The sequence below is a fragment of the Allosphingosinicella sp. genome, assembly GCF_036403745.1.
Lineage (GTDB): Bacteria > Pseudomonadota > Alphaproteobacteria > Sphingomonadales > Sphingomonadaceae > Allosphingosinicella.
Genome location: NZ_DASWQI010000028.1, coordinates 1 through 110,731, shown reverse-complemented (window position 1 = coordinate 110,731; position 110,731 = coordinate 1). Strand labels below are relative to the sequence as shown.

115 protein-coding genes and 2 tRNA genes (1 of these 117 cut by a window edge) are annotated in these 110,731 nt (G+C 68.6%); 63 read left to right on the top strand and 54 right to left on the bottom strand.

Features of this window, described 5'->3' with window-relative positions; translation table 11 throughout:
* Positions 1–1,002, top strand: partial view of a M20/M25/M40 family metallo-hydrolase gene (locus tag VGC56_RS03620; RefSeq protein ID WP_464123338.1) — the 3' portion only. 405 nt of this gene lie to the left of the window's left edge; only the last 1,002 of its 1,407 coding nucleotides appear in the window; the start codon falls outside the window, past its left edge; its stop codon occupies positions 1,000–1,002.
* Positions 1,003–1,093: 91 nt separating this feature from the next.
* Entirely contained in the window at positions 1,094–2,272 is a 1,179-nt protein-coding gene (locus VGC56_RS03615; protein ID WP_464123337.1) for an LPXTG cell wall anchor domain-containing protein, read from the top strand.
* A gap of 87 nt (positions 2,273–2,359) precedes the next feature.
* Here the strand turns inward: VGC56_RS03615 and rplL are convergent, their stop codons facing one another.
* The 6 genes from rplL to VGC56_RS03585 form a co-directional block, all read right to left on the bottom strand.
* Positions 2,360–2,734, bottom strand: a complete 375-nt coding sequence (gene rplL / locus VGC56_RS03610; protein ID WP_464123336.1) for a 50S ribosomal protein L7/L12 — start codon at positions 2,732–2,734, stop codon at positions 2,360–2,362.
* Between the two features lie 52 nt (positions 2,735–2,786).
* Positions 2,787–3,302 (bottom strand): 50S ribosomal protein L10, encoded by a 516-nt coding sequence (gene rplJ, locus VGC56_RS03605; RefSeq protein WP_464123335.1) that lies wholly within the window; start codon positions 3,300–3,302, stop codon positions 2,787–2,789.
* Positions 3,303–3,607: 305 nt separating this feature from the next.
* Positions 3,608–3,760 (bottom strand): hypothetical protein, encoded by a 153-nt coding sequence (locus tag VGC56_RS03600; protein ID WP_464123334.1) that lies wholly within the window; start codon positions 3,758–3,760, stop codon positions 3,608–3,610.
* Positions 3,761–3,820: 60 nt separating this feature from the next.
* The gene (locus VGC56_RS03595) at positions 3,821–4,324 is read right to left on the bottom strand and encodes a DUF4411 family protein (RefSeq protein ID WP_464123333.1); all 504 of its coding nucleotides are present in this window, start codon (positions 4,322–4,324) and stop codon (positions 3,821–3,823) included.
* The gene (locus VGC56_RS03590) at positions 4,324–5,511 is read right to left on the bottom strand and encodes an ImmA/IrrE family metallo-endopeptidase (protein WP_464123332.1); all 1,188 of its coding nucleotides are present in this window, start codon (positions 5,509–5,511) and stop codon (positions 4,324–4,326) included. The genes VGC56_RS03595 and VGC56_RS03590 overlap by 1 nt, the downstream gene beginning before the upstream one ends.
* A 230-nt stretch (positions 5,512–5,741) precedes the next feature.
* The gene (locus tag VGC56_RS03585) at positions 5,742–7,049 is read right to left on the bottom strand and encodes an MFS transporter (RefSeq protein WP_464123331.1); all 1,308 of its coding nucleotides are present in this window, start codon (positions 7,047–7,049) and stop codon (positions 5,742–5,744) included.
* 138 nt (positions 7,050–7,187) lie between these two features.
* On the opposite strand from VGC56_RS03585, the gene pgsA reads away from it, so the two are divergent.
* Positions 7,188–7,751 carry a CDP-diacylglycerol--glycerol-3-phosphate 3-phosphatidyltransferase gene (gene pgsA / locus VGC56_RS03580; protein ID WP_464123330.1) on the top strand — a complete coding sequence of 188 codons (564 nt, stop codon included), beginning with the start codon at positions 7,188–7,190 and terminating at the stop codon, positions 7,749–7,751.
* Between the two features lie 17 nt (positions 7,752–7,768).
* On the opposite strand, the gene VGC56_RS03575 is transcribed toward pgsA, so the two are convergent.
* Positions 7,769–8,302 (bottom strand): hypothetical protein, encoded by a 534-nt coding sequence (locus tag VGC56_RS03575; protein WP_464123329.1) that lies wholly within the window; start codon positions 8,300–8,302, stop codon positions 7,769–7,771.
* 318 nt (positions 8,303–8,620) lie between these two features.
* Here VGC56_RS03575 and VGC56_RS03570 point away from each other — a divergent pair, with 318 nt between their 5' ends.
* The 3 genes from VGC56_RS03570 to VGC56_RS03560 are packed head-to-tail and all read left to right on the top strand — an operon-like array spanning position 8,621 to position 12,386.
* The gene (locus VGC56_RS03570; RefSeq protein WP_464123381.1) at positions 8,621–9,313 is read left to right on the top strand and encodes a winged helix-turn-helix domain-containing protein; all 693 of its coding nucleotides are present in this window, start codon (positions 8,621–8,623) and stop codon (positions 9,311–9,313) included.
* 29 nt (positions 9,314–9,342) lie between these two features.
* Positions 9,343–10,677, top strand: coding sequence for a sensor histidine kinase (locus VGC56_RS03565; protein WP_464123328.1), 1,335 nt, complete (start codon positions 9,343–9,345; stop codon positions 10,675–10,677).
* Positions 10,678–10,736: 59 nt separating this feature from the next.
* Positions 10,737–12,386 (top strand): M28 family metallopeptidase, encoded by a 1,650-nt coding sequence (locus tag VGC56_RS03560; protein ID WP_464123327.1) that lies wholly within the window; start codon positions 10,737–10,739, stop codon positions 12,384–12,386.
* Between the two features lie 148 nt (positions 12,387–12,534).
* Here the strand turns inward: VGC56_RS03560 and VGC56_RS03555 are convergent, their stop codons facing one another.
* From VGC56_RS03555 to VGC56_RS03540, 4 genes are read right to left on the bottom strand one after another with little or no spacing between them, the layout of a single operon-like run.
* Positions 12,535–13,206 (bottom strand): glutathione S-transferase family protein, encoded by a 672-nt coding sequence (locus VGC56_RS03555; protein ID WP_464123326.1) that lies wholly within the window; start codon positions 13,204–13,206, stop codon positions 12,535–12,537.
* 51 nt (positions 13,207–13,257) lie between these two features.
* Positions 13,258–14,274, bottom strand: a complete 1,017-nt coding sequence (locus VGC56_RS03550; protein WP_464123325.1) for a YncE family protein — start codon at positions 14,272–14,274, stop codon at positions 13,258–13,260.
* Between the two features lie 10 nt (positions 14,275–14,284).
* Entirely contained in the window at positions 14,285–15,016 is a 732-nt protein-coding gene (locus VGC56_RS03545; RefSeq protein WP_464123324.1) for a hypothetical protein, read from the bottom strand.
* Positions 15,006–15,635 (bottom strand): DNA-3-methyladenine glycosylase family protein, encoded by a 630-nt coding sequence (locus tag VGC56_RS03540; RefSeq protein ID WP_464123323.1) that lies wholly within the window; start codon positions 15,633–15,635, stop codon positions 15,006–15,008. Before VGC56_RS03540 ends, VGC56_RS03545 begins: the two co-directional genes overlap by 11 nt.
* Before the next feature lie 74 nt (positions 15,636–15,709).
* On the opposite strand from VGC56_RS03540, the gene VGC56_RS03535 reads away from it, so the two are divergent.
* The gene (locus tag VGC56_RS03535) at positions 15,710–16,027 is read left to right on the top strand and encodes a 2Fe-2S iron-sulfur cluster-binding protein (RefSeq protein ID WP_464123322.1); all 318 of its coding nucleotides are present in this window, start codon (positions 15,710–15,712) and stop codon (positions 16,025–16,027) included.
* A gap of 165 nt (positions 16,028–16,192) precedes the next feature.
* On the opposite strand, the gene VGC56_RS03530 is transcribed toward VGC56_RS03535, so the two are convergent.
* Both VGC56_RS03530 and VGC56_RS03525 read right to left on the bottom strand, forming a co-directional pair.
* Entirely contained in the window at positions 16,193–16,837 is a 645-nt protein-coding gene (locus tag VGC56_RS03530; RefSeq protein WP_464123321.1) for a hypothetical protein, read from the bottom strand.
* 4 nt (positions 16,838–16,841) lie between these two features.
* A complete protein-coding gene (locus VGC56_RS03525; protein ID WP_464123320.1) occupies positions 16,842–17,597 on the bottom strand; it encodes a TrmH family RNA methyltransferase in 756 nt (251 codons plus the stop codon).
* 100 nt (positions 17,598–17,697) lie between these two features.
* Here VGC56_RS03525 and VGC56_RS03520 point away from each other — a divergent pair.
* The 3 genes from VGC56_RS03520 to VGC56_RS03510 all read left to right on the top strand — a co-directional run bounded on the left by VGC56_RS03520 (position 17,698) and on the right by VGC56_RS03510 (position 18,258).
* A tRNA-Tyr gene (locus VGC56_RS03520) sits at positions 17,698–17,784 on the top strand.
* Between the two features lie 18 nt (positions 17,785–17,802).
* A tRNA-Gly gene (locus VGC56_RS03515) sits at positions 17,803–17,876 on the top strand.
* A gap of 148 nt (positions 17,877–18,024) precedes the next feature.
* On the top strand, positions 18,025–18,258 hold the full coding sequence (locus VGC56_RS03510) for a hypothetical protein (protein WP_464123319.1): 234 nt from the start codon (positions 18,025–18,027) through the stop codon (positions 18,256–18,258).
* A gap of 13 nt (positions 18,259–18,271) precedes the next feature.
* Here VGC56_RS03510 and VGC56_RS03505 read toward each other — a convergent pair whose 3' ends face one another.
* The 3 genes from VGC56_RS03505 to VGC56_RS03495 form a co-directional block, all read right to left on the bottom strand.
* Positions 18,272–21,355 (bottom strand): TonB-dependent receptor domain-containing protein, encoded by a 3,084-nt coding sequence (locus VGC56_RS03505; RefSeq protein ID WP_464123318.1) that lies wholly within the window; start codon positions 21,353–21,355, stop codon positions 18,272–18,274.
* Between the two features lie 111 nt (positions 21,356–21,466).
* Positions 21,467–22,912 carry a D-alanyl-D-alanine carboxypeptidase/D-alanyl-D-alanine endopeptidase gene (gene dacB / locus VGC56_RS03500; RefSeq protein WP_464123317.1) on the bottom strand — a complete coding sequence of 482 codons (1,446 nt, stop codon included), beginning with the start codon at positions 22,910–22,912 and terminating at the stop codon, positions 21,467–21,469.
* Positions 22,913–22,979: 67 nt separating this feature from the next.
* The gene (locus VGC56_RS03495; protein ID WP_464123316.1) at positions 22,980–23,621 is read right to left on the bottom strand and encodes a PilZ domain-containing protein; all 642 of its coding nucleotides are present in this window, start codon (positions 23,619–23,621) and stop codon (positions 22,980–22,982) included.
* 167 nt (positions 23,622–23,788) lie between these two features.
* Here VGC56_RS03495 and VGC56_RS03490 point away from each other — a divergent pair, with 167 nt between their 5' ends.
* Complete coding sequence (locus VGC56_RS03490) at positions 23,789–25,117, top strand: methyltransferase family protein (RefSeq protein WP_464123315.1); 1,329 nt, start codon at positions 23,789–23,791, stop codon at positions 25,115–25,117.
* A gap of 15 nt (positions 25,118–25,132) precedes the next feature.
* On the opposite strand, the gene VGC56_RS03485 is transcribed toward VGC56_RS03490, so the two are convergent.
* The 4 genes from VGC56_RS03485 to aroF all read right to left on the bottom strand — a co-directional run bounded on the left by VGC56_RS03485 (position 25,133) and on the right by aroF (position 29,146).
* Entirely contained in the window at positions 25,133–25,936 is an 804-nt protein-coding gene (locus VGC56_RS03485; RefSeq protein ID WP_464123314.1) for an energy transducer TonB, read from the bottom strand.
* A 62-nt stretch (positions 25,937–25,998) separates the two neighbouring features.
* Entirely contained in the window at positions 25,999–26,565 is a 567-nt protein-coding gene (locus VGC56_RS03480; RefSeq protein ID WP_464123313.1) for an anthranilate synthase component II, read from the bottom strand.
* Positions 26,562–28,124, bottom strand: a complete 1,563-nt coding sequence (locus VGC56_RS03475) for an anthranilate synthase component 1 (RefSeq protein ID WP_464123312.1) — start codon at positions 28,122–28,124, stop codon at positions 26,562–26,564. The genes VGC56_RS03480 and VGC56_RS03475 overlap by 4 nt, the downstream gene beginning before the upstream one ends.
* A complete protein-coding gene (gene aroF, locus VGC56_RS03470) occupies positions 28,121–29,146 on the bottom strand; it encodes a 3-deoxy-7-phosphoheptulonate synthase (protein WP_464123311.1) in 1,026 nt (341 codons plus the stop codon). The genes VGC56_RS03475 and aroF overlap by 4 nt, the downstream gene beginning before the upstream one ends.
* A gap of 308 nt (positions 29,147–29,454) precedes the next feature.
* Between aroF and VGC56_RS03465 the strand changes: the two genes are divergently transcribed.
* Both VGC56_RS03465 and VGC56_RS03460 read left to right on the top strand, forming a co-directional pair.
* Positions 29,455–31,281, top strand: a complete 1,827-nt coding sequence (locus VGC56_RS03465; protein ID WP_464123310.1) for a DUF885 domain-containing protein — start codon at positions 29,455–29,457, stop codon at positions 31,279–31,281.
* Between the two features lie 11 nt (positions 31,282–31,292).
* Positions 31,293–31,790 (top strand): hypothetical protein, encoded by a 498-nt coding sequence (locus VGC56_RS03460; RefSeq protein ID WP_464123309.1) that lies wholly within the window; start codon positions 31,293–31,295, stop codon positions 31,788–31,790.
* A 6-nt stretch (positions 31,791–31,796) separates the two neighbouring features.
* On the opposite strand, the gene VGC56_RS03455 is transcribed toward VGC56_RS03460, so the two are convergent.
* A complete protein-coding gene (locus tag VGC56_RS03455; protein WP_464123308.1) occupies positions 31,797–33,104 on the bottom strand; it encodes an MFS transporter in 1,308 nt (435 codons plus the stop codon).
* A gap of 94 nt (positions 33,105–33,198) precedes the next feature.
* Here VGC56_RS03455 and VGC56_RS03450 point away from each other — a divergent pair, with 94 nt between their 5' ends.
* Entirely contained in the window at positions 33,199–35,349 is a 2,151-nt protein-coding gene (locus tag VGC56_RS03450; RefSeq protein ID WP_464123307.1) for a penicillin acylase family protein, read from the top strand.
* Here the strand turns inward: VGC56_RS03450 and pip are convergent.
* The 3 genes from pip to VGC56_RS03435 all read right to left on the bottom strand — a co-directional run bounded on the left by pip (position 35,331) and on the right by VGC56_RS03435 (position 38,612).
* Complete coding sequence (gene pip, locus VGC56_RS03445) at positions 35,331–36,305, bottom strand: prolyl aminopeptidase (RefSeq protein ID WP_464123306.1); 975 nt, start codon at positions 36,303–36,305, stop codon at positions 35,331–35,333. The genes VGC56_RS03450 and pip overlap by 19 nt on opposite strands.
* A 126-nt stretch (positions 36,306–36,431) precedes the next feature.
* Positions 36,432–37,805 carry a glutamate--cysteine ligase gene (locus VGC56_RS03440; protein WP_464123305.1) on the bottom strand — a complete coding sequence of 458 codons (1,374 nt, stop codon included), beginning with the start codon at positions 37,803–37,805 and terminating at the stop codon, positions 36,432–36,434.
* A gap of 51 nt (positions 37,806–37,856) precedes the next feature.
* The gene (locus tag VGC56_RS03435; RefSeq protein WP_464123304.1) at positions 37,857–38,612 is read right to left on the bottom strand and encodes a 16S rRNA (uracil(1498)-N(3))-methyltransferase; all 756 of its coding nucleotides are present in this window, start codon (positions 38,610–38,612) and stop codon (positions 37,857–37,859) included.
* A 127-nt stretch (positions 38,613–38,739) separates the two neighbouring features.
* Between VGC56_RS03435 and ubiA the strand changes: the two genes are divergently transcribed.
* The 3 genes from ubiA to VGC56_RS03420 all read left to right on the top strand — a co-directional run bounded on the left by ubiA (position 38,740) and on the right by VGC56_RS03420 (position 42,117).
* Complete coding sequence (gene ubiA, locus VGC56_RS03430; RefSeq protein WP_464123303.1) at positions 38,740–39,657, top strand: 4-hydroxybenzoate octaprenyltransferase; 918 nt, start codon at positions 38,740–38,742, stop codon at positions 39,655–39,657.
* Between the two features lie 40 nt (positions 39,658–39,697).
* The gene (locus tag VGC56_RS03425) at positions 39,698–41,044 is read left to right on the top strand and encodes a TldD/PmbA family protein (protein ID WP_464123302.1); all 1,347 of its coding nucleotides are present in this window, start codon (positions 39,698–39,700) and stop codon (positions 41,042–41,044) included.
* Between the two features lie 101 nt (positions 41,045–41,145).
* Positions 41,146–42,117, top strand: coding sequence for a retroviral-like aspartic protease family protein (locus VGC56_RS03420; protein ID WP_464123301.1), 972 nt, complete (start codon positions 41,146–41,148; stop codon positions 42,115–42,117).
* On the opposite strand, the gene VGC56_RS03415 is transcribed toward VGC56_RS03420, so the two are convergent.
* Together VGC56_RS03415 and VGC56_RS03410 are read right to left on the bottom strand one after the other, a co-directional pair.
* Positions 42,105–42,542: a CoA-binding protein gene (locus tag VGC56_RS03415; protein ID WP_464123300.1), complete on the bottom strand. Its 438-nt coding sequence runs from the start codon at positions 42,540–42,542 to the stop codon at positions 42,105–42,107. The genes VGC56_RS03420 and VGC56_RS03415 overlap by 13 nt on opposite strands.
* 23 nt (positions 42,543–42,565) lie before the next feature.
* On the bottom strand, positions 42,566–43,531 hold the full coding sequence (locus tag VGC56_RS03410; protein WP_464123298.1) for an Mrp/NBP35 family ATP-binding protein: 966 nt from the start codon (positions 43,529–43,531) through the stop codon (positions 42,566–42,568).
* Between the two features lie 70 nt (positions 43,532–43,601).
* On the opposite strand from VGC56_RS03410, the gene hflK reads away from it, so the two are divergent.
* From hflK to VGC56_RS03390, 4 genes are all read left to right on the top strand, one after another.
* Complete coding sequence (gene hflK / locus VGC56_RS03405; protein ID WP_464123297.1) at positions 43,602–44,699, top strand: protease modulator HflK; 1,098 nt, start codon at positions 43,602–43,604, stop codon at positions 44,697–44,699.
* Positions 44,696–45,562 (top strand): protease modulator HflC, encoded by an 867-nt coding sequence (hflC, locus tag VGC56_RS03400; RefSeq protein WP_464123296.1) that lies wholly within the window; start codon positions 44,696–44,698, stop codon positions 45,560–45,562. The genes hflK and hflC overlap by 4 nt, the downstream gene beginning before the upstream one ends.
* 129 nt (positions 45,563–45,691) lie before the next feature.
* Positions 45,692–47,317 (top strand): Do family serine endopeptidase, encoded by a 1,626-nt coding sequence (locus VGC56_RS03395; RefSeq protein WP_464123295.1) that lies wholly within the window; start codon positions 45,692–45,694, stop codon positions 47,315–47,317.
* A 575-nt stretch (positions 47,318–47,892) separates the two neighbouring features.
* Positions 47,893–49,848: an OPT family oligopeptide transporter gene (locus tag VGC56_RS03390; protein ID WP_464123294.1), complete on the top strand. Its 1,956-nt coding sequence runs from the start codon at positions 47,893–47,895 to the stop codon at positions 49,846–49,848.
* A gap of 6 nt (positions 49,849–49,854) precedes the next feature.
* Here VGC56_RS03390 and VGC56_RS03385 read toward each other — a convergent pair whose 3' ends face one another.
* The 4 genes from VGC56_RS03385 to queF are packed head-to-tail and all read right to left on the bottom strand — an operon-like array spanning position 49,855 to position 54,650.
* On the bottom strand, positions 49,855–50,439 hold the full coding sequence (locus tag VGC56_RS03385; protein WP_464123293.1) for a L,D-transpeptidase family protein: 585 nt from the start codon (positions 50,437–50,439) through the stop codon (positions 49,855–49,857).
* Position 50,440: 1 nt separating this feature from the next.
* Complete coding sequence (locus tag VGC56_RS03380) at positions 50,441–53,101, bottom strand: M1 family metallopeptidase (protein WP_464123292.1); 2,661 nt, start codon at positions 53,099–53,101, stop codon at positions 50,441–50,443.
* Positions 53,102–53,158: 57 nt separating this feature from the next.
* Positions 53,159–54,199: a 2-dehydropantoate 2-reductase gene (locus VGC56_RS03375; RefSeq protein ID WP_464123291.1), complete on the bottom strand. Its 1,041-nt coding sequence runs from the start codon at positions 54,197–54,199 to the stop codon at positions 53,159–53,161.
* Positions 54,200–54,203: 4 nt separating this feature from the next.
* Positions 54,204–54,650 (bottom strand): preQ(1) synthase, encoded by a 447-nt coding sequence (gene queF / locus VGC56_RS03370; RefSeq protein ID WP_464123290.1) that lies wholly within the window; start codon positions 54,648–54,650, stop codon positions 54,204–54,206.
* A gap of 102 nt (positions 54,651–54,752) precedes the next feature.
* On the opposite strand from queF, the gene VGC56_RS03365 reads away from it, so the two are divergent.
* Genes VGC56_RS03365 through VGC56_RS03350 form a run of 4 tightly spaced genes read left to right on the top strand, consistent with a single transcriptional unit; the run spans position 54,753 to position 59,641 of the window.
* Complete coding sequence (locus VGC56_RS03365) at positions 54,753–56,273, top strand: S10 family peptidase (protein ID WP_464123289.1); 1,521 nt, start codon at positions 54,753–54,755, stop codon at positions 56,271–56,273.
* Positions 56,274–56,319: 46 nt separating this feature from the next.
* Complete coding sequence (gene sseA / locus VGC56_RS03360; protein WP_464123288.1) at positions 56,320–57,162, top strand: 3-mercaptopyruvate sulfurtransferase; 843 nt, start codon at positions 56,320–56,322, stop codon at positions 57,160–57,162.
* Entirely contained in the window at positions 57,159–58,334 is a 1,176-nt protein-coding gene (gene metC, locus VGC56_RS03355; protein WP_464123287.1) for a cystathionine beta-lyase, read from the top strand. Before sseA ends, metC begins: the two co-directional genes overlap by 4 nt.
* Positions 58,331–59,641, top strand: coding sequence for a mechanosensitive ion channel family protein (locus VGC56_RS03350; protein ID WP_464123286.1), 1,311 nt, complete (start codon positions 58,331–58,333; stop codon positions 59,639–59,641). Before metC ends, VGC56_RS03350 begins: the two co-directional genes overlap by 4 nt.
* On the opposite strand, the gene VGC56_RS03345 is transcribed toward VGC56_RS03350, so the two are convergent.
* From VGC56_RS03345 to VGC56_RS03310, 8 genes are all read right to left on the bottom strand, one after another.
* Positions 59,615–59,974: a hypothetical protein gene (locus VGC56_RS03345; RefSeq protein ID WP_464123285.1), complete on the bottom strand. Its 360-nt coding sequence runs from the start codon at positions 59,972–59,974 to the stop codon at positions 59,615–59,617. The two genes, VGC56_RS03350 and VGC56_RS03345, sit on opposite strands and share 27 nt — an antisense overlap.
* Positions 59,975–60,160: 186 nt before the next feature.
* Positions 60,161–60,577, bottom strand: a complete 417-nt coding sequence (locus tag VGC56_RS03340) for a DUF3035 domain-containing protein (RefSeq protein WP_464123284.1) — start codon at positions 60,575–60,577, stop codon at positions 60,161–60,163.
* A 2-nt stretch (positions 60,578–60,579) separates the two neighbouring features.
* Positions 60,580–61,137: a signal peptidase II gene (gene lspA / locus VGC56_RS03335; RefSeq protein ID WP_464123283.1), complete on the bottom strand. Its 558-nt coding sequence runs from the start codon at positions 61,135–61,137 to the stop codon at positions 60,580–60,582.
* Positions 61,130–61,696: a signal peptidase II gene (lspA, locus tag VGC56_RS03330; protein WP_464123282.1), complete on the bottom strand. Its 567-nt coding sequence runs from the start codon at positions 61,694–61,696 to the stop codon at positions 61,130–61,132. The genes lspA (VGC56_RS03335) and lspA (VGC56_RS03330) overlap by 8 nt, the downstream gene beginning before the upstream one ends.
* Complete coding sequence (gene ileS, locus VGC56_RS03325; protein ID WP_464123281.1) at positions 61,689–64,568, bottom strand: isoleucine--tRNA ligase; 2,880 nt, start codon at positions 64,566–64,568, stop codon at positions 61,689–61,691. Before ileS ends, lspA (VGC56_RS03330) begins: the two co-directional genes overlap by 8 nt.
* A gap of 212 nt (positions 64,569–64,780) precedes the next feature.
* Positions 64,781–65,437: a sigma-70 family RNA polymerase sigma factor gene (locus VGC56_RS03320; protein ID WP_464123278.1), complete on the bottom strand. Its 657-nt coding sequence runs from the start codon at positions 65,435–65,437 to the stop codon at positions 64,781–64,783.
* A gap of 88 nt (positions 65,438–65,525) precedes the next feature.
* Positions 65,526–65,663, bottom strand: a complete 138-nt coding sequence (locus VGC56_RS03315) for a hypothetical protein (protein WP_464123277.1) — start codon at positions 65,661–65,663, stop codon at positions 65,526–65,528.
* A 68-nt stretch (positions 65,664–65,731) separates the two neighbouring features.
* Entirely contained in the window at positions 65,732–66,526 is a 795-nt protein-coding gene (locus VGC56_RS03310) for a response regulator (RefSeq protein ID WP_464123276.1), read from the bottom strand.
* Between the two features lie 288 nt (positions 66,527–66,814).
* Here VGC56_RS03310 and VGC56_RS03305 point away from each other — a divergent pair, with 288 nt between their 5' ends.
* Together VGC56_RS03305 and VGC56_RS03300 are read left to right on the top strand one after the other, a co-directional pair.
* A complete protein-coding gene (locus VGC56_RS03305) occupies positions 66,815–67,012 on the top strand; it encodes a NepR family anti-sigma factor (RefSeq protein ID WP_464123275.1) in 198 nt (65 codons plus the stop codon).
* Between the two features lie 76 nt (positions 67,013–67,088).
* The gene (locus VGC56_RS03300) at positions 67,089–68,669 is read left to right on the top strand and encodes a sensor histidine kinase (RefSeq protein ID WP_464123274.1); all 1,581 of its coding nucleotides are present in this window, start codon (positions 67,089–67,091) and stop codon (positions 68,667–68,669) included.
* Between the two features lie 4 nt (positions 68,670–68,673).
* Here VGC56_RS03300 and VGC56_RS03295 read toward each other — a convergent pair whose 3' ends face one another.
* The 4 genes from VGC56_RS03295 to VGC56_RS03280 form a co-directional block, all read right to left on the bottom strand.
* Positions 68,674–68,859, bottom strand: a complete 186-nt coding sequence (locus VGC56_RS03295; protein ID WP_464123273.1) for a hypothetical protein — start codon at positions 68,857–68,859, stop codon at positions 68,674–68,676.
* Positions 68,860–69,170: 311 nt separating this feature from the next.
* Entirely contained in the window at positions 69,171–71,585 is a 2,415-nt protein-coding gene (locus VGC56_RS03290) for a PAS domain-containing protein (RefSeq protein WP_464123272.1), read from the bottom strand.
* 69 nt (positions 71,586–71,654) lie between these two features.
* On the bottom strand, positions 71,655–73,904 hold the full coding sequence (locus tag VGC56_RS03285; protein ID WP_464123271.1) for a TonB-dependent receptor: 2,250 nt from the start codon (positions 73,902–73,904) through the stop codon (positions 71,655–71,657).
* Between the two features lie 55 nt (positions 73,905–73,959).
* Positions 73,960–74,364 (bottom strand): hypothetical protein, encoded by a 405-nt coding sequence (locus VGC56_RS03280; protein ID WP_464123270.1) that lies wholly within the window; start codon positions 74,362–74,364, stop codon positions 73,960–73,962.
* A 112-nt stretch (positions 74,365–74,476) separates the two neighbouring features.
* Between VGC56_RS03280 and VGC56_RS03275 the strand changes: the two genes are divergently transcribed.
* The 3 genes from VGC56_RS03275 to VGC56_RS03265 all read left to right on the top strand — a co-directional run bounded on the left by VGC56_RS03275 (position 74,477) and on the right by VGC56_RS03265 (position 77,609).
* Positions 74,477–74,851 carry a hypothetical protein gene (locus VGC56_RS03275; RefSeq protein ID WP_464123269.1) on the top strand — a complete coding sequence of 125 codons (375 nt, stop codon included), beginning with the start codon at positions 74,477–74,479 and terminating at the stop codon, positions 74,849–74,851.
* Complete coding sequence (locus VGC56_RS03270; protein WP_464123268.1) at positions 74,851–75,984, top strand: glutathionylspermidine synthase family protein; 1,134 nt, start codon at positions 74,851–74,853, stop codon at positions 75,982–75,984. Before VGC56_RS03275 ends, VGC56_RS03270 begins: the two co-directional genes overlap by 1 nt.
* Positions 75,985–76,055: 71 nt before the next feature.
* Positions 76,056–77,609, top strand: coding sequence for a PAS domain-containing sensor histidine kinase (locus VGC56_RS03265; protein ID WP_464123267.1), 1,554 nt, complete (start codon positions 76,056–76,058; stop codon positions 77,607–77,609).
* A 158-nt stretch (positions 77,610–77,767) separates the two neighbouring features.
* On the opposite strand, the gene VGC56_RS03260 is transcribed toward VGC56_RS03265, so the two are convergent.
* The 9 genes from VGC56_RS03260 to VGC56_RS03220 all read right to left on the bottom strand — a co-directional run bounded on the left by VGC56_RS03260 (position 77,768) and on the right by VGC56_RS03220 (position 85,848).
* Positions 77,768–78,412, bottom strand: a complete 645-nt coding sequence (locus VGC56_RS03260; RefSeq protein WP_464123266.1) for a response regulator transcription factor — start codon at positions 78,410–78,412, stop codon at positions 77,768–77,770.
* Positions 78,413–78,456: 44 nt separating this feature from the next.
* On the bottom strand, positions 78,457–78,891 hold the full coding sequence (locus VGC56_RS03255) for a BLUF domain-containing protein (protein ID WP_464123265.1): 435 nt from the start codon (positions 78,889–78,891) through the stop codon (positions 78,457–78,459).
* A 67-nt stretch (positions 78,892–78,958) separates the two neighbouring features.
* On the bottom strand, positions 78,959–81,547 hold the full coding sequence (locus tag VGC56_RS03250) for a M1 family metallopeptidase (protein ID WP_464123264.1): 2,589 nt from the start codon (positions 81,545–81,547) through the stop codon (positions 78,959–78,961).
* Positions 81,548–81,554: 7 nt separating this feature from the next.
* Positions 81,555–82,004, bottom strand: a complete 450-nt coding sequence (gene tatB / locus VGC56_RS03245) for a Sec-independent protein translocase protein TatB (protein ID WP_464123263.1) — start codon at positions 82,002–82,004, stop codon at positions 81,555–81,557.
* A 29-nt stretch (positions 82,005–82,033) separates the two neighbouring features.
* A complete protein-coding gene (locus tag VGC56_RS03240; protein WP_464123262.1) occupies positions 82,034–82,315 on the bottom strand; it encodes a twin-arginine translocase TatA/TatE family subunit in 282 nt (93 codons plus the stop codon).
* Positions 82,316–82,345: 30 nt separating this feature from the next.
* Positions 82,346–82,933, bottom strand: a complete 588-nt coding sequence (gene scpB, locus VGC56_RS03235; protein ID WP_464123261.1) for an SMC-Scp complex subunit ScpB — start codon at positions 82,931–82,933, stop codon at positions 82,346–82,348.
* Entirely contained in the window at positions 82,930–83,694 is a 765-nt protein-coding gene (locus VGC56_RS03230; RefSeq protein ID WP_464123260.1) for a segregation and condensation protein A, read from the bottom strand. Before VGC56_RS03230 ends, scpB begins: the two co-directional genes overlap by 4 nt.
* Before the next feature lie 41 nt (positions 83,695–83,735).
* Complete coding sequence (locus VGC56_RS03225) at positions 83,736–84,998, bottom strand: PQQ-dependent sugar dehydrogenase (RefSeq protein WP_464123259.1); 1,263 nt, start codon at positions 84,996–84,998, stop codon at positions 83,736–83,738.
* A gap of 46 nt (positions 84,999–85,044) precedes the next feature.
* On the bottom strand, positions 85,045–85,848 hold the full coding sequence (locus VGC56_RS03220) for a MipA/OmpV family protein (RefSeq protein WP_464123258.1): 804 nt from the start codon (positions 85,846–85,848) through the stop codon (positions 85,045–85,047).
* A 191-nt stretch (positions 85,849–86,039) separates the two neighbouring features.
* Here VGC56_RS03220 and VGC56_RS03215 point away from each other — a divergent pair, with 191 nt between their 5' ends.
* From VGC56_RS03215 to VGC56_RS03080, 28 genes are all read left to right on the top strand, one after another.
* Positions 86,040–86,597 (top strand): helix-turn-helix domain-containing protein, encoded by a 558-nt coding sequence (locus VGC56_RS03215; RefSeq protein ID WP_464123256.1) that lies wholly within the window; start codon positions 86,040–86,042, stop codon positions 86,595–86,597.
* Between the two features lie 92 nt (positions 86,598–86,689).
* Entirely contained in the window at positions 86,690–87,001 is a 312-nt protein-coding gene (locus VGC56_RS03210; RefSeq protein WP_464123255.1) for a hypothetical protein, read from the top strand.
* A 55-nt stretch (positions 87,002–87,056) separates the two neighbouring features.
* The gene (locus VGC56_RS03205; protein WP_464123254.1) at positions 87,057–87,545 is read left to right on the top strand and encodes a hypothetical protein; all 489 of its coding nucleotides are present in this window, start codon (positions 87,057–87,059) and stop codon (positions 87,543–87,545) included.
* Positions 87,443–88,081 carry a JAB domain-containing protein gene (locus tag VGC56_RS03200; RefSeq protein WP_464123380.1) on the top strand — a complete coding sequence of 213 codons (639 nt, stop codon included), beginning with the start codon at positions 87,443–87,445 and terminating at the stop codon, positions 88,079–88,081. The genes VGC56_RS03205 and VGC56_RS03200 overlap by 103 nt, the downstream gene beginning before the upstream one ends.
* A 115-nt stretch (positions 88,082–88,196) precedes the next feature.
* Positions 88,197–88,430: a hypothetical protein gene (locus VGC56_RS03195; protein ID WP_464123253.1), complete on the top strand. Its 234-nt coding sequence runs from the start codon at positions 88,197–88,199 to the stop codon at positions 88,428–88,430.
* Positions 88,431–88,671: 241 nt separating this feature from the next.
* Positions 88,672–88,986: a RebB family R body protein gene (locus VGC56_RS03190; protein ID WP_464123252.1), complete on the top strand. Its 315-nt coding sequence runs from the start codon at positions 88,672–88,674 to the stop codon at positions 88,984–88,986.
* Positions 88,987–89,074: 88 nt separating this feature from the next.
* Positions 89,075–89,323 carry a RebB family R body protein gene (locus VGC56_RS03185; protein WP_464123251.1) on the top strand — a complete coding sequence of 83 codons (249 nt, stop codon included), beginning with the start codon at positions 89,075–89,077 and terminating at the stop codon, positions 89,321–89,323.
* Positions 89,324–89,331: 8 nt separating this feature from the next.
* Complete coding sequence (locus tag VGC56_RS03180; protein ID WP_464123250.1) at positions 89,332–89,838, top strand: RebB family R body protein; 507 nt, start codon at positions 89,332–89,334, stop codon at positions 89,836–89,838.
* Positions 89,835–90,179: a hypothetical protein gene (locus tag VGC56_RS03175; protein ID WP_464123249.1), complete on the top strand. Its 345-nt coding sequence runs from the start codon at positions 89,835–89,837 to the stop codon at positions 90,177–90,179. Before VGC56_RS03180 ends, VGC56_RS03175 begins: the two co-directional genes overlap by 4 nt.
* Before the next feature lie 39 nt (positions 90,180–90,218).
* A complete protein-coding gene (locus tag VGC56_RS03170; RefSeq protein WP_464123248.1) occupies positions 90,219–90,563 on the top strand; it encodes a hypothetical protein in 345 nt (114 codons plus the stop codon).
* A 181-nt stretch (positions 90,564–90,744) separates the two neighbouring features.
* Entirely contained in the window at positions 90,745–91,302 is a 558-nt protein-coding gene (gene rimP / locus VGC56_RS03165) for a ribosome maturation protein RimP (RefSeq protein ID WP_464123247.1), read from the top strand.
* Between the two features lie 2 nt (positions 91,303–91,304).
* Positions 91,305–92,939: a transcription termination factor NusA gene (gene nusA / locus VGC56_RS03160; RefSeq protein WP_464123246.1), complete on the top strand. Its 1,635-nt coding sequence runs from the start codon at positions 91,305–91,307 to the stop codon at positions 92,937–92,939.
* A 40-nt stretch (positions 92,940–92,979) separates the two neighbouring features.
* Entirely contained in the window at positions 92,980–93,723 is a 744-nt protein-coding gene (locus tag VGC56_RS03155; RefSeq protein WP_464123245.1) for a DUF448 domain-containing protein, read from the top strand.
* Positions 93,724–93,735: 12 nt separating this feature from the next.
* The gene (gene infB / locus VGC56_RS03150) at positions 93,736–96,279 is read left to right on the top strand and encodes a translation initiation factor IF-2 (RefSeq protein WP_464123244.1); all 2,544 of its coding nucleotides are present in this window, start codon (positions 93,736–93,738) and stop codon (positions 96,277–96,279) included.
* Positions 96,280–96,435: 156 nt separating this feature from the next.
* Positions 96,436–96,834, top strand: coding sequence for a 30S ribosome-binding factor RbfA (gene rbfA / locus VGC56_RS03145; protein ID WP_464123243.1), 399 nt, complete (start codon positions 96,436–96,438; stop codon positions 96,832–96,834).
* 32 nt (positions 96,835–96,866) lie between these two features.
* Positions 96,867–97,496 (top strand): hypothetical protein, encoded by a 630-nt coding sequence (locus tag VGC56_RS03140; protein WP_464123242.1) that lies wholly within the window; start codon positions 96,867–96,869, stop codon positions 97,494–97,496.
* Positions 97,475–98,041 carry a GNAT family N-acetyltransferase gene (locus VGC56_RS03135; protein ID WP_464123241.1) on the top strand — a complete coding sequence of 189 codons (567 nt, stop codon included), beginning with the start codon at positions 97,475–97,477 and terminating at the stop codon, positions 98,039–98,041. Before VGC56_RS03140 ends, VGC56_RS03135 begins: the two co-directional genes overlap by 22 nt.
* A complete protein-coding gene (locus tag VGC56_RS03130; protein WP_464123240.1) occupies positions 98,031–98,705 on the top strand; it encodes a site-2 protease family protein in 675 nt (224 codons plus the stop codon). Before VGC56_RS03135 ends, VGC56_RS03130 begins: the two co-directional genes overlap by 11 nt.
* 41 nt (positions 98,706–98,746) lie before the next feature.
* A complete protein-coding gene (locus tag VGC56_RS03125; protein ID WP_464123239.1) occupies positions 98,747–99,037 on the top strand; it encodes an AbrB/MazE/SpoVT family DNA-binding domain-containing protein in 291 nt (96 codons plus the stop codon).
* Positions 99,024–99,422 carry a type II toxin-antitoxin system VapC family toxin gene (locus VGC56_RS03120; RefSeq protein ID WP_464123238.1) on the top strand — a complete coding sequence of 133 codons (399 nt, stop codon included), beginning with the start codon at positions 99,024–99,026 and terminating at the stop codon, positions 99,420–99,422. The genes VGC56_RS03125 and VGC56_RS03120 overlap by 14 nt, the downstream gene beginning before the upstream one ends.
* The gene (locus VGC56_RS03115; protein WP_464123237.1) at positions 99,422–100,054 is read left to right on the top strand and encodes a thymidine kinase; all 633 of its coding nucleotides are present in this window, start codon (positions 99,422–99,424) and stop codon (positions 100,052–100,054) included. The genes VGC56_RS03120 and VGC56_RS03115 overlap by 1 nt, the downstream gene beginning before the upstream one ends.
* A complete protein-coding gene (gene truB / locus VGC56_RS03110; RefSeq protein WP_464123236.1) occupies positions 100,054–101,055 on the top strand; it encodes a tRNA pseudouridine(55) synthase TruB in 1,002 nt (333 codons plus the stop codon). Before VGC56_RS03115 ends, truB begins: the two co-directional genes overlap by 1 nt.
* A 12-nt stretch (positions 101,056–101,067) precedes the next feature.
* Positions 101,068–101,337: a 30S ribosomal protein S15 gene (rpsO, locus tag VGC56_RS03105; protein WP_464123235.1), complete on the top strand. Its 270-nt coding sequence runs from the start codon at positions 101,068–101,070 to the stop codon at positions 101,335–101,337.
* Positions 101,338–101,487: 150 nt separating this feature from the next.
* Entirely contained in the window at positions 101,488–103,917 is a 2,430-nt protein-coding gene (pnp, locus tag VGC56_RS03100; protein ID WP_464123234.1) for a polyribonucleotide nucleotidyltransferase, read from the top strand.
* Positions 103,918–104,331: 414 nt separating this feature from the next.
* Complete coding sequence (locus tag VGC56_RS03095; protein ID WP_464123233.1) at positions 104,332–104,562, top strand: hypothetical protein; 231 nt, start codon at positions 104,332–104,334, stop codon at positions 104,560–104,562.
* Positions 104,563–104,801: 239 nt separating this feature from the next.
* Entirely contained in the window at positions 104,802–105,014 is a 213-nt protein-coding gene (locus VGC56_RS03090; protein WP_464123232.1) for a hypothetical protein, read from the top strand.
* A 168-nt stretch (positions 105,015–105,182) separates the two neighbouring features.
* Complete coding sequence (locus VGC56_RS03085; RefSeq protein WP_464123231.1) at positions 105,183–106,406, top strand: DNA cytosine methyltransferase; 1,224 nt, start codon at positions 105,183–105,185, stop codon at positions 106,404–106,406.
* Positions 106,407–106,551: 145 nt separating this feature from the next.
* Positions 106,552–107,286, top strand: coding sequence for a XamI family restriction endonuclease (locus VGC56_RS03080; protein WP_464123230.1), 735 nt, complete (start codon positions 106,552–106,554; stop codon positions 107,284–107,286).
* Here VGC56_RS03080 and VGC56_RS03075 read toward each other — a convergent pair.
* Complete coding sequence (locus VGC56_RS03075; protein WP_464123229.1) at positions 107,283–107,684, bottom strand: hypothetical protein; 402 nt, start codon at positions 107,682–107,684, stop codon at positions 107,283–107,285. The genes VGC56_RS03080 and VGC56_RS03075 overlap by 4 nt on opposite strands.
* A 182-nt stretch (positions 107,685–107,866) precedes the next feature.
* On the opposite strand from VGC56_RS03075, the gene VGC56_RS03070 reads away from it, so the two are divergent.
* Entirely contained in the window at positions 107,867–108,064 is a 198-nt protein-coding gene (locus VGC56_RS03070; RefSeq protein WP_464123228.1) for a hypothetical protein, read from the top strand.
* A 2-nt stretch (positions 108,065–108,066) separates the two neighbouring features.
* A complete protein-coding gene (locus VGC56_RS03065; RefSeq protein WP_464123227.1) occupies positions 108,067–108,453 on the top strand; it encodes a hypothetical protein in 387 nt (128 codons plus the stop codon).
* 2 nt (positions 108,454–108,455) lie between these two features.
* Here VGC56_RS03065 and VGC56_RS03060 read toward each other — a convergent pair whose 3' ends face one another.
* Positions 108,456–108,665 (bottom strand): helix-turn-helix domain-containing protein, encoded by a 210-nt coding sequence (locus VGC56_RS03060; RefSeq protein ID WP_464123226.1) that lies wholly within the window; start codon positions 108,663–108,665, stop codon positions 108,456–108,458.
* Positions 108,666–108,748: 83 nt separating this feature from the next.
* On the opposite strand from VGC56_RS03060, the gene VGC56_RS03055 reads away from it, so the two are divergent.
* The 3 genes from VGC56_RS03055 (at position 108,749) to VGC56_RS03045 (ending at position 110,127) form a co-directional block, all read left to right on the top strand.
* Complete coding sequence (locus VGC56_RS03055; RefSeq protein WP_464123225.1) at positions 108,749–109,078, top strand: hypothetical protein; 330 nt, start codon at positions 108,749–108,751, stop codon at positions 109,076–109,078.
* Positions 109,075–109,230 carry a hypothetical protein gene (locus tag VGC56_RS03050; protein WP_464123224.1) on the top strand — a complete coding sequence of 52 codons (156 nt, stop codon included), beginning with the start codon at positions 109,075–109,077 and terminating at the stop codon, positions 109,228–109,230. The genes VGC56_RS03055 and VGC56_RS03050 overlap by 4 nt, the downstream gene beginning before the upstream one ends.
* A gap of 654 nt (positions 109,231–109,884) precedes the next feature.
* Positions 109,885–110,127 carry a hypothetical protein gene (locus VGC56_RS03045; protein ID WP_464123222.1) on the top strand — a complete coding sequence of 81 codons (243 nt, stop codon included), beginning with the start codon at positions 109,885–109,887 and terminating at the stop codon, positions 110,125–110,127.
* Positions 110,128–110,170: 43 nt separating this feature from the next.
* Here the strand turns inward: VGC56_RS03045 and VGC56_RS03040 are convergent.
* On the bottom strand, positions 110,171–110,731 hold a 561-nt coding region (locus tag VGC56_RS03040), incomplete at its 5' end, for a M10 family metallopeptidase C-terminal domain-containing protein (RefSeq protein ID WP_464123220.1).

The window sequence follows — 110,731 nt, the reverse complement described above, 5'->3', positions numbered from 1 at the left end:
GACAAGGCGCAGGCGGCGGTGTGGGTCGACACGCTCGCGCGCATGAAGCGCGAGGGCTATCGCCCGAATCGCACGATCAAGATGGCGCTGACCTGCGGCGAGGAGACGGCGGGGGCCTTCAACGGCGCCGAATATCTCGCCGCCAACGAGCGCCAGCTGATCGATGCGGAGTTCGCGCTGAACGAAGGCGCCGGCGGCCTCCTCGACCGCAGCGGCAAGCCCATCATCCTCAACATCCAGGCCGGTGAGAAATTCCCGCAAAACTACCGGTTCGAAGTCACCAACCCCGGCGGCCACAGCGCCCGGCCGGTGCGGGAGAATGCGATCTACCGCCTGTCCGACGCGCTCCTCAAGGTGCGCGCCTACGACTTCCCGATCGAGGCGAACGCCGCCACCCGCGGCTATTTCGCGGCGATGGCGAAGCTGACGGACGGCCCGGCCGGCCAGGCGATGGCCGCCTTCGCCGCCAATCCCAACGATCTCGCCGCCGCCCGGGTCATGGCCGACACCAATCCGAGCTGGAACGGCATCCTCCACACCACCTGTGTCGCGACGATGCTGGAGGGCGGGCACGCCACCAACGCGCTGCCGCAGCGGGCGCGCGCCAACGTCAATTGCCGCATCTTCCCCGGCACCAGCGTCGAACAGGTCCGCCGGGCGCTCGAGCAGGTCGTCGCCGATCCGCAAGTGAAGATCAGTGCCCTCGAAACCCGCAGCAAGGTCTCCGCCCCGCCGCCGCTCACCGACCGCGTCGTCGGCCCGGCCCGCCAGGTCGCCCAGGAGATGTGGCCGGGCGTACCGTTCGTGCCGGTCATGTCGGCGGGCGCCACCGACGCCTCGTTCCTGACGCCGGCCGGCATCCCCACCTACGGCCTCTCCGGCTTCTTCTCGGACGCCGAGGGCAGCCACGCCCACGGCCTCAACGAGCGGATGGGGGTCAAGTCGCTCCTCGACGGCCGCCGCTACATGTACCGCCTCGTGAAGCTCTACGCCGACAACTGAGGCGCCGCCGGCTCCTCGCTTCGCCGCACCCAGGCAACGGCTCGGCGGCGGGGCGGAGCCGGGGGTGGGGCGAGGTCGTTCCTCCCCTGACATGAAACAGGCCAGCCCCCGCTTCGCCCGCGCCGCTCTGCTGCTCGCAGCCGCCGCGCTCCCCCTGACCCCGCTCGCCGCGCAGGAGGCGCAGCCCCCCGCCCAGCCGCCCGCCGCGCAGCCCGAGCCGACGCCGCCGCCGACGGTCGAGGCGCCCCCGGCGCCCGTCGCCGCGACGCCCGCGCCCGCTTCAGTCCAGGCCGCCCCGACCGCCGCCGCCCCGGCGCCCCGCGCCGCCGCACCGGCGCCGCGCGCGGCTCCCGTCCGCACGGCCCGCCCGGCGCCGCGTGCCGCGCCGCGTCCGGCGCCGGTGCTCCGCGCTCCGGCCCCCGTCGCCACCCCGGCGGCTCCCCCGGCGAGCACCACCACGACCACCACCACGCCCACGGTGGCGATCACCCCGCCGACCACCACCGTCCCTTCGACCACCGCGCCGGAAACCATCCCCGCCGCCCCGTCGACCGGCGTCGACACGGTGACGCCGCCGCCGACCAAGCAGCAGCAGCCCAACCTCGACCAGCGCACCGCGACCTGGCCCTGGTTCCTGCTCGGCGCGCTGCTGATCGCCGCCGCGGCCTTGCTCTTCGCTCGCCGCCGCCGCCGCAGCCGCGAGGATGTCTATGAGGAGACCTATGCCCCCGCTTATGAGGCGGCGCCGGAACCGGAGCCCGTCGCGGTGGTGCCGGTCGCCGCCGTCGCGCCGGTCGCGGCCCCCGAGCCGGTGGGCGATCCGGACCTCGCGCTGATGATGCGTCCCTTCCGCGCCGGGGTCGCCGGCGACGACGCCCGGGTCGAATTCGAGCTGACCGTCGACAATCGCGGCTCCGGCCCGGCGCGCGGCGTCCGCGTCACCACCTGGATGCTGGCCGCCGGTTCGAGCGAAGCGGAGCGGTCGCTGATCGCCAACCGCGACGGCGCCAACACGCCGCCTGTCGACATCGACGCCGGCGAGGCCCGCACGCTCCAGGCCCAGGTCGCCCTGCCGACCTCGGAGATCGACGGCGACTCGGTGCTGCCGGTCGTCGTCGCCGACGCTCGCTACGTCCTCGCCGACGGCTCCGAAGCCCACGCCACCGCCCGCTTCGCCGTCGGCGTGCCGGACGGAGAAGAGCTCGCCCACTTCGACACCGAGCATCCCTCGGGTCTCCACGAAGGCGTCGTCGCGCAGGCGCTCGACTGAGGCTGACAACAAAAAGGGGCGGCTCCCGCGTGGGAGCCGCCCCTCTCTTTTCGTCCCGGGCCCGCCTCGCGGCGAACCCGAAGCCGCTTACTTGAGCTCGACGGTCGCGCCGGCTTCCTCGAGGCGCTTCTTGAGCTCCTCGGCTTCGGCCTTGTTGATGCCTTCCTTGACGGCCTTGGGCGCACCTTCGACCAGCGCCTTGGCTTCGCCGAGGCCGAGCTGGGTGATGGCGCGAACTTCCTTGATCACGTTGATCTTCTTGCCGCCGTCGTTGACGAGGATGACGTCGAACTCGGTCTTCTCTTCCTCGGCCGGAGCCGCAGCGGCGCCGCCGCCGGCGGGAGCCGCGACCGCAGCCGCGGCCGAAACGCCCCACTTCTCCTCGAGCGCCTTGGCAAGGTCGGCGGCTTCGAGAACGGTCAGCTCGCTGAGCTGGTCGACGAGGGAATTGATGTCTGCCATGTTAAGTCTCCTGATGGGCCGGTGGCCCGTAAGTGTCTGTCAAACCTGAAGGTTACGCGTCTTCTTTGGCCGCATAGGCGCCGATGACACGGGCCAGCATTGCGCCCGGCTCGTTGATGGTCCGCGCGATCTTCGATGCAGGGGCCTGAATGAGGCCGATGATCGTCGCACGCAGTTCATCGAGAGACGGGAGCTCGGCCAGCGCGCGCACGCCCGCCACGTCGAGGACGGTGTCACCCATCGCGCCGCCGACGATCTCGAAACGATCGGTCGTCTTGGCGAAATCGACTGCGACCTTGGCAGCGGCCACCGGATCGGTGGACGTCGCAAGCGCGGTCGGCCCGGTCAGCAGGTCGCTGATCGGGGCGTAGGTGGTGCCCTCGAGCGCAATCAGGGTGAGCGTATTCTTGGCGACCTTGTAGCTGGCACCGGCGTCGCGCATGCGGTTCCGAAGGTTGGTCGACTGTGCGACGGTCATGCCCAGATTGCGGGTCACGACGACGACGGCCGTCTCCTCGAACGTCTGCTTGAGCTGGGCCACCTGCTCGGTCTTCTGAGCTCGATCCATGCTTTCACTCCAAACGGCCCGGCCTCGCGGCCGGGCTTGAACAGGCAGCAGGGCGCGAGGCCGCGCTGCCGGCGAAAAGTCCGCGGGGGAGTGGTTGACGGCCCGACTGGTCAGGCAGACCCGGGTGCCGCGTCGAACGCAGGCCCGGTGAAAACTCTTCCCCGTCTAGGCTGGACGATTAAGGGGCGAGCCCCACCAGCTGTCTCGGACGGACCCGAGAGAGGAGACCTCACTCGGGCGAGCGGCGCCTATACGGGGACGCCGCGGCGAAATCAACTATGCGGGTCGCAGGGTGGTGGCTCAGATTAGATGACGCCGCCATACGGTGTTAGCTCAACCACCGTCTTCGGGAGGGACTGGGCTGCCAACGTCGCAAGATAATCCCCGGCTGTCTTTGGAGGGTTCTGAAGCCTCTCCCGGCATCGCTTCACCGTCGTGATGACCGCCGCCGGCGACAATTCGAACTGTGTATCGCCGCTGCCAGAACGTGACGGTCGTGGGGATCCGGCAAGTCAGCGTCAGAGAACGATTCCTTCTGCGCGCAGTAGGTCGCTGAACGTCATGTGTTGGACCTTCTCGGCATCGCAAATGTCCGGAATCGCGCGCCGCTTTTCGGCTAGAGAGCCCTTCCGCGCTTCCATGCTTATCACCGGAAGAGACAGGGTCTTTGCTAGCGCTATTACCGACAGATCGTTGAGATTGATCGTGTGTTCGCGATTTCGGTTTCGCTCAGAGATGAACGATTCGTATTCGGCCTGCATCCTATTCGTGTGGCCGATGTACCGATTCCAATCCCAGCTATCATTGCCAACCTCGAATACCAGCGCCGCCTCATTGGCAGCGATGCACTCGCCGACTGGCGGCGGGATGTGGGTCAACTCCTCGTATACCTCGGCGGTTGTGGCGAAGGTGCCCGCGGCTATAAGCGCCTCCACCTGCCTCCATAGGCTCGCATGAATGTCCTGCGGCATGTGCTGCGCTGGATTGCTCAGGCCGGACATATCGAGGCAGTACTTCGGCATCAGGTCCGAAACTCGCGCCGGATGTCGTCCAGATGGGCCAGATTCTTGATGTCCAGGAATCGGGCCGCTCGGTCATTTGTAATTGCTTCTCGGTCCCACGCCTCGAGAACGAGGCCGGTGTACAGGTTGCCGTGGCTGTTGAGATAGCGGGTGCCGTAATATGGCGGAATGCCTCCTCGTCCCCGATACTGCGCTTCCTCAGCCAGAAACCGATGCCGCATGACGTTCCAATAATAGTCCGCCTCCACATACCCCAGATCGACGAGGCGGATCAGCATCGCGTGGCGGCTGACGCGAAACGCGCTTGCGAGACTCGCGAGCGAGTCGTCGCCGATTTTTGGCATCGGCGAATTCGGTTTAGCCCATCGTTCTGCGATGGCCGACGCTGGAATGAGGAAGGCCGCCGCGAACCGATCGCACCAGCGTTCCACAGCTTTTGCCTTCGTATCGGTTTCTCTGGCTGACGGCGGTCCGCTAATCGCGCTTTGTTTGAGCAGAATGTGTCCGAACTCATGCGCGAGCGTGAACGCCTGACCCGCAGCCGCCTCATTACCGTAAACGATGGTTGGCACCGGAAACTCAGCGATACTGATCCCGCGGACGCCGTAATTACCGAGGTCGGTCCGACGTAGCACAAGGACACCGAGGCGCTCGAATGCGGATCGGATCAGCGACGGAAGAAGTGCCTTGCTGTTGCCCTTCAGGGCGAACTGCTGCCGGATCGTGAAATGCGCTTCTTTCCTCACCTCCTCCGCGAGGCGTTCCGGATTGCTCTCCACTGTCGCTGCCAGTCTTGCCGGGAAAACTGATGGCTCCTCGCCGAGCATCGCGTAGAGGTCGATTACGTTGAGCCGCTTCGCCTCTGCCCAACGTTGAATATGCCAGAGTTCCCGGTCGCTCGGTTGCTCTGCATCACGATGCAGCCTGTAATCAGGGACAAGATCCGACTCTCTCAGCTTGGGCGGCGCCGACAGAAAGAACTCGAGGAAGCTCCTCTCATAGAAATCGGCCAGCATCCGCGCCTGTCGTACGGTCGGCGCTCCGTCTTCGTGTTCCCATGCAAGGATATTCTCCGGCTTCGTTTGAAGCCGCTGCGCAACCTCCTCGACTGTCCTACCCCGCCAAAGCCGAGCCCAGCGTAGAATCTCTCCGTTGTATGGAAGACGAGGGGAGACTTCGGCGTTCATAGCTGCAGCCTATCGCAAAAAAGCTTAGCGGGGAATCGGCCGCGTGATTGCGTGAGCGATTGTTTCGGTAGCGTGGCAAACGGGAATCACGTGGGCCCCGAGGGCAATCGTTTAGTTTGATACCCGACCCCCACCTCGTCGGCCTCTCGCGCTAGTTCGCACATCGCTTGACGCCTCTTCGCCTCAAACTCCTCGCGCGCGGGCGGATAGCCACGGCCGCTGCGGCGAAATCAACTGTGCGGGTCGCAGGCGAGGTGGAGGCGCCAGCCGAGCCAGGCGGCGCCGAGGCTGGCGACCGAGACCATCAGCAGCGTCTCGGCCACCGAGACGCCGAGGTGGATGAGGCCGGTGAGGATGATAGCCGACAGCACCATCGCACCCGAATTGACGATGTTGTTCGCCGCCACCGTCCGCGCGGTCTCGGATTTCGGGACGGTGGTGGTGAGGAAGGCGTAGAGCGGGACGACGAACATGCCGCCCGAAACGGCGACGCCGAACAGGTCGAACACCACCCATTTGCCGAGCCGGGTGTCGAGGAACTGGGAGAGGTCGAGGAGCGTGCCGCCCGGCGCCGGCCAACTGTGGACGTTCCAGTAGAGGTGGGAGACGAACAGCCCCATCGCGATTGCCGCGCCCGGTGCATAGAGCGCCAGCACGCGGCCCTTCAGGAGCCGGTTGATCAGCACCGATCCGGTGGCGACGCCGATCGAGAAGACGGCGAGGAACAGCGTCCCCACCTCCTGGTTCGCGCCCAGCACGTTCTTCACCAGCGGCGGGAATTGCGCCGCGAGAATGGCGCCGATCGCCCAGAAGAAGCTGATCGACAGGATCGCCAGGAACAGCCGCGGAATGTGCATCGTCGCGTTGACCAATGCGATCGACGAGCGGACGATATGCCAGTCCATCTTGGCGACCGGCGCGTCGGGGGCGGGGCAGGCCGGCGGCACCATCCCGCCGATCCAGCGGCCGAAGGCGGCGACGCAGAGCGCGGCGAGCGCCGCCCACTTCCCGTCCCAGCTGCCGTCGGGAAGCTGGAACACGAGCAGGCCGCCGGCGATGGTCCCGCCGAGAATGCCGATATTGGTCCCGGCCTCGACCAGCCCGGTGCCGCCCAGCACTTCGTCCTCGTCGAGATGCTGCGGCAGGATCGCGTATTTAATGGGGCCGAGAAAGGTCGAATGGACCCCCATCGCAGTCAGCGCGACCAGCAGCAACGGCACGTTGTGGAGGAGGAGCCCGGCGCCGCCGAACAGCATGATGACGAATTCCGACGTCTTCACCCAGCGGATGATCCGCGCCTTGTCCATCGCGTCGGCCAGCTGGCCGGACAGAGCCGACAGCAGGAAGAAGGGGGTGATGAACAGGCCGCCGGCGATGGCGCTGAACGTCGCCTCCTGCGCTTCCGAGCGGTAGATGCCGTAGATGACCAGGAAGATCATCGCCGTGCGGAACAGATTGTCGTTGAACGCCCCCAGGAACTGGGTGACGAACAACGGCAGGAACCGCCGCTTGCGGAGCAGGTGGAGCGTGTCCTGCAAGGCTCAGAAGTCGGCTGGGCGGTGGCGCGGAAGCATCGGGCCGGGGTCATACCCGCTTATCCCGGCCGGTCAAAGACGCTTGCGCGGGCGCCCCCTCTCCCCACGGGACGTTTCGCGCGCTAAGGGGGCCCGGCCCGCATGCTGACGCTGCCCAACATCCTCACTCTGTCGCGGATCGTCGCGGTGCCCCTTCTCGTCGCTTTGCTGTGGCGGCCGGACCCCATCGAATATGCGCTGACCTTCGCGCTCTACTGCCTCGTCGGCATCACCGATTATTTCGACGGCTATGTCGCCCGCGCCCGCGGCGCCGTCTCCCGGCTCGGCATCTTCCTCGATCCGATCGCCGACAAGATCATGGTCGCCGCCGTCATCATGATGCTCGCCTCGACCCGCGCCCATACCGATCCGGTCATCCACGGCCTCCACATCGTTCCCGCCCTCGTCATCCTCATCCGCGAGATCGCCGTCTCGGGCCTCCGCGAATTCCTCGCCGGCCTCCAGATCTCGGTGCCCGTCAGCGCGCTGGCCAAGTGGAAGACGACGCTCCAACTCGTCGCTTTGGGCGCCCTCATCCTCGGCGAGGCGGTGCCGCAATGGCCGTGGATCCACCTCGTCGGCCTCGCCAGCCTGTGGGCCGCCGCCGCCCTCACCATGATCACCGGCTGGGACTATCTTCGCACCGGCCTCCGCCACATGGACTGAGCCAGGCGCAGCTAGGCTTAGTGCCGCCCAGGATTTCCGCCGAGGTAAAAGCCAGATTGCTTGCTTCCCAGCCAGGAGGAATGGCGGCAGGCGCCGGACCGCGCATAGGCACGCCATGCGGCGATGATCTGCGTTTGGGCACGTTCGGGCGCCACGTAGAAGGTCCCGCGGGACGGCCACCAGCCGAAGAACTTGGCACGCCCCTTCGGCGCGTCGTCCGTCAGGAACTGCCGTCCGGCCGCGTCGTAGCCCCTCAGCGCGCGGCGGGGCATGTCCCCGTAAAAGTCCCGGGCGGTGATGGTGCGCAGCGCGGCGATGAGGAAGATCGCGCGCAGAACGCGCTCCGGCTGGCGGGCAGCCGGATAATGGCCGGGCGTAACGATGCGGAGCTGCTCCACGAGGCTGGGAATGGCGGTGCAACCGAACGCATCGATCGGCTCGAGCTGGGAGGTGGCTTCGGTCGTCCCTAATCTGTCGACATAGAATGAAAGCGGATGTGCGGGCCGCTCCGCCGAAGCTCCCGCGAGGAGCAGCGCCGTCAATGAGATCATCCCGCCTCCCGTCGCCGACCAGTCGTGCAGGTTTTACCGCCTTTTCCCGCCTTTGCAGCGCCCCCGATCATCCATCATGACCAACCTGTAATCCCGCCGCCACCTTCGCGGCAGGGCGGGCGGTCTAGGAAGTCGGGGACGAGGCCCATTTGCTTCGTCCCGATGATTGATGCTGAACCTCCTTTGCCACTCCGCCCGGCGCCTCCCCTGTCGCCGGGCGGCTTTTTTGGGAGGGCGATGATCGACCGGCTTGCCTCCCGCGCCCCCAGGCCGCACCGTGCGGACGGGCCGGCCGACGCCGCCGGCGAGGGAGCCGAGATGGGCCGCAGGATTCTCCTCGTCGAAGATGACCGCGAGACCGCCGTCTATCTAGTGCGCGGGCTGGTCGAGGAAGGGCATAGCGTCGAGCATGTCGCGGACGGCCGCGACGGCCTGTTCCTCGCCTCCGACGGCAGCTTCGATCTCATCATCCTCGATCGCATGCTGCCCGGCATGGACGGTCTCGCCGCCTTGCGCGCGATTCGCGCCGCGGGCGTGTCGACTCCCGTGTTGATCTTGTCGGCGCTCGCCTCCGTCGGCGATCGGATCGAGGGACTCGAGAGCGGCTCCGACGATTATCTCGTCAAACCCTTCTCCTACGGCGAACTCCAAGCCCGCGTGAACGCGCTCCTGCGGCGCGGGGAGGGCAGGGGCGGCGGGGCGGCGGATCTCAGGATCACTGTCGGGGATCTTGAGATCGAGCCCTTAGCGCGCTCGGTGAAACGGGCAGGGCGGAAGATCGACCTAAAGCCGCGCGAGTATCGGCTGCTGGAATATCTCGCCCGCAACGAAGGCCGGGTGGTGACCCGCACGATGCTGCTCGAGCAGGTCTGGGACTATCATTTCGATCCCGGCACCAACGTCATTGACGTCCACATCAGCCGCCTCCGGCGCAAGCTGGAAGAGGGCTTCGAGCGGCCGATCCTCCATACCGTCCGCGGCGCCGGCTACAAGCTGGAGGCATCGGGCTGATCCTCTCGCGCATCCCGATCACGGTGCGCGTGGCTTTGCTGTCGGCCCTGCTCGCCTTTACCGCCTGCCTCACGGTCATGGGCTTCATCTACTGGCGGACCGGCCATGACGAAGCCGGGGCGCTGCGCCGCCACGTCACCGAAGAAGCCGCCGTCCTCAACGACGTCTACCTCTCGGCAGGCCGGCCGGCGCTGCGCCGCGCCATCGGCGACACGCTCGGCGCCAACGACCCCGAATATTTCGCCGCGACCCTCGACGGGCAGGGCCGCGGCCGAAGCGGCAACGTCGAGGCGCTGGTCGATCCGTCCCAGCCGATCGCGCCAGGCTACCGCACCGGCCTGGTGCGCGTGCGCAGCCATCGCGTGCCGCTTGACGCCGGCTATCTGCTGCGCCCGCTCGACAATGGCGACTGGCTCGTCTCGGGCCGCGGCTACGGCGCGCGGGCGTCGCTCCAGCGCACGCTCGAACGCTCGATCCTCATCGCCAGCATCCTGTCGGTGCTGCTCGGCCTGCTCTGCGGCATCCTCATCGCCCGCTATGTCGGCCGCCGCGTCGAGGCGATCGCCGAGGTGGCGGACCGGGTGACGGGCGGAGACCTCGACCAGCGCGTGCCGATCGCCGGGAACGGCGACGCCTTCGATGCGCTCGGCGGCCGCATCAACCACATGCTGGACCGCATCGGCACCCTCATGGGCGAGCTCCGCATGGTGACGGACGCGCTCGCCCACGATTTGCGGTCGCCCGTCGGCCGGCTGCGCGCTCGCGTCGACGCGGCGTTGCGCGCCCCGCGGGAGGAGCGCGAGACCTTGCTCGCCGGGGTCATCCAGGAGGCGGACTCGCTGATGCGCATCCTCGGCACGGTGCTCGAGATCGGCCGGTCCGAGGCGATGGCCAGCCGCAACCAGTTCGCGCCCCTCGACGCCGCCGGCCTCGTCGCGGAGTTGGCCGAGATGTACGAGCCGCTCGCCGAGGATGCCGGCGTCTCCCTGCGCGTCGAGGCTGGGGCGCCGCGGCTGGGGCTCCTCGGGCACCGCCAGCTTCTCGCCCAGGCGCTGAGCAACCTCGTCGACAATGCGCTCGCCTACGGCGCTTCGGGCGGCGAGATCCTGCTCTTCGCGCGGGAGCGGCACGGGCGGGTGGAAGTGGGCGTCGCCGACAAAGGACCGGGCATCCCTCCCGAAGACCGGGACGAGGCGCGCCGCCGGTTCGGCCGGCTCGATTCCTCGCGCTCCCGTGCGGGCGCGGGCCTCGGCCTCGCCCTCGCCGAAGCGGTCGCGCACCTTCACGAAGGCGCGCTGCAGCTCGACGACAATTGCCCCGGCCTACGCGCGACCCTGGTCCTGCGGCCCGACGCCACGCGATGAGTCTTTCCGGGCGCCTCTCAACCTCCTAAGGCAGCCCCGCCTTTCGTTCGGAGTTCTTCATGAAAACCATTGTTTCCGCTGGACTTTTCCTGCTGCCCTTCGCCGCGGCCGTCGCCGCGCCGCCCGCGTCCTTCGACCCGCAGCGCCTGTCGAACCATGTGAAGGTGCTCGCCTCCGACGCCTTCGAAGGCCGCGGCCCCGCCACGGCAGGTGAGACCAAAACGATCGCTTATATCGTGGACCAGATGAAAGCGGCGGGGCTGCAGCCCGGCGGCAGCGTCGCGGGCGGCAAGCGCGGCTGGACGCAGGACGTGCCGCTGCTTCGTGCCGCGATCGAGGGGACGCCGCGCCTCTCGTTCGAGACCGACGGCCAGTCGCGGCCCCTAGCGCAGGGCGACCAGATCGCCGTCCGCGCCGCGATGACGGGAGCTCACCACGTCTCCATCGCCAACGCGCCGCTCGTCTTCGTCGGCTACGGCGTCAAGGCGCCGGAGCGGAACTGGGACGATTTCAAGGGCGTCGATCTCCACGGCAAGATCCTGGTCGTCCTCGTCAACGACCCGGATTACGAGACGGGTCAGGGCGATTTCGGCGGCAAGGCGATGACCTATTACGGCCGCTGGACCTACAAATATGAGGAAGGCGCGCGGCAGGGCGCGGCCGGTGTCCTCGTCATCCACGAGACCGGCCCGGCCTCCTACGGCTGGAACACGGTCAAGAATTCCAACACCAACACCCAGTTCGACATCGTCCGCGCCAACCCGGCGAGCGCGCACACGCCGATGGAAGGGTGGATCCAGCGCAGTGTCGCCGTCGACCTGTTTCGCGCCTCCGGCCTCGATTTCGAGGCGCTGAAGAAGCAGGCGCAGAGCCGCGACTTTCGCCCGGTGCCGCTGAAGGCGCGGTTCAGCGCGGACTATGCGGTCGATGCGAAGGTCATCACCTCACACAACGTCGTCGGCCGCGTCGTCGGCGTGCACCACCCGGACGAGACCCTGATCTACTCGGCGCACTGGGACCATCTCGGCGTCGGCCGGCCGGATGCGCGCGGCGACACCATCTACAACGGCGCGGTCGACAACGCGACCGGCGTCGCCTCCCTGCTCGAGATGGGCCGCGCCTTCGCCAGCGGCCCGCGCCCCGACCGCTCGATCGTCTTCCTCGCCGTCACGGCCGAGGAAAAGGGTCTGCTCGGCTCCGAATATTATGCCGCCAACCCGCTCTATCCGCTCGCGAAGACGGTCGGCATGATCAACACCGACGCGATCGGCGTCGCCGGCCCGGCGCGCAACTTCTCGATCTCCGGCGCCGCCCGGCTCGGCCTCCTCGACGATCTCATCGCCGAGGGCCGCAGCCGCGGGCGCGCCTTCATGCCCGAAGCGCATCCGGAGGCGGGCGGCTTCTACCGCTCGGACCATTTCCCGATGGCCAAGCGCGGCGTGCCGGCCATTTCCTTCGAGAGCGGCAACGACCTGGTGAAGGGCGGAACCGAGCGCGGCGAAGCGCTCGCCCGCGCCTATACGGAGCAGCGCTATCACCAGCCCGCCGACGAATGGAGCGCCGACTGGGACCTCACCGGCATGGCCCAGGACCTCAATATGCTCCACGCGCTCGGCACCCGCCTCGCCAATTCGCGCGAATGGCCGAACTGGAGCGCCGACTCCGAATTCCGCGCGGCACGCGACGCGACGGCGACGGCGCGGAAGTAAGGGACTTATGCCTCCCCATCCGCAGGATGGGGAGGGGGACCACCGAAGGTGGTGGAGGGGTCTTTGTCGCACGCTGCGGGGGTGAGTACCCCTCCACCACCCTCCGGGTGGTCCCCCTCCCCATCTATCGATGGGGAGGCACAAGTTTCTAGAAATCCACCTTGTCGTAATGGGCGGGAGGAACGATCACCTCCATCCGCTCGGTGAGCAGCGGGCGGAAGCTTGGCCGCGACTTCATCACCGCGTACCAGTCGGCGGTCTGCTTGTGGCCGCGCCAGTCGATGCCGCCGAGATAGTCGGCGACCGAGAGCTGCGCGGCCAGGGCGAGGTCGGCGAGGCTCAGCACCGGGCCGGCGAGCCAGCGGCGGTGATCGAGGAGATAGTCGAAATAGTCGATATGCGCGTTGGCCGTGCGCATCGCCTCGCGCAGCACCCGCGTATCGGGCGCGTCGCGGGCGACGAGGCGCTTGGTCATCCGCTCCTCGGTCAGCGGCTTCACCACGTCGCCGTGAAAGTCCTCGTCGAACCAGGCGACGAGGCGGCGGATCTCGGCGCGGTTGGGCGCGGTGCCGGGAATCATCGGCGCCTTGTCGACCGTCTCCTCGAAATATTCGCAGATCGCGCCCGAATCGATGAGGACGATGCCGCGCGATTCCTCGACCAGCACCGGCGTCTTGCCGGCGGGATTGAGGTCGGCGAACTCGTCGCGCCGCAGCCAGGGCGATTCGCGCACCAGCTCGTGGGCGATCCCCTTCTCGGCCAGCATCAGACGCACCTTCCGGGAGAAGGGGCACAAGGGGAATTGGTAGAGCTGCCACATGCCCTCGCCTTAGCGGGGGGAGCGGCGGCGCGTCCACACCGGGCGCGAGGCTCAGCCGCTTATTCTGTTGCCCGGCTGGACGACGAGGATCTGGACGGAGCCCGGCACCATCTTCGGCCGCTGTCCTGCCGTGGCCGCGTCGTAGCGGGCGGCGGGGAGGTAGACGCGGCCGGAGTCGAGGTCGACGGCGCCGGTGCGGGCGCCGCGCTGGGTCTCGACCGTCGCGACCTTGCGCGGCAGCGGTCCGGACGTGTCGATTATGGCGAGGGTCCCGTCGCCTCCCGACGGGATGTAGGCGCGGCGGCGGCCCGCATCGACGAAGGCGCCGTCCGGCCGCGGGCCGATGGCGATGTCGCCGACCAGCTTGGCGTCCGCCGCGCGGACCAGCTTGGCGACGCCGTTGCCGCAGGCGGAGATGAGCACGCCGTCGCCGGCGTAAGCGAGACCGGTGGGGCCGTCGCAGCCGGGGAGAGGGATGTGCTTCATCACTTTGCGGGTGGCGATGGCGATCTCGACGATCTCGTTCTTGTCCTCGACGTTGACGAACAAATGGCCGTGGCCGTCGAGGGCGGGAAGTTCCAGGCCGCCGCCGACGGCGATGGTCCCCACCGCCTTGGCGGCGCGGGGATCGAGGATGGTAATGGAACCGTCCTTGGCGTTCATCACCCACACGGTCCGCGAGGCGGGCTCGTAGATGGCGGCGTCGGGGTTGGCGCCGGTCTTGATCTCGGCGCGGACCTTGCCGGTGCGGACGTCAAACAGGATGGCGCTGTTGGTGCCGCCGGCGGTGGCGAGGGCGAGGCCGGTATGGGGGATCGGAACGACCGCGTGGAGCCGCGATCCGGGGACGAGCTGCGGCGTTACCTTGCCGTCGGCGAGATCGATGGCGGTGACTCCGTCGGTGCGGGCGATAAGGACCCGCCGCGCGTCCTGGTCGACCGAGAGGAGGTCCCAGCCGCCGTCGGGAACGGAGATGCGTTCGGCCACTTGCGGCGTCGACACCGGCAGGGCGGCGGCGGCCGTTGCGAGCAGGGCGGTCGCGGCCGCAATGAGCAGGGTCTTACGCATCCTCGTCTCCTTACAAATCGAGCTTCAGCGCCGTGTAGACGGCGTAGCGCCCTTCCTCCCGCCGATGCTGCAGGCCCGGGCCCACGGACAGCAGGAAGGAATAGGGGCCTTTGATCTTGTAGCTGAGGCCGGCGTTGACGCCAGTGAACGCTTTGCCATCTGTCGCGTCCGGCCCGTGATGGTAGATTTCGGCGCCGAGCGTCAGCTTTTTGGTGACCGCGCGGGTGAGGCCGATCCCGGTCAGCCAGTAATCGCGGTTCCCGGCGCCGGGATTGACCTGGTAGCCGCCGCCGCCGAACAGCGCCCAGGGGCCGAAATCCTTTTGCGCCCAGAGCGGCAGCAGGATCTGGAGCCGGCCGCTGCCGAGGCCGCTTGCGGCGGTCGGCACGAAGGCGCGCGGGAAGAAGGCGACGTCGGGGAGCCAGCTCCCCTTCTTCTGGTGGAGGAATTTGTACTTGGCGGCGAGCTCGATGTCGCCCGTGCCGAAGCGGGTGGTGCCGCCGGCGCGGTCGTAGCTGACGGGCAGCACGGCGGTGAGCTGAAGGTCCTTGGCGGCGCCGTAATTGAGGTCGATCCCCGCGTCCGCGGCCGTCTCGCCCTGGCGGCCGCCGCCCGTGGCGAAGAGGTAGATCTCCCAATGCTTGTAGTCGGTCGGCTCCGGGTCGTCGCTGACATAAGGCGGCCCCGCCGCGGCCGGCGCGGCGAGGGCGAGCAGCGGGAGTGCGAGCAGTTTATTGCGCATCGACGAGGGGGGTAGCCCGCCTGTGGTGCCAGGTGAAGATCGCAAAGGCGCCGCGGTGGGGTCGCCACGCCTCCGACATCTCGCGGAGCTTCTTCTCGGTCGGCCGCCCGGGGAGGCCCATGATGACGCCGCTCTCGATCTGCACGGCGAGGTCGCCGGCCGGCCAGATGTCGGGCCGGCCCTCCGCGAACAGCAGATAGATTTCCGCCGTCCACCGGCCGATGCCCTTGACCGCAGTGAGGTGGGCGATCGCCTCCTCGTCGTCCTGTGGCAAAGCGTCGAAATCGAGGCGGCCGGAGAGCACTTCCTCGGCGAGGCTTCGCGCGTAGGCCGCCTTCATCCGCGACAGGCCGGCGGCGCGCAGCGTCTCGTCGCTGGCGTCGATCAGCGCCTGCGGGGCGGGCGGATCGCCGACCAAGGCGGTAAGCTTGGCCCACATCGAGGCGGCGGCGGCGACGCTGACCTGCTGGCCGACGATGGCGCGCAGCAAGGTCTGGTAGCCGCGCTCACTGATCCGCGGGGCGGGATAGCCGGCGCGGGCGAGGGCGGCGGCGATCGCCGTGTCGCGCGCCGCGAGCGCGTCGAGCGAGGCCTTGAGGTCGTCGGGCTGTATTCCCATCGGCGCTCCTTGCCATGCGGCCGCGCCCTCGCATAGGGCCGGGCACCTCCCTTTCCGACGGACATCCAACGCGCATGGCACAGCTCATCATCACCGGCCGCGACGGCAGCGAGAAGATCGTCGAGGGCAAGGCCGGCTGGTCGGTGATGGAGAATATCCGCGACGCCGGCTTCGACGAGCTGCTCGCCTTGTGCGGCGGCTGCTGCAGCTGTGCGACCTGCCACGTCCATGTCGATCCGGAATGGGTGGCGACGCTGAAGCCGATGGACGGCGACGAGGACGACCTCCTCGACAGCTCCAGCCACCGCCAAGCCAACAGCCGGCTGTCCTGCCAGATCGAGTTCGGACCGGAGCTGGACGGGCTGAAAGTCCGGATCGCACCGGAGGACTAGGCTGCCTCCCCATCGAAGATGGGGAGGGGGACCAGGCGAAGCCTGGTGGAGGGGTATTCACTGGGTTCACGCTTCCCGCGGACGAGCCAAGGCGCCTCGCACATACCCCTCCACCACCCTGCGGGTGGTCCCCCTCCCCAAGCGTTCCGCTCGGGGAGGCAGAAGCTAGAACCTGATCACCGCCGTGGGCGTGGTGCTCGTCGTCGGCGTAACCTTCCAGACGACCCGCGCCGGCGGGCCGGCGGCGGCGCCGTCCTCGTTATTCTGCATCACGCGGTTCGCGTCGGTGGTGAGGGTGAAGGACCCCTCGCGTCCGGCGGTGCCCTTATCGGTGCCGGCGTCCGGCATACCTTGCTTCATGTCGCCAAAGCCGGGCGCCTTGATGCGCACGCTGCCGTCCTTCCGGACTTCCGCGACGATCCAGGGGATGATGGCAGTCGCATCCAGGTTCACCGGGTAGACGAAGCTGCGGTCGAGGGTGCCGCTCAGCGCGTAATCCACCTTGAACTTGTCGCCGCCGAGATATTCCACCGAGCGGTAGCCCTGCTCCTTCGACAGCGCCTCGGCGACCTCCTTGCGGCGCTGGATGGCTTCGACGGTGAGCGGCGCGGGCTTTGCCGTCTTCGCGTCCTTCGTATCCTTGCCGTCCGTGAACTGGGGGTCGTTGACGATCACCTCGCCCACATAGGTGAAGGTGAAGCTGCGGTCCTTGCGGATGTCCAGGGTGGAGACGAAGCGGCCGGGGCTGAGCAGGCAGGAGGCCAAGAGAAACGCCGCCGCCAGCGCCAGTGCGATCCGTGCTCTCGCCATATGCTTACCCCCCGCGCGTCCCCCCGGACGTTACGGCGGCGTATAGAGCAATTGCGGCGGCATTGGAAACGTTGAGGCTCTCCATGCGCGCGCCGATCGGCAGGCGGGCGAGGGCGTCGCAATGCTGGGCCGTGTTGTGGCGCATGCCTTCGCCCTCGGCGCCGAGAACCAGTGCGACGCGCGCCGGGCCGAGCGCCTCGGCAAGGCTCATCTCCGCCTCGCCGGCAAGGCCGATGCGCCAGAAGCCGGCGGCGGCGATATCGTCGAGGGCGCGGGCGAGGTTCACCACCCGCACCCACGGCACCGTCTCCAGCGCGCCGCTCGCAGCCTTGGCGAGGGCGCCGGACTCGGGCGGCGCGTGGCGGTCCTGGGTGACGAGGGCGAGCGCGTCGAAGGCGGCGGCGGAGCGCAGGATGGCGCCGACATTGTGCGGATCGGTGACCTGGTCGAGGATGAGGAGGGGGCGGCCGTCCTCCGCTTGGTCGAGCACGTCGGCGAGGAGGATGTCGTCCAATCGCTCGACCTCGGCGACGATGCCCTGGTGCGGCGCGTCCTTCGGCACCAGCCGGCCGAGGTCGGCGGCGTCGGCGAAGCTGGTGGGGACGTCGGACGGCAGGTCGAAGTCGGGCGCCGCCTCCCGCGTCACCCAGATCCGGGCGATGTCCCGCTCCGGGTTGGCGAGGGCCGCGGCGACGGCGTGGCGGCCCCAGAAGCGGGGGCGGTTCTCGGCCTTGGTCGCCTGGCGTGCCTTGCGTCGCATGGCGGCTCCATGGCCGCGCCGCCGCCCGCTGGCAAGCGCGCGGCGTTGACAGCCCGCCGCCCATTCGCCAATGGAGCGCCCTTCCCGAAGGGGCGCCGCTGGACAGGTGGCCGAGTGGTTAAAGGCAGCAGACTGTAAATCTGCCGGGCATGGCCCTACGCTGGTTCGAATCCAGCCCTGTCCACCACGGCGCCCCTCGGGCTAGGCGGGTATAGCTCAATGGTAGAGCACTAGCCTTCCAAGCTTGTGATGCGGGTTCGATCCCCGCTACCCGCTCCAGCCTTTCCTCCCTTCGCATCGTTACCGCGCCGTTAACCGGTCGCGCCTGCGAGTCCCGTTTCGAGGCGCGGGGAAACGGCGGCTGGACGGGCGCCCGCAGGGGACGTAGCCGCTGGTCCTGCGCCGCTTGGGCGCGACGGGGCGAACGATGACGAACGCGGCTTCATTGCGGGAAAAGGCGGCGGATTTGCGGATCCTGGCGCGCGACTATGCGCCCGACGTCGGCCTGCCCCTGGCGATGAAGGCGACGGCGCTGGAGCGGCTTGCGGCCGACCTCGAGCGTAACGGCCTCGAGCGGCGCCAGCCGCCGCTGACGCTCAAAGAGCGCGCCGCCCTTCCGCCGGGGCGGGTGTTCGGCAGGCGGGGACTGACCCCCGCCTGACGCACGCTGTCGTCTAGAACTTCACTTCCGCAGAGACCGTGAAGGAACGTCCGCGCGGATCGGCGACGCGGGGTTCCCACGAGCTGCCCGAGCCGGTGTTCGAATCGTAGGTGATCGCGAACGGCGGATCGGTGTTGAAGATGTTCTTCACGCCGCCGACGATGGTGAAGCGGTTGGCGAAGGTCTGCGAAATCGACGCATTGTAGATGATGTAGGGCTTCACCCGCGGGTTGAACTCTGGCCGGGTCGCGCTGCCCGGCAGCGCCTGGTTCGTATAGCCGTCGCGGTAGATCTGCGAGAAAGTCGCTCCGAAGCCGTCCTTTGTATAGCTGATGAAGGCGTTGTGCTTCCACTTGAGGCCGAGATCGCCGGCGAGGGAGAACACGCCCCGAAGGTTGCTGTACGGCAGGTTCGGCAGCAGCTTCTCGCGCTTCACGAGCAGCCAGGTGGCGTCGAAGCCGGCGAGCAAATTGCCGCCCATCACCGGGAAGCTGGCGCGGCCGGTGAAGTCGATGCCCTGCGTCCGGCGCGACCCGAAATTGCCCGTCGTGAGATCGACGAGGGTGATCACGCCGTTGGTGCGGGTGATGCGGCTGCCGAAGGCGTTGATGTTGGCGAGCAGCTGCTGGAGCGTGATCGTGCCGATCGTGTTGTCGACGGCGATCGACCAGAAGTCGGCGGTGAGGCTGAGCCGCGACGTCGGCTGGAAGACGACGCCGACGCTATATTCCTTCGCCGTTTCCGGCCCCAGCGCGGTGTTGCCGCCACCGAGCGTGTCCGGCGTGATCGCCTGGCAGCCCGGGTTGGTCGCCGAGACGACGCCGGACGGGCAGGTGGTCGGATCGACCAAGGTGTTGCCCGGGTTCGGCGATTGCAGCACGCCGTTATAGATCTGGTTGAAGGTCGGGACGCGGAACGCCGTGTTGTAGGACGCCCGGAACATCACCTGATCGACCGGCCTGAACCGCGCGGAGACCTTCGGATTGGTGGTCCTGCCGAAGCCGGTATAATCATCGACGCGGCCCGCGACTGAAATTTCGAGCTGCTTGACGATCGGGAACAGAGCCTCGGCATACGCCGCCTTGACGGTGCGGTTGAGGGTGCTCAGGGCGTTGGCGTTGTCGAAGGCGGCGTTGAAGATGTCGGGTTGGGTGCCGTCGCCATAAGGCGAGCCTTCGAAATGATAGCTTTCGCGGCGGTAATCGACGCCGGCGGCGATCTTCGCCATGCCGCCGGGGAGCCGGAACAGGCTTCCCGAGACGGAAGCGTCGAACTGCCGCGTCTCATATTTGCCACCGTAGAGTTTGACGCCGCGGGCGGAGACCGCCTCGAGCCCCGCAATGGCCTCCGGCGTCTGGGTCAGCGCGAAGGGGTTGAGGATGCCGCTGTTGAGCAGGCCGACGATGCCGGGGGCGCTGGCGCCGGGCGCGGTGGGCGCGCGCGGATCGACGCCGCCGATCACCGCATTCGGAATGCCGTGGGCCTTGGCGTAGGCGACTTCCTGCGCATTGCGGAACACGCCGGTATATTGATAGCCGCCGCCGAGCACGGAACTGGCGCTGCTGTTGGCGTAGCTCGCGCCGGCGCGGTAATCCCAGCCGTCCCACAGCGGCCCGTCGATACCGATCGTGGCGCGGAAGGTCTTGCTGTCGGTGTCATATTCGCGGCCGCCGCATTCGGTGCAGCGCCAGCGGTAGGTGATCGGCTTGCCGTAATTGGCGGCGACCGCGGGCAGCACCGAGACGATGCTGGCGTAGACCGCGTTGTAGGTTGGCGCGGTGAGCGCGTTCAACGGATAGGCGATCGGCAGGCTGGTGTTGTTCGCGCTATACTGGTTCGCCGAGAAGATCTTGGCGGACTTGGCGTCGGAGCCGGTCACTTCGGCGTAGATTTCGTGGCCGCCGAACCGCGCCGTGGCGCGGCCGTAATAAGTGAGCGTCTCGAGCGGCTGCTGGATCGTCGTCGCGCGGCCCGTGTCCCACGAACAGGCGAGGCCCGCCGTCGGGGTCGCCCAGAGCGCGGCGTCGTAATCCATGCCGCCGTCGACCGAGGCGCAGCCCGCGCCGCCGGGGAGGCGCAGGACGTTGACGCCGCCGGTCGGCGCCGTCGTCGTGCCGGGGATGAGGAAGCCCGGCTTGCCGACCAGCGAGGTCGTGCCGGTGGTGCCGCCGAGCAGGGTGCCGTTCTGGATGATGCCGATGCCGGCGGCCGAGGGGTTGATCGGGAAGGCGGTGCCGATCGGCGTGCCGCGGGTGTCGATCGACAGGCCGCGATTGGGCTGGTTGCCGTTCACGAAGTCGCGGTCGTTGCCGAACAGGGCGCCGTTCCAGCTCTTGCTGACCGCGGCCATGATGTTGAAGCCCTGCTTTTCGAGCTTGCCGTAGCCGACGGTGGCCGAAAGGCGGCGGATCGGCGCATCGCCTTCCTGGGTGATGTCGTTGAAGGCGGCGAGATCGATGCCGGTGAAGTTCGTCTTGGTGATGAAGTTGATGACGCCGCCGACGGCGTCGGTGCCGTAGATCGCCGAGGCGCCGTCCTTCAGCACCTCGACGCGGTCGATGGCGGCGAACGGGATCTGGTTCACGTCGACGGCCGAGCCCTGCAGGCCGTGGGCGGCGACGCGGCGGCCGTTCAGGAGGATGAGGGTCGAGGCGCTGCCCTGGCCGCGCAGGTTCGCGGCGGAGAGGCCGTTGGTGCCGCGCGCCGCGCCGCTGACGACATCCGAGTTGGACGAGAGGTTGTCGGCGCCGTTGCCGTTGTCGGTGAGATAGGAGATCAACTGCTCGGGATTGACGATGCCCTCACGCGAGAGGTCGCGGGTGGTGATGATCTGGAGCGGCAGGGCGCTGTTGTTCGGATCCTGCTTGATGCGGGAGCCGGTGACGATGATCGCATTGCCCTGCTCCGCAGGCTCCTGGCGGTCGGCGGTAAGGTCCGCATCCGTCTTCGGCGTCTCGGCACCGGTCGGCGTCGCCGCTTCCCTGGTGTCCTGCGGTTGCGGAACGGTCTGAGCCGAGGCGCCGCCGGCCAGCGAAACCAGGGCCGTGAGCGCGGTTCCGGAAACGAGAATCCGCCGCAGGCGCGTCGAGTGAGCCATCATAATCCCCCATTGAGGTCCGCCGCCCCGGCGGAGTGGCGCATATGGGACATAAAAATGCCCGCGGCGCCAGAGGCTTTTGCAAAGCCGCCCACAGTTTTGTGACAAGGATCAATTCTCGGCGGCAACGAGCTCCAGCGCGGCATCGATCGCCTTCACCGCGCCGGCGCCCTCAGGGATGTCGTTGGCGAACGCCGCAAAGGCGAGGGTGCGCCCGCTCTTCGCCACCAAATAGCCGACCAGCGCGGACGTCTGGTTCAGCGATCCCGTCTTGGCGAACAGCCGCCCCTGGAGCGGCCCGCCGTGGAACCGCCGTGCGAGGGTGCCGTCGACGCCGCCGACCGGGAAGGCTTCGCGCCAGGCGCTGCCCCAGGGCTGATGCGATGCCCAGCGCAGAAAGGTCACCGCGCCGCGCGGGGAGAGGCGGTTGTAGGTCGACATGCCGGCGCCGTCGGAAAACTCCGCCTGCCGTTGCGGCACGCCGGCTTGGTCGAGCAGGACCCGCACCGCCTTGACGCCCTCGGCGACGGAGCCGCCGCCGCCGCCGAGGCGCGCCAGCCTCCGCAGGAACAGCTCGGCATGGAGGTTCTGGCTGACCTTCGCGGTTTGGGTGAGGTCGGCGTGGAGCGGCGGCGGCGTCAGCCGGGCGAGGAGCTCGCCGTGCGACGACGTCGGCGGTGCGGCCCCCGCTGGACGGTGCCGCGCCAGCACCGCGCCCGTCACGCGCACCCCCCGCGCCTCCAGCAGAGCCTTGAGGCGCCATGCGGCGAAGTCGGCGGGATCGTCGATGCCGAGGCGGATGCGCTGCGGCTTGGCGCCCGCCGCGATCGTGCCGGTGAGGCGAAGATCGCGGCTGAGCGGCAGCCGTTCGACGTCGAGATCGCTGACTCCGCCGGCCGGGCCGGTGACCGCTTCGTTGCGCAGGATGAAATAGGGCGCGAGCGCCACCGTCGGCCGCTGTCCGGGTGCGGAAGGCGTCACCAGGAGCGGCAGCTCGTTGTCGTCGAGGGTCAACGCCGAAGCGGCCGTCCCCGAGGCCGTGGGGATGTTGTTCCAGCTCATCCCCTGGCTCCACCTCTGGTCTGGAAAGGCCGTGTCGTCGCCGATCACGTTGCCGACCTCCCGCACCTTCGCCGCGACCGCGTCGGCAAGGGCGGCGAGGCAATCCTCGGCGCAGCCGGGCGCACTCGACAGCCGGGCATCGCCATGGCCTTCGAGCACGACGTCCTGCGCCGCGGCGCCGTGGCGTTCGAGCAGGACGCTCGCTCCGCCGTTCGCGTCGGGTTGTTCGATCCCGGGAAGATCGGCGAAAACGGCCGCGATGGTAAACATCTTGGTCGTGGAGGCGGGAACGAAGCGGCCTTCCGGGGAGATCGCAACGAGCTCGCGGCCGTCGTCCGTGGCGACGACGAGGCCGAAGCGTGTCCCCGGCCCCGCCTCGGCGAGTTTCGCCTCGACCCGTGACTGGAGCGTGGGCGCCTGCGCCTGCGCCGGCACCTCGCACACCAGCGCGACAAGCGCCGGTAGCATCGCCCAGCCTCTGTACCCCCTGATCATGGAGCGGGTTCTAGGGGCGTGCCGGCATTCCGCCTAGGCCTCTCTCCAGCGTCCCTTGGCCGCTGCCCTAGTGCGTGGCCTCGCCGCGCAGCCACGCCATCAGTTCGCTGAACGGGATGAGCTGGTTGAACGAGATGCCCGCCAGCCCGTTCGCGCACCACCGCACGACGCCGTGCACCGGCCGGAACTTGTCCAGCGTCAGCACGATCTGGCGGTCGATCTCGACGGGCTCGTCGGTCTCGATCTTGACACCCCCCTGCGAAATGTCGCGCGTGTTGACGCCGTAGACGCAGGCGCCGCAGCGCAAGGTCGCGAGCCGGTCGACCTCGACGCGGGGCAGCCGCGGCCGCCAGCCATTCTCCAGCACCGCCTGGCTGGACAGCATCTCGGAGACGTCGATCGGGGCGTCGAACTGGACGCCGATATTGGACCCCTCCGCCCAGATCACCGTGCCCGGCACCTGGTGATTGGTCTTGAGCTCGATCGAGACCGCCTCGCCCGTCGCATGATGGGAATAGACATGGGCCATGAGGCCGCCGGCGGAGATGTTGCGGATGAGGCAGAGTTCGCGGCCCTCGCGGCCGATGAGCGCGCCGACGCGCAGGATGGTGAGGTGCCGCGGCTGGTTGCGGCGCTCGGCCGCCGGCGGCTGCGGCGCGCGCTCCGAAAAGGAGAAGATCGTCTCGTCGTGAAACTCGTTCGCCAGCATCTTACCCCGCCTGTCCCCTGAAGCCCGGTCAGAAGATCCCCCACGGACCTAAAAACCATAGCAGGCGAGAGGTTTAAGAAGTTCTTACGGGCGCTTGCGTGAAACCCGGCACGGGGGGCCAAAACCGTTCACGGCTTGCTTACCATTCCCGGTTACCAACGGCCTCCATGAACGCAGAGTTGAAGATCGCACGGCCGGTTGCGGCCTATGTCCGGCCTCGCTCTGCGGTGAGCGGCGGCGTCGGCGCGGTCGGCGTCCTCGGCCTCATTGCTTGGGTGCTGATCGCCCGCCAATATGAATTTTCGGGGCCGCACGCGTCGCTATGCGCGGTGGTGGCGTGCGGCGTGCCGATGCTGCTCTGGTCAATCCTCGTCGACAAGGTGCATCTGAGCCCGACCAACGGCATCGATTGGGCCTCGCCGCCGCGGCCGCTGGCGCAGAGCCTCGACGTCACTCTGGTCAAGCTCACCGGATTGTGGGCAACGTGGGCGGCGATCGCCTTTCTCTACTGCATGGGCCGCTGGTATTGGTCGGACCCGTATCTCTTCTCGATGAAGATGTTCGGGCTCGCCGCCGCGCCTTTGCTACTCGTCTCCATCCCCTACCTGGCGTGGATCGACCGGCGCCTGAAGGAGCCGCGGGACGGGGCCTGGCATTTCGGCCAGATGCTGCTCGGACGGCCGTTCGACCGCGAGCCGGTCTACGACCATGTCCGCTGCTGGGCGATCAAGGCCTTCTTCCTCGCCTTCATGGTTGCGATCGTGCCGGGCAATTGGTTTGGCGTGGTGACGCCGACGGCGGCGCAGATCGGCACGAATGTGGTGTCCATGACCCAGTGGCTGATCGTCACCATGTTCATGGTCGACACGACCATCGCCACGGTCGGCTACGTCTTCACGATGAAGCCGCTCGACGCCCACATCCGCTCGGCCAATCCTTATGCGGCGGGCTGGATGGCGGCGCTGATCTGCTATCCGCCGTTTGTGATGATGAGCGGCGGCGGACCGCTCAACTACCGCTTCGCCAATTTTGGCGAGGACGGCTGGGCGCACTGGCTAGAGGGGCATCCGGTGCTGCTCGGCATCTGGGCGGTGCTGCTCGTTGCGCTGACCGCCATCTACGCCTGGGCGACGGTGGCGTTCGGGCCGCGCTTCTCGAACCTCACCCACCGCGGCATCGTCACCCACGGCCCTTATAGCTGGACCAAGCACCCCGCCTACCTCTCGAAGAACAGCTTCTGGTGGCTGGCCACCCTGCCGTTCTTCGCGACGACCGGGAACGTCACGGACATGGTCCGCAACACCTTCATCCTGGGGATGGTGAACGGCGTCTATTACTGGCGCGCGCGGACCGAGGAACGGCACTTGATGGCCGACCCAGCCTACCGCGAATATGCCGCCTGGGCCGCCGAGCATGCGCCCATCACCCGCGCGCTCAACCGCCTCTGGCGCCTGGCGCGCAGGCGCCCCGCGCCGCTGCCGCTGCCCGCCGAGTGAAGGGGCGGGCGCCGGTCAAGGGGCCGAAACCCTCCACGAGATGCCCTGGCTGACGACGCTCTTCATCGCCTTGCCGCCCACATCGCGGGCGGGATGGAATTTCGCCCGCTGCCGCAGCACGATGCACGTCATAGCGTCGAGCGACGCATTGCCGCTGGTCTCTTCGAGCAGGCAGTCGCGAACCTTGCCCTCTTCGTCGATGAGCAAAGTGACCCGCGCGTTGCCGCCATCCTGCTCCCGGATCGCCTGCCACGGATAGTCGCCGGAACTGAAGTAGCGGCTGAGTGGCAACAGCGGCTGCGCGGGGGTTGCGATCTTCTCCTGCGCGGCGGCCGAAAGGTTCCAATGCGCCTGCAGATCGGCATTGCACCGCGTGAGGGCAGTCATGACGTTGCCGACCGTCGGAATCGCAAACGCCTTCGCTCCCCAATGGTCGGCGTGGACACGAACCTCGCGCGCACCGGCGATCCCGCCCAGCGCGTCGGCACCCAGTGTGGCGAGCAGAACCTGCTGGGGCGTCGTCTTGCTACCGTAGAGCAAGGCCGTCGTCTTGAACGTGCGGCCTGCGAACTGATAGCTCGCCGAGACGTGCTGGGCACCTTCGCGGCGGCCTGGCCCGATGACGAAGATCTGCAGCAGGTTGTTGCGCGGCGAGGGCCGCAGGACGAGCTGAAGCGGCTTGGCCGAGTCGCCATATTCGCGTGTCGCGGTGCAATAGGTTTCGGCATAATCGACGACCCACCGCTTGGTCGGCGGCATCGGCGGCTGCGGTTCGGCCGGCGCGGCGGCAAAGGCCGCGAGGAGCAAGGTAACGGCCATAATCATGTTCCTTGTGGCTAATGCCGCGGCGGCTCGGCAGGCTCCTTGCGCGCCTGCGGCGGCTAGATGCGCAACAGGTTGGCGAGGATACGGTTGCCGACCGGGGTGAGGATCGACTCCGGATGGAATTGCAGCCCCGCCTGACGTGCCACCGGATCGCTGATCGCCATCGCCATACCGTCGACCTCCGCATGGACCCGGAAACGGGGCGGCAGGTTGCGGGTGCAGAGCGAATGGTAGCGGCCGATCTGGACCGGACTATCGAGCCCTTCGAAGGGGCCGGTGCCGTCGTGGCGGACTATCGAGGACTTGCCGTGCACCGGCTCCGGCGCCCGCTCCACCGTTCCGCCCGCCTCCAGCACGATCGCCTGGTGGCCGAGACAGATGCCGGCGAGCGGCACCCGTCCTTTGGCCAGCGCGACGAGTTCGAGGCAGCAGCCGGCCTGCTCCGGCGTCCCCGGTCCCGGGGAGAGGAGGAGAGTGGCTCCGGTCGCTTCCGCCTCGGCCAGCGCGGCGGTGGCGGAGACGCTGCTGCGGAGCACCCGCACCTTGCTTCCGAGCCGCTGGATGGCTTCGACCAGGTTGAAGGTGAAGCTATCGAGATTGTCGATGAGCAGAACCGGGTTCATGCCGCCTCTCCCGCCGAGGCCGCGGCGATGGCGGAAAGCACCGCCGACGCCTTGCGCCGCGTCTCGTCGGCTTCCTTCTGCGGATCGCTGTCATGGACCACGCCGGCGCCGGCGCGGACGAAGGCGGTGCCGTCCTTGACCACGGCGGAGCGGATGACGACGCCGGTGTCGAGCGCGCCTTCGCCGTTCACCCAGCCGACGGCGCCGCCATAGGGCCCGCGCTTGGTCCGCTCGGCACGGCGGAGGAGCTCGGTGGCCTTGAGCTTGGGGGCGCCCGAGAGCGTGCCGACGTTGAGGCAGGCGGCGAGCGCATGAAAGGCGTCGTAGCCGATGGCGAGGGTGCCCTTCACCGACGAGACGAGGTGCATGACTCGTGCGTAGCGCTCGACGCTCATTAGCCTCGCGACGTGGCGGGTGCCGGGGACGCTGACGCGGGCGACGTCGTTGCGGGCGAGATCCACCAGCATCATGTGCTCGGCGATTTCCTTGCCGTCGAGCCGTAGGTCGGCCTCCATCCGGTCGTCCTCGTCGGCATCGGCGCCGCGCGGGCGGGTGCCGGCGATCGGCTTCACCTCGAGCATTGGCCAGCCTTCCTCGCGCACGATCCGCACCGAGGTTTCGGGCGACGCGCCGAAGAGGGTGTGCTCGGGCGCGGCGACGAAGAACATGTAGGGGGAGGGGTCCAGACGCCGCACCGCCGCGAAGGCGCGGAGCGGGTCGGGGCAGGGCGCGCGGAAGGTGCGGGAGGGCACGATCTGGTAGACGTCGCCAGCGAGGATATGCGCCTTCATGGCGGAGACGACGGCACTGTAGGCGGCATCGTCGAGATCGGCCTCCGCGTCCGTGGGAGTCGGGCGCACGGGGGCGGCCTCGATCACCGGCAGCGCCGCCTCGCACCGTTCGGCAAGCGCAGCGAGGCGCTCGGCAGCGGCGAAATGGGCCCGCTTCGCCTCCTCGCCGTCGTCGGTGGCGAAGCCTGTGCAGACGAGGCGCGGGGCAAGGCCGGGCTCCGCAACGACCAGCGATTCGGCCAGCCAGAAGATGTAGTCGGGAAAGCCGAGCGCATCCTCGGCCGGCGCCGGCAGCGCTTCGAGGAAATCGACATGGTCGAAGGCGACGACGCCGAGGCAGGCGAGGGCGAAGGGTTCGTCCGGCGTTTCGGAGCGAAGCGCCGTCGTCACCGCCCGCAGGGCATCGAACGGGGAGGGGGCGAGCAGCCGCGCCTCGGCATCGTCGCCCTCGGGCGGCGGGAAGCGCAGGCGGAGGGTGTCGGCACTCTCGCCCGCGACCAGGTGGGGGAGGCCCCTCGCAGCGGCGCGGAGGATGGCCGGACCACCGGTCCCCAGCGCCGTCAGCGTCACCTCGTAGCCACGGCATTCGATGCGGACCGCCGCCTGGTCGAGGATCAGGCTTGGCCCCGCCAGGGTCTCCAGCAGCATCGTGTCACGCCGCCGGCCATGGTCCGACAGCGCCGCGTAGAGCGCGAGGCGATCGGGGGCGCCGGTGAGGCGGCGCGTCAGCGCCCGCGCCGTGCCGCAGGCGGGGATCGGCGCGCTCATGCCGCGAGCTGGCGGCCCACCGCCGCGCAGATCGGCGCCAGGCTCGCCATCAACTGCTCGAACTGCGCCGGATAGAGCGACTGCGCACCGTCGGACCAGGCGACGGCGGGGTTCTCGTGCACCTCGACGAGGATGCCGTCCGCGCCGCACGCCGCCGCCGCCAGCGCCATCGGCACGACCAAGTCGCGGATGCCGGTGCCGTGGGAGGGGTCGACGAGGACGGGGAGGTGGGTCTTCTGCTTGATGTAGGGGATGGCGTTCAGGTCGAGCGTGTTGCGGGTGGCCGTCTCGAAGGTGCGGATGCCGCGCTCGCACAGCACCACCTGCTCATTGCCCTCGGCGAGGAGATATTCCGCCGCGAGCAGCAGATCCTCGACCTTCGCCGCCATGCCGCGCTTCAGCACGACCGGCTTGCCCGAGCGCCCCACGGCGCGGAGGAGGGCGTAATTCTGCATGTTGCGGGCGCCGATCTGCAGCGCGTCTGCATATTCCGAGACGATTTCGACGTCCGACGTCTCCATCACCTCGGTCACCACCGGCAGCCCGAACTCGTCGCCCGTGGCACGCAGGATCTTGAGGCCTTCGACGCCGTGACCCTGGAAGGCATAGGGGCTGGTCCGCGGCTTGTAGGCGCCGGCGCGGATGCCGTGGGCGCCGGCCTTTTTCGTCGCCGCGATGGTATTGCGCATCTGGCTCTCGGTTTCGACCGCGCAGGGCCCCGCGATGACGGTGAAGCCGCGGCCGCCGATCGCCGTCTTGCCGAGGCGCACTACCGTGTCGTGCGGGTGCATCTCGCGGCTGACGAGCTTGTAGGGGGCGAGGATCGGCTTCAGCGCCTCGACCATCGGGTGGCTCTCCAATGCCAGCTCGGCCAGCACCCGCTCGTCGCCCAGCGCGCCGAGGACGACGCGCTCGGCGCCGGGCATGTGGAGCGGCTTCAAGCCCTTGGCGGCAATGCGGTCGAGCAGCTCCTGCGCGACTTCGGGGGTGGCTTCGGGCTTCAGGACGATGATCATCTGCATGGCTTTCGGATCGAGGGAATAAAAAAAGCCCGCCGGAGGGGCGGGCCTGCTGTCGCTGTGAGGGAAGACTCTTGGTGTCTTCAGGTCGTGCGAAGAGGGCGCGCCGCGGCAGAAAGGGCCGGCCAGCGCCACCAGCGCGCGGAAACGCCGCACGCAAAGTTCGAAAAGAGAAGGCTTTCCATTGCCATAGGGCCCTAAGGCTAAAGCGCTGGACGGGGCCTGACAAGCCGCTTTGTCGGCGCGGCGTTGCGAAGGCGCGGCGGGCGTGGGAGGAAGGCGGCCCGTCGTCCTCCCGGAGGCCTTCATCCATGCTCGACCGCCGCCGCTTCCTCGCCGCCTCAGCGTCCGCCGCCGCACTGTCGGCCGTCCCCGTCAAGGCCGCCCCGGCGGCGTCCGCCGACGCGGCGGCCGAAACGACGCTCTCCGGCATCGCCGAGGCGCTGCTGCGCGAGCATCCGGAGAATGCGACGACGCTCGGCCTCGACAAGGGTGCGCGCGCCGCGCTGAAGGCCCGCCTCAGCGACCGGTCCCTCGCCGGCAAGGCCCGCGAGGCGGCGGAGGTGACGGCGCGGCTGGCGCAGCTGCGGGCGGTGCCGAGGAACCGGCTCGGCGCCTCGGCGCTGCTCGATCTCGAGGTGGTCGAGACGGCCCACCGCACCGCCGCCGAGGGATTCCGCTTCCCCTATGGCGACGTGATGACGCTGAATACGAACTGGTCGTACCGCAACTCGCCTTATGCGGTGGCGCAGAATTTCGGCGCCTTCGTCGAGACGCCTGACCTGCTCGATTCGAACCACGTGGTCGCGACACCGGCCGACGCCGAAGCCTATGTTGCGCGCATCCACGCTTATGCCGGGCAGCTCGACGGCGAAACGGAGCGGCTGCGCCACGACGCTGGGCTCGGCGTAATCCTGCCCGATTTCCTCCTCGACAAGACGATCCGGCAGATGACGTCCGCCCGCGCCAGAGCGATCGGCGAATGGGGCCTCGTCTCGTCCCTCGCCCGCCGCACCAGCGGCATGCCCGGCGACTTCGCGGGGCGCGCCGCGCGGCTGGTGGAGGCGGAGGTGGCGCCGGCGATCGACCGGCAGCTGGCGGAACTGGCCCGGGAGCGCGCCCACGCCGACAGCCGCGCCGGCTGCTGGAAATTGCCGCAGGGCGACGCCTTCTACGCCTGGTGCCTGCGCGCCGGCACCACGACCACCCGCAAGCCGGACGAGGTCCACCGGATGGGCATCGAGCAGCTGGCGCAGCTGCAGGGGCGGATGGAGCCGATCCTGCGCTCCCTGGGCTTCACCCAAGGCAGCGTCGGCGCGCGCATGGCGGCGCTCGGCAATGACCCCAAATACCTGTTCCCGAACACCGACGCGGGCCGCAAGCAGATCCTCGATTATCTGAACGGCCGCGTCGCCGTCATCCGCGCCCGCCTGCCGCGCGCCTTCGCCACCCTCGTTCGGGGCAACCTCATCATCAAGCGCGTGCCGCCCGACATCGAGGCCGGCGCTCCCGGCGGCTATGCCGCGGCGGGGACGATCGACGGCTCGGTTCCCGGCAATTATTATATCAACCTGCGCGACACCTCGATCTGGCCGCGCCACGCGCTGCCGACGCTCACCTATCACGAGGGCATTCCCGGCCACGTCTGGCAGGGGGAATACACCTACAAGCTGCCGCTGATCCGTTCGCTCCTGGCCTTCAACGCTTACTCGGAAGGCTGGGCCCTCTACGCCGAGCAGCTCGCCGACGAGCTCGGCGTCTACGACGGCGATCCGGTCGGCCGCCTCGGCTACCTCCAGTCCCTCGCCTTCCGCTGCTGCCGCCTGGTCGTCGACACCGGCATCCATGCCAAACGGTGGACGCGGGCGCAGGCGATCCAATGGTTCGTCGACACCAACGGCTCGACGCACGAGGAAGTGCAGGGCGAAGTCGACCGTTATTGCGCATGGCCCGGCCAGGCCTGCGGCTACAAGGTGGGGCACAGCGAGATCAACCGCCTGCGCGACAAGGCGAAGGCGGGACTGGGGGCGAAGTTCGACCTGCGCACGTTCGACGATGCGCTGGTGCTCGGGGGAAACGTCCCGCTCACGCTGCTGGAGCGGGTGATCGATCGTCACATCGCCGAGCGGCGGACGTGAACCGCCGGACGATGGGGCTAGCGTTCGTTAGTCTCGCCCTCATCGGTGCTGCGCCGGCCAAGCACGCGATTCCGGATCGGAACTACGGCGCGTGGCGCTTCCATGAAGGCGCGCAGGAGGTGACGGTACAGGGCGTCGGCACAGTACGGGGCCAGTATGAAATCGCCATCGAGGCGACATCCGCGGATGGTGCGATCGGCTGGTCGATCACGACGGACGGCGACGGTCTGCTCGTCAGCACGGCCTATCACGCGGGGACTGGAATCGTCGCGATCAGACTCCGCGGCATACCGGCGGGCAAAACTCCTGCCCGCGCAATCGTCGAGGAGCTTCAGGGCCAGCTCGTGTCGTTGGACACCGAGAAGAAAGCTGGATTGATCCCGCGTTACCGGCAGCAGATCGCCGCTCTCGAGCCCGATCTGGCGCGAGCGATCCCGCTGATGCGCAGCGAGGCGAAGCGCCTCTTCCGGGGCATCCGGCCTCCCAAGTGCAAGGACTGCCTGATGTAGGAGGCGTTACCGGATGTCGGACAGCTCCACCCCCTTGGTCTCCCGTGCCAGCAAAGCGGTGAGGCCGCTCACGGCGCAGGCCACAGCCACGTAGATCGCCACCGGCAGCGCCGAATGGCTGCGCTGGTAGAGCCACAGGGCGATGATCGGGGCGAGGGAGCCGGCGACGATCGAGGTCAGCTGGTAGGCGATCGAGGCGCCGGAATAGCGGATGCGGGTGGGGAACAGTTCCGCGATGAACGCGGCCTGCGGGCCGTACATGGCGCCGTGGAGGAGGAGGGCGATGACCACCGCGGCCACGACCTCGACGCGGTCGCCGCTCCCCAGCATCCGGAAGAAGGCGAAGGCGAAGGCGGCGAGGCCGAGGCCGCCGGCGGCGTAGACGATGCGGCGGCCGATGCCATCGGAAAGGGCGCCGAGCGCGGGGATGGCGACGAAATGGACCGCCGAGCCGATGAGGATCGACTGTAGGGCGGCGTTGCGGCTGAGCTTCGCCACCTCCGTGATCCAGGTGATCGAGAAGACGGTGATCACGTAATAGGAGATGTTCTCGCCGAGCCTGAGGCCGGCGCCGGTGAGGAGCGCTCGGGGCCGCTCGCTCAGCACCTCCAACGCCGGCACCTTCGGCGGCGGAGCGGCGGCGATCTCCTCCTCGAAGGTGCGGCTTTCGGCGACCGAGCTTCGGATCCACCAGCCGATGGCGACGAGGATGGACGAGGCGAGGAAGGGAATTCGCCAGCCCCAGGCACGAAAATCGGCGTCGCTCTGCAGCGAGGACATCAGCGCCAGCACGCCGGAGGCGAGCACCAGCCCCGCCGGGACACCCGCCTGCGGCCAACTCGTCCAGAAGCCGCGGCGGCGGGCGTCGCCATGCTCGGCGGCGAGGAGCACCGCCCCGCCCCACTCGCCGCCGACGGCGAAGCCCTGGACGAGGCGGAGAAGGACGAGCGCGATGGGTGCCCAGATGCCGATCTGCGCATGGGTGGGGAGGAGGCCGATGAGGGTGGTGGCGAGGCCCATCAGGACAAGGCTCAGCATCAGCAGACGCTTCCTGCCGATGCGGTCGCCGAAATGGCCGAAGACGATGCCGCCCACTGGCCGCGCCACGAAGCCGAGCGCATAGGTGGTGAAGGCGAGGAGGGTGCCGGTCAGCGGCTCATATTGCGGGAAGAAGAGCTTGTTGAACACGAGGGCGGCGGCCGAGCCGTAGAGAAAGAAATCATACCATTCGACGGTGGTGCCGATGAGGCTGGCGGCGACGACGCGCCTGAGGTGCCCGCTGTCCCAGGTGCCCGCCCCCTCCGCTGCCGCCATCCATCCTCTCCCGTGTTTGCCGGGACCTTAGCCGCAAGTCCGGCGCCCGCGCCAGAACTTGAAGCCGCGGCGCGGGCGGCGTAGCCGGAGCGGCATGCGCACGCTCCTCCCGCTCCTCCCGCTCCTCGCTTTGCCCACCGCCGCCGGCGCCCAGCCCGCCGACCTCCCGCGCCTCCGCGCCGAGGCCGGGCGGGTGACGATCACCCGCGACGACTGGGGCATCGCCCATGTCCGCGGCAAGACCGACGCCGATGCGGTGTTCGGCATGATCTATGCCCAGGCCGAGGACGACTTCAACCGGGTCGAGACCAACTACCTGACGGCCCTCGGCCGCACCGCCGAGGCGGAAGGGGAGAAGGCGATCTGGGCCGACCTGCGCGCGCGGCTCTACATGCAGCCGGACTTCCTCCAAGTCCGCTATGCGGCCAGTCCCGTATGGCTCAAGCGGCTTATGAACGCCTGGGCGGACGGCCTCAATTTCTACCTCGCCACCCATCCCGACGTGCACCCGCGGGCTATCACGCGGTTCGAGCCGTGGATGGCGCTGTCCTTCACCGAGGGCTCGATCGGCGGGGATATCGAGCGCATCGATCTGGCGCAGCTGGAAGCCTTCTACGGACACGGTGGCCTCCAGGTGGCCGGTGTGACGCCGCAGCGCGACCCGGAGCCGAAGGGCTCGAACGGCATCGCCATCGCGCCGAGAAACAGTGTGGGGCACCACGCCCTCCTGCTCATCAATCCCCATACCAGCTTCTTCTTCCGCTCCGAGCAGCAGGTGACGAGCGACGAGGGGCTGGACGTCTACGGCGCCGCGACCTGGGGGCAGTTCTTCATCTACCAGGGCTTCAACCGCCACGCCGGCTGGATGCACACGTCGAGCGGCGTCGACAGCGTCGATGAGTTCGCGGAGACGATCGTGCGCCGGGGCGGGCGGCTCTTCTACAGATACGGCGCCGAGGAACGGCCGGTGCTGACCTCGACGGTGACGGTCCCTTATCGCGCCGGCAACGGGACGATGAAGAGCCGTAGCTTCACAATCTACCGCACCCATCACGGCCCGATCGTCCGCGCCGAGGGCGGTAAGTGGGTGGCGTTCGCGATGATGCACAAGCCGATCGAAGCGCTGGAACAGTCCTTCCTGCGCACGCGGGCGCGCGACCTCGCCGAGTTCAGCCGCATCGCCGACCTCAAGGCGAACAGCTCGAACAACACGCTGTTCGCCGATGACAAGGGCGAGATCGCCTATCTCCACCCGCAGTTCATCCCGGTCCGCAACGACCGCTTCGACTACACCAAGGTCGTGGACGGCAGCGATCCGCGCACCGACTGGCGCGGGCTGCACCCGCTCGCGGCGACGCCCAACATCCGCAATCCGGCGAGCGGCTTCGTCCAGAACACCAACAACTGGCCGTGGAATGCCGGCGGTGTCGGCGGCATCCCCGCCGCCCGCTTCCCCCGCTACATGGACACGGCCGGCGAGACGCCGCGCGGGCTCCACGCGCTGCGGGTGCTGGACGGGCGGCACGATTTCACCCTGGAGGGCCTGCGCGCCGCGGCCTACGATCCATACCTCACAGCCTTCGCGCGGCTGATTCCCGGGCTGCTCAAGGCCTATGATGCCGCGCCGGATCCTGCGCTGGCGGGGCAAATCGCGGCCTTGCGCGGCTGGGACTATCGCTGGAGCGCCGAGTCCGTGCCGACCTCGCTCGCCGTCTTCTGGGGCGAGGAGATGGTGAAGCGGGCATCGGGCGGTCAGTTCCTCGCCGGAATGGCCACGTACGACCGGATCGACGCGGCGCCGGCTGCCGTAAAGGTTGCGGCCCTGGCCGCCGCCTCCGAGCGGCTGCGGCGCGACTTCGGGCGGTGGGAGGTACCGTGGGGCGAGATCAACCGGTTCCAACGCCTCACCGCCGACATCGTCCATCCGTTCAGCGACGCCGGCGCCAGCATCCCCGTTCCCTTCGCCTCGGCGCGCTGGGGCTCCCTCGCGTCGTTCGGCGCCGCGCCGAGGAACGGCAGCAAGCGCTGGTACGGGACGAGCGGCAACAGCTTCGTCGCGGTCGTCGAATTCGGCCCCCGCGTCCGCGCCCGCGCGGTGACGGCCGGCGGCGAGAGCGGGAATCCCCGCTCGCCCCATTTCAACGACCAGGCGGAGCGTTACGAGAGCGGCAATTTGCGCGAAGTCTATTTCTGGCCCGACCAGCTCAAGGGGCATGTCGAGCGGAGCTACCGCCCCGGCGAATGATCCGCCAGCTCGTCGGTCGCGCGGACGAGGCCGTCGAGGATGCCCGGCTCGGCGAAGCTGTGGCCGCCGTCGGGGACGATCCTGAGGTTCGCCTCCGGCCACGCACCATGGAGGTTCCAGGCGGCGACGGGGGGCGTGCAGGTGTCGTGACGGCCCTGGACGATGATGCCCGGTATGTGACGGATCTTGGCCGCATCGCGGAGCAGCTGGCCGTCCTCCAGCCAGCCGCGGTTCGCCATGTAGTGGTTCTCGATGCGCGCGATGGCGACAGCGTGTCCGTCCTCCACCGAGGCGGCGACGAGTTGCGGGTTGGGGAGCAGGGTGACCACCTCCGCCTCCCACCGGCTCCACGCCCTGGCGGCTGTGAGGCGCACCTGAGGATCAGGATCGTCGAGACGCCTTCCGTAGGCGGCGACGAGGTCGTCCCGCTCGCCCTCCAGGATCGGTTCTAGGAACGCTTCCCACTTGTCGGGATAGACCTGCGACGCGCCGCCGGGGCGGTAGAGCCAATCCACCTCATATTGCTCGAAGGTGAAAACACCGCGCAGGATCAGGCCGGTCGCCCGTTCGGGGCGCTTCTGGGCGTAGGCCAAAGCGAGCGTAGACCCCCAGGAGCCGCCGAAGACCAGCCACTGCTCGACGCCGGCCAGTTCACGCAGCTTCTCGATGTCGGCAACGAGGTGCCAGGTCGTGTTCGCCTCGAGGCTGGCATGCGGCTTCGAGCGGCCGCAGCCGCGCTGGTCGAAGAGGAGAACGTTGTAGCGCTCCGGATCGAACAGCCGCCGGTGGTCCGGGCTGCAGCCGGCGCCGGGGCCGCCGTGCAGAAACACCGCCGGCTTGCCCTCCGGGTTGCCGGAGAGCTCCCAATAGAGGCTGTGGCCATCACCGACGTCGAGCCAGCCCGAGCGGTATGGCTCTATCCGCGGATAGAGCGTGCGGCGTTCCCCGGTGACCATGTGCCGTTCCCCACGTCACCCCGGACTAGATCCGGGGTCCATGAACAGAAGCGTTCGCGGACCTGCATCTTCAGTGTTCATGGATGCCGGATCAAGTCCGGCATGACGGCTTGCGTCGGCCGACGATCAGAAGCTCATCTCGTCGTAGACGTGGCTGACGTCGCCGCCCCACTCGCCGTGGTAGCGATCGAGGAGCATTTCGGCCGGCGTCTTGCCGCGGGCGACGATCTCGCGGAGCGGGTCGAGGAAGCCGCTTTCATTCTCGCCGATCGAGTTGAGGCGGTTCCGCGCCTTCAAGCCTGCATCGGCGATGGCGAGGACGCGCTCTCCCAGATCGCGCAGGTTTTCGCCGGACGGGGTGCGGGCGGCGAGGCCGAGCTTCGGCACCTCGTCGCGCAGGCGCTGGCGTTCGTCCAGCGACCAGTGCTTCACTTCGTCCCATGCCGCGTCGAGCGCACTTTGGTCGTAGAGCAGGCCGACCCACAAAGCGGGCAGTGCGCAGATCTTGCTCCACGGCCCGCCGTCGGCACCGCGCATTTCGAGGAAGCTCTTGAGGCGCACTTCGGGAAAGGCGGTGGAGAGATGGTCGACCCAGTCCGACAGCCTCGGCTTCTCTCCGGGCAAAGCGGAGAGCTTGCCCTCCATGAAGTCGCGGAAGGAGAGGCCGGCGGCGTCGATATATTTGCCGTCGCGGTAGACGAAGTACATCGGCACATCGAGCGCGTAGTCGAGATAGCGTTCGTAGCCGAAGCCCTCCTCGAACACGAAGGGCAGCATGCCGGTGCGGTGCGGGTCAGTGTCGGACCAGATGTGACTGCGGAAGGAGAGGAAGCCGTTCGGCTTGCCTTCGGTGAAGGGCGAATTGGCGAAAAGCGCGGTGGCGAGCGGCTGCAGCGCCAGGCCGACGCGGAATTTCTGCGCCATGTCGGCTTCGGAGGAATAATCGAGGTTCACCTGGATGGTGCAGGTGCGCAGCATCATGTCGAGGCCGAGATTGCCCACGCGCGGCATGTGGCTGAGCATGATCGCATAGCGGCCCTTGGGCATCCGGGGTAGGTCGGCGCGCGCCTTGTCGGGCCACATGCCGAGGCCGAGGAAGCCGAGGCCGAGCCTGTCGCCGATCGCCTTGACCTGGCGCAGGTGGCGGCCGGCTTCGGCGCAGCTCTGGTGGAGATGTTCGAGCGGCGCGCCGGACAGCTCGAACTGCCCCGCCGGCTCAAGGCTGACGGCGCCGTCCGGGCCGGCGAGGGCGATGACCTTCCCGCCTTCCTCGACGGGGGTCCAGCCGAACTCGGTCAGCCCCATCAGCAAATCGCGAATGCCGCCGGGCTCGTCATAGGAGGGGGCCCGATGGTCGTCCTTCCGATAGACGAACTTCTCGTGCTCGGTGCCGATCCGCCACGCTTCCACGGGCTTCTCGCCCTTGACGAAGGGCGAGAGCAAATCCTCGCGGCGCTCGATCGGCGGGTCCGCCTTGGTCGTTTCGGTCCGGGTCGTCATCGAGCGCCCTGTAGCGGCGGGAAATGCCGCCCGCCAGCCGGTTTCGGATCGCTACCGGTCTCCGTGCCGGTCCCAATCCCCGGCCGCGGCCATCCACACCGACACTGCCGCCACCGCCGCCGTGTCTGCGCGCAGGATGCGCCGGCCGAGCGACACCGGCACCGCCTGCGGTACCGCACGGATCGACTCCCGCTCCTCCGGCGTGAAGCCGCCTTCGGGGCCGATGAGGATCGCCGCAGGGCCGGTCCCCGCCGCCTGGGCAAGCGGGGTCCCGCCATGCTCGTCGGCGAAGAGGAGGCTGCGGTCCGCGGGCCAATCGGCGAGCAACCGGTCCAGCTTTCGCGGCACGTCGAGGGAGGGAAGGGCGGTGCGCTCGCATTGCTCCGCCGCCTCGATCATGTGCGCGAGCAGCCGATCCGTGTTGATCCGGTCGACGATGGTGCGGTGAGTGAGTACGGGCACCAGCCGCGCCACGCCGAGCTCGCTGGCCTTTTCGGCGATCCAGTCGATCCGCCCGCGCTTGATCGGCGCGAAGACCAGCCACAGGTCCGGAACCGCCTCGCGCTCCCGCAGCTTTTGGCCGATGCGAAGCACGACCCGCTTTTTCCCCGCGTCGACGATGTCGGCGAGCCATTCGCCCGTTTTGTCGTCGAACAGCTTGACCCGGTCGCCCGGGCCGAGCCGCAGCACGGCGCCGAGATAGTTGCCGCTTTGGCCTTCGAGAGTGACCAGGCCGTCCGGCGCGAGCTCGTCCGCGACGTACAGGCGTGGAAGACTCGAAGGTGGCCAGGCGGGCGTGGCGGGCATGATTTCGGCGGCTCTCTCGCGAATGTGTCCGTTCGGGCTGAGCCTGTCGAAGGGCCGCCTCTGCTTCAACCCCAAAGGAGAAAAACAGGCCTTCGACAAGCTCAGGCCGAACGGTAGAGTGGCGGCAATGACCTTTGAACCCTCCGACATCGTCCCCGACAGCGAGCGGCGCGGCCTGATCGGCGCGCTGCCGGCCTCGCTGCGCCCATATGCGTCGCTGATGCGGCTCGACCGCCCGATCGGCGCGTGGCTGCTCTACTGGCCCGGCGCCTGGGCGGTGGCGCTGGCGGGGCTGGGACCGCGCGGCATGACGCTGCTCCTCTGGCTCGGTCTCGGGGCGTGGGCGATGCGGAGCGCGGGGTGCGTGTGGAACGATATCGTCGACCGCGACCTCGATCGACAGGTGGAACGCACGCGCCTGAGACCGCTGGCCAGCGGTCGCGTCACGCTTCGTGGCGCGTGGGCGCTGCTGGCCGCGCTGTGCCTGATCGGCCTCATCGTGCTCCTCCAGCTGCCGCCGCTGGCCGAGCTCGTCGCCCTTGCGAGTCTCGCCCCCGTCGCCGCTTATCCCTTCATGAAGCGGATCACGTGGTGGCCGCAGACCTGGCTCGGGCTGGTCTTCTCCTGGGCGGCGCTGGTCGGCTGGCCGGCAGTGCGCGGCGAGATCGGCGCGACTGTGCTGCTCCTCTACGCGGGGGCGATCGCGTGGGTGATCGGCTACGATACGATATACGCGCTGCAGGACCGGGAGGACGACGCGCTGGTCGGCGTCCGATCCTCCGCCCTCGCGCTCGGCAGCCGCGCCCGCGCCGGCATCGCGGGTTTCTATGCCGTCGCTCTGTGTTTCTGGGCAGCGGCCCTCTGGCGGGTGCGACCCGACGGACTGGTCCTCATCGCGCTTCTGCCGATGGCGCTCCACCTTGGCTCGCAGGTGCTGAGGCTCAAGGCGGACGATGCCGACGACGCCCTCGCCCGTTTCCGCTCGAATCGCTTCGCGGGGCTGCTGATGTTCCTCGCCTGCCTCGTCGTCGGCACCACGTCCTGAAGCTTTGCAATCCGGCAGTCGCGTCCCTAAGTCCGCCGCCATGCTGAGTGTTTCCGAAGCCGAGGCGCGCGCCGCCGCCCTCGTCGAACGCGCCGCGAAGGCCGGTGCCGACGCCGCCGACGCCCTTTATTATGGCGACGCGTCGACCAGCGTGCAGGTGCGGCTGGGGGAGCTGGAGGACGTCTCGCGCTCCGAAGGCGAGCAGATCGGCCTGCGCTTGTTCGTCGGACGACGGTCGGCCAGCGTCTCCTCCTCGGACCTGTCGGACGAGGCGCTGTCGGCGCTGGTCGAGCGCGCCGCCGCCATGGCGCGCGAGGCGCCGGAGGACCCTTATGCCGGCCTCGCCCCGGACGACCGCCTGCTGCGCGGCGGTGCCATCGACGTAGAGGGCGACGACGGCGCGGATCCCTCCCCCGCCTCGCTCAAGGCGCGCGCGCTCGCGACAGAGGAGGCCGCCCGCGCCGTCGCCGGCGTCACCAACAGTGAAGGCGGCGGGGCCTCGGCGGGGCGGACGATCCTCGCGCTTGGGACCAGCCACGGCTTCTGCCGCGGCTACACGACGAGCGGCTATGGCGGCTATGCGAGCGTCATCGCCGGCACCGGCGCGGGCATGCAGCGCGATTATTCGCAGCACCAGGTCCGCCACCTCGCCGACCTCGAGGCGGCGGAGATTACCGGCCGCCGCGCCGGCGAGCGCGCCGTCGCCCGGCTCGATCCGGTGCGGCTGACGAGCGGCGCCATGCCGGTGGTGTTCGACCCGCGGGTCGGCGGCGGCCTCGTCGGCCACCTGCTCGGCGCCATCGTCGGCTCTGCGGTCGCGCGGCGCACGACCTTCCTGCTCGACAAGGAAGGCGAGCTGGTCTTCCCCGAGGGCATCACCATCCGCGACGACCCGCACCGCCGGCGGGGCCTGCGCTCAAAGCCGTTCGACGGCGAGGGCCTGCCGACCGCTCCGCGCGAGCTCGTTGCCGCCGGACGCCTCACCGGCTGGCTGATGGACAGCGCGTCGGCGCGCCAGCTGGGGCGGGCGCCGACCGGGCACGCGGTGCGCGGGGTGGCGGGCCCGCCCGGCGCGGGCGCCACCAACGTGCACATGGAGCCGGGCGCCGTTTCCAAGGCGGAGCTGATCGCCGACATCGTCCGCGGCGTTTATGTGACCGAGCTGATCGGCCAGGGCGTGAACGGCGTCACCGGCGACTACAGCCGCGGCGCCAGCGGTTTCCTCATCGAAAATGGCGAGATCGGGCCACCGGTGGCGGAGATCACCATCGCCGGCAACCTCATCGACATGTACCGCAACCTAGCCGCCGCGGACGATCTCGAGTTCCGCCATTCGGTCAACGTCCCGACCCTGCGGATCGACGGAATGACGATCGCCGGCGCCTGAGCGCGGCGCGTTCGTCGCACCGCGCCGGAGCTTCGCAGCGGCGGCTTTTGGCGCGGCGGGAAAAAAGGCGTATCGTCCCGCCTTCCCGGAGGACCGATGCCATGAAAGCGCTGCTCCCTCTCCTTCTGCTCGGTGCCGCGCAGGCGCCCGAGGCCCCGCCGCCTCCGCCGCCCGCCTCCCCGCCGCCCGTCGTCGATCAGGGCTTCGCGGTCGGCATCGGCTCGGATTCGACCCAGCGCATGACGGTCGGGGTCAGCATCGGCGGCAAGGGCCCCTACCGCTTCATCGTCGATACGGGCGCTGAGCGGACTGTCATCGCGGCGGAGCTCGCCCGCGACCTTCGCCTCGGCGCCGCCGGCAGCGCGCGGGTGCACAGCATGACCGAGGTGAGCGATATCGCCACGGTGATGATCCCCAGCCTCAAGGTCGGCCAGCGCCGGGTCGATGCGATCCGTGCCCCCGCCTTGCTGCGGCAGAATCTCGGTGCGGAGGGGATGCTCGGCGTCGATTCGCTCCAGAAGCAGCGCGTCTCGTTCGATTTCGGGCGCCACGCGATGACGATCGTCAACGCCAGCACCCGCGAGGAACGCTGGGCGAGCGATGCGATCATCGTCACCGGCAAGAGCCGCTTCGGCCATCTCGTCCTCGTCGATGCGTCGCTCGACGGCGAGAAGATCTGGGTGATCGTCGACACCGGCGCCCAGATCACCGTCGGTAACCGCGCGCTGCGGGCGCGGCTGGAGAAGCGTCACCATCTGGGGCCGACCCAGCCCGTGGAGATGATGAGCGTCACCGGCGGGCGCATCATGGCGGACCAGGGCGTCGCCCATGTCATCCATCTCGGCGAGGCGGAGATTCACGACCTGCCGATCGCCTTTGCCGAAGTCCATCCGTTCAAGAAGCTCGGCCTCACCGATCGGCCGGCGATCCTGCTCGGCATGGACGCGCTCAAGCTGTTCGAGCGGGTCTCCGTCGATTTCGGCAACCGCCGGGTGCGGCTCCTGTCGCCCGGACGGTCCGAAGGCCTGCCGGAGACCAAGCTTGCCCATGTCGGGCGCGCTCAGCTCTCCTGAACGACCCGCGGCACTCGCAATCTCGGGATGTCGATCTTGGGGCAGCGGTCCATCACCACCTTGAGGCCGGCCGCCTCGGCGCGGCCGGCGGCCTCCTGGTTGATCACGCCGATCTGCATCCACACCGCCTTCGCACCCGCCGCGATCGCCTCGTCCACCGCCTCGCCGGCCGCCTGGGAGCGGCGGAAGATGTCGACGAGATCGATCGGCTCGCCGATCTGGCTGAGTTCGCGCCAGACATATTCGCCGTGGACATGCTCGCCGGTGATCTGCGGGTTCACCGGGATGACGCGATAGCCCCAATCCTGCAGGAATTTCATCACGGCGTAGCTCGGCCGGTCGGGGCGGTCGGACGCGCCGATCATCGCGATCGTGCGGGTGCCCGCGAGCAGATCGTGGATCTCGGCGTCGGTGGTGAGCGGCATGTCCTGTCTCCGGGCGGATCAACTCAGGCGGCGGCCATCCGCTCCATCAGCCGCGCGGCGATGTCGCGGAACAAGGCGGCTTCCTCGCCCTCTCCGGCGGCGGGCGGGTCGCCGGCGTCGGAGGCGGTGCGGATAGCGATGGTGAGGGGGATGCGCCCGAGGAAGGGAATGGAGAGGACCTTCGCCGCCGCTTCGGCGCCGCCGGTTCCGAACGGGTCCGACACCTCGCCGCAATGGGGGCAGGCATAGCCGGCCATGTTCTCGATCAGGCCGAGGATCGGCACGTTCATCTTGCGGAACAGGTCGATCGCCCGGGTCGCGTCGATGAGGGCGAGATCCTGCGGGGTCGAGACGATCACGGCGCCGGCCGGCTTCCACTTCTGGATCAGCGACAGCTGGATGTCGCCGGTCCCGGGCGGCAGGTCGACGACCAGCAATTCGGCATCGCCCCAATCGCCGTCGATAAGCTGGCCCAGCGCCGTCGCCGCCATCGGGCCCCGCCAGGCGAGCGCCGCGCCCGGCTCGACGAGCTGGCCGATCGACAGCATGCGCACGCCGTGCGCCTCTACGGGCACGATCTGCTTGTCCGCCATTTCGGGACGGTCGGAATTGCCCATGATGCGGGGCTGGGAGGGGCCGTAAATGTCGGCGTCGACCAGCCCGACCTTGCGGCCGGCGCGGGCGAGGGCGACGGCAAGGTTCGCCGCGACCGTCGATTTGCCGACGCCGCCCTTGCCGCTGCCGACGGCGATGATCGTGCGCTCGACCTTCTCGGACGACATTGCGATCCGCACCTCAGAGACCTCCGGAACCCGCGCCAGAGCGCTCCGAATGTCGGCCTCGAGGGTGGCGCGTTCGTGGGCGGAGAGGCCGGTCACGTCGAGGACGAGGCTGGCGGTGCCGGCGGCGAGGCGGGCGCTGGCGACGCGCCCGGCAGCGGCCGAGACGGCGGCGAGGGCGCTGTCGAGGAAGGCGGTGTCGTCGCTCATGGCGGGGACATAGGCGCGGCGGCGCGGCTTGCCACTGTTTTTCCCCCCTTGGCCCCCCTATAAAGGTTCCATGAGAGCCATTTTCGGGTGGGGCGCCCGCCTTTCCGCCATGCTGAACGAAAACAAGGGCGGCCCCTGGGGCCCGTCCGGCGGCGACGGAGGGGGCGACGGCGACGGCAAGGGGCCGCGCAGCCCCTGGGGCCAACCGCCGCGGCGCCGGCGGCCCGGCGGCAGCCCGCCCAATATCGCCTCGTTCGAGGATTTCCTGAAGAAGAGCCGCGACCGCTTCGGCGGCGGCCTGCCCGGGTCCGACGGGCGTCCTTACTGGCTCTACGGCCTCGGCGTCTTCCTGCTCCTCTGGCTGCTGTTCACCAGCTTCCACCAGGTCGGCGCCCAGGAAAAGGGCGTCGTCACCCTGTTCGGTGCCTATAGCCGCACCGTCAGCCCCGGCATCAACTTGACCCTCCCGGCGCCGATCGAGCAGATGCAGAAGGTCGACGTCTACCAGATCCGCAAGACCGAGATCGGTTCGACCGGGTCGCACGACGACAATCTCGTCCTTACCGGCGACCAGAATCTGCTCGACGTCGCTTACTCGGTGCGCTGGCAGGTGCGCGACCCGCAGCTCTACCTCTTCGCCCTCGCGGATGCCGACAACACGGTCCAGGAGGTGGCGAAGAGCGCGATGCGCGCGGTGATCGCTACCGTGCGTCTCGACGACGCGATGGGCGCCGGTCGCGGCGACGTCGCCAACCGGGTCGCGCTCGGAATGCAGCAGATCCTCGACCGCTACGGTGCCGGCATCCATATCGACAGCGTCATCATCAACCAGACCGATCCGCCGGCGGCCGTCAATGAAGCCTTCAAGCGGGTGACCTCGGCGCAGCAGGATGCCCAGTCCGACGTCAACAACGCCCGCGCCTACGCGCAGCAGATCATCGCGCGCGCCCAGGGCGACGCCGCAGCGTTCGACCAGATCTACGCCCAGTACAAGCTCGCCCCGGAGGTCACCCGCCGCCGCCTCTATTACGAGACGATGGAGAAGGTGCTGTCCAAGGTCGACAAGACGGTGATCGAGGCACCGGGCGTGACGCCCTATCTGCCGCTGCCCGAAGTCCACAAACGCGCCCAGCCGGCCCCGGCGACGGTGGAAGGAGCCGTGCGATGAGCCCGTCGCTGCGCAACCCGATCGCCATCGGCCTTGTGGCCATCCTCCTCCTCCTCCTCGCGGGCTCTACCTTCGCCAGCGTGCCCGAGACGGCGCAGGCGGTGATCACACGCTTCGGCAAGCCGGTGCGCACGGTGAACGCCTATCGCAATGGCGAGGAGTTCGGCCGCACCGGCGCCGGCCTGATCGCCCGCTGGCCTTTCATCGAGCACATCCAGTGGATCGACAAGCGCATCCTCAGCCTCGAAATGCCGCGCCAGCAGGTGCTGTCCAGCGACCAGTATCGCCTGCAGGTCGATGCATTTGCCCGCTATCGGATCGTCGATCCCCTGCGCATGTTCCGCTCGGCCCACAGCGAGGCGCAGCTGGGCGACCAGCTGAAGCCGATTCTCGGCTCCGCCATCCGCAACGAGCTTGGTAAGCGCCAGTTCGCGGTGCTGCTGAGCGCAGAGCGCGGCCAGATGATGGGCAACATCAAGGCGGCCCTCAATACGGCCGCGCAGCAATATGGCGCCGAGATCGTCGACGTGCGGATCAAGCGCGCCGACCTCCCCGAAGGCACGCCGCTCGCCTCCGCCTACCAGCGCATGGCCAGTGCCCGCGAGCAGGAGGCGACCTCCATCCGCGCCCAAGGTTACAAGCAGGCGCAGATCATCCGCGCGCAGGCGGACGCCGAGGCAGCGAAGACCTATGCCGAAGCCTTCGGCAAGGACCCGGATTTCTACGATTTCTACCGGGCCATGCAGTCCTACAAGACGACCTTCACCGGGGAGGGCCAGCCGCCGAACCAGGAACAGGGGCGCTCCACGGTCATTCTGTCTCCCGACAACGATTATTTGAGGGAATTCCGCGGGAGGAAATAATCGGCGGCGTGCGCACGGTCCGCCCTATTCAAATCTCGTTCAGCCGCACCAGATAGCTAGCAAGCAATGCGATTGAGCGTCAGGGGCCTGCCCGCCCCGGCGCGATACGACCTGAGGAGAGTAAGAACCGTGCGTTACGTTTATGGCCTTTCGGCCGCGCTCCTGCTTGGCGGCGCCGCCGCCACCCTCGCCGTCGGGCCATTAGGCGCGCAGACGGCACAGAATGATCCGTCCGCGATGATCTCCGCCGCGCCCCGTCCGGGCGCGCCGATGAGCTTCGCCGACCTCGCCGCCCGGCTCCAGCCGGCGGTGGTCAACATCTCGACCAAGCAGGTGCTGCGGGTAAACCGCCAGCAGCAGCTGCCACCGGGCCTCGAGGATTTCTTCCGCCAGTTCGGCGCCCCGGTCCCGGGGCAGGGCGGCGACGACGACGACAATAGCGGCAGCAGCGGTGGCGGCAGCGGCAGCGGCAGCGGCGGCAGCGGCGGCAGCGGGGGTCAGTCGGTTCAGCGCGGCGGCTCGCTCGGCTCGGGCTTCCTGATCTCGGCGGACGGCTACGTCGTCACCAACAACCACGTCATCTCGCCGGCCCGCACCGGCGCGACGGTCGAGGAGATCACCGTCATCCTCGCCGACCGCCGCGAATACCGGGCGACCATCGTCGGGCGCGACCAGGCGTCCGACCTCGCCTTGCTCAAGATCAACGGCCAGGGCCTGCCCTTCGTCCGCTTCGGCGATTCGACCCGCACCCGCGTCGGCGACTGGGTGCTGGCGATCGGGAATCCGTTCGGCCTCGGCGGCACGGTGACGGCGGGCATCGTGTCGGCGTTGCACCGCAACCTGCAATCGGGCGTCTACGATCGCTACATCCAGACCGACGCGTCCATCAACATGGGCAATTCCGGCGGGCCCATGTTCGATCTGAACGGCAACGTCATCGGCATCAACACCGCGCTCTACTCGCCGACCGGCGGCAATATCGGCATCGGTTTCGCCATCCCGGCGGAGCAGGCGCGCCCGGTGATCGAGCAGCTCCAGAAGGGCGGCAAGGTCTCGCGGGGGTATATCGGGGTTGGCTTACAGGCTCTCGACGAGGATATCGCCGAGTCGCTCGGCATCCCGAAGAACCAGGGCGAGCTGATCCGCTCGGTCTCGCCGGGCGGGCCGGCAGCGCGCGCGGGCATCCAGCAGGGCGACGTGGTGGTGGCGGTCAACGGGCAGCCGGTCACGCCGGACCAGTCGCTCGCCTACCTCGTCTCGCAGCAGCCGGTCGGCGCGCGGGTGCCGGTGACGGTCGTCCGCGAGGGCCAGCGCCGCACCGTGACCGTGACCGTTGCCCAGCGGCCCACCGAAGAGGAGCTCGCCCGGCAGGGCGGCACCGGCGAGGAGGCCAACCCGATGGCCTCGCCCGGCGAGCAGCAGCAGTCGACGAGCCAGCGCTCGGCGCGGGAGAGCCTCGGCCTCACCGTCCAGACGCTGACGCCGGAGATCGCCCGGTCGCTCCGGCTGAGCGACGCGAACCTCAAGGGCGTCGTCGTCTCCGCCGTCAATCCGAGCAGCGATGCCGCGTCGAAGGTGCAGGTCGGCGACGTGATCCTCTCGATCAACCAGCGCGCGACGGCGACTCCGGAACAGGCGGCGGCTGCCGTCGCGGCCGCCCGCGCGGCGGGACGCAAGTCCGTCCTGCTCCTGGTCCGGCACGGCAACAACGCGCCTACCTATTACGGCGTCGAGCTAAGTACGAGCGCCCGCTGAGCGCGCCGACCGCCGATCTCGGCTTGGCGATTACATCAAACCGCCATCGGTCTTTGATAAGACCGATGGCGGACATCGGGATGCATTCTAAGCGAGACAGACGCAGTCGAACCGGGGATCTCCGGTGTTGCCGGCTTGGATGCACCCGCGCGGGCAGTAACCTATCGCAGTTTTCCCTCTGTCCGCGAACGCGTGGGAGGTCGACAAAGGAAGGGGAGCCACCACTGCCGCCACGAGAGATAACGTAATCAATTTCATGATAATCTCCTTTCATAGTCCACGGCACTTCTGCCATGCAAATAGGTATCGGCCGTACGGCACCTCGTCAATCTTACCGTTCATTCCGACGAAAATGGTGATTATCAGTCGAGCTGTAAGTAATTAGTCGATGCGCCGCGAAGGTCCGCGCATGAGGCGCGGGCGCCCGGCGCGCAACTTGGTCCCGCTCCTCCCCCGCTGCGGCAATATTTCGGCTTGTTTCGGGGTCGAGCTGAGCACCCCCGCCGGCCGACCCGGCACTTGCCGCCCCTGTTCGGAAACGGATACAGGAGCGGCACAGCGGCGGCCAAGGGAGAGTGCGTGTGACCGAGGGATCCCTTGCCGACCGTTCCGAGCTGACCGTCCGCGCCATCCTTCTCGGCGGCCTCATCACCCTCGTCTTCACCGCCGCCAACGTCTATCTCGGCCTCAAGGTCGGGTTGACCTTCGCCACCTCCATCCCCGCCGCCGTGATTTCGATGGCGGTGCTGCGCTGGTTCTCCGGCGCTTCGATCCTCGAAAATAACATCGTCCAGACCGTTGCGTCCGCCGCCGGAACGTTGGCGGCGATCTGCTTCGTGCTGCCGGGCTTGGTGATGATCGGCTGGTGGCAGGGCTTCCCCTATTGGACGACAGCGCTCGTCACCGGCCTCGGCGGCGTCCTCGGCGTGCTGTTCTCGGTGCCGCTGCGGCGCGCGCTCGTGACCGATTCGCCGCTGCCCTATCCGGAGGGCGTCGCCGCCGCCGAGGTGCTGCGGGTCGGCGAGTCGACCCGTGAGGGCCGCGACGAAAGCAGCCGCGGGATGGCCGCCATCCTCACGGGCTCCTTCGTGTCGGCCGGCTGGGCGCTGCTGACGGCGCTGAAGCTCACCGCCGCGGACGCCAACGGCTTCTTCAGCGTCGGCCGCGGCGTGAGCGGGATCAATCCGGGCTTCCAGTTCGCGCTGCTCGGCATCGGGCATCTCGTCGGCCTCTCGGTCGGCATCGCCATGGCCTTCGGCATCTTTATCGCCTGGGGCGTCGCGGTGCCGTACCTGAGCGCGACCATGCCGCACGCCGCCGGCATGAGCCTCGAGGACATTGCCGGCGACGTCTGGGTCCATCAGGTTCGCTTCCTCGGCGCCGGGGTGATCGGCGTCGCGGCGATCTGGACCCTGGTCATCGTCATCGGCCCGATCCTCAAGGGCCTCGCCGCCGCGATGGCCGCGTCGCGGGCGCGCAATGCCTCCGGTGCCGGAGCGCTTCCGATCGAAGAGCGCGACATCCCGATCGGGCTCGTCGGACTCGGGGTTCTGGCCGCCCTGGTGCCGATCGGCTTCCTCCTCGCCTACGAGCTTGGCGGCGCGGCGGGCGGGCATGCGCCTTTGGTCATCGCTGGCAGCCTCGTCTTCGTGCTGGTGGCGGGCGCGTTCATCGCCGCCGTTTGCGGCTACATGGCGGGGCTGATCGGCGCGTCGAACAGCCCCGTGTCCGGGATCGGCATCCTCTCCGCGCTCGGCGCGTCGCTGCTGCTCGTCGCGGTGCTCGGCAGCGGCGGCAATTCGAAGCCGCTCGTCGCCTATGCGCTGATCGTGACGGCGGTGGTGTTCGGCGTCGCCACGATCTCCAACGACAACCTCCAGGATCTGAAGACCGGCCAGCTGGTCGGCGCGACGCCGTGGCGGCAGCAGGTCGCCTTGCTGTTCGGTGTCGTCTTCGGCGCGGCGGTGATCCCGCCGGTGCTGAACCTCCTCAACGCCGGCTACGGCTTCGCAGGTGTGGCGGGTGCTGGCAAGGAAGCGCTGGCGGCGCCGCAGGCCGCGTTGATCTCGACGCTGGCGGAAGGTGTTCTCGGCGGGAAGATGGACTGGACGATGGTCGGCTACGGCGCCTTGCTCGGCGTCGCCCTCATCCTCCTCGACTTCCTCATGGGGCGGCTCCGCCTCCTCCGCCTGCCGCCGCTCGCCGTCGGCATCGCCATCTACTTGCCCATGTCGGCGACCTTGATGGTGGTGGTCGGCGCCGTCGCCGGCTGGCTATACGACCGCGCCGCCGGCCGCGCCCGCGACGGCGAGACGTGGAAGCGGATGGGTGTCCTGGTCGCGACCGGCCTCATCGTCGGCGAGAGCCTGTTCGGGGTGCTGCTGGCCGGCATCGTCACCGCGACGAAGAATCCGGAGCCGCTCGCGATCGTCGGTGCCGGTTTCCGGCCGTACGCTCTTTGGGGCGGCGCCTTGCTCTTCGCCCTGCTCGCGGCGTGGAACTACCGCCGCAGCGCCCAGCTTTCGCGCTAAGGGCGATTATTCCGCGGCGTCCTCGGACGCACCGTCGAGCACCACCGGCTCCCGCGTCACCGTCACCCGGGTCGTCGTGTCGGTCATCCCGTAGAGCTTTTTGGCGAAGCCCCAGGGCAGGCGGATGCAGCCGTGGGAGGCGGGGTAACCGGGCAGCTGGCCGGCGTGGAGCGCGATGCCGTAGGTGGTCAGGCGCTGCATGTAGGGCATCGGCGCGTTCGAATAGATGTTGGAGCGGTGATGCACCTGCTTCTGGAGGATCCGGAAGGTGCCGACGGGGGTCGGATGGCCCTTGCGCCCGGTGGAGACCGGCGCCGCCGCCAGCAGCACGCCCTTGCGGAACACGAAGGCGCGCTGCTGCGGGATGCTGACGACGATCTTGAGGGCGCCCTCAGGCGGTTCCGGCTCCGGCACCGGCGCGGCGCGCACCGGCCCGGGGACGAGCGTGTAGGTGAGCTCGTCCCGGTCATCGAGCTGCGCGTAGGGGAGCTGCGGCGCCTGCTCCTCGGCGAGCGCCACCGGCGGCCGGGCGGTGCCCAGCGCCAGCGCCGCGGGCGCCAGGACGAGGAAGCGAGACGCCGCGCCGATCATCTTACCGGACCTTCGCCTCGAACCAGCGGCTGATGTCGGGGAGGCGCGTCTCGCGCACGCGGATGCGGTCGCGGATGGCGGCGATCGCCTGGTCCGCCGGCCGCCGCGACTGGGGGGTGAGGTAGCGGGTCGCATACTCCTCGATCCGCCCCACCATCGCCGGGTCCGTCGAGCGGGCGCCCAGCTGCGGGATGAACCGCGAGCGCGACGAGATGTCGACCAGCCCCTCGACCTGCTCGCGGTGGCGGATCGCGAAATCGAAGGCGAGATCCGGATGCTGCGCCGCGACGCCCGAGATGATGCCGGAGCTGTTGGTCGCGCCCGGCTCCGGCGTCAGCGCGAGTTCGAGGGCGCGGCGGGCCAGTCCCTCGTCGCGGGCCGAGGCCAGCTGGCGGTAGAGCTGGGTCCGGATCAGCGGGTTCCTTTCGGCCTGCGCTTCGGCGTGGAGGCGGTCCCAGGCGGCGGCGTCGGCATTCTGGGCGACGATGCTGGCGATGGCGGTGCGCAGCGGGCCTCCCGTCGCCAGCGGGCTCCGCGCGGCGGTGAGGCGGTTCGCCTCCGCCACCACGCCCGGCTCCCGCACATTGCCCAGGGTGGCGACGAGGTTGGCGCGGAGCAGGGTGACCGTGGCCGGCTCGCCCGGCTTGGCCGCCCAGCCGATGCGGGCGAGGACCGGGGCCAGCCGCGCGGTGGCGTAGCGGGTGACCAGCGCCTGGTGGCGCGGATCGCCCTCATACATGCCGTGGATCACGGCGAGGATGCCGGCGACGGCCTGGACCAGCCGCGGGTTGGCGTCGGCCGGTGCCGCATCGGCGAGGTCGAGCGCTTCGGCGGCCGACTGGTAGCCGGCGAGGCCGAGGCCCCAATTGTCGGAGAGGAGGCCGAGCTGGTCGACCGTCGGCAGCCGCGCATAATCGCGCTTGAGACTCGCCAGCAGGGGAGCGGTGTAGAGCGTGCGGTAGTAACCGGTCTGGCCGCTGTTCACGACCAGGGTCCCGCACCCGGCCGCGGTGACGACGCCCGTGCCGCCCGAGACCAAGGTCCGGCCCTGCACCCCGCCGAGCGTGGCGGCGATGACCGGCACCCGCCATCTGAGCGACGTCTTGTTCGGCCGGTCGCGGGTGAATTCCTCCTGGCGCAGGTCCGCGACGGTGCGGCCGCCGGTGCAGCGGACGTTGCTCACCCGGATCAGCGGCACGCCGGGCTGCAGTGTGAAATCATGGGCGATGGCGGTGACCGGCTTGCCCGGCGCTGCCCGCTCCACCGCCGACCACAGATCGTCGGTCTGGGTGTTCGAATATTTGTGAATGCGCACATAATCCTGGACGCCGCGGCGCCAGGCGTCGGCGCCGACATAATCCTCCAGCATCGTGATCACCGCCTCGCCCTTTTGATAGGTGATGGCGTCGAAGGCCTGGCTGATTTGATCCACGGTGGTGAGGTGCTGGACGACCGGGTGGGTGGTCGCGACCGAATCGAGGCCGATCGCGGCCTCCCGCCCGCCGACGCGGCCGAGCTCGGGCTGCCATTCGGGGTGCAGCGCCTGGGTCGACTTCGTCGCCATCCACGAGGCGAAGCCTTCGTTCAGCCACAGATCGTCCCACCAGGCCATGGTGACGAGGTCGCCGAACCATTGGTGCGCCATTTCATGCGCGGCCGTTTCGAAAATGTCTTGGCGCGAGGCTTCGGTGGAGATTGCGGGGTCGATCAGCAGGCGGTTCTCGAAGCTGAAGATCGCGCCCCAATTCTCCATCGCGCCGAAGAACTGGCTGCTGCCCGGCCCGGCGATGTTGTCGAGCTTGGGGAGCGGGAAGGGGGTGCCGAAATAATCGTTGTACCAGGGGAGGATGCGCGCCGCGCTGGTCAGCGCCCAGCGGCCCTGCGCGCCGATGCCCCGCCGCGCGACGACGCCGATCTCGGTGCCGGCGGCGCGGGTCGTGATGCGGTCGAACTCACCGACGCCGAGGAAGACGAGATAGGAGGACATGGCCGGCGTCTTGCGGAAGGTGACGGTCTTGAGCCCGCCCGCTTTCCTGGCGGTCGTGGCCGCGGGCATGTTGCCGAGCACGTCGTCGCCCGCCGGCACGGTGACGCTCAGCGTGTAGGGCGTGCGGAAACGCGGTTCGTCCCAGCTCGGGAAGAAGCGCCGCGCGTCGGGCGCCTCGAACTGGGTGAACAAAGCGCGCTTGCGGCCGGCCTTGCTGTCGTAATCAAGGGCGAAGAAGCCGGCGGCCTGGGTGTAGATCTTGCCGGTATAATCGAGCGTCAGCCGGTAGCGGCCCGGCGCGATGCGGTCGGCGAAGGCGATGGTGGCGGTCTGCGCGTCGGCGTTGATGGCGATGTTGCGCGCCTGCCTCGGCGCGCCGGCGGCGCCGGCGAGGGTCACACGGCCGAAGGCTAGGTCGGCGGCGTTGAGAATGATCGTGTCGGTCGCCTGCAGCACCTCGATGTCGATGGCGGCGGTGCCGGAAAAGCGCAGGTTCGCCGCATCGGGGACGATGTCGAGCCGGTATTCGAGCGGCCGGACGTTTTGGGGCAGCTGGGTCGGGATGTCGCGCTGGGCGAGCGGCGGCAGCGGCGCGGCCGTGGCGGCTGTGCCGGCCGGCGCGGCGAGGGTGGCGAGGGCGAGGACGGCAAGGGAAGCGGCGGTGCGAAGGCGCATGAAAGACTCCGTGGGGATCGGTTAACGACCTGCCCCCGGCGCATTAACCTTGTCAAATCAGTAACCGAAGAGCGGCGTCCCCTTGTGGGCCTCCATGACGTGGCGCCGGAGGTCCTGCGGCGTCCAGAGGTGCTCGACCCCGGCCTCGGCCTGCTTGATCAGCGCGACGATCGCCTCGTTGACCGGCGCGCGCCGCCGTACCCGGGTCGCCAGCTTCACCACCTCGCCGTTGAGGAAGTCGATCTCGGTACGCCGTCCCGCCCGCAGGTCGTCGTACATGGAGGAACGAGCCTTGGCGTCGATCTTCTGGATCTTGAGGAAGTGCCTGAAGACGAAATCCGGCGCCGCGATGACGTGGGGGAGGAGCTTGGGCGGGACCGGCCCGATCTTCGCCGGCTCGATCTTCGCCAGCGCCAAGATATCGAGCGCCTCGACGATCGAGGCGGCAAGGACACGGCGGTAATCCCGCTCCTTCAGCTCTTCGAGCAAGGTGCGCCCGGAGAGCGCATTCACCGCATTGTTGAGGTTGATGAGGAGCTTGCCCCAGGCGATTCCCGCCATGTTCGCCTCGATGCGCAGCCGCCCCGGCCCCTCGCCGACCTGCTCGGAGAGATCGTGGGTGCGCGGCGCATCGCCGGCGACGAGGTCGCCTGCCGTGCCTTTATGCCAGCGCCCGTGGCCGAGATAGGCGACGTTGTACGGCACCATCCCGTCGACGACTTCGAAATTCCTGCCGAGCATGCCGCGCAGCAGCTCGCCGTTCGAGACGCCGTTCTGGAAGCTGACGACCAGCGCCCCCTTGCGGCCGTGCTTCGCAATCTCCTTCGCGGCCTCGGCCGTGGAGGTCGATTTGACGCACAGCGCGATGATGTCGGCCTTGGCGAGCGCCGCGGGCTTGGTCGAGAAATCGACCTGCTCGGGCGCCAGCCGCACCAGCCATCCCGTCGAGTCGGTGAGCGTCATGCCGTTTTCGGCGACCGCCTCCCGCACGCTCTCCCGCCCGACGAACCGCACCGGCAAGCCCGCCGCCGCCCAGCTGCCGCCGACGAAGCAGCCGATCGAGCCGGCGCCGTGGATGGCGACCTTCGGCCCCTCCACGCGCCTATCCGCGCCCGCGATAGGAGGCGACGCCCTGGTCGGGCACCCACAGGCCCTCGGGCGGCGCGCCGGTCTGCCAGAAGACGTCGATCGGGATGCCGCCGCGCGGATACCAATAGCCGCCGATACGCAGCCACTGTGGCTCCATCTCCTCGGCGAGCCGCTGGCCGATGCCGACCGTCACGTCCTCGTGGAAGCCGCAATGGTTGCGGAAGGAGCCCAGGAACAGCTTCAGCGACTTGGATTCGACGATCGTCTCACCGGGCGCATAGTCGATGACGAGGTGCGCGAAATCGGGCTGCCCGGTGACCGGGCAGAGCGAGGTGAATTCCGGCGCCGCGAAGCGAACGAGGTAGAGCGCCCCAAGTCGCGGGTTCGGCACATAATCGAGCGTCGCTTCCTCCGGCGAGGCGGGAAGCGGCGTGCTGCGGCCGAGATGGGTCACGTCCATGGCTGCGCGCTCTACGCGGTGGCGGGCTCGAGGTGAAGGCGCTTTGACTTGGGCGGCTCCGGCGGATTAGCGTCCGCGTCCCACTCCCAGCGGGACCTGCCGATGCCCTTCAAAGCCGCCGCCTTCCTGATTACCGCCAGCCTCGCCGCCGCCGCCTTCGCCCAGCCGCCGGCCCCACGCCCGGCGGAGCCTCCGAAGGCCGCCGAGCCGGACCGCCCCATCCCGCCGCCGATCGTCTCGATCACCCGCCATGTCGGCACCTTCGCCGGCGTGCGCGTGCCCTATGTCGCGACCGCGTCGGAGACTTACCTGCGGAGCGAGGACGGCACGCCCAAGGCGGCGATCTTCTCCGTCTCCTACGTGAAGGAGCCGCGCGATCCGTCGCGGCCGGTGGTGTTCCTGTACAATGGCGGGCCGGGCTCCGGCTCGGTGTGGCTGCAGATGGGGGCGTTCGGGCCGAAGCGGGTCGCCATCCCTTCTGACGCGCGCGACGACGGCGCGCCGCCTTACCCGATCCTCGACAATCCCGATTCCCTGCTCGACGTCGCCGACATCGTCTTCATCGATCCGGTCGGCACCGGCTTCAGCCATCCCTTGGGCAAGACCGAGGGTAAGGAATATTGGGGCGTCACCGCCGACGCCAAGTCGGTGTCGCAGTTCATCCGGCTGTGGCTGAACGACAATGGCCGCTGGAATTCCCCCAAGTTCATCGGCGGCGAAAGCTACGGCACCACCCGCTCGGCGGCGCTCGTGAACCAGCTGGAGGGGGCGTATAACGACGTGTCGCTGAACGGCATCATCCTGATGTCCACCATCCTGGACTTCAGCGCCGACATCTTCGCGCAGGGCAATGAGATGCCCTACATCATGTACTTACCGACGATGGCGGCAACGGCATGGTATCATCACAAGGTCGCCAACCCGCCCGCCACGGTCGAGGAGTTCGTCGCGGAGGCGAAGGATTTCGCCACAGGCGAATATGCCGTCGCCCTTTTGAAAGGGCAGCGGCTGCAGGGCGAGGAGCGGGCGCGGGTGCGCGCCAAGCTCGCCCGCTACACGGGCCTTTCTGAGGCGTATCTGGAGCGCGCCGACCTGCGGGTCACCGACAACCGCTTCTACAAGGAGCTGCTGAGGGACCGCGGCCAGACCGTCGGCCGTCTCGATTCCCGCTATCTGGGCAAGGATTACGACCAGGCCGGCGACCGGCCCGACAACGACCCGAGCTTCTACGGCATCGACGGCGGCTATACGGCGGCGATCAACGCCTATCTGCGCGACGATCTCGGCTTCCGCTCAGACCGTTCCTATCAGACCATCGCCGGCCTCGGCTCCTGGGACTGGGAGCTGAAGGACCAGGGCGGCGACGCCACCTACTACAAGAACGTCGCACCCTATATCGGCAAGGCGATGCGCGAGAATGCCGGCCTCAAGGTCTTCGTCGGCGCCGGCTATTACGATTTCGCCACGCCTTTGCTCGGAGCGGAATATTCGCTGAGCCGCACCGGCTTCCCCACCGACCGCATCCAGTTCCATTATTACCATGCCGGTCACATGATGTACGTCCGCGACGAGGACCGCGCCAAGCTGGCGCGGGACGTCAGGGCGTTCATCCGTAGCCGCTGAGGCCGGGTCGCTGGACAGGGGCGGCGCCGGACGCCAAGGAACGGGCATGGACTCCCTCGTCTCCACCGAATGGCTGGAAGCGGAGCTCGGCGCGCCGGACCTGGTCGTGCTCGACGCAAGCTGGTTCCTGCCGGCCGCCCGGCGGGACGCGCGCGGGGACTATGAGGCCGGTCACATACCGGGCGCCATGTTCGTCGACATTGACGGCGTCTCGGACGAGACGAGCCCCTATCCCCACATGCTGCCGCCGGCGCACAAGCTGGCAAGCCGGATGCAGGCGCTGGGCGTCGCCGACACCTCGCGCATCGTGATCTACGACGACAGCCCGCTGCACAGCGCGGCGCGGGTGTGGTGGATGCTGCGCAGCTTCGGGGCTCGGCGGGTGGCATTGCTCGACGGCGGCCTCTCCAAATGGCGGGCGGAGGGGCGGCCGCTGGAGAGCGGGGTGCCGCAGGTCCGGCGCGGGCATTTCACGCCGCAGCTGGCATCCCATGCGGCGATCGATAAGGCTGAGCTGCTCGGGCTCGCCGGCGCCGGTGAGGCGGAAATCGTCGATGCGCGCGGGGTGGCGCGCTTCGCCGGCGAGGAGCCGGAGCCGCGGCCCGGGCTCGCCTCGGGGCACATCCCCGGAGCCAAGAACCTGCCGCAGGGCGAGCTGTTCAACGCCGACAATAGCTGGAAGCGGGGCGAGGCGTTGCGCGCCGCATTCGAGGCGGCGGGAGTGGATCTGTCGAAGCCGATGGTGACGACTTGCGGCTCGGGCGTGACGGCGGCGGTGTTGCTGTTCGGCGCCCAGTTGCTCGGCAAGGACGACGTGCGGCTCTACGACGGCAGCTGGAGCGAGTGGGGCGCCGATCCGGCGCTTCCCAAGGCCACGGGACGGGGATGACGGACAGGAAGCCCGATACGAACCTCGTCCATGGCGGCCGGCGGCGCGAGTGGCGCGGGCGGATCGTCAATCCGCCGGTGCACCGCGCCTCGACGATCCTGTTCGATAGCGTGGCGGAGTTGCGGGCGACGGCGCCGGGATTCGGTGTGCCTTATTACGGCCTCCACGGCACCCCGACGACCTGGGCCCTGGCCGAGGCGCTGACCGAGCTGGAACCGGGCGCGGCGGGGACGATGCTCTATTCCACCGGTCTCGCCGCGGTGACGGCGGCGTTGCTAACATTGCTTTCGCCGGGCGACGAGCTGCTCGTCACCGACACCGTCTACGGCCCGACCCGGCGTTTCTGCGACGGTTTCCTCAAGCGCTTCGGCGTCGCCACCCGCTACTACGAGCCGATGATCGGCGGCGGCATTGCCGGGCTGATCGGCGATCGCACGCGCGCGATCCTGCTCGAAAGTCCCGGCTCCAACACGATGGAGGTGCAGGACGTCCCCGCTATCTGCGCGGCCGCGAAGGCAGCGGGCGTCGCCACCCTCATCGACAATACCTGGGCGACGCCGCTTTTCTTCCCCGCCATCGCGGCGGGCTGCGACCTCTCGATCCTCGCCGCGACCAAATATGTGGGGGGCCATGCCGACGTGATGCTCGGCTCGGTCACGGCCAATGCGCAATGGTATGCGAAGCTCGAGCGGACCAGCTGGGACCTCGGCCATGCGGTCAGCCCCGACGATGCCTGGCTGGGGTCGCGGGGGCTGCGGACCATGGCGGTGCGGCTGCGCCAGCATGAGGCGAGCGCTCTCAGGGTCGCGGAGTGGCTGAAGGGCCGCCCGGAGGTGGCGCGGGTGCTTCATCCGGCGCTGCCCGATTGCCCGGGGCACGACATCTGGAAGCGGGACTTCAAGGGCGCCTCGGGCCTCTTCTCCTTCGTCTTCCGCGGTGGGGACGATGCGGCGCGGGTGCGGTTCATCGACGGGCTCGAGCTGTTCGGCATCGGCTGGAGCTGGGGCGGCTATGAGAGCCTCGCGGTGCCGCACGACCCGCAGCCGCTGCGTACCGTCACACGTTGGGAAGCGGAGGGGCCGCTGGTCCGGCTCCACATCGGCCTTGAGGATCCGGACGACCTCATCGCGGACCTCGAAGCGGGCCTGCGGCGTTACGCCGCGGGAACATGAGGACGATCTTCGATACGTTCGGCGTCACCTGGCCGAACTATTCCGACTGGGTCTCGGCGGGCGCCGCGCTCGTCATCCTCGTGCTCGTGTGGTTGTCGGCCGCCGCAGTGGGACGGTGGATCGGGCCGAAGCTCTCCGGCTTCTGGACTCGCCATGGCGGCGCGCGCGGGGAAGAGCTGTCGCGGCAGACTGGACCCATCGTCCGCTACCTCGCCTTCCTCGTCGCCGCGGGGATCGCGCTCAACGTCGATGCCTGGCGGCCGCTTGCCCTGATCGTCTTCGGGATCGCCATTGCGGTGGGGGCGGCGTTGCTGGTCCTCACCTTGGCGCGGGGGCTGCAGCTGGCGCGGTGGATGGCGTGGCTGCTCGCCGGCTTCGCCTTCGTCGGCCTGCTCGGCCGCTCTGTCGGCAGCTTGCGCCCGCTGACCCGGCCGTTCGACCGGATCGGTTTCTCCGCGGGGAAGGTCCACATCACCCTGCTGACTTTGGTGCAGGCGGTGATCGTCCTCCTCGCCCTCTACGCGGCGGTGAAGCTTTTGAACCGCATCGCCGCCCAGTCGATCCGGCACATGAAGGAGCTCGACCCAACCCAGCAGCTCCTCGCGCAGAAGCTTGCCGGCGTGGCGATCGTCATCATCGCCTTCTTCGCCGGCATCGACCTGTTGGGCATCGACCTCACCGCGCTCACCGTCTTCTCGGGCGCCTTCGGCCTGGCGGTCGGCTTCGGCCTTCAGAAGACCTTCGGCAACCTCATCGCCGGCATCATCCTCCTCATGGACCGCTCGGTGAAGCCGGGCGACGTGATCACGGTCGGGGATACGTTCGGGCACGTGACGAAGATCGGCGTGAGGGCCGTCTCCATCGTCACGCGGGACGGGAAGGAGCATTTGATCCCGAACGAGAATCTGATGACAAAGGAGGTCGAGAACTGGTCCTATTCGAGCCGCGACGTGCGCATCCATATCCCGGTCGGCATCAGCTACGATTGCGATCTCGCCAAGGCGCAGAAGCTGATGGTCGAGGCGGCGAAGGAGGCGAAACGGGTGCTGAAATCGCCCGCGCCGAGCGTCTGGCTGCGCGCGTTCGGCGAAAGCACGGTCGACCATGAGATCCTGCTCTGGGTTGGCGATCCGGAGGCGGGCCTCGGCAGCGTGCGCTCCGAAGTGCTGAACCGGGTGTGGGTCCTGTTCAAGGAGAACGGGATCGTCCTCCCCAACCCGCAGCGCGACATCCACATCAAGGATTGGCCCGCGAGGCTCGCTGCCCCGGCGGGGAAGGGCTCAGACGCCGACGCTGGCGGCGAGTGACTTCAGCGCCTTCCGGAGCGCGTCGCCGAGCACGCCTGCCGCCGCCGCCGACGGCCGTCCGCTGTCGCTGAGGCGGAGCAGGGTTTCCACGCCCGCTGCCGCCCAGGCGGCCGTCTCGCCGGCGAGGCGGTCGAAGCGGCGCTGCACGACGGGCGCGGCATGGGCATAAGCCGCGCTCACCCGCGCCGCCTCGTCCAGCCCCGCATCATGCACCGGCGCGTGCTGGCGCCCGGCAATCTCGTCGATCAGCGCGAGCACCTGGCGCAGCTGTGCGACCTGCCCGCCGGCATCGGCGAGCCCGGGCATATAGGCGTGGGTCGACTGGTGCGTCATCGCGCCCGCTCATAGCCGCGGTGCGGCTAAGGAAGCGCTAACGGCGAGGACAGGAAGGGGAGAAGGCCCACCCCCGGCCCCTCCCGGGAATCCGGGAGGGGAGGAGTCGGTGCCGACGTCGAGGAGGAGTTCCCCTCCCGGATATCCGGGAGGGGTTAGGGGTGGGCTCTTATTCTAGTCTTGCGCTTATTGCGGCGTGGTGGCCGTGGCGTCCTTGCCGGCGCCGGCGGGGGCGTTGAGGATGGTCTGGGTGACCGCGCCCTTGTCGACGACGTTGGTGTTGGGATCGCCGGCGACCGAGCGGGCACCGAGCGCGGCGCGGTCGCTGCCGGCGGCGTCGAGCAGGCTCGACTCGCTGCGGCTGCGCGGCGCGGGACCGCCGAACAGGGCCTCGAGCGCCTGCGTGCGGGCGTCCGCGGCCTGCGGGGTCGGATCGCCGGCGCGGGGCGGGGTGAGGCTGTAGTCCGGCGGGATGACCAGCGGCTGGTTGCGGGCGACGGCGAACTCGTCGGGACGCTCGCGGCCGGCAATGCCGTGCCGGGCGCAGCCGCCCAGAAGCAGGGCCGCAGCCGTAGCGGTAAGGCCGATCGTCACGATACGCATTGTCACTTGTCCTCCGAGGGCGTTTTCCGGTCGCGCGTCAACAGCGCCCGGACCAGCAATAGCAGCACGCCGATGGTAATGGCAGCGTCGCCGACATTGAAGACCAAAAAGGGGTGGATGTCGCCGAAATGCAGGTCGGCGAAGTCGACGACATAGCCGAGCCGCACCCGGTCGAGGATGTTGCCGAGCGCGCCGCCAAGCACCAGGGCGAGGGCGAGCGCGTCGTCGCGCCGCTTTTCGCGCCACATCCAGGCCAGCACGAAGGCGGAGATGCCGGCGGTCAGCAGGACCAGGATCCAGCGCATCGCCTGGCTTTCGGCGGTGAGGAAGCCCATCGACACACCGCGGTTGGGCGTGAAGAAGAAGCGGAAGAAGGGCGCGATGTGGATGCCGTCCTCGGGAAAGGCGCTGCGCGCCTCGAGGCGGAGCGGGTGGACGACGATCCACTTCACGATCTGGTCGACGACCAGCACGGCGGCCGCGACCGCAAGGCCGATTGTGCGGTTCCTCCGCACGTCGCCGTCGGCGCTCCGTTTCGTCCCTGCCCGTGCCTCAGCCATTCACCACCTCCCCGGAACCGCCGGCCTTGCCCGCGCCGGGCCGCAGCAGCGCGCGGACCAGCAACAGCAAGACCCCAATCGTGATCGCGGCGTCGCTGACGTTGAAGACCAGAAAAGGGCGAAAGCCCCCGAAATGCAGGTCGGCGAAATCGACGACGAAGCCGAGCCGTGCCCGGTCGGCGATGTTGCCGAGCGCGCCGCCGAGGATGAGGGCGAGGGCGGCAACATCGTGGCGGCTTTTCTCCCGCCACATCCAGGCGAAGACGAAGGCGGCGATCGCCGCGGTCAGCGCGACCAGCACCCAGCGTTTGGCCGGGCTCGCGGCGGGGAGGAAGTGCATCGAGAGGCCTGGATTCTCGGTGTAGAGGAAGCGGAAGATCGGGAGCAGCACGATGCCCTCGCCGCTTATGGTCCGCTCGACGAGGTGGAGGGGATTGAGGACCACCCACTTGGCGAGCTGGTCGGCCGCCAGGGCCGCCGTCGCGATCCACAGGCCGAGGGCGCGATGGCCGCGCGCGGGCGCCTCGCCTCCCCCCTCTGCGAGCGCCGCCTCAGCCATTCACCACCTCCGCGCAGCGGCCGCACAGGCCGCCATCCTCGTCGACTTCCGGCATGTGGCGCCAGCAGCGGCCGCATTTCAGCCGTTCCGTACGGGTCACTTCGATCCGGTCGGTGTCGCCCGCCTCCAACTCCGAGACGATGTAGATTTCCTTCAGCACCTCCTCGTCGAGGTCGATGGCATTCTCCTCGTCCTGCGGGACGAGCACCCGCGCCTCGAGGCTGGAGCCTATGACCTTCTCGCGCCGCAGCGGCTCGATCGCCTCGGTGACCTGTTCGCGCGAGGCGCGGACCAGCGCCCATTTCGCGCCCAGCGCATCGTCGCGCCAGGCGGCGTCGATCTCGGGCCATTCGAGGAGGTGGACCGAGGCTTCACCCGGATAGCGGGTCAGCCACACTTCCTCGGTGGTGAAGCAGAGCACCGGCGCTAGCCAGCGCACCAGCGCGTGGAACACCGTGTCGAGCACCGTCCGGTACGCCCGCCGCTTCGGCGACGAGGGCGCGTCGCAATAGAGGCTGTCCTTGCGGATATCGAAGAAGAAGGCGGAGAGGTCGTCATTGGCGAAGGTGGCGAGGAGCCGCGTGTAGCGGTTGAACTCGAACCCCTCAGCCGCCGCCTTCAGCTCCGCGTCGAGTTCGGCGAGGCGGTGCAGCACCCAGCGCTCCAGCTCCGGCATTTCGGCCGCCGGAAGCCGCTCCGCGGTGTCGAAATCGGCGAGGGCGCCGAGGAGGTAGCGGAAGGTGTTGCGGAGCTTGCGGTAGGCGTCCGAGGTGCCGGCGAGCACTTCCTTGCCGATGCGGACGTCGTCGAAATAATCGGTCGAGGCGACCCACAGGCGCAATATGTCGGCGCCGCTCTCGCGGATGACGACCAGCGGATCGACCGTGTTGCCGATCGATTTGGACATCTTGCGCCCGTCCCGGTCGAGCGCGAAGCCGTGGGTCAGCACCGCTTCGTAGGGCGCGCGGCCGCGGGTGCCGCAGCTTTCCAGCAGCGACGACTGGAACCAGCCGCGATGCTGGTCGGAGCCTTCGCAATAGAGATCGGCGCGGACCCCCTCGCCGTAGCGGGCCTCGACCACGTAGGAATGGGTCGCGCCGCTGTCGAACCAGACGTCGAGGATGTCGGTGACCGGCTCATACTCCTCGAGGCTGTAGCCGTTGCCGAGCAAAGCCTGGTGGTCGGCCCCGAACCAGGCGTCGGCGCCGCCCTCGTGGAAGGCGCGGATGATGCGGCTGTTGACCACCGCGTCGCGCAGGTAATCGCCGGTCTGGCGGTGGACGTAGAGCGCGATCGGCACGCCCCAGGCGCGCTGGCGGCTGATCACCCAGTCCGGCCGCCCCTCGACCATCGAGCGGATGCGGTTCTTCGACCGCTCCGGCACCCAGCGCGTGTCCTCAATGGCCGCGAGGGCGGTGGCCCTTAGCCCCTGCTCCCTCTCCCCTTCAGGGGAGAGGGTCGGGGAGAGGGGGCGTGCGCGACCGGACTGCCCCTCTCCTTCGCCGCTGCGCGGCTCTTCCTCTCCCCTGAAGGGGAGAGGGGAACCCATCGGAATGAACCATTGGGGGGTGCAGCGGAAGATGATCTTGGCCTTGGAGCGCCAGCTGTGCGGGTAGGAATGGCGGAAATCCGCCGACGCCGCGAGCAGCGCCCCCGCCTCGCGCAGGTCCGAGCAGATCGGCCCCTCCGGCGCGTTGAACTTCGCGTTGATCACCGACCCGCCGCCGGGCAGCCAGCCCCAGTCGCCCCGGTAGAAACCGGCGTCGTCGACCGCGAAGACGGGATCGATGCCGTTCGCCTTGCAGAGCAGGAAATCGTCCTCGCCATGATCCGGCGACATGTGGACGAGCCCGGTGCCGGCGTCGGTGGTGACGAAGTCGCCGGGGAAGAAAGGGCGGGGCTTGGCGAAGAAGCCGCCGAGCTTGTGCATCGGGTGGCGGGCGACGGTGCCGGCCAGATCCGCTCCGGAGACAGCTTGCAACGGTACGAGCTCGTCGCCGATTCGGCTACCGAGAGAGCCTAGTAGCTCTAATCCCACCAGGTATCGACATCCGTCGTCGTCACGCTTGCGACAAAGTCGATATTCAACATCCGGCCCGTAGGCGATCGCCTGGTTGACGGGGATCGTCCACGGCGTGGTGGTCCAGATCACCGCATGGGCGCCGATCAGCTCCTGGATGGGGCTATGGGTGATCTCGAACGCCACGTCGATCTGGGTGGAGGTGATGTCCTCATACTCGACCTCCGCATCGGCGAGCGCCGTCTTCTCGACCGGGGACCACATGACGGGCTTGGCGCCGCGGTAGAGCTGGCCGCTTTCGGCGAACTTCAGCAGCTCCTCGACGATCTTCGCCTCGGCCTCGAACTTCATGGTGAGATAGGGGTCGTCCCACTCGCCCATCACGCCGAGGCGCTGGAACTGCTCGGCCTGCACGCGCACCCATTTCTCGGCGTAAGCGCGGCATTCGGCGCGGAATTCGCGCGGCGGGACGGCGTCCTTGTCGAGCTTCTTCTTGCGGTACTGCTCCTCGATCTTCCACTCGATCGGCAGGCCGTGGCAGTCCCAGCCGGGCACGTAGGGCGCGTCCTTGCCGAGCAGGGATTGCGAGCGCACGACGATGTCCTTGAGGATCTTGTTCATCGCGTGGCCCATGTGGATGTCGCCATTGGCGTAGGGCGGGCCGTCGTGGAGGATGAAGCGGGTGCGGCCGGCGCGGGCTTCGCGCAGGCGCTGGTACAGCCCCTCGGACGCCCAGCGCGCGAGGATGGCCGGCTCCTTTGCAGCGAGGCCGGCTTTCATGGGGAAATCGGTCTTCGGCAGGAAGACCGTGGAGCGCCAGTCTCGTGCGATGGCTTCGGGCGTTTCGGACATTGGTCCGCCGCTTAGCGGGGATCGGCGGGGATGGGAACCACCCTGCCTCCCCATCCTTCAGGATGGGGAGGGGGACCAGCGAAGCTGGTGGAGGGGTAGTTGGCGCGGGCGTTATCGGCGTCGCGCGGGAACCGCTCACTTCAGGGCAGCTACCCCTCCACCACCTTCGGTGGTCCCCCTCCCCGCCGCTTCGCGGCAGGGAGGCAGAAGGGTTACAGCCCTGGATCCCTGTCCCGGCTGAGCTCGTCGACTTCGCTCATGATGCTGGCGAGGGCGGAGATGCCGTCGGTTTCGTGCTCCCTCCGGCTCGGCAGCTTGCCTTCGCTCAGGAGGTGCTCGAGCGCGACGCGGCCGCGGGCGACGCGGCTCTTGATCGTGCCGACCGCGCAGCCGCAAATCTCCGCCGCTTCCTCATAGGCGAAGCCGCCGGCTCCGACCAGGATCAGGGCCTCGCGCTGCGGCTGGGGGAGGTGGAGGAGGGCGCGCTGCATGTCGGTCAATTCGACATGGCGGTCCTGGCTCGCGGGCGCCGCGAGCAATTTGGACGCGGTGATCTCGTCCCACTCGCCCTTGAAGCGGGCGCGGCGCATCTGGCTGAGGAAGAGGTTTCGGAGGATGATGAAGGTCCAGGCCCGCATGTTGGTGCCGGCCTGGAAGCGCTTGCGCGCCGCCCAGGCCTTCAGCAGCGTCTCCTGGACGAGGTCGTCGGCGAGATCGCGGCTACCCGACAGCGAGCGGCCGAAGGCGCGCAGGTGTGGAATGACCTGCGCGAGTTGGTCCTTGAACTCGTTGTCGGGAAGCGGGACGGGCTCCGGGCGCGGAGCGTCGAACTCTTCTTCTTCGTCGTCTGTAATGACAGGCTGGCTCAAGCTGCCCCCGTTCGTGCAGGCTGGACTGAATTCAGTCATGCGATCGTTGGAACGCGCACGGCGCCCCCCTCTCCCGACATGTAGGCGTTCAGCGCCAGACCAACAATATGATGAGGAAGGCGAGGATCACCAGCCCCAGCGACACGGGGAGGATGACCCTCACCATGTGGTTCGACTGGCCCGCGCGCGCACGCGTGGTGTCGATATGCCGTTCGCCGTCGCGCATGAATCCTCGGTTCCGTTCGTTTCAGGCGGGCAACGCCCGCTGGCGACTCGGGTTCCCGAACTTGTTCGTCAGGCCGGCAGCGTGGCGTTGTCGAAGAACAGAGCCTGGGCGATCGCCGCCTTCACCGTCGAGCGCTGGAACGGCTTGGTGATGAGGAAGGTCGGCTCCGGCCGCTCGCCGGTCAGCAGGCGCTCCGGGAAGGCGGTGATGAAGATCACCGGCACCTGGAACTCGGCGAGGATGTCCTTCACCGCGTCGATGCCCGAGCTGTCGTCGGCGAGCTGGATGTCGGCGAGGACGAGGCCCGGCCGCCGCGCCAGCGCTTGCGCCACCGCTTCGTCGCGGGTGACGGCGACGCCGGTCACCTGGTGGCCGAGGTCGCGGACGATCGTCTCGATGTCCATAGCAATGATCGGCTCGTCCTCGATGATGAGGACTTCCGCGCGCGTCTGGCGCTCGATTTCGGAGAGGGCCTCGGCGACCAGCCGTTCGACCTCGTCGGGCGCCGCTTCGATCAGATAGCCCGCGTCCTCCGGCGTGAAGCCCTCCATCGCGGTCAGCAACAGCGCTTGGCGGGACAGCGGGGTGATCCGCGACAGGCGCGCCTGGGCGACGCCTTCGGGATTGTCGAGGCCGAAGGAGCCCGGGTCCTCTTCGATATTGGCCGACGACCAGATGGCATGGAAGGTCCGGTAGAGGCCGAGGCGCGGATCGACGTCGCGCGGGAAGTCTCCCGGCGCGGCGACGATCGCTTCCAGCGTCGCGCGGACGAAGTTGTCGCCATGCTGCTGGCTCCCCGTCAGCGCGCGCGCATAGCGGCGCAGGAAGGGAAGGTGGGGGGCGAGATCCTGTCCAAGCGACATGTTCGTTACGACTCCTGATCGATTTTGCCGTGTCTATTGAGAGGCTGCCCGCCGCATTGCAACCCCGCCTCAGGCAGGGGCCGCAACGCCGCGCGCGGACAGGAAAGGGCCCTGCTTGCTCCCGCTCGAAGCGTTGGAACCATCGGCTGACTTTTTTGTTTCACGTGCGACTGCGAGCCCTTATGGCGCGCGGCACCACTCTGCGCACCCGTCGAGCGGCGTGTGCCTGGGGGCAAAGTCTTTTTGCACGAGAGCAGCGGGCGCGGCGCTGCCGCGAGGGGTTTGAGATTGAGCTTCGAAGACGACAGGGACCGGCGGCGCAAAGCCGAAAACGTTTCGCAGCCGGACATGGTGGAAGCCCCCAAGCCGAAGAAGAAGCGCGGGTCGAGCCCCGAGGTCGGCCACGCCTTGCGCGCCGCCTATCAGCAGGCGGTGAGCGAGGACATTCCGCCCGAAATGCTCGATCTGCTCGGCAAGCTGGGCTGATCCGGCAAGGCGCTGCGGCGTTGCCCGGGCCGTCTCAGCAGCTTAAGAGCCCGCACCTCCACCGCGACGGAACCACGTGAACGGCAAGGATCAAGGCTGGCTCGGCGCGCGCTTGGCCCGGATGTCCACCGGGCTGAAGATGCTGCTCATCCTCTCGGCCGCGCTGCTGCCGCTGGGACTCGTGGCGATCTGGGCCTCCGTCCACAACGCCCAGCAGAAGAATGCGCAGCGCCGCGACGAGACGATGGCGCGGCTCGAGATCAAGGCGCAGCGGCTGAACGCGGCCTTCTCGCGCGCCATCCTCACCGTCGGCACGGCCAGCGCGGCGATAAGCACGGCGCCGAACCGGCTCGAAGTGTGTGAAAGCACCCTGGAGCGGCTGGAGGGCGGCCCGGTACCCGCCCGCTATGCCCTCTATGCCGGTGGGACCAAGCTGGGCTGCGCCAGCGAAGGCTTTGCAGCGCCCGAGCAGGTCCTGCACGCCTCCCATGACGGCGTCCGCGCCGAGATCGCGCCGGACGGTTCGGCGCTGCGTCTCTACGTCTTCGGCGAGAGCGGCGCCATGGAGGGCATCGTCGAACTGGGCCGGGAGGCGCTGACCGGCCTATCCTCCATTCCCGGCACGAGCCGCAATTTCGACCTCGACCTGACGCAAGGGGCGCGCACCATGGTGCTGCGCCGCGAGTTCCAGGACGGCCCCCTCGTCCAGACCTATCGCGGCGCCGAGTCGGTCGCCGGCGGCCAGCTGCAGTTGCGGATGACCTTGGGCGTGCAGCGGATCGGCATGGTCGATTTCCTGATGATCGTGCTTCCGGTGCTGATGTGGCTGTTCGCCGCCTTGATCGGCTGGCTGATCCTCCAGCGCCTGCTGCTGCGCCCGCTCGCCCTCGTCCAGCGCGCCGTCTCCGCATACCGGCCCGGCGACCGTCAGATCGCCCTGCCGCAGGTCGCAAGCCCGGCGCGCGAAATCGGCGAGCTCGGCGCTGCCTTCGACCAGGTCGTCCAGACGGTGAGCCGTCACGAGGCCGAGCTCGAAGCCGCCGTCGAGCGCCAGACCCGTCTCGTCCGCGAGGTCCACCACCGGGTGAAGAACAACCTCCAGGTCGTCGCCTCCCTGCTCAACCTCCACGCCCGCGGCGCGCCCAACGAGCAGGTCTCGGCCGCCTATGCCTCGATCCAGCGCCGGGTCGACGCGCTCGCCGTCGTCCATCGCAACCATTATGCCGAGCTCGAGGAGAATAGGGGCGTCGCGCTCAAGTCGCTTATCTCGGAACTGGCGGCCAATTTGCGCGCTACCGCCCCCGCCGCCGCGAGCGGCATGGCCATCCGCCTCGACCTCGCGCCTTATTACGCGACGCAGGACGTGGCCGTCTCCGTCGCCTTCCTCGTCACCGAGATCGCCGAATATGCGATGCTGTGCGGTGCCGCCTCGGTGGCGATCGCGCTCGAGGATGGCGAGACGGCCGGCACGGCGATGCTCATCATCGAGTCTGAGAGCCTGCGCAGCGAAACGCCCTGCCACGAGATGCTCACCGAGCGCTTCCAGCGCATCGTCACCGGCCTCTCGAGGCAGCTGCGCTCCGTCATCTCCCGCGACGAGACGGAAGGCCGCTACGCGCTGGCCATCGCCGTCGTCGACAAGGCCGAGCAGGTCTAGCCGCTCAGGACGGATGCCCTTCGGCTTCCTTGGCGTCGGAATAAGGCGGGCGGCCCTGGCTCTCCTCGTGCGCCCGCTGGAGGTCGGCAGCGCCTTCGCCGGTGTCGGCGGCGACCTTCGTGTTGCGTTCCTCGTCCTGGTGGACGCCGTCGAGATCGCTGTGCGGCGTGGATTCCGGGGGCTTGGCCATGGCTTTAAGGGCTCCTTTGCCCGACCAACCGGCAGGAGCGACGGCGGGTTGCGAAAAAAAATTTGTCGGCGGCAATTTTTTCGCGGTTCCGGCGGAACCGACTTTGCGGTTCGCCGTTATGCTGTTCGGATAGTGACCTTTTGCCCCCCCGCTCTCGCTATCCAACAGATGAGCCCGGACGCGCCAACCTCCCCCCCCCCGGTGGCGCCTCCGGGCTCAAATTTGTCTGGAGCCTCAGAGTTCCGGCACGGAAAGGCGGCTGAGAGGCCGCCTTTTTTGCGTCTCTCGGCCGTCCGTCCCTCGTAGGGTCGTCAGTCGCCCGCCCGTCGGTCGCGGACGGGCGCCGCGGCGTCGAGCATTTCCCTGACGCGGGTCGCGAGGTCGGCATAGGTGAACGGCTTGGTGAGCAGCTCGATTCCAGGATCGACCCGGCCGCGGTGCACGAGGGCGTTGCGGGCATAGCCGGTGGTGAAGAGCACCGGCAGAGCCGGGTGCAGCGCCCGCGCCCGCTCCGCGACCGCCTCGCCGGTCATGCCGCCGGGCAGGACGACGTCGGTGAAGAGCAGGTCGACCCTGCCGTCGCCCGCTTCGAGGAGCCGTAGCGCCGCCGCCCCGTCCTCCGCTTCCAGCACCTCATAACCGAGCTCGCGAAGCACCTCCGCCGAATACAGCCGCACGTCGGCATCGTCCTCACAGACGAGGATCGTCTCCTCGCGCCCGGCGGACGGGACTGTCGGCGCGTCCTCGGCGCGTTCGGCCTCCGCGGCTGACACGGCGAGCCGGGGGAAGTACATCGCGACCTCCGTGCCCGTGCCCGGCTCGGACGTGATCCGGACATGACCGCCGGACTGGCGCGCGAAGCCGTAGACCATCGAGAGGCCGAGGCCGGTGCCCTTGCCGACATCCTTGGTGGTGAAGAACGGCTCGAACACCCGCTCGACCGTCGCCGCATCCATGCCAGAGCCGCTGTCGGTTACGCGCAGGGCGACGCATGGACCGCCGGCGCCGTCGCCGAGGGGCGAGTCGCCCTCCTCCAGCCGCACGTTCGCCGTCTCGATGACGAGCTTGCCGCCGTCCGGCATGGCGTCGCGGGCGTTGACGGCGAGGTTGAGGATCGAATTCTCCAGCTGGTTGGGGTCGACCTCCACCCACCACAGCCCGTCGGCGAGCGCGGTGCGCACGTCCACCGTCTCGCCGAGCGTGCGGTGGATGAGGTCGGTCATGCTGGAGATGAGCTTGTTGAGATCGACCGGCTTCGGCGCGAGCGGCTGCCGGCGGGCGAAGGCGAGCAGGCGCTGGGTGAGGATCGCGGCCCGCTCGGCCCCGCGCATCGCATTGTCGGTCGCCCGCCTGAGCCGCTCCGCCTCCTCCGGCAGATTGCGGCCGAGGATTTCGAGATTGCCGCGGATGATCTGCAGCAGATTGTTGAAATCGTGGGCGACGCCGCCGGTGAGCTGGCCCAGGGTCTCCATCTTCTGCGCCTGGCGAAGGGCCTCCTCGGCCTCGGCGCGGCGGGCAATCTCTTCGGCGACCTTCTGCTCGAGCGTCTCGTTCAATTCGCGCAGCTTCGCCTCGGCCTCGCGGCGGGCGGTGATGTCGCCGACCGCGCCGATCATGCCGGTGACCTGGCCGTCGGCGTCGACGATCGGGCGGGCGACGGTGTTCACCCAGATCTGCCCGCCCTCGGGCCGCGCCACCCGATATTCGACGCTGTAGTCGCTGCGGGTGCGGATCGAGTTTGCGATCGTGTCCGCGGTGTGCGCGGCATCTTCGCCCATGATGAGGGTGGCGAGGTCGCTCCACTTGGCGAGCGGCCCCGGCGCAAGCCCGAACAGCGACGCGGCCTCGTCCGAGAGGGTGACGACGTCGGTGGCGGCATCCCAGCTCCACGCGCCGAGCGACCCGGCGGAGAGGGCGACGCGATAGCGCGTCTCGCTCTCCCGCAACCTCTCCTCCGCCGCCCGCTGCTCGGTGATATCGGTGGCGAGCCCGACATAGCCCGCGAAACCGCCCGGCCCCATGGGTCGGGGGTTGCAGACCGCATGCAGCAGCCGCCACGCCCCGTCGGCGCGGCGGAACCGGGCCTCGAACGTGTAGGGCCCCTTCGTCTCCCACGCGTCGGCGCGGCGGGCGAGAAGGCCGGGCAGGTCGTCCGGGTGGACCAGGCTGGACCAGCCGGCGCCGATCACCTCCTCGGTCCGCCGTCCGGCGAAGTCGAGATAGGCCTGGTTGGCGAATTCGACGCCTTCCTCGCCGGTCACCCAAACGGGGGCAGGTGCGCTGTCGGCCATGGCCTGGAAGCGCGCCTGGCTCTCGCGCAGCGCCTCTTCGGCACGCTTCAGATCGTCGATGTCGGTGCAGGTGCCGTACCAGCGCAGGATGCCGCCGTCGGGGCCCCGCACCGGCCGCGCCCGGCCGAGCACCCAGCGATAGGCGCCCGAGCGGTGCCGGAGGCGATATTCGATCTGGTAGGGCTCGCCGGTCTCGAGGCTATGGCGCCAGACGGACCAGGCGCGATCCTGGTCGTCGGGGTGGAACATGCCGTTCCATTCCTCGCCGTCGGTCGAGCCGGGCGGCACTCCGGTATAATCGTACCAGCGCCGGTTGAAATAATCGTGGAAGCCGTCGGGACGGGTCGACCAGATCATCTGGTCGATCGAATCGGCAAGGGCGTCGAAGCGCGCTTCGCCGCTGCCGAAACCGCCGCCCGCGCCTGCCTTCGTCACGCTTCCCCCACCTCGTGCAAGTCCTTCAGACCTAAGCGCTCCCTCTTTGCCTTGGCAAGCCGAGACGGCTCACCAGCCATACCGGATTTCGGCGGTAAAGCTGCGCTGCGGGAAGGGGTGGAAGAGGTAGTATTTGCGGTTGGTGAAATTCTCGACACCCACCGCCCAGCGCCAGTGGCGGCCGACCGGGATGCTCGCTCGGGCGTCGAGTACCAGGTAGCTTTCGAAGCCTTGAAAGGTGTGGCCGACACGATCCGAATTGTCGATCGTGGCGAAGGCGCGGCTGGCGTAGCGGCCGGCGAGGGTGAAGGCGGTGTCGCCGGGGCCATGCCAGGTGGCGACGAGGGTGGCGCGGCGGCGGGGGACCTGCGGGAGCTGCTTGCCTTGCGCCGCCGGGAAGGCCGGGTCCCGGACCACCCTCGGGTCGGTTAGGGTGACGCTGCCGGAAAGGTCGAGCTGTGGGAGGACGATACCCCGCTGCTCGAAGGCCATCTCCAGCCCGCGGGTGCGGACGGCGGGGATGTTCTGGACGTAGCTGAACAGGGTCGGCGAGCCGGGGACCAGCGGCGCCGTCTGGCTGATCAGCGCGTCGCTTATGGCTTCGTTGAACACGGACAGGCGGATGTGACCGCCTTCGGTGCGGTGCTCCAGCGCCAGCTCTTCCGAGCGTGCGCGCTCGGGGCGGAGGTGCGGATCGGGGACGCTCAGCGTCGGGCCGGTGGTCACCGCCTGGTACAGCTCGGAGACGGTGGGGAAGCGGTAGGCCTGGCCGGCGGAGAGGGTGAGGGTCCAGTCCTTTGCCGGTTCGTAGCGCAGACTCGCCTTGGGGGAGAAGCCGGCGCGGGACAGCGCCGGCTGCACCACGGCCAGCGCCGGCGCGGCCGAGTAGTTGAGGCCGCCATAGGCCTTCCACCATTCATAACGCCCGCCGGCGGTGAGGCGGAGGCGGGGCGCTAGGTCCAGCGCCTGCTGCGCCCAGGCGGCCTCGGTGCGGGTATGCCCGCGCGCCGCCTGGACGACGGGGCCGTCAGCGCCGTGGAGCCAGTCTGCCGCGGCGTAGCGATTGCTTTTGAGCGTGAAGCGGTCGTGGTGGAGGCCGGCGCTGAAGCCGCCCCGCCGCGCCTCCAGGTCGAGCGTCTGCCAGCCGGTGCCGTCCATCCTGACGATGGAGCCGGGCCCGCCGCTTTGCGCCGCCGGCAGGGAATTGGACGGGATGCGCTGCACGTCCTTGTCGAAGCTGTAGACGGAGCCGATCGCCTGCCAGCTCCACTTGCCGGCGCTGCCCTCCAAGGTGAGGGCCTGCATCCAGTGCCGCTCGGCCAGGGTGTAGACGTTGCTGGAGAAGGCGCTCGCCGGGACCGTCGCCGGCGTGCCGCCGATGTTGAGCGTGCCCGAATAGGCTGGGCCGGAGAGATAGGTCTCGGCCGAGGCGGCGGTGTCGTTGAGGAAGAGCCCGCCGCGCCACGAGAGGCGGATGTGCGGCGTCAAGTCCCAGGCGATCTTCGCCTTGATCGTGTCCTGGCGCTGCGCCTCGATGCCGCCGGCGCCGATCACCCAGACGGGCGCGCCGGTGCGGCTGACGTCGGCATAGCCGCCCTGGACCGGGGTGCCGGCGCTTCCCGGCGCGCCACGTGCCACCGTCACCAGCGCCAGCGGCTGGGCGTGGCTGTCGAGATGGTCGGCGGCGAGCAACCAGCGCACGTCTCCGCTGCGGCCGCCGAGCGTGCCCGCCAGCTGATAGGCGGGATAGACGCCGTGGGTGCCGTAGAGGTCGAAGCGCTGGACGCTGGTGGCGGCCTTGAGCGAGCCTTCGAACCGGTCCGGCATCCGCGTCGTCACGTTCACGACCGCGCCGATCGAATTGCCCGGATATTGCGCTGCGAACGGGCCGTAGAGCACATCGACGCGGGCGATCTCCTCCGGCGAGATCATGCCCCAGCGCGGCGAGGCGTTGCCGTTATTGTTGCCGATCAGCGCCGAGAGCAGCACGCCGTCGACATAGATGAGGCTGCGGGCGCTGGCGCCGACGCCGGAGGTGCGGGTGGCGAGCGGGGCCTGGGTGTCGCCGACATGGCGTTTGCGCACCAGCAGGCTCGGCAAATAGCGCACCGCATCCTCCGGGTTGAGAAGGGCGGTGGTTTCGGCAAGCGCCTTGGCGTCGACGCTCTCGACCGTCGCCGGCGTTTCGCGGCGGCCGGTGACGATAATCGTCTCTTCGTGTCCGAGCGCGCCGGTCTGTGCGAGCGCGGGGGCGGGGAGCAACGCGCTCCCCAACAGGATCAGGCGCGCGGAAATGGGCGCGCGGCACGGCATGGCCATGAGAAATGTCGGTCCCCTGACGGTGAAGCGGGCGGCGCGCGGCGCCGCGGCGGCGTCAGGCGGGGACGGGGGGACCGGTGGCGGGAGGGGGCGGAGCCGCAGCGCCGGGTCGGACCGGGGCGGCGAGGGCAAACGAAGGCGCTGAAGGCGCGGCAGGCGCGGCGGATGGCGTTAGAAGCGGTGGCAGCGGCGGCAGCACGGGCGCCGCGAGGGCGGCGTACGGGCAGGGCGCCTCATGGTGCCGCGCCGGGTCGTGCTGCGGACCGTGGTGCCCGGCGTGCATCATCGGCATCGCCGCAGGCGGCGGGGGAGGCGCGTAGCCGTCGCACAGGACGAGGGCCGGCGCGCCGGCGGCGTCGGCGCCGATCATGAAGCCGGCCGGCACCAGCATGCGCAGCATCAGCGCGCCCAGGAGGAGCGCGAGGAGGCCGGGCCTCGGACTCGGGAAATGCCGCGTCACGCGCGGCGCCATAGCGGCGGCGGGGACGCACGCAAAGCGAAGCTTGCCGTCACGAGACGTGTTGATCGCCGCGCCCGCCCTGCTAATTTGCACGCCAACGAGGGGGAGCGCGATGTTCAAGAAGGGGGAATTGCGGATCACGACGGCGGTCTCGGCCGCCTTGCTCGCGGCAGGCTGCGGGCCGAAGTTCGACGCGAAGAACGGCTGGACCGCCGCCGAGAACACCGCCGTCTGCACCGACCCGCAGGGCAAGAGGGTCGACGACAGCTATTGCGACCGCCGCACCGCTTATGCGGGCGGGACCCATTACGCCTGGTATTATCTCGGCCGCGGCGGCTACGTCCCGGCCATGGGCGGGTGGGCGCGCGGCGGCAGCTACGCCGCGCCGGCCGGTTCCCACTTCACCCGGTCGGGGGTGAGCGCCGCCAGCATCGCCCGCGGCGGCTTCGGCTCGTCGGCACATTTCGCCGCGGGAACGGGCGGCTAATGGACCGCCGCACCCTTCGTCCCCGCGACGGCTGGCAGGCCAAGGTCGAGGCGCTCGGCCTCATCTGGCACACCACGCCGGACGGGCGCCCTTATTGGGACGAGAGCGCCTGCTACGCCTTTTCGCGCGCCGAGATCGGCGAGATCGAGAGCGCCACCGCCGAGCTCTACGGCCTGTTCCTGAAAGCCGGCCAGGCGATCCTCGACCGCGGCCTGCTCGGCCGCTTCGGCATTCCCGATTATGCCCACAAGGCGATCGGCGACATGTGGAACGAGGAGCCGCCGGCGCTCAATTACGGCCGGTTCGACTTCGGCTATGACGGCAAGGGCCCGCCCAAGCTGTTCGAGTTCAACTGCGACACGCCGACCTCTTTGCTCGAGGCGGCGGTGGTGCAATGGGACTGGAAGGAGGCGATGTTCCCCGGCCTCGACCAGTATAACAGCCTGCACGACAAGCTCGCCGCCAAGTGGAAGGATATCGCGCCTTCGTTCGAGGATTGCGTCCACTTCGCCCATATCGCCGACGATGCCGGGGAGGACACCGTGACCGTGTCCTACATGCGCGACCTCGCCGAGCAGGCGGGCCTGAAGACGGTGCCGATCCTGATGCACGACATCGGCTGGGACGGGCAGGGCTTCGCCGACCTCGAAGGCCGGCCGATGTCCGGCATCTACCATCTCTATCCCTGGGAATGGCTGGTGAACGAGGAGTTCGGCCGCAACGCCGTCGCCAGCATGGAGGAGACCGCCTGGATCGAGCCGATCTGGAAAATGATGTGGAGCAACAAGGCGGTGCTGCCCCTTTTGTGGGAGATGTTCCCGGACCATCCGAACCTGCTGCCGGCGAGCCATGACCCGCTGGGCGGCGACTATGTCCGCAAGCCTTTGCTGGCGCGGGAGGGGGCGAATATCGAGATCCGCCGCGGCGGCGCCACGGAGGCGTCGACCGACGGCGACTATGGCACCGAAGGCTTCGTCTACCAGGCGCTCTACCCGCTGCCCGGCGAAGGCGAGAACCGGCCCGTGATCGGCGCCTGGATCGTCGACGGCGAGCCGGCCGGGATGGGCATACGCGAAGACGGGCCGATCACCGGCAACACCGCACGTTTCATCCCGCATATCATCCAGGGCTGAGCGGCCGAAGCCTTTCGAAAGGTTGCGATTCTCGCCCGCCGCGCCCATCGTCGGGGGGAGGAGAGACAGACATGGACGGAGCGGGCTTGGCGATGGACCCGGGGGCGGGAACCTCCGCCTCGGCCGGCCTCCATCGCCGCATCTTCGAGGCCGCCGCGGTCGCCATCGCCCAGACCGCGCTCGACGGGCGGATCATCATGGTCAACCCCGCCTTCACCCGCCTCACCGGCTTTCCCGAAGCCGAACTGGTCGGCCTTGATTTTCGCGACCTCACCCACCCGGACGATCTCGGCCACAACCTCCCTTTGTACGAGGACCTGATTGCCGGGCGCTGCGATGTCTTCCGACTCGAGAAACGCTACCGGCGCAAGGGCGGCGGCCATGTCTGGGTGGCGGTCGAGGCGTCGGTGGTGCGCGACGGGGCGGGGCGGCCGGAGTTCATCGTCTGCGCGGCGGAATCGATCGAGGAGCGCAAGCGCGCCGAGGTCGCCCTCGCCGAGCGGGAGGCGCAGCTGCGCACGGTGTTCGACACCGTTCCGGTCGGGCTCGTCCTCGCCGAGTTGCCGTCCGGGCGGATCGTCGAGGGCAACCGCCATGTCGAGGCGATGCTGCGCCATCCCGTGCTGCCGTCGCCGGACATCCATTCCTACGGCGAATGGGTCGCCTTCCATGCCGACGGGCGGCGCGTGGAGAGCCACGAATATCCGCTCGCCCGCATGGTGCTGAACGGCGAGGAGGAGCCCTCGCTCGACGCCAATTACCGGCGCGGCGACGGCACGTTCTTCTGGGGCCGGGTGTCTGGCCGACCGGTACGCGACGCAGCGGGGAAGATGGTCGGCGGCGTCGTCGCCATCCTCGACATCGACAGCGAGCGGCGGGCGCGGGACGAGGTGGACCGGAAGGTGCACGGGCTGCAGAACCGGCTGATCCACGCGTCGCGGGTCAGCGCGATGGGGGCGATGGCCTCGGCGATGGCGCACGAGCTCAACCAGCCCTTGTCCGCGATCAGCAATTATCTGGAGGCGGCGGCGCGGTCGATCGAACGCTCGGGCGGCGGCGTCAACGGCGAAGTGCTGTTCGCCATCGAGGCTGCGGCGGGCTGCTCGATCCGGGCAGGCGACATCATCCGCCGTCTGCGGGCGATGCTGGTCCATGGCGATGCCCGCAAGGAGCCCGCTTTGGTCGTCGAACTGATCGCGGAGGCGCGGGCGCTGGCGCGGACGGGCGCACCGGATCTCGACGTCGAGTTCCGGCAGGACGTCAGCCCGGCGCTCGCCGTGCTCGGCGATCCGATCCAGATACAGCAGGTGCTCTTGAACCTGATGCGCAACGCCATGGAATCGATGCAGGGGAGCGCCACGCGCTGCCTGTGCGTCAGCGCCAAGCCGCGCGGCGACATGGTGGAGATCGTGGTGCGGGACAGCGGGCCGGGCATCGACCCCGCCGTGCGGGACATATTGTTCGAGCCGTTCAACTCGACGAAGGACGAGGGGATGGGCGTTGGCCTTTCCATCTGCCGCACCATCGTCGAGGCGCATGGCGGTCGCATCTGGAGCGACGGCGCCGGCGGCGACGGCAGCGGCACCGTCTTCCGCTTCACGCTGCCGAGCGTCGGGCGCGGCTGAAGCCGCCTTTTCCCATAAAATGAAAGGGCGGGCCCGGCGCTCGTGGGGGGAAAGCCGGACCCGCCCTGCAGTGGTCACGACCAGTGACGATCGTGATTATCGGCAATCTGGGTCAATCACCCGTTTCCGCGCAATACCGTGTCGAATACGGTATCGCCTCAGCGGGCGGCGCTGGTGACCAGGGCGATGACGTCCGACAGCCGCCGCGCGCCGAGGCGGCGCATCATCCGCGCGCGGTGCATCTCGACGGTACGATGGCTGAGATCGAGCTCCTGCGCGATTTCTTTGTTCGAATGACCCTTGGCGACGGCGGCGAGGATCTGCCTCTCGCGCGGCGTCAGCCGGTCGAGCCGCTCCCGGGCGTCCGCCAGGCCTCCTTCCTCCGCCTGCGCGTCGAGCATCTCGAACGCGCGGGACATGAGGGCGGAGAGTTCGGCATGGGGGAACGGCTTTTCGAGGAAATCGATCGCGCCCAGTTTCATCGCCTTGACCGCCAGCGGCACTTCGGCGTGACCCGTCATCATGATGACGGGCCAGCGTATCTCACGCTCCGCCAGCGCCTCGAGGAGCGCGATACCGTCCATCCCGGGCATTCGCACGTCGAGCAGGATCGGCCCCGGCTTCAGCTCGCCGAGGGCGTCGAGGAAATCGGGGGCGGAGAGGAACGGCCGCGCGTCGATCTCGTCTTCCTGGAGCAGCATGCGCAGCGACATGCGCATGTCCCGATCGTCGTCGATGACATAAGCGAGGCGCCCGGGCGCCGTGGCGGGCGCCGGGGATTGAGCAGTTTGGGAACGCGACATTGAGGTAAGCTAACAGCCTTTATGCGGTATTGGCCAGAATCTATTCAGTTCGCCGCGCCGCCTCCCCCGGCGGCAAACTCCCGCATCAGGGCGAGGAGACCGGCGGCGGCGCGGCGGCTGCGCGCAGGATCGGTCGCGCGACTGAGCAGCGGCCTGATCTGCCTGTCTACATAGAAGGACGGACCTGAATATGCCATGGTCCAATCGGGAAAATATCGCTCCTCCAAAGGATCGTCGGCGACGACGCATAGATTGCGGTGCCGCGGGTCGGCGCGGATCGAGGCCATGACGTCCTCGATCGCGGCCTTTTCCCCTTCAAGAACCTGCGCGAAATGGGTTCGCGTATAAATGAGCGCACCAGTCAAGGAGAGCTGTTCGTTGCGGCGACGTGCGACGGCGACCATGTGATCGACCTCCGCGGCGTCTTTCGGCCACGAAAGACAGCTCTCGCTGACATAGAGCAGACACCTGATCCCCATAGGAGTCCAATCTATTTCAGTCGGGAAAGCAGGTAGATAGAGCAGGCGCCGACCCGCGGCAACAGGCTTAGAAACGCTGTGAGCTGAACCAGCTGTCGATTTTCGGAACTAACTCGCGCGCGACTTTGGCGCGGGCGCGGATTTCCAGCGCCGCCTCTTCGCTCGTGTGCCAGTCGCTTCGCGGGATGTGGGCGCGGGCATAGGCCATCAGCTCGGCGGCGCGTTCGGCGCCGTGCGAATGCTCGGCGATCATCGGCATGAACATGAGCTCGGTCTCGCTGTCCTTCGGCATTTGCGCCTGGTGGGCGACGGCGTAGCGCCAGGCGGCGTCCGGGTGCCAGTTGGCGATATCGTCGACAAGCCAGGCCCCTTGACCGGAGAGCGCGTCCGGCCCCAGCGCGAAGGCGAGCGCCCGCTCGACCAGGCGCGGATCCTCGAAGCTTGTAAGGACGTGCGAGAGCATCTCGCGCTCCAGGCTGTCGCGCGAGCCGCGCAGCATCGCGAACAGGTGGTTGGCGGTGGCCGCGTCGGCCTGCATGGCGACGATGCGGAGCAGCGCCTCGCGCAGGTTCGGCGAAACGGAATCGGGCTCGGCGAGGAAGCGGGCGTAGCGGCGCATCGCTTCCGCCCGCACCTCCGGCTCGCCGAAGCGGGCGAGGAGGCGCAGCAGCAGCGCGCGGGTCAGCGGCATGTTGAACGATTCGCCGGCTCGCTCATCCCAGCCGACATGGGCGTAGAGGGGGCGGAGGAAGGCGCGGACGCTTCGGCGATAGGCGTCGCGTGCCGGCCCTTCGTCGTGGAGGAGGTCGATCTCCTCGAGAAGCTCGAGCGCCTGTCGCCACACACCCGGCTCGGCGTCGGCGGGAAGGCGGCGGAGAGTGTCGAGCAGGGGCGCGACCGGCTGGTACCCGGCCTCGGCGAGGGCCCAGCCGTCGTAGAGGAGGCCGAGCTGGTCGTCGGCGTCGAGCCTCGGCACGTCGCGGATCAGCGCCTGCAGCTCGGCTGGGCGATAGAGGGTGCGGGCGTAGGTGCGCTGGCGGGCGTTGACGACATAAGGCGGCGGCCCTTCCGGCGCGAAGAGCTGCGGGGCGGCGCCGCGGACCATCTCGATCCGCTCGCCCCCACCCGCGGCGCTGCGGACGGCGGTCGGCACCGAGAGGGTAAGCGGCCGCGCCTTGCCGTCCTCGGAGAAGCGGCCCTGGCGCAGGGTCAGGCGCCCGGCCGCCGCGGGGCCGGCCTCGATGAGAGGCACGCCGATCGTCCTCGTATAGCCCTCGGCAATGGCGCGGACCGGCTTGCCCGACGCCCGCTCGATCGCCGACCAGAAGTCGCCGCTCACCGCGTTCCCGTAAGCATGGGCCTTCATGTAGGCGCGGAGGCCCGCCCGGAAGGCGTCGGCGCCGGTGTAGCGCTCGACCAGCTGCACACTGCCCTGGCCCTTCTTGTAGGTGATCGAGTCGAACGTCTCCTCCGACTGCCCGACCGTTTCGATCGGCTGGACGACCGGGTGGCTCGACGTCTTGGCGTCCTCGCGCATCGCCGATTCGCGGTCGACCGCGCCGACCATCACCCACGGCCGCCAATCGGGGTGGAAAGTCTCCATCGCCTTCACCTCCATCCAGGAGGCGAAGCCTTCGTTGAGCCAGAGATCGTCCCACCAGCGCATGGTGACGAGGTTGCCGAACCATTGGTGCGCCATTTCGTGCGCCACCGTGTTGAAGGCGCCCTGCCGATCCTCGTTGGTGGAGAGGTGCGGGTCGACGAAGACGGTGTTTTGCGAATAGGCGACCGCCCCCCAATTCTCCATGGCGATGCCCGAGATGGTGCCCGGAGCGACGACGAGGTCGAGCTTGGGGAGCGGATAGGGCAGGCCGAAATAATCGTTGTAGAAGGGGAGGAGCTGCGCCGCCGCGTCGAGGGCGTAGCGGCAGCGCTCGGCATTGCCCTTGAGCGCGACGACGCCGATGTCGACGCCGGCGACGGTGCGGGAAAGCCGCTCGAAATCGCCCGCGGCGACAAAGGCGAGGTAGCTCGCCATGCGCGGCGATTGGCCGAACCGAACCCGCTTCATCCCGCCGGGCAGCGTTTCCGTCCGCGCGACGGGCATGTTCGAGACGGCCATCTGTGCGGCGGGGACGGTGATGTCGATCTTGTAGGTCGCCTTGAGCAGCGGCTCGTCCCACGACGGCATCAGCCACCGCGCGCCGGTCGGCTCGAAATTGGTCATCAAGGTGCGGTGCGGGCCGTCGCTGCCGACCGAATCCATCGCGAAGAAGCCGGACGTGGCGGTGTTGAGCTTCGCCCGGTAGGCGATTTCGACGACATGGCGGCCGCGGCCGAGCGTTGAGGAGGGTGTGAGGACAAGCCGCTCAGTCGCCGTCAGCAGCCGCGCCCGCGCCGGCCGCCGGTCGATGCGGACCCGCTCGATCGCCATGCCCGCGGCGTTGAGCGTCACCGTCCGCGCCGGCCCGTCCACCTCGATCGTGGCGCGCACCGTACCGGAGAAGCGCATGTGCGCCGCGTCGGGGCGGAGCGAGAGGGCGTAGGAAACGGGCCGCACGCTTGCCGGGAGGCCGCCGGGCGTGGTGGCGGCGGACGTCGGGCCGGCGAGAAGTGCCGCGATGGCGGCGAGCACCGCTAACGGGGCGAAGCGCACCGCCGGGTCAGGGCAGCGCGCGCGGCGTGCGCTCGCCGGGGGGAAGCGGCAGCTCCGGCGCCGTGGCATCCCGCGCGGCCGGCACGTGCGGATCCGGAACCGGGCTGTCGACCGGCTGCGGCTCGGCGGGAGCCGACAGCGGGGCCGGCTCGCCAGAAGGTCCCGCCAGCGCAGGCGTTGCCGCGGCCGGGTTGATGTCGAAGGCGTCGAAGGGGGCGGCGAGGGGGTGCTCGGCCATGATGCGGGCATTTTCCTCGCGCCATTTCTTCTCGAGCTCCTCGAGCTCGGACTGGCGCATCATCTCGTCGATGCCGGAGCGGAAGTGACTGGCCATGCCGCGCGCCTTGGCGACCCAGCGGCCGACCACCCGCATCACCTTGGGCAGGTCCTTGGGGCCGATGAAGACGAGCGCCACCACCGCCAGGATTAGCAGCTCGGACGGGGCGATATCGAACATTGGGAAGCGCCCTCAGGCGGGAGCGCGGGTCAGGGCTCGCGCGGTTCCGGGGCCTTGGCCGCCGGCTGCGGATCGGCGACCCGCTCGGCGGGCGGCACCTCGATCGTGCTGCCGTCCGGCAGCCGGCGCGGCGGCTCGGCGGCACGCGCGGCGGCGGCGCGATGCTCCTCGTCCTCCTCGGAGATGCCCTTCTTGAAGCTCTTCAGGCCCTTGGCGACATCGCCCATCATGTCGGAAAAGCGGCCCTTCCCGAACAGGAGGAGGAGCACGATCCCCATGATAAGCCAATGCCAGATGCTGAGGCCGCCCATTTCAAATCTCCAACACGTGTTGGAGCATACCTAGGCGTCTTCCTCGTCACTTTCCAGTTCGAGCTGTCCCATCCCGGCCATCGCCGCCTCGATGGGGTCGAGGAGGCCGGCGGCGCGGAGGTCGTCGATGCCGGGCAGGTCGCGCCGGCTCTCCAGGCCGAAATGGGCGAGGAAGGCGGTGGTGGTGGCGTAGGTGAGAGGGCGGCCCGGGACCTCGCGGCGGCCGGCGGGGCGGACCCAGCCCGCCTCCATCAGCACGTCCAGGGTGCCGCGCGAGATCTGGACGCCGCGGATGGCCTCGATCTCGGCCCGGCTGACCGGCTCGTGATAGGCGATGATGGCGAGCGTCTCGACCGCGGCCCGCGACAGCCGCCGCGGCTCCTCGCGCTCGCGGCGCAGGATATGGGCCATGTCGGGGGCGGTCTGGAAATGCCAGCGCCCGCCGCGTTCGACCAAATTGACGCCGCGGCCGGCATAATCAGCCTGCAGGGTGGCAAGGGCGGCGGCGACGTCCACCCCCAGCCCAACATGCTCCCCGAGATCGCCGACGCTGAGCGGCTCCGCTGCGGCGAACAGGGCGGCCTCGACGGCGCGAACGGCGTCGTCGGGCTCAATCATGCGGCGCGGATGTAGAGGGGGGCGAAGGGGGCCTTCTGGTCGAACTCGAGCTTGCCCTTGCGGGCGAGCTCCAGGGTGGCGACGAAGGAGGAGGCGAGGGCGGACCTGCGATATTCGCCGTCGGGGCTCTCGGGAAGGAAGCTCTCCAGCCGCGCCCAGTCGAGGCTGGCGCCGAGCAGGCGCTCGACCCGGAGCAGCGCCTCCTCCAGCGTCATCACCGGGCGCCGGGCGACGACGTGGACCGCGGGCTCGCTGCGGGCGCGGACGGCGCCGTAGGCGGCGATGAGGTCGTAGAGTTCGGCCTGCCAGGCCGCCTTGCGGATCACCCGCAGTCCCTCCGGCGCGGCGCGAAGAAAGACGTCGCGGCCGATGCGGTCGCGGGCGATGAGGCGGGCGCCGGCCTCGCGCATTGCCGACAGGCGCTGCAGGCGCAGTTGGAGGCGGAGCGCCAGCTCCTCCGGGCTCGGGTCCGCGGTCGGGTCCTTGGGCAGGAGCAGGCAGGATTTGAGGTAAGCGAGCCACGCCGCCATGACGAGATAGTCGGCGGCGATCTCCAGCTTCAGCTTCTTCGCGTCGGCGATGAAGGCGAGATATTGCTCGACCAGGGCGAGGATCGAGATCTTTGCGAGATCGACCTTCTGCGAGCGCGCCAGGGTGAGGAGTAGGTCGAGGGGGCCTTCCCAGCCGTCTATGTCGAGCGTCAGCCGGTCCGCCTCGCGCACCTGCGGCGCGTCCTCGAACAGGGATTCGGTGGGGTCCATAGCGCGAGATTAATCCTGCGCCGCCGCGATGCGAAGCGGTTTTAAGACTTCGGCGTCAGGCGCAGAAGCCGACCGCCGCTGCCGCGGCCGCCGTCTTCGAGAACGTAGAGGGCGCCGTCGGGCCCTTCCGCGACATCGCGCAGGCGGGTGGCGAAATCCCACATCTCGGCCTTGCGGGCGACGGCGCCGTTCACCGCGACGCGGAGCAGGCCCTTACCGGAGAGGGCGGCGATGAAGGCGGAGCCCCGCCACTGCGGGAACAGCTTGCCGGAATAGAAGATCATGCCGCCGGGCGAAATGGACGGGTTCCACCAGAGGGCGGGCGGCTGCAGGTCCGGGCGGGTCGCGTGGCGGGGGATGGGGGTGCCGTCGTAATTGTCGCCCTGGCTGACCAGCGGCCAGCCGTAATTGCGGCTCGGCTCGATGAGGTTCATCTCGTCGCCGCCACGGGGCCCCATCTCCTCGGACCAGAGCCGGCCGTCGGGGGCGAAGGCGAGGCCGTAGGGATTGCGGTGGCCGCTCGACCAGGTCTCGGCCGGGGCGAGGTTCGGGGAGGGCGCGGGCTCCGCACGGCCGCGGGTCTGCTTGGCGATCTCGGTGTTTTCGGGCGGATCGGTGACGTAGACGGTCGCCGCGCCCGTCTTGCCCGCGCCCGGATTGCCCGGAGCAGGCTTGCCGTCGAGGGTGAGGCGCAGGATCTTGCCGAGCGCCTGGTTCGGGTCCTGCGCGGGGGTGAAGCGCTGGCGCTCGCCCGAACTCAGGAAGAGATATCGACCGTCCGCCGAGAAGGCGATGATCGCGCCGAACTGGCCGCCCTTGCCGCGCGGCAGCTGGCGCCAGAGCACGGTGACGCCGTCGAGCCGGGCGCCGCTGGACGCGGCGACGAGCCGGCCGCCGGCCAGGGCAAGGCCGCTGCCGCCTTCGCCGGGTTCGGAATAGGTGATGTAGACGAGGCCGGAGCGGGCGTAATCGGGGGCCGGCGCGACGTCGAGGAGGCCGCCCTGGCCGCCCGCTGCGACGGCGGGGATGCCGGAGACGTCGACGACGCGGCCGTCGGTCTCGCGCAGCTTCAGCCGGCCCGCCACTTCGGTGACGAGAGCGCGGCCATCGGGGAGGAAGGCGATCGCCCAGGGATGGTCGAACGTGCCGACCGGCTGGACCTGGAACGGCGCGGCGGCGAGCGGTGTCCGCGGTTGCGCGCCGTCGGCGGTCGCTGCCGCCACCGCGCTGCCGCCACCGCTGCCGCCCGCGCTGCAGCTGAGCAAGGCGAGGACGGGAAGAAGGGTGTAGCGAAGGGCGCGCATCGGGGATCTCCGGTCGGTGTCGGTTCGGTAACGCCGCCGGCGCGATTCAGAGCCCGGGAAGGTGCATTCTGAAGCTGTAGGTGAGCGCCAGGCCGCCGGAGAGATCGTCGCGGCGTCCGTAGCGGCGGACGAGCGGTGAGCGGCCGGCATCGTCGATCAGCCGGTCGTAGCCGGCATAAGCGTAGACGCCCCAGGGGCCGCCGAGCTTCTGGCTGATGGTGGAGGAGATGCCGGCGGCGTAGATGCCGGCGCCGGGCGTGTAGACCGGCAGGCCGGTCGCCAGCGCCGCCCCCGGGGTCACGCCGAAATAGGCGCGCTGGTAGCGGCCGTCGGACAGGCGGAGGCGCGGGCCGACCGAAAAGACGGTCGCGTCGCCGGCGGTGCGGAGGATCGCGTCCGCGCTGAGGTCGAGGACCGCACCTTTGTGGCCGCCGATACCCTGGCGCCCTTCCGCGCGGACGCGGAAGGAGTCGCCGAGCATCGCCTGGATGAAGCCGCCTGCCTCGACGGTAAAGCCGACGCCGGGCACGCCAGCGGGAACGTCGCGGCCGGCGCGGCGGCTGGACTGCAGCTGGACGGCGGGGCCGATATCGATCGCGCTGTTGCGGCTGAGCAGGCCGAAGCCGATCCCCTGATCGGCGGCCCTGAATCGCATCGGCTCGCCGGGCCGGTCGAGCAGGAAGCGCGGCAGCGGAATGAGCTCCCGGTTGCGCGCACCGGGATAGCGGGGGACGGTCTGGACCCCAGCGCCGACGGTGGCGATGCGGACGTCGCTCCCCTCCTGCGCAAGGGCGCTGGTGCCCGCGAGGGCGGCGACGGCCGCGGCGGCGGCAACGGTCAAGAGCCTCATCGCGCTTCTATGGCATCCCGGCGGCCTTCGCGAAAGCCGTTCCTTGTGCGGTGGCGCGGCGCCGGCGAATCGGGCTTGCCGTAGCGGCCTCGACCGCGAATCGGCCTGGCTGCCGCCGATTCGGCCCTGTCCCGGCCAAACGCGCGAAACCATTGTGCGCCGCTGCGTCCTCGGCGATAAACGGCGACGCCATGACCCCGAACCGTCTCGACAGGCTTACCGAGCAGCAGCGCATCTGCCTGCGGCACGTCTATGCCCACAAGACCTCGAAGGAAATCGCGCCGCTGCTCGGTATCGAGCCCGGATCGGTCGACCAGCATATCAAGGCCGCGATGAAGACGCTGGGAGTGGCCGAGCGGCGGACGGCCGCGCGGCTCCTCGCCGAGTATGAGGATCTCTCGGCAGAGCAGGCGCAGGCGCCCCCAATGTCTATCCAACCATTGGTATACCAATCGCCGGACATTGCCCCGATGCTCGATCCGGCCACAATGGGCGGGCCGATCGAGAGCGGGCCACAGCGACACTTCGGGTTGCCCGGCCATACGATGCGGGAGGAGCAGGCAGGCTTCTCCTTCGTCCGGCCGGGAGGGGCTCCCACGCTTCCGCTCTCGATCGGCAACAACAGGCCTAGTGACCTCAATTGGGTCCTGAGGCTGGTCTGGATCGTGGCGATCGCCATCGGGGTGGCGGTTGCGTTCGGGGGACTGGTCTCGGGTGTGGAAGCCTTGGTTCGACTGACCAGGCACTAGGTCGACGCGAAATCTTCGAAACACGAATTCCGTGGGCGGAGACGCGCCGCGGAAAGGGAGACCTTATGCTCAAGCAACGTCGGGACGCGGCCATGAAGATCGCAGCGAGCCTCTGGGCCGCGGAGGACGCGATCGACGCGGCGCTGGCCAAGGCCGCGGAATTCAACGGAACGCTGGTCACCGCCCGCTCCGAAGCCAATCTGTCGGCGATCGTCGGCCAGGATGCCTTCGAAGTCTCGGCCTCGGCTTTCGCCGCACTTGCCAAGGCACGCGCCGATATCGTCGAGGCGCACCGGCGTCTCAGCCAGACGAAGATCCAGGTCGGGCTGCGCAGCCTCGCCACCGGTGACGACCAGAAGTCACCGACCGGCATGGCAGAGCCGCATCTCATGGCGGTGGCCTGATGGATGGGGGCCGAGCGGTATTGACGCGCGGCCCGGAGCAGCGTCTCGGAAGGTCATGCATTATACCAACTGGTATTTCCGTTTCTTCCTCATCCTCTGCTGCGGCTACGCGTGGTGGAAGGGCGGAGGACCCGAGCGCGGCGCCGCTGCCATCTATTTCGCAGGCGTCGTCTTCACGCACCTCGCACAAGACCTGTCGGGTACGTGGTGGAGCAGCGTGGAAGCAGGTGTGTTCGGCGTGGACGTCGCGGTGCTTTGCGGGCTCTTCGCAGTGGCGCTCATGGCAGAGAGATTCTGGCCACTATGGCTGACGGCTTTGCATTTGCTCGGAACGGCGGGCCATGTGGTGAAGATGGCGGATCCTTCGCTGATCCGGTGGGGCTATGCCTTCATCATCGCGGTGTGGAGCTATCCGATGCTGGCGCTGATCCTGTTCGGGACCTGGAATCACCAGCGGCGCCTGGCACGGTTCGGTGCCGACAGATCCTGGTCGACCTTCTCCGCCCGTTCGGACCGGATGCCCGCAGGTCGGCCGACCGGCTGATCGGGACGTTCGGATCGCTCGGAAGCGTACTCGCGGCGGGTTCCGAAGCACAGGCGAGGATCCTGGGCAGGCAATCCGCGGCGGTGCAGCACCTCGGCACGATCCGCGAAGCGATGCTCCACGCGCTACGCTGCGATGCGTTCGCCGGCCCCGTGCTTGGGGATTCCGAAGCCCTCCTCACCTATCTCACCTTCGACATGGCGCACCTGCCGACCGAGCGGCTGCGGATATTGTATCTGAACTCCGCGAACCGCCTGCTGTGCGACGACACCGGCCCCGAAGGGTCGGTCAACGCCGCCCCGGTTCTGCCGCGGGCGATCATGCGTCGCGCAGTGCAAGTCGGCGCGACAGCATTGATCCTGGTCCACAACCATCCTTCCGGGGATCCCGCGCCCAGCCGGGAAGATGTCGAAGCGACGCGGAGGATCGCCGAGGCCGCACGCACCCTCGACATCTGCATCCATGATCATGTCATCGTCGCCGGCGCCAGCTGGACCAGCTTCCGTGCCCTCGGCCTGTTGCGCGCGGCGGCGTAACTCCGGGACGCAGTGCAGGCGGCCGTGCTGAGTTTGATGTTCCGAGCTCGGGCCTGCCTGCCGGAACTCCTCCGCGGGACGGCGCGCTGTGCTGTCGCGAAAGGAGATTTTTGCGATGGCTAACCTGTTCGGGGCCCTGATCGGCGCGGCGATCGACCGCCGCGACGGCGACAGCGGCATCAAGGGCGCGATCATCGGCACCGTGGCCGAAGGCACGATCAAAGTGCTCGCGCCGATCGTCGCCACCTACGCCCTCGGCTGGGCCGTCCAATATGGCGTCCGCAAGGCGTGGCACGCGGTCGCGGGCGAGGACCCGGTCGACGAGGACGGGCGGCTACGGACGACTTGAACAGACGCGCGGGGCTCCGCTGCCGCACGTGCCGAATGGCCGCCTCGCGGGAAGCGGGAGAGATCGCCACGGTAGAGTTCACGAATTTTATGGCGTAGGTAAAACTCTGCGTGAAGGCCGGATGAAGTCCTGACGAGTCTTCGCGCAAAGCAATACATACTCTTCCGAAAAACAAACTTGACATCGCGCTGATCCGGCGTGCAGCTTGCCTTTTCCTAAGTTGAGCTGAGGGGCGGTCGAGATGGCTTTTCCAACTAGCGTAAACGACCAGATCACGGATTCCGTCACGCAGGCGAATACGAAGGTGCTCGGCGATGCGCCTGCTATCGCCATGGGCAATCTCTTCCAGGCGACTGCACAGGCGCTCGCCAATGCCGCCCACAACGCCACCAACGCGCAGCAGCAGAGCTACGTCACCGCGCAAGCGGCGACGACCATGGGCGTTGCCACCCTCTATTCGCTCGACACGGCCTCAGGCGGAATCGCGACTGAGGATATCCTCAACGCCGGAGACACCCTCCAGTCGGGCGGAGGATCGGGCCCCTCTGCGGCCTAGCCGAACCGACTGCCTCGTGAGGGGGGGGACGACCCGCCGTCACACCGCCCGTATTGAAGGTACCCCGACGATGGCATTCCCGACCTCCGTGAACAGTCAGATCACCGATTCGATCACCCAAGCCGACGTTCAGGTTCTGGGCGTCGCGCCTGCCATGGCAATGGGCAACCTCTATCAGGCAGTCGCACAGGCGCTCGCCAATGCGGCGCACAATGCGACCGCCGCCCAACAGCAGATGTACATCACCGCGCAGGCGGCGACGACGGCGGGGGTCGCCCAGATCTACGCTTCGGTTGCGTCCGCGCGCCAGGAACGCGCGCCCTACGGCCTGGTGTAGCCTAAGCTATGGCCGACGCGTCGAACCAGGATGCGCCGCCTCCCGATACGGCGGAGGCGCCCGATGCGAATTTCGAGGGCAACAGCATCAACGATCAGGTGACGGATGCGGTCGCCGAGGTCACCGCCCTCGCTGAGGGTCTCGGCCCTTCGACGGCCGCGGCGATGCTCGGCGTCATGGGGGCGGACAGCATCGCGCTGGCCATGTTGAACGCCGTTGCGCGCCAGCAAGCGGATGCGACGATCGCCTCCGCTGCGCTTGCGGCCGCCTGCGCGCGAATCGCGGGCACCTCGCCGCCCCGCGGCAACACGCCCCCGGCCAGTGCTGCGCAGTTCGTCGCCGCTACCGAAGCGCAGGCGGTGAGCGCGGTCATGCTGCTCAAGAGTCAGGCGGATCACGGCGGCGAACTGGCACAGGCGGCCCGGGAGTCGCTCGCGCGGATTGCAGCCTGCGCCGCGCCGCCCCCGCGGCCGAAGCGGGCACCCGGCGGCAAAGGCGCGGGCGCGGCCGCATGAGCGAGACCGTGGATCCAGCCGTCATAGACGTGGTCAACCAGTCGCAGTCCGCGACTATGAGCCACCAGACGGAGCTAACATCGGGCGCAGGCAAGGCCTACCACGCGGTCGCCGCGTCCGCCGCGCTCGCGATCCAGGACGCCGTCGACAGGCTTCGCCAGACCGGCACCCTCGCCACCTCCGCCTCGGGGATCGCGCTCGCGCAGTTTCTGGCGAGCGGCGACCCGCGCTATCTGGAGGCGCTGGGGCCAATTCAGGCGATGATGGAGAAAGCCGTCGGGAACGCCGCCTCCGTCTGTGCCGCGATGTCGATTGCCGTTCGGGAGTTTCCGGCGGGCTAGGCGGTCGGGGCGTCGAGCCCGGCCGGAGAGGAGGCGAAAATGGCGAAGTCTGGGCAGGGTTCGGAAAGCGGTGCCGCCGCCTCAAGGAAACCCGCCGCGCGACGCAAGCCGAAGGCCGCCACCGCAACGCCGCCTCCGCGCGCCGCCCCAGCGAACGCCGCGGCGGAGGCCGCCTTCGCTGCCGCGCATCCGCAGGCGAGCGAGGCGATGCGCGCGGCTCAGGACGCGGCAAGCAAGGCGGTGAGCGCCGCTCACGAGGAGGCCAGGCTCGCAATGCTTGCCGCTCAGGAGGAAGTGCAGCGTGCGGTGGCTGCCGCACACAGCACCGTAGCGCAGGCCGTCGCCGCTGCGACGGGGCGACCTCAGTCGAGCCAGGACCCGTAGGCGGTTCGCGGGCGCTCGTCGCTCACATCGTCCCTGTAGGCTGCCGGCCAAGGTGCATTCCCGCTTGCCGATCATCCGGCTGCTGCCTATATGCGCAACACCTCCTCGACATCGTTAGACGTTGAGGCTGGTCCCGGGGACGGGGCCGGCGCGGAGGGGTTTTGCTTGAGGAAGGGCCTTGGTGGCGGACATCGCCGAGCTGTCGAAACTGATCGCGCCCGCGGCCGAGGCCGAAGGGCTGAAGCTCGTGCGAGTCAAGATGGTCGGCGGCACGTCCGACCCGACGCTGCAGGTGATGGCCGAGGATCCAAAGACTCGCCAGCTCACGCTCGACGAGTGCGCGCGGCTGTCGCGGCGCCTCTCGGACATCCTCGACGAAGCCGATCCGATTGAGCATGCCTATCGGCTCGAAGTCAGCTCTCCGGGCATCGACCGGCCGCTGACGCGCGTCACCGATTTCGGCGATTGGAAGGGCCATGAGGCGCGTATCGTGCTTGCCGAGAAGCTCGACGGGCGCAAGGTGTTCAGCGGCAATCTGCTGGGCACCGAGGGCGACACCGTGCTCATCGAGGTCCCCGTCCAGGGGGCGATCGGGCTTCCGTTCGCCGCCATCCAATCCGCCAAGCTGGTCATGACTGACCGGCTGATCGCCGCGACCGCGCCGCTGTCCGCCGACGGCGCCGACGAGATTTTTGAAACCGAACCGACCGAACAGATCGAACAGACCGAGGAAGACTGACCATGGCCACCAATCTCAGCGCCGGCACTGCCCCCGTCGCCTCCGCGAACAAGGCGGAGCTCATCGCCATCGCCGACGCGGTCGCGCGCGAGAAACTGATCGACAAGGGCATTGTCATCGAGGCGATGGAGGATGCGATCCAGCGCGCCGCCCGGGCCCGCTACGGCGCCGAGAACGACATCCGCGCCAAGCTCGACCCGGTCTCGGGCGACCTCAGGCTGTGGCGCGTCGTCGAGGTGTGCGAGCAGGTCGACGATTATTTCAAGCAGGTCAGCCTCGAGGATGCGCAGAAGCTGCAGCCCGGCGCGGTCGTCGGCGACTATATCGTCGATCCGCTGCCGCCGATCGAATTCGGCCGCATCGCCGCGCAGGCCGCCAAGCAGGTCATCTTCCAGAAGGTCCGCGACGCCGAGCGCGAGCGGCAATATGAAGAGTTCAAGGACCGCGTCGGCGAGGTCATCACCGGCGTCGTCAAGCGCGTCGAGTTCGGCCACGTCGTCGTCGACCTCGGCCGGGCCGAGGGCGTCATCCGCCGCGACCAGCAGATCCCGCGCGAGGTCGTCCGCGTCGGCGACCGCGTCCGTTCGCTGATCCTCAAGGTCGCGCGCGAGAATCGCGGGCCGCAGATCTTCCTCAGCCGCGCACACCCCGATTTCATGAAGAAGCTGTTCGCGCAGGAAGTGCCCGAGATTTACGACGGCATCATCGAGATCAAGGCCGCCGCCCGCGACCCGGGCAGCCGCGCCAAGATCGGCGTCATCAGCTACGACAGCTCGATCGATCCGGTCGGCGCCTGCGTCGGCATGAAGGGCAGCCGCGTCCAGGCCGTCGTCCAGGAGCTCCAGGGCGAGAAGATCGACATCATCCCCTGGTCCGAGGATCTCGCCACCTTCGTCGTCAACGGCCTGCAGCCGGCGACGGTGAGCCGCGTCGTCATCGACGAGGAGGAGAGCCGGATCGAAGTGGTGGTCCCCGACGACCAGCTTTCGCTCGCCATCGGCCGCCGCGGCCAGAACGTGCGGCTCGCCTCGCAGCTGACCGGCTCGGCGATCGACATCATGACCGAGGCCGACGCCAGCGAGAAGCGCCAGCGCGAGTTCATCGAGCGCTCGACCATGTTCCAGGAGGAACTGGACGTCGACGAGACGCTGGCCCAGCTGCTCGTCGCCGAAGGCTTCGGCGCGCTCGAGGAAGTCGCCTACGTGCAACCGGACGAGATCGCTTCCATCGAGGGCTTCGACGACGATCTCGCCACCGAGTTGCAGAGCCGTGCGGCGGAAGCGCTCGAGCGGCGCGAGGCGGCGGCCCGCGAGGAACGCCGCGCCCTCGGCGTCGAGGATGCGCTCGCCGAGATGCCGTATCTGACGGAAGCGATGCTGGTGACGCTCGGCAAGGCGAACATCAAGACGCTCGACGACCTCGCCGACCTTGCCACCGACGAGCTCGTCGCGAAGAAGCGGCCCGAGCAGCGCCGCCAGCGCGAGCCGAACAACCGGCCCGAGGACAAGGGCGGGATCCTCGCCGAATATGGCCTGAGCGACGATCAGGGCAACGAGATCATCATGGCCGCCCGCGCGCATTGGTTCGAGGACGAAGAGCCCAAGGGGGAGGACGCGCTTGCGGAAACCTCCCAATGAGCCGGTAAGGCGCTCAAGCCCCTCCCCTTCAGGCGAGGGGTTGGGGGTGGGGCATGTCCCTGATCCCCATACCGATTCGACAGGCCCGACCCCGACCCCTCCCCCAAAGGGGAGGGGGTCGCATGAGCCAGAGCGGACTTGCATCCTCACCCGCGGCGCCGGGGCGCGGGAGGCGCTGATCCGTCTCGCCCTCTCGCCCGACGGCGAGATCCTGCCGGACGTCCGCGCCAAGGCGCCCGGCCGGGGCGCGTGGATCGGGGTCGATCGCGCGGCGCTGGAGGAGGCGCAGCGCAAGGGCAAGCTCAAGGCCGCTTTGTCGCGTGCGTTCAAGACCGGCGACACCCGCATTCCGGACGACCTTGGCGAACGGATCGAGACGGCGCTGCGTCAGGCGGTGCTCGACCGGCTGGGGCTGGAGGCGCGGTCCGGGACCCTCCTCACCGGCGGCGAGAAGATCGAGGCCGCGTGCCGCAAGGGCGAGGTCCATCTCCTCCTCCATGCCGCCGATGCGGGCGCGGACGGCAACGGCAAGCTCGACCAGGCCTGGCGTGTCGGCGGTGGAGAGGCGCAAGGCCTCGTAATTCCCGCGGAAAGACCTACATTGTCATTGGCGCTGGGGCGGCAGAATGTGGTACATATCGCGCTGATCGATCGAGGGGCGGCCGCCCGGGTTGGGCAGGCGCTCGACCGCTGGCGCGCTTTTATCGGAACGAAGCCTGGGCTAAGTGCCGCATCGGCGGGTGCGCCCGACGGGGCGCCCGAGCCCTCGACGGCTGTGGATTGAACGAAGGATTTTATGAGCGATACGACTGACAAGCCGAAGCTGGGTACGCGCGCGCCGCTGGGCCTCAAGCGCACCGTCGAGACCGGCAAGGTGAAGCAGAGCTTCAGCCACGGCCGCTCGAACACGGTCGTCGTCGAGGTCAAGAAGCGTCGCATCCTCGGCCCCGGCACGGCCCAGGAAGCCGCTCCGCCGCCGGTGCAGGAAGCGCCCAAGCCGGTCGCGCCGGCGCCCGCCGCCCGTGCGCCGCAGCCGGCCCCGCAGCCGTCCGCGCCGCAGCGCCCCGCGACCGACGCCGCGTCGCGCCGCGAGCTGCAGGAGCGTTTGCTGCGCGAGGCCGAGGAATCCCGCCTCGCCACGCTCGAGGAAGCGCGCCGCCGCGAGGACCGCCAGCTCGCCCAGGCGAGCGAGGAAGAGCGCCGCCGCGCGGAAGAAAATCGCCGCGCCGAGGACGAAGCCCGCGCCAAGGCCGAGCAGGACGCCCGCGACGCCGCCCGCCAGGCCGAGGAAGAGGCATCGCGCCCTGCCGCTGCCGCTGCCGCCGCCGCGCCTGCCGCGCCGGCTGCCGACGAGGAAGAGGAACGCCGCGGCTCCGCCGGCGCCCGTCCCGCCCCCCGCGGCGCAGCGCCGAAGCGTCCCGAGCCGGCCCGCCCGGTCCGCGGCCGCGACGATCGCCGCCACGCCGGCAAGCTCACCGTCACCCGTGCCCTCTCAGGCGACGACGACCGCGCCCGCAGCCTCGCGGCGCTGCGCCGCTCGCGCGAGAAAGAGCGCCGCCACCACCAGCAGTCCGGCCCCGCCGCCAAGCAGGTCCGCGACGTCGTCGTGCCGGACGCGATCACCGTCCAGGAGCTCGCCAACCGCATGGCCGAGCGCGGCGCCGACCTCGTGAAGGCGCTGTTCAAGATGGGCACCCCCGTCACCGTCACCGAGACGATCGACCAGGATACGGCGGAGCTCCTCATCGAGGAATTCGGCCACCGCATGGTGCGCGTCTCCGAATCCGACGTCGACATCCAGACCGACGAGGACATCGACGCGGATGAGACGCGTCTGCCGCGCCCGCCGGTCGTCACCATCATGGGCCATGTCGACCACGGCAAGACGTCGCTCCTGGACGCGATCCGCGGCGCCAACGTCGTCTCCGGCGAGGCTGGCGGCATCACCCAGCATATCGGCGCCTATCAGGTGCAGATGCCCGACAAGTCGAAGATCACCTTCCTCGACACGCCGGGCCACGAGGCTTTCACCGAGATGCGCGCCCGCGGCGCCAACGTCACCGACATCGTCGTTCTGGTGGTGGCGGCCGACGACGGCCTCAAGCCCCAGACGGTCGAGGCGATCAACCACACCAAGGCGGCCGGCGTGCCGATGATCGTCGCCATCAACAAGATCGACAAGGACGGCGCCCGTCCGCAGCGGGTCCGCGAGGAGCTGCTGCAGCACGAGATCGTCGTCGAGGATCTCGGCGGCGACGTCCAGGACGTCGAAGTCTCGGCGCTGAAGAAGACCAACCTCGACAAGCTCCTGGAAGCGATCAGCCTCCAGGCCGAGCTGCTCGAGCTGAAGGCCAACCCGAACCGTGCCGCCGAGGGCGCCGTGGTCGAGGCCAAGCTCGACAAGGGCCGCGGCCCGCTCGCCACCGTGCTGGTCCAGCGCGGGACCTTGAAGGTCGGCGACATCTTCGTCGTCGGCGCCGTCCCCGGCAAGGTGCGCGCGATGATCGACGACAAGGGCAAGCAGGTGAAGGAAGCCGGCCCGTCCGTGCCCGTCGAAGTGCTCGGCCTCTCCGGCGTTCCGTCGGCGGGCGACACCCTGACCGTGGTCGAGAACGAGGCGCGCGCCCGCGAGGTCGCCTCCTATCGCCAGGGCCTGCTCGACCGCAAGCGCACCACCAGCGCGCCGGTCAGCCTCGAGAACATGTTCGCGTCCAAGACCTCGGTCACGATCGAATATCCGCTCGTCGTCAAGGCGGACGTGCAGGGTTCGGCCGAGGCGATCGTCAATGCCCTCAACCGTATCTCGAACGAGGACATCAAGGTCCGCATCCTCCATTCGGGCGTCGGCGCGATTACGGAGAGCGACGTCATCCTCGCCGCGGCGTCCGGCGCGCCGATCATCGGCTTCAACGTGCGTCCGAACGCCAAGGCGCGCGAGGCGGCGGAGCGCAACCGGGTCGAGTTCCAATATTACGACGTCATCTACCACCTCACCGACGCGGTGCGCTCGGCGATGGCGGGCGAGCTTGGGCCGCTGATGATCGAGAACGTGCTCGGCCGCGCCGAGGTCAAGGAGGTCTTCCCGGCCGGCAAGAAGGACAAGGCCGCCGGCCTGCTCGTCCTCGAAGGCGTCATCCGCAAGGGGCTCCACGCGCGCCTCACCCGCGAGGACGTCATCGTGTCGAAGACGACCATCTCGTCGCTGCGCCGGTTCAAGGACGACATCGCCGAGGTCCGCGCGGGACTCGAATGCGGCGTCCTCCTCGCCGACACCAACGACATCAAGGCGGGCGACCACCTCGAAGTATTCGAAGTGGAGCAGCGCGAGCGCACTTTGTGATCTGAAAAGCCCTCTCCCGTTGGGGCCCCATCAAAGTACTACTTTGATGGGAACCTGTCAGGGGAGAGGGTTGGGAGAGGGGGAGTCCCTCCATCGAATCGCGGCCGGGACCGACTCCCCCTCTCCCGGCCTCTCCCCTTCAGGGGAGAGGGGTACATGAAACGCAACGAAACTCCTGAAGGCAAGTCCGTCCGCCTGCTCCGCGTCGGCGAGCAGGTGCGCCATGCCTTGTCCGACATCCTGATGCGCGGCGAGGTGCATGACGACGTGCTGGCGAGCCACCTCGTCTCGGTAACCGAGGTGCGCATGTCGCCGGACCTCCGCCACGCCACGGCCTTCGTGAAGCCGCTGCTCGGCCAGGACGAAGCGGTGGTGCTGAAGGCGCTGCGCACCCACACCGCTTACCTCCAGCGCGCGGTCGCGAGCCGGGTGAACACCAAATACGCCGCCAAACTGAAATTCCTTGCCGACGAAAGCTTCGACGAAGGCAGCCACATCGACGCCCTCCTCCGCGACCCGAAGGTGGCGCAGGATCTCGGCTCGGCAGAGGAGTAGCCGCGCCGGCCCGCTCGTGGCAGTCTACGCGGGTGCTGCAACCCCTTATCCTCGCCTGGCTGATCGCCGCCGCACCTGTCGGAAGCGAGGGTGTGAGGCCTGCCGGCGAGGCCGCCGCCATTCTCGAGGTGGTGATCCGAAGTGAGGCGCGCGACTATGGCGACATTCCCGGCGACGTTCGGCCCTGCGTCCAATCCATCCTGGCGGAGCCTACGTTCGATTCCCTGCGTCGAAGCATCGCACATCCGCCCAAGATAAACCTGCCGCCAGGTGGCGTCCTCACCGCCGCTGACTTTGGACCGCCATCGGCCGAATATCCGTGGGACAAGCTGGATCCGCGCGACCCAACCAAGCTCAAGCGTCTGGACGCGGCAGAGCAGCGGGAGCTCACGTCGGCCGTCAGTCGGATATTGAAGCGCGGGAAGCTTCCTCCCGTAGCGAGAGCGGTGTACCCCAGCAGCCTCGCGCCGCCTTTCGCTCGGTGCAAGCGCGATGGTCAGCTACCCCGCCTTCGGCTATCCGCCCCCGACCTCGCCGGCGAGCTTGCCTTTGTGCAAGCCGAATTCGAATGCGTCCTCTGCGGCCATGGCACCTTGTATGCCTTGCGGCGCGGTACCAGCGGCTGGGAAATTGTGGCGGAATGGACGAATTGGATGAGCTGAATGACGGGGCGCTCGGCTCGGCGTTCGCGGAAGGGGCTCTCCGCCTGGAGCCGCTGGTCGAGACGCATCGTGATGCCCTGAAGCGGGCGTGCGCGGAAGACCTCGCCATCTGGCCGATCTATTCGATCTCGTACGACGCTGCGCATTTCGACGCGAGCTTCGACGCGCTCATCGCCAAGCCGAACGCGCACCCCTTCGCTATCCTCCTCGACGACACTGTGGTGGGCATGAGCGCCTATCTCGGCGTCGAGCCGGAGCGGGGCGTGCTGGAGATCGGCAACACCTATTACGTCCCGCGCCTGCGCGGCACCGGGTTCAACCGGCGCGTGAAGGACCTGATGCTTCGCCGCGCATTCGCCTGCCGCTTTCGGCGCGTGGAGTTCCGCGTCGATGCCCGCAACGGCCGCAGCCAGGCCGCTGTGGCGAAACTGGGAGCGGTGCGCGAGGGCGTGCTGCGCGCGGATCGCATCACCTGGACTGGCCACGTGCGAGATACCGTGCTCTTCTCCATTCTGGCGGAGGAGTGGGACGCGCGTGACACCTGACAATATTGTCTTCCGGGCCGCGACCTGGCTGATCCCGCTGGTCATCGCCATCGTTTTCCACGAGGTCGCCCATGGCTGGGTCGCCGATGCGTTCGGCGATTCGACGGCGCGGCGGGAGGGGCGGCTCAGCCTCAATCCGATCCGCCACGTCGATCCGGTAGGGACCATCGTCCTGCCTCTCGTCCTGGCGGTGAGCGGGGCGCCGGTGTTCGGCTGGGCCAGGCCGGTGCCGGTGGTGGCCGCCCGGATGCGCAATCCGCGGCTTCACATGATGCTGGTGGCGCTCGCCGGCCCGGGCATGAACCTGCTGCTCGCCTTGATCGGCTCCCTCGCGCTGGCAGGCCTCATCGCGGCCGCCCCGCCGCCGGGGCTTTTCTGGGTGTTCATCGGCCTCAACCTGTTCAACTTCGTCGCGATCAACGTCTTCCTCGCCGTCTTCAACTTGCTGCCGATCCCGCCGTTCGACGGCGGCCATGTCGTCGAAAGCCTGCTGCCGCGGCCGCTCGCCGCGCATTATGCGAAGCTCGGCCGCTACGGCTTCGTGATGCTGGTCGCGCTGCTCTTCGTGCTGCCGAAACTCTTCCCCGGCGCCGACATCGTCGACCGCCTCGTCCGCCCGCCTGTCGCCCTGATCGCGGGTGCCCTGCTGCCGGCGCTGCACTAGTCCACGTTGACGCTATGCTAGGTAAGACGTATCTTACCTAGATGAACGCTCTGACGAAACTGTCAGCAAAAGGCCAAGTCGTCATACCGAAGGCCACAAGGGACCGGCTGGGCCTTAGGCCAGGCCAGTCGCTTGAGGTGGTAGAGACGGCGGGGGGGGTCCTGCTCAAGCGGGTTCCGTCGAAGGGCTTGGTCTCCCTGGACGAGGCGGTCCGCAGAATCCGATCCATCGTTCGCTACGAAGGACCACCGGTCACAATTGAAGAGATGAACGAGACGATACGGCAGGGATGGATCGACGCCGCTCTGCGGAGCAACTGTGCGCGCGATTGACACGAACGTCGCTGCCCGCCTGATCGTGCCAGACGACGAGGCGCAGGCAGTGACAGCGCAGCAGATCGTCCGCGAAGGCGTGCTGGTCCCGATCACAGTGGTGATGGAGCTCGGCTGGCTGCTCGAGAGCCGGTACGCCCTTAGCCGCGCCGACGCACACGCGGCGATCGACGCCTTCCTGTCTGCCGAAACAGTCAGTGTTCACTACCGCGACCTTATGGGGTGGGCTCTTGACCGCTATCGCCGCGGGAAGCCTCTCGCAGACATGCTTCACATCGTAGCATCGGCCGGAGCAGACAGTTTCGTGACTTTCGACGGCGACGTGAAGAATCACGCGGGAGCAGCGTCGCCTGTGCCGGTAGAGGTTCTGAAGGCGAAGCGCTGATGGCCAAGCTCTATTTCTACTATGCGTCGATGAACGCGGGCAAGTCGACGGTGCTGCTGCAGACCGACTTCAACTATCGCGAGCGGGGCATGGCGACGATGCTCTACACCGCCGGCATCCACGACCGCTCCGGCTATGGCATCATCGACAGCCGCATCGGCATCAAGGCCAGCGCCAACACCTTCGACGCCGGGAGCGACCTGCGCGCGGAGGTCGAGGCGCGGCGGCTTTCGGGGCCGCTCCACTGCGTGCTGGTCGACGAGGCGCAGTTCCTCAGCCGGGAGCAGGTGCTGCAGCTGGCGAGCGTGTGCGACGAACTCGACGTGCCGGTCCTCGCCTACGGCCTGCGCACGGACTTCCAGGGCAATTTGTTCGAGGGCAGCGCCACTCTGCTCGCCCTCGCCGACAAGGTCGTCGAGCTGAAGGCGATCTGCGAGTGCGGGCGCAAGGCGACGATGAACCTGCGCGTCGACGGCGAGGGACGGGCGGTGCGGGCCGGCGCCCAGACCGAGATCGGCGGCAACGACCGCTACATCGCGCTTTGCCGCCGCCACTTCATGGAGCGGCTGAAGGAGGCCGAGCTGCGCCAGCTTCGGCTGGAGCTGGCCGACGCGATCGCCGTCAAGCGCTGATGCACGGCTGGCTGGTGATCGACAAGCCGGTGGGGCCGGGTTCGACGCAGGTCGTCGGCGCGGTGAAGCACGCGCTGCGCGAGGGCGGCTATGCGAAGGTCAAGGTCGGCCACGGCGGCACGCTCGACCCTCTGGCCAGCGGGGTGCTGCCGGTGGCGCTGGGCGAGGCGACCAAGCTCGCGGGGCGAATGCTGGACGCCGACAAGGTGTACGAATTCACCCTCCGCTTCGGCGAGGAGACGGACACCCTCGATGCCGAGGGGCAAGTGGTGGCGCGGTCGGAGTACCGGCCGACGCTTGCGCAGGTGGAGGCGGTGCTTCCGCGTTTCACCGGCGCCATCGAGCAGGTGCCGCCGGCCTATTCGGCGCTGAAGGTGGAAGGCCGGCGGGCCTACGATCTGGCGCGGGCGGGGGAAGAGGTGGCTCTCAAGCCTCGGCGGGTGACGGTGCACGAGCTTCAGATCCTCCCCCGGACGGAGAGGGGGCCCGCACGAAGTGCGGTGGAGGGGGCTCAGCACCTGGCACAGCCCCCCCTCCACCACGCTCCGCCTGGTCCCCCTCCCCGTCCCGGGGAGGAGCTCGACGAAGTCACCCTCACAGCCACCGTCTCGAAGGGCACCTACATACGCTCCCTCGCCCGCGACATTGCCTACGCCTTGGAAAGTGTCGGCCACGTCACCATGTTGAGGCGGCTGAAGGCCGGGCCGTTCACCCTCGCGTCCGCGATTTCGCTGGACAAACTGGGCGAACTCGCTAAGGCGCGCAGCCTTGAACAGGCACTTTTGCCGCTGACGGCGGGGCTGGACGACATCCCGGCTCTACCCGTCACCCCCGACCAGGCAAAGGCGCTCCGCGAGGGGCGCAGATTGGTCGGGATCGCCGCAAAGCCAGGGCTCCATCTTGCAACCGAATCGTCTGTTCCGGTTGCGCTCGTGGAGCTTGACGGAGACGAGCTCCGGCCCGAGCTCCGGGTGGTGCGCGGTTTCAACCTCGTAGAATGAAGGAGTGAAACGATGTCGGTGACCGCCGAGCGCAAGCAGGAAATCATCAACGACAACGCCCAGTCGAAGGGCGACACCGGATCCCCCGAGGTCCAGGTCGCGATCCTCACCGAGCGTATCCAGAACCTTACCGAGCATTTCAAGACCCACGCGAAGGACAACCATTCGCGCCGCGGTCTGCTGATGATGGTCAACAAGCGCCGCTCCTTGCTGGATTATATCCGCAAGACGGACGGCGTGCGCTACACCGCCCTCATCGCGAAGCTCGGCCTCCGCAAGTAACCTGAAGCGGCCCCATGCGGGCCGCTTCGCATATCGGGCGCCCGCAATTCGGCGGTGCGCCCGATAGGGCCATATGGGCCCATTCACGCGGGCACAGCGCCCGCACATTGGCCCCTCCCGCATCCGGCGGGAGGTGTTGAAGGAAATCAAATGTTCGACATGAAGAAAGTTGAAATCGAGTGGGGCGGCAAGACCCTCACTCTCGAGACGGGCCGCGTTGCCCGCCAGGCCGACGGCGCGGTGCTCGCGACCCTCGGCGAAACCGTCGTCCTGTGCGCCGTCACGGCCGCGAAGAACGTCAAGCCGGGGCAGGATTTCTTCCCGCTCACCGTGCACTATCAGGAAAAATTCTCGGCCGCCGGGCGCATCCCGGGCGGCTTCTTCAAGCGCGAGCGCGGCGCCACCGAGAAGGAGACTCTCACCAGCCGCCTCATCGACCGGCCGATCCGCCCGCTCTTCCCGGAGGGCTTCTACAACGAGGTCCTCGTGATCGCCCACGTCATGTCCTATGACGGCGAGAACGAGCCGGACGTGGTGGCGATGGTCGCCGCCTCCGCCGCCCTCACCCTCTCCGGCATCCCGTTCATGGGCCCGATCGCCGCCGCCCGCGTCGGCTACCAGGGGGGCGAGTACATCCTCAACCCGACCCAGGAGCAGATCAAGGAAGGCGAGCTCGACCTCGTCGTCGCCGGCACCCACAATGCCGTGATGATGGTCGAATCGGAGGCCAAGGAGCTGTCCGAGGACGTCATGCTCGGCGCCGTCATGTTCGCGCACCGCTCGATCCAGCCGGTCATCAACGGGATCATCGACCTCGCCGAACAGGCCGCCAAGGACCCGTGGGAGCTCGCGGCTCCCGCCGACACCAAGGCCGTCAAGCAGCAGCTCAAGGACCTGGTGGGCGCGGACATCGCGGCCGCCTACAAGCTCACCGACAAGCAGCAGCGCCAGACCGCGCTGGGCGCCGCCCGCGACAAGGCCAAGGCATCCCTCGCCGATGCCGACCCGCAGGCGCAGATGGCCGCCTCCAAGCTCGTCAAGAAGCTCGAGGCCGAGATCGTCCGCGGCGCCATCCTGAAGGAAGGCCGCCGCATCGACGGCCGCGACACGAAGACCGTCCGCCCCATCGAGGCGATGGTCGGCTTCCTGCCGCGCACCCACGGCTCGGCGCTGTTCACCCGCGGCGAGACCCAGGCGATCTGCACCACCACCCTTGGCACCAAGGAATCGGAGCAGATGATCGACGGGCTGGAGGGCCTCTCCTACACCCGCTTCATGCTGCACTATAACTTCCCGCCGTACAGCGTCGGCGAAGTCGGCCGCTTCGGCGCGCCGGGCCGCCGCGAAGTCGGCCACGGCAAGCTGGCGTGGCGGGCGCTCCACCCGGTGCTCCCGACCCACGAGGAATTCCCCTACACGATCCGCGTTCTCTCCGACATCACGGAGAGCAACGGCTCCTCGTCGATGGCGACGGTGTGCGGCGGCTGCCTCGCCCTCATGGACGCCGGCGTGCCGATCAAGCGCCCGGTGTCGGGCATAGCCATGGGCCTGATCCTCGAAGGCAAGGACTTCGCGGTGATCAGCGACATCCTCGGCGACGAGGACCATCTCGGCGACATGGACTTCAAGGTCGCCGGCACCGAAGCGGGCATCACCAGCCTGCAGATGGACATCAAGATCGCCGGCATCACCGAGGAGATCATGCGGGTGGCGCTCGACCAGGCCAATGCCGGCCGCGCGCACATCCTCACCGAGATGGCCAAGGCTCTCGACCACAGCCGCGGCGAGCTTTCGGCCCACGCGCCGCGCATCGAGACGATGCAGATCGACAAGGCGAAGATCCGCGACGTCATCGGCACCGGCGGCAAGGTGATCCGCGAGATCGTCGCGCAAACGGGCGCGAAGGTCGACATCGACGACGAGGGCGTGATCAAGATCAGCTCGTCCGATCTCAACCAGATCGAAGCGGCCCGTAAGTGGATCGCTGGCATCGTCGAGGAAGCGGAAGTCGGCAAGGTCTACGACGGCAAGGTCGTCAACATCGTCGATTTCGGCGCCTTCGTGAACTTCATGGGCGGCAAGGACGGCCTCGTCCACGTCTCCGAGATGAAGAACGAGCGGGTCGAAAAGCCCACCGACGTCGTCTCTGAGGGTCAGGACGTGAAGGTCAAGGTCCTCGAGATCGACCCGCGCGGCAAGGTCCGCCTGTCGATGCGCGTCGTCGACCAGGAGACCGGCGCCGAGCTCGAGGACACGAGGCCTCCCCGCGAGGACCGTGGGCCGCGCAGCGGCGGCGGCGACCGCGGCGGCCGTGAAGGCGGCGGCCGTGATCGCGGCCCCCGCCGCGACGGCGAAGGCCGTGGCGGCGAAGGTCGTGGTGATCGCGGCGGCGACCGTGGCGGCCGTGACCGTGGCCCCCGCCGTGAAGGCGGCGGCGACCGTGGCCCGCGCAGCGAGGGCGGCGACCGCGGCCCGCGTGGCGAGGGCGGCGACCGCCCCCGCCGCGACGACCGCGGCCCCCGCGACGACGGCCCCGCGCCGGACTTCGCCCCCGCCTTCCTGACCCGCGACGACGACTGACACCCCTCTGCCTCCCCATGAGCAACGCTCATGGGGAGGGGGACCACCCGAGGGGTGGTGGAGGGGTAATCACCCGCTCCGACTCGGTTCGAAAACAGAAGAGGCCCCGCCAGCAATGGCGGGGCCTTTTTCGTGTCACGCGGAGGCGCGGAGACGCGAAGGGGAGGACGCGGAGAAGAAAATCACCGGCATCCCCTCCGCGCCTCCTTCGCTTCTCCGCGTGAACCAATCCTGCCGCCAGTCCCGGATAGTGACCGGAAAGCTTCGCCGCTCGCCCTGAAGGCGGGCTCTTTTTCGTCTCGCGCAAAGACGGTCACCGAAAGGCACCATCGAGGAAGGCCGGGGCCGCCACCGCTCCGTTGCGCCGCAGCCGGCCGCCTGCCACACATCGCCTGGGGAGGGACGGGCAGCAGGATGCGGAAGATCGTCACTTCAGCGGCGGCCGCGCTCGCGTTCGTCGCCGCCCTCGCCTGGCTGCTGGGACCGCGCGGGGCGGCGGCGGGCGCGGCGATCGCCTTCCTCGGCCTCGCCTGGCGCCACGACAACCAGACCGGCGCCTGCCTGCCGCTCGCAATCCTCCTGCTGCTCGTGGTCGGCGTGATGTTCGTCCTCCTCTACATGCTGATTCTGACCGCCCCACACTGAAGCAGCGGCTGCGCCGCGCCGCCTTTTTTATCTCACGCGGAGGCGCGGAGGCGTGAAGAGGAGGCGCGGAGAAGAGAATGGTCGGCATCGCCTCCCTCGGCGCGTTCGCGTATTTGCGCCTCCGGGTGAACCAGCCGCCGCCGGTCCATGATAGTGACCACGAAGCCTCACCGCTCAACCAGAGGGCGGGGGCACGGGAGGCGTGATCCGGCGGGTGGGGATGTGGTAAGGGAAGGGGCATGCCGTACCGCCATTCCCTGCCCCGCCCGCCGCGCTCCACCTTCGAGCGGCCGTTCAAGCGGGCTTTCCACCTCGCGACGCTGGCGCTGGCGGCGATGCTCCAGCGCCGCCGCAGGGACAAGGACCCGGACCAGAGCGGAGTGCCGGTGGAGCCGAACCGGCCCAATACGCTGAGCGGCGGGGCGGGGGCCGCGCTGGAGTTCGATGAGTAAGGGCCGCGCGGATGTCGTAGGCGGTCGGATCATCCAAAGGATTTCGTGATTTTCTGTGCGGCCCTTTTGTTCTGCTCGCGTTCCTCGTATGTACGAACCGCTGCCGCGAATCACCCCCTCGTCGACAGCCCGTGTTGTTGATACAAACAGCTGCAAAGGGAGGGCTGAGTGTACGACGAGCCACTGAGTGTCGTGGATCTTTTCTCCGGAGCAGGGGGGCTGACCGCTTCTTTCGAACGGGCGGGGTTCCACAGCGTCGCAACCGTCGAGCTGGATTCAGATTGCGTCGCGACCTTGCGCGCCAACCAGAGCCGCCGGCTGCCGATCGACGAGAATCGAGACCGCGTCTTCCTAGATGACACTCGCATTCTGCACTGCGATGTGAGCGACGTTACAAGGGCCGATGTCGTTCCGAGGGGTGCTGGACCCAAGTGGAGACCCACGGTGCTCGCGGGCGGGCCCCCCTGCCAACCGTTTTCGTTCGCGGGGCTCGGCCAAGGACTCCGGGATGGGCGTGGCCAGCTTTTCCGGGAATTTGTCAGATTGGCTGCCGAACTGAGGCCTCGGTTCATCCTGTTTGAAAACGTTCCGGGCCTCGTGACCGCGAGATGCGCCGGAGGCCATCCGGGCGGGGTCTTGCAGATCATCCAGCACGCCTTCGAGGGCATAGGCTACGCCTGTCGCTTTAACCTGCTCAATTCCGCAGATTTTGGCGCGCCACAGAGGCGTGTGCGGCTCTACATGATTGCTGCGGAACGGGGTATCCTGCCCCAATTCCCAGAGCCAAGTCATTCTGCCTCAGACGAGCGCTTGCTCCCGTGGGCTTCCATTCGAGAATGTTTGGAGCGTCTTCCGGTGCCGGACGAACAGGATATTGTTCGTCCGAGCGGGCGTCGCGCCATGGAGTTGCTGAGGCTGAAGCCCGGCACTGGTTTGAAGTCCATTGGCATAGTGGAAGCCAACCGCCCAAGCGGGCATTGGGGATACCGGCAAGACTGTTTTCGGGCAGACGAGAGCTTACCGTCTCGGACCATAAGGGCCGCTTCCACGCCGGACTGGATCGTAGACGCGGATGGAATGCGCCGTCTCACTTGGCGGGAGTGTGCGGCACTACAGGACTTCCCGGCCGACTGGACCTTTTGCGGATCCGCTGCCTCACGATTCCGACAAATAGGTAACGCTGTTCAGGGCCACGTGGGGCTTAGGGTGGCGCATATGCTCGGACGAGCCGCGGCCGATGCAGGCGACATGGCTCTTACCTCGCCTCCTTGGCCAGGAACCTTCCACCGGCGCGTTAGCTATACGGCAGCCGAAGATCGGGTGAATGGTTGGCACAGGGAGATGGCGAAGCGCGCTTCGCCCAACGCGGAGCGACGGCGTGCCTCCGTCTGATCCGCCGCACTGGACAGACGAAGAACTAGGGCGAGACCGCGATCTCGCAGAGGCTCGCTTCATCTTGGAGCGGGAAGGCGAGGGGCCCGCAGCCTTTTACGCGGCTTGGGATCTCGTGAAGCCTCGCATTGAGCATGCTCTCGATGTGACGAAGAATCTGACGAGCATCGACGCGCAGGCCCTTTTGCACGAGAAAGGCCTCTGGCAAACACTCCGGTATTTTTGCGCACCCCCAATTAGCGAGGAAGACCTTTGGACGCTTGTGGGCAAGAAGTTCAAAAACGTTCCTGCCGCCCACGCGGAGAAGACAGCAGCAGCATTCACTTCGGTCCTCGATCGCCGGAGGTTACCTTGGGTTGAGCAAGGGCGCGGCCCGACGGAAGAGGAGCGGGAATTGGCCGCCTTCTCGACAACCGTTTTGCTATCCCACGAATCCGCCAAGACCAGTAGGAGAGGCGCTTCCTCGAAAGCACAAGAGGTAGTTGTCAGTGAGGCGATGATTGCTGCTGGGGTGGAGTTTGACGCGTCTCGATCTTCCATTTTCCGGCTGGACGAGTTGGAGCGATTTTCGTTTTCGAGAGAGCGCAAAGTTGCGGGTGCAAAGTGCGACATCCCGGTGCGGCTCAGAGATGGGCGGCTACTCGCCTTAGAATGTAAGGTGAGCAATGGGCCAAAAAACTCTTGGAAACGGCTCCAGCGTGAGGTGGGGGGCAAGTCCGACACTTGGCGGCGAGAGTTTGGATCGCAGGTAATCACAGGCGCTCTCCTGGCGGGCGTGTTCGACCTGACGTGTGTTCGCCGGGCTCAGGAGGAGCAAAAGGTTGCCATTTTTTGGCAGCACAACTTGGCTCCCTTGGTGTCCTTCGTTCGAGGTGACTAGGCGAGTCTCGCGCACCAACGCACCAGATCGTCCTCCAGCACCTCAATGCAATCCCGCTCAATGCTTCCCTCCTCGTGAAGCTGGTGGGCCCGAATGACAGCAAGCTTGTCCCGCAGCGCCTCCAGGTCCGGCGCCGACGTCAGGACCAAGGCCTCCGCCGCCTCCTGCATCGGGGCGGTGCAGCGGCGCCAGTAGAGGTCTTCCGCGCGGCTGATGCGGGCGAATGCGGTTGGCGCGTCCGTGCCGGGCGCGGCGCTCTCACGATTGAAGCGGTCGTTGGCGGCGCGGAACCAGCCGGTCTCGGCTGCCGCCTCGGTGCGGGCGGCGAGGGCGCGGTAGCGGGTGAGGCGGGCGGTCCATTCCTCCTGCGCTGCGGGAGCGGGGACAGGTGTGCACACCTGTCCCCTTGCCGGGGCGGGGAGGGCGAGAAGGGGCAGGGTGGCCGCCGCGCCTAGGAGCGTCCGGCGGCTGGTGCTAAGCGCACGGTCATCCATGATCACCTCTTGAACAGGTGGTTGCGGTCAGAGCCGGGGGGAAGTTGCCGCTTCCTCTCGGCTCGCCTTCACCTTAGCACTGGTCCATGACGGACACAACTCGCGATTCCACGAGCGCGCGGAAGAAGCGCGCGCCCCAAACCGGGGAGTTGGTCGCCACCCGCATTCAGCCCGACCTCCTCGCCGAGATCGACGCCTGGCGCCGTGATCAGCCGGACCTCCCCTCCCGCCCCGAAGCGCTGCGGCGGCTTGCGGTGAAGGGGCTCCGGGGCGCGAAGCCCTAATCGTGTTCGGCTGGCTCAAGAAGCTCATGCCCGCACGCCGGCCACCCCCGGAGGCGCTCTGGACCGTCACGATCGCCGACCAGGTCGTCGAAGTGACCGACGACCGTGGGAAGAGGAAGTCCATCGCCCTCCCGGCCCTTGGCGGCGTGACCATCGAAACGAACGACTCCGGCCCCTGGGGCATGGACGTCTGGTGGATGTTGTTCGACCTCGACCACAGGCTCGCTTGCGCATTCCCGCTCGGCGCAACCGGCGAGCAGCCCGTGGTCGCGGAACTGACGGCGCTTAAAGGCTTTGATCATGCGGAGATGCTCAGGGCGATGGGCTCAACGGCGAATGCTATGTTCCTCCTGTGGAAGCGGAATGACGTCCCCGAGGCTGGCGCCTAGCTTCAATCCTCCCGCACCAGCTCCACATGGCTCACGCCCAGTCCCTGGGCGATCTCGTAGAGGCTGACGATCGTCGGGTTGCGCTTCCCCTTTTCGAGCTTGCTCAGATATTGCTGGCTGAAGCCGCAGCGCTCGGACAGCTGCTCCTGCGTCAGGCCGCTCGCCGCGCGGAGGCGGGCGAAGTTTCGGCCGACGAGTTGGCGCATGTCCATGCGCAAAGAGATGGCGTCGCGGGCTGCCTATGTTTTCAACTATAATATGTGCGAGTCGCCGCTTATCCCGTGGTTTCCGGTGAATGGCTGAGGCCGCGGCTCCTTCCGCCCCGTCGGCGCCGATGGCCGCCGAGCTGCGCCACGCGGCGGCGCGGCTTGCTGCCGAGTTCGGCCGATCCGGGTTCCACGAGGCCGCGGCCTATGCCGAAATGGCGGCGGAGGCTGTCGGGCGCGCCATCTCTCCGCCTGAGGATCGCCGCACCGACGTCGACCTCGACTTCTGCCTCGACGAGCATGGCCGCGTCTGGATCATCCTCGAAGGCGATTGCCACATCATCGGGCGACGGGGGGCCGTGTGCGCGGAGATGGGGAAGTTTCTGGCCGCGACGGTGCTGGGGGAGGGGGCGGCATGACGGACGACGAAAGGGAGACGCGCCTTGCAGCGCGCGACGCGGCGATCGCGCGCGGGCTCGCCGATGTGGCCGCGGGGCGGACGAAACAGGCCGAGCAGGTGTTCGACCGCCTTGAGGCGAGGTACCGGGCGGTGACTGACGGGGGCGCGTAAGGGTTTGTCTCTGGCCAGAAGCGGAAGTGGAACTTGAGGCAATCGCGCGATCGAATCGCGCAGGACGGCCCCCCGGCACCCGGCACCCGCCACCCGGGACCCGGCACCGGCACGGTAAGGGCCCGGCACCGACACGGTAACGACCCAGCACCCGCACGGTAACGACCCGGCATCGGCACGGTAACGACCCGGCAGCGGCACGGTAATCCCCTGACATCCCCACCATCCGGCAAGCGGCTGAGGTCCTGGTAAAGCAGCGTACAAGGGACTGGCAGAGAGCGACTGTTTCTGCTATGTTCCGTGCATGAGAAGCAGTCCACGCCTCTTCAGCCGCACGAGCGACTCGGCCGTCACGCCGGGGTACGCAGCTGCGTCTGATCGATTCAATCACTCAAACAGGGCCGGATTGATCGAAGGAATATTTTTAATTCAGGAAAGTTCGAAACTTCCGCAACTTCGGCGCCCGGTTCGCCCTTCTCGGGCGTCGGCGGCGGCGCGCTTTTTCGTGCCGGGTCCGGAACCTAAGTCCTTAACTCAGGTTACAAGCTTCGCCGCGTCACGCAGCGGCTATGGCAGGAACTCCCGCTTGCCACGGACGCCTCGGGCTTCTCCGGGGCGTCTTGGCATCGGGGGCTCTCGAACAGGAGGGATTTTATGAAGAAGACTCTTTTCGCCGCCGCGCTTTTGAGCGCCGGCGCCCTCGGCCTCGCCGGCTGCGACGTCCAGAAGACGCAGAACGGCTCGATGCCGACCGTCAACGTCTCGGGCGGGCAGCTCCCCGAATATAACGTCACCGGGCCGGACGTGAACGTCGGCTCGAAGACGGAGACGATCAAGGTGCCGACCGTCGACGTGAAGACCGGCTCCGAGAAGAAGAAGGAATCCGCCGGGCATTAAGCCGCCGCGGGGGAGGGGACAGTCGTAGCGACTGTCCCCTCGCTCAGAGCACGAAGTCGGTATTTACCAGCGGGTGGTTGTTCGCCGTGGTGACGAGCAGCGTGAAGTCAGCATTCCCGTCGCCGTCCAGGTCGCCCTGGATCGTCCAGACGCCGTTCGCGAGGTCGGCGCGCAGCTCGCCCGCATGGTGGCCGAAAGCGCCGGCACCGATGTAGGCGAAGGCCTGGTCGCCGGCCTGCGTCGTGTCGGCGTCGATTTGCGAGAGGTCGATTTTGTCGCCGGCGTCGAAGTCGGTGATGTGGTCCGTCTTGGCCGCCGTCGACTGCGCCGCGTCGGTGTAGAGGAACACATCGTTGCCCGCCCCGCCGGTGAGCGTGTCGGCGCCGAGATTGCCGTACAGCGTGTCGTTGCCGTGGCCGCCCGTCAGCGTATCGTCGCCGGTCCCGGACAGGATCTTGAACGCGCCGTCGGTCTCGGCCGCGCCGTCGAACACCAGGTTCGAGCTCACCGGCGTACCGAAGATGGTGAGGAGCTTGCCCGCCGCCACCGCGGCGTCGTTGGTGACGATATTGTAGCTGGTGTCGCCGGCGTAGAGGACGATGGT

Bases quoted from the DNA above. Each gene is read 5' to 3' on its own strand.
- VGC56_RS03615 (WP_464123337.1), top strand. From the start codon at position 1,094: ATGAAACAGGCCAGCCCCCGCTTCGCCCGCGCCGCTCTGCTGCTCGCA.
- rplL (WP_464123336.1), bottom strand. From the start codon at position 2,734: ATGGCAGACATCAATTCCCTCGTCGACCAGCTCAGCGAGCTGACCGTT.
- rplJ (WP_464123335.1), bottom strand. From the start codon at position 3,302: ATGGATCGAGCTCAGAAGACCGAGCAGGTGGCCCAGCTCAAGCAGACG.
- VGC56_RS03595 (WP_464123333.1), bottom strand. From the start codon at position 4,324: ATGCCGAAGTACTGCCTCGATATGTCCGGCCTGAGCAATCCAGCGCAG.
- VGC56_RS03590 (WP_464123332.1), bottom strand. From the start codon at position 5,511: ATGAACGCCGAAGTCTCCCCTCGTCTTCCATACAACGGAGAGATTCTA.
- pgsA (WP_464123330.1), top strand. From the start codon at position 7,188: ATGCTGACGCTGCCCAACATCCTCACTCTGTCGCGGATCGTCGCGGTG.
- VGC56_RS03575 (WP_464123329.1), bottom strand. From the start codon at position 8,302: ATGATCTCATTGACGGCGCTGCTCCTCGCGGGAGCTTCGGCGGAGCGG.
- VGC56_RS03570 (WP_464123381.1), top strand. From the start codon at position 8,621: ATGGGCCGCAGGATTCTCCTCGTCGAAGATGACCGCGAGACCGCCGTC.
- VGC56_RS03560 (WP_464123327.1), top strand. From the start codon at position 10,737: ATGAAAACCATTGTTTCCGCTGGACTTTTCCTGCTGCCCTTCGCCGCG.
- VGC56_RS03555 (WP_464123326.1), bottom strand. From the start codon at position 13,206: ATGTGGCAGCTCTACCAATTCCCCTTGTGCCCCTTCTCCCGGAAGGTG.
- VGC56_RS03550 (WP_464123325.1), bottom strand. From the start codon at position 14,274: ATGCGTAAGACCCTGCTCATTGCGGCCGCGACCGCCCTGCTCGCAACG.
- VGC56_RS03545 (WP_464123324.1), bottom strand. From the start codon at position 15,016: ATGCGCAATAAACTGCTCGCACTCCCGCTGCTCGCCCTCGCCGCGCCG.
- VGC56_RS03540 (WP_464123323.1), bottom strand. From the start codon at position 15,635: ATGGGAATACAGCCCGACGACCTCAAGGCCTCGCTCGACGCGCTCGCG.
- VGC56_RS03535 (WP_464123322.1), top strand. From the start codon at position 15,710: ATGGCACAGCTCATCATCACCGGCCGCGACGGCAGCGAGAAGATCGTC.
- VGC56_RS03530 (WP_464123321.1), bottom strand. From the start codon at position 16,837: ATGGCGAGAGCACGGATCGCACTGGCGCTGGCGGCGGCGTTTCTCTTG.
- VGC56_RS03525 (WP_464123320.1), bottom strand. From the start codon at position 17,597: ATGCGACGCAAGGCACGCCAGGCGACCAAGGCCGAGAACCGCCCCCGC.
- VGC56_RS03510 (WP_464123319.1), top strand. From the start codon at position 18,025: ATGACGAACGCGGCTTCATTGCGGGAAAAGGCGGCGGATTTGCGGATC.
- VGC56_RS03505 (WP_464123318.1), bottom strand. From the start codon at position 21,355: ATGGCTCACTCGACGCGCCTGCGGCGGATTCTCGTTTCCGGAACCGCG.
- dacB (WP_464123317.1), bottom strand. From the start codon at position 22,912: ATGATCAGGGGGTACAGAGGCTGGGCGATGCTACCGGCGCTTGTCGCG.
- VGC56_RS03495 (WP_464123316.1), bottom strand. From the start codon at position 23,621: ATGCTGGCGAACGAGTTTCACGACGAGACGATCTTCTCCTTTTCGGAG.
- VGC56_RS03490 (WP_464123315.1), top strand. From the start codon at position 23,789: ATGAACGCAGAGTTGAAGATCGCACGGCCGGTTGCGGCCTATGTCCGG.
- VGC56_RS03485 (WP_464123314.1), bottom strand. From the start codon at position 25,936: ATGGCCGTTACCTTGCTCCTCGCGGCCTTTGCCGCCGCGCCGGCCGAA.
- VGC56_RS03480 (WP_464123313.1), bottom strand. From the start codon at position 26,565: ATGAACCCGGTTCTGCTCATCGACAATCTCGATAGCTTCACCTTCAAC.
- VGC56_RS03475 (WP_464123312.1), bottom strand. From the start codon at position 28,124: ATGAGCGCGCCGATCCCCGCCTGCGGCACGGCGCGGGCGCTGACGCGC.
- aroF (WP_464123311.1), bottom strand. From the start codon at position 29,146: ATGCAGATGATCATCGTCCTGAAGCCCGAAGCCACCCCCGAAGTCGCG.
- VGC56_RS03465 (WP_464123310.1), top strand. From the start codon at position 29,455: ATGCTCGACCGCCGCCGCTTCCTCGCCGCCTCAGCGTCCGCCGCCGCA.
- VGC56_RS03460 (WP_464123309.1), top strand. From the start codon at position 31,293: ATGGGGCTAGCGTTCGTTAGTCTCGCCCTCATCGGTGCTGCGCCGGCC.
- VGC56_RS03455 (WP_464123308.1), bottom strand. From the start codon at position 33,104: ATGGCGGCAGCGGAGGGGGCGGGCACCTGGGACAGCGGGCACCTCAGG.
- VGC56_RS03450 (WP_464123307.1), top strand. From the start codon at position 33,199: ATGCGCACGCTCCTCCCGCTCCTCCCGCTCCTCGCTTTGCCCACCGCC.
- pip (WP_464123306.1), bottom strand. From the start codon at position 36,305: ATGGTCACCGGGGAACGCCGCACGCTCTATCCGCGGATAGAGCCATAC.
- VGC56_RS03440 (WP_464123305.1), bottom strand. From the start codon at position 37,805: ATGACGACCCGGACCGAAACGACCAAGGCGGACCCGCCGATCGAGCGC.
- VGC56_RS03435 (WP_464123304.1), bottom strand. From the start codon at position 38,612: ATGCCCGCCACGCCCGCCTGGCCACCTTCGAGTCTTCCACGCCTGTAC.
- ubiA (WP_464123303.1), top strand. From the start codon at position 38,740: ATGACCTTTGAACCCTCCGACATCGTCCCCGACAGCGAGCGGCGCGGC.
- VGC56_RS03425 (WP_464123302.1), top strand. From the start codon at position 39,698: ATGCTGAGTGTTTCCGAAGCCGAGGCGCGCGCCGCCGCCCTCGTCGAA.
- VGC56_RS03420 (WP_464123301.1), top strand. From the start codon at position 41,146: ATGAAAGCGCTGCTCCCTCTCCTTCTGCTCGGTGCCGCGCAGGCGCCC.
- VGC56_RS03415 (WP_464123300.1), bottom strand. From the start codon at position 42,542: ATGCCGCTCACCACCGACGCCGAGATCCACGATCTGCTCGCGGGCACC.
- VGC56_RS03410 (WP_464123298.1), bottom strand. From the start codon at position 43,531: ATGAGCGACGACACCGCCTTCCTCGACAGCGCCCTCGCCGCCGTCTCG.
- hflK (WP_464123297.1), top strand. From the start codon at position 43,602: ATGAGAGCCATTTTCGGGTGGGGCGCCCGCCTTTCCGCCATGCTGAAC.
- hflC (WP_464123296.1), top strand. From the start codon at position 44,696: ATGAGCCCGTCGCTGCGCAACCCGATCGCCATCGGCCTTGTGGCCATC.
- VGC56_RS03385 (WP_464123293.1), bottom strand. From the start codon at position 50,439: ATGATCGGCGCGGCGTCTCGCTTCCTCGTCCTGGCGCCCGCGGCGCTG.
- VGC56_RS03380 (WP_464123292.1), bottom strand. From the start codon at position 53,101: ATGCGCCTTCGCACCGCCGCTTCCCTTGCCGTCCTCGCCCTCGCCACC.
- queF (WP_464123290.1), bottom strand. From the start codon at position 54,650: ATGGACGTGACCCATCTCGGCCGCAGCACGCCGCTTCCCGCCTCGCCG.
- VGC56_RS03365 (WP_464123289.1), top strand. From the start codon at position 54,753: ATGCCCTTCAAAGCCGCCGCCTTCCTGATTACCGCCAGCCTCGCCGCC.
- sseA (WP_464123288.1), top strand. From the start codon at position 56,320: ATGGACTCCCTCGTCTCCACCGAATGGCTGGAAGCGGAGCTCGGCGCG.
- metC (WP_464123287.1), top strand. From the start codon at position 57,159: ATGACGGACAGGAAGCCCGATACGAACCTCGTCCATGGCGGCCGGCGG.
- VGC56_RS03350 (WP_464123286.1), top strand. From the start codon at position 58,331: ATGAGGACGATCTTCGATACGTTCGGCGTCACCTGGCCGAACTATTCC.
- VGC56_RS03345 (WP_464123285.1), bottom strand. From the start codon at position 59,974: ATGACGCACCAGTCGACCCACGCCTATATGCCCGGGCTCGCCGATGCC.
- VGC56_RS03340 (WP_464123284.1), bottom strand. From the start codon at position 60,577: ATGCGTATCGTGACGATCGGCCTTACCGCTACGGCTGCGGCCCTGCTT.
- lspA (WP_464123283.1), bottom strand. From the start codon at position 61,137: ATGGCTGAGGCACGGGCAGGGACGAAACGGAGCGCCGACGGCGACGTG.
- lspA (WP_464123282.1), bottom strand. From the start codon at position 61,696: ATGGCTGAGGCGGCGCTCGCAGAGGGGGGAGGCGAGGCGCCCGCGCGC.
- ileS (WP_464123281.1), bottom strand. From the start codon at position 64,568: ATGTCCGAAACGCCCGAAGCCATCGCACGAGACTGGCGCTCCACGGTC.
- VGC56_RS03315 (WP_464123277.1), bottom strand. From the start codon at position 65,663: ATGCGCGACGGCGAACGGCATATCGACACCACGCGTGCGCGCGCGGGC.
- VGC56_RS03310 (WP_464123276.1), bottom strand. From the start codon at position 66,526: ATGTCGCTTGGACAGGATCTCGCCCCCCACCTTCCCTTCCTGCGCCGC.
- VGC56_RS03295 (WP_464123273.1), bottom strand. From the start codon at position 68,859: ATGGCCAAGCCCCCGGAATCCACGCCGCACAGCGATCTCGACGGCGTC.
- VGC56_RS03285 (WP_464123271.1), bottom strand. From the start codon at position 73,904: ATGGCCATGCCGTGCCGCGCGCCCATTTCCGCGCGCCTGATCCTGTTG.
- VGC56_RS03275 (WP_464123269.1), top strand. From the start codon at position 74,477: ATGTTCAAGAAGGGGGAATTGCGGATCACGACGGCGGTCTCGGCCGCC.
- VGC56_RS03270 (WP_464123268.1), top strand. From the start codon at position 74,851: ATGGACCGCCGCACCCTTCGTCCCCGCGACGGCTGGCAGGCCAAGGTC.
- VGC56_RS03265 (WP_464123267.1), top strand. From the start codon at position 76,056: ATGGACGGAGCGGGCTTGGCGATGGACCCGGGGGCGGGAACCTCCGCC.
- VGC56_RS03260 (WP_464123266.1), bottom strand. From the start codon at position 78,412: ATGTCGCGTTCCCAAACTGCTCAATCCCCGGCGCCCGCCACGGCGCCC.
- VGC56_RS03255 (WP_464123265.1), bottom strand. From the start codon at position 78,891: ATGGGGATCAGGTGTCTGCTCTATGTCAGCGAGAGCTGTCTTTCGTGG.
- tatB (WP_464123263.1), bottom strand. From the start codon at position 82,004: ATGTTCGATATCGCCCCGTCCGAGCTGCTAATCCTGGCGGTGGTGGCG.
- VGC56_RS03240 (WP_464123262.1), bottom strand. From the start codon at position 82,315: ATGGGCGGCCTCAGCATCTGGCATTGGCTTATCATGGGGATCGTGCTC.
- scpB (WP_464123261.1), bottom strand. From the start codon at position 82,933: ATGATTGAGCCCGACGACGCCGTTCGCGCCGTCGAGGCCGCCCTGTTC.
- VGC56_RS03230 (WP_464123260.1), bottom strand. From the start codon at position 83,694: ATGGACCCCACCGAATCCCTGTTCGAGGACGCGCCGCAGGTGCGCGAG.
- VGC56_RS03225 (WP_464123259.1), bottom strand. From the start codon at position 84,998: ATGCGCGCCCTTCGCTACACCCTTCTTCCCGTCCTCGCCTTGCTCAGC.
- VGC56_RS03220 (WP_464123258.1), bottom strand. From the start codon at position 85,848: ATGAGGCTCTTGACCGTTGCCGCCGCCGCGGCCGTCGCCGCCCTCGCG.
- VGC56_RS03215 (WP_464123256.1), top strand. From the start codon at position 86,040: ATGACCCCGAACCGTCTCGACAGGCTTACCGAGCAGCAGCGCATCTGC.
- VGC56_RS03210 (WP_464123255.1), top strand. From the start codon at position 86,690: ATGAAGATCGCAGCGAGCCTCTGGGCCGCGGAGGACGCGATCGACGCG.
- VGC56_RS03205 (WP_464123254.1), top strand. From the start codon at position 87,057: ATGCATTATACCAACTGGTATTTCCGTTTCTTCCTCATCCTCTGCTGC.
- VGC56_RS03195 (WP_464123253.1), top strand. From the start codon at position 88,197: ATGGCTAACCTGTTCGGGGCCCTGATCGGCGCGGCGATCGACCGCCGC.
- VGC56_RS03190 (WP_464123252.1), top strand. From the start codon at position 88,672: ATGGCTTTTCCAACTAGCGTAAACGACCAGATCACGGATTCCGTCACG.
- VGC56_RS03180 (WP_464123250.1), top strand. From the start codon at position 89,332: ATGGCCGACGCGTCGAACCAGGATGCGCCGCCTCCCGATACGGCGGAG.
- VGC56_RS03175 (WP_464123249.1), top strand. From the start codon at position 89,835: ATGAGCGAGACCGTGGATCCAGCCGTCATAGACGTGGTCAACCAGTCG.
- VGC56_RS03170 (WP_464123248.1), top strand. From the start codon at position 90,219: ATGGCGAAGTCTGGGCAGGGTTCGGAAAGCGGTGCCGCCGCCTCAAGG.
- nusA (WP_464123246.1), top strand. From the start codon at position 91,305: ATGGCCACCAATCTCAGCGCCGGCACTGCCCCCGTCGCCTCCGCGAAC.
- infB (WP_464123244.1), top strand. From the start codon at position 93,736: ATGAGCGATACGACTGACAAGCCGAAGCTGGGTACGCGCGCGCCGCTG.
- rbfA (WP_464123243.1), top strand. From the start codon at position 96,436: ATGAAACGCAACGAAACTCCTGAAGGCAAGTCCGTCCGCCTGCTCCGC.
- VGC56_RS03135 (WP_464123241.1), top strand. From the start codon at position 97,475: ATGGACGAATTGGATGAGCTGAATGACGGGGCGCTCGGCTCGGCGTTC.
- VGC56_RS03125 (WP_464123239.1), top strand. From the start codon at position 98,747: ATGAACGCTCTGACGAAACTGTCAGCAAAAGGCCAAGTCGTCATACCG.
- VGC56_RS03115 (WP_464123237.1), top strand. From the start codon at position 99,422: ATGGCCAAGCTCTATTTCTACTATGCGTCGATGAACGCGGGCAAGTCG.
- truB (WP_464123236.1), top strand. From the start codon at position 100,054: ATGCACGGCTGGCTGGTGATCGACAAGCCGGTGGGGCCGGGTTCGACG.
- rpsO (WP_464123235.1), top strand. From the start codon at position 101,068: ATGTCGGTGACCGCCGAGCGCAAGCAGGAAATCATCAACGACAACGCC.
- pnp (WP_464123234.1), top strand. From the start codon at position 101,488: ATGTTCGACATGAAGAAAGTTGAAATCGAGTGGGGCGGCAAGACCCTC.
- VGC56_RS03095 (WP_464123233.1), top strand. From the start codon at position 104,332: ATGCGGAAGATCGTCACTTCAGCGGCGGCCGCGCTCGCGTTCGTCGCC.
- VGC56_RS03090 (WP_464123232.1), top strand. From the start codon at position 104,802: ATGCCGTACCGCCATTCCCTGCCCCGCCCGCCGCGCTCCACCTTCGAG.
- VGC56_RS03070 (WP_464123228.1), top strand. From the start codon at position 107,867: ATGACGGACACAACTCGCGATTCCACGAGCGCGCGGAAGAAGCGCGCG.
- VGC56_RS03060 (WP_464123226.1), bottom strand. From the start codon at position 108,665: ATGGACATGCGCCAACTCGTCGGCCGAAACTTCGCCCGCCTCCGCGCG.
- VGC56_RS03055 (WP_464123225.1), top strand. From the start codon at position 108,749: ATGGCTGAGGCCGCGGCTCCTTCCGCCCCGTCGGCGCCGATGGCCGCC.
- VGC56_RS03050 (WP_464123224.1), top strand. From the start codon at position 109,075: ATGACGGACGACGAAAGGGAGACGCGCCTTGCAGCGCGCGACGCGGCG.
- VGC56_RS03045 (WP_464123222.1), top strand. From the start codon at position 109,885: ATGAAGAAGACTCTTTTCGCCGCCGCGCTTTTGAGCGCCGGCGCCCTC.